Genomic DNA, 113,083 nt, shown 5'->3' on the forward strand with positions numbered 1-113,083 from the left:
CGACTTGCCGTCGCTGGCTGAGCACGTGCCGGCGACCTACATCGCCACGCCAGTGCTGAAGAGCACCGGTGCGGTGAACATCCCGGCGCTGGACGACAAGTCGAAGTTGTTCTCGTGGTGGGACGCCAACCAGCGCCAAACCTTTTTCATTTACGGCGGCAACTGGATGGCCGAGTTCGAATCGCCCGCCGGTTTGCAGAGTAATGGCGTGTATGGCCGCAGTTCGAATCAGGAGATGGTCAACGGTTCGAATGCCGTGGGCCTGACCGTTGAAGATCAAGTGTTCCTGCGACCCACCCAGACCGAAGCCGTGCTCCTGCAATTCGGCGATCTGCTGGCGGTGCGTGGCGGCAAGATCGTCGACACCTGGCCGGTCTACACCTGACCCAAAAACACCTCAGATCCCCCTGTGGGAGCGGGCTTGCTCGCGAAAGCGTCCTGTCAGTCAGCATCTATTTGACTGGCACACCGCATTCGCGAGCAAGCCCGCTCCCACAGTTTGATTTGTGTGCCGCTCACACCCTCTGTAATGAAGCTTTTATGACAAAAGTTCGGTAGCACATAGCCAGTCCGGTCATGCCTATGTAACGCGCTTGAGGGGCCCAACGGGGCGCTTTTCACAAGCCGAGGCGGGACGCCGGGAGTGAGGCAATGGGGACTATGGAACGCTACTCGAAAGTGGGCATGCAGGAACTCGATCAGCGCCTGTCGAAGATCGTCGAGGCCGCGCGCAAGAAGCCGGTTTCGGTGTATCGCTACGGCGCGCCGTGGGTCTGGATCGTGTCGCAGGATGACTGGCAGGGCGCCTTGAAAGAGGTCTCCAGCTACATTCCGCCCGGCCATTCGCTGGTGTTGCTGCGCCCGCAGATCGACGACTTGCTCGATGCCCACCAAGGCCTGCTGCACGAACTCAATGCCGAACCGGGCATGCTCATCCCCGCGCAAACCGTCATGCACATCCTGCTCCTGCAACTGCTGTATTCGGTGCCCAGCGAGCAGCAACTGTATGAACAACTCAATTACAACCTGCTGTTTCGCTGGTTCGTCGGCCTGGGCCTGAACCAGAAAGTCTGGAGCTTCAACGTCCTCAGTCGCGACATCGCCACGCTGCTCAACAACCCGCGTGCGGTGCAGCTTATCCAGAAAATCATCGGCGAAGTGTTCTGCGGTGCCTTGCTGCAAATGCCCGAGTTCTCCTTGAACTTCGCGCTGCTGCACACCTGGCTCGGCAAGCACAGCGGTGCCTCGACAGTCAGCAACTGACGCAACACACAAGGCGCGCGACAGCGCCAACAGGTCATCGCGAATTCAGGGGGTAGTGTGGATCAGATTTTCACGTCACGGCTGGCGCTGTGGGGCTGGCTGCTGGTGATGGCCGGCGCGCAACCGGCATTCGCCGAAGAGGCTGCCGAAGCTGCTGCGCCGCAACGTCTGGTGGACGTCAACGAATACTTCGTGCGCGGCAACACCGTGCTCGACGCCCGGGCGATCGAAGAGGCGGTGTACCCGTTTCTCGGCCCGCAAAAAGCCATGACTGACATCGAAGGCGCCCGCGATGCGTTGCAGAAGGCTTATCAGGAGCGCGGCTACCAATCGGTGTTCGTCGAGTTGCCGGAGCAAGCGGTGGCCGACGGCATCGTCTATCTGCAAGTCAGCGAAACCAAGGTCGGCCGGGTGCGTGTGGTTGGGGCCAAACACTATTCGCCGCTGGACATCCGCGACAACGTCCCGGCGCTGAAAGAAGGCGAGGTGCCGGACTTCGCCAAGGTTCAGGGCGAACTGGCGCAGCTGAATAAAACCCCGGGCCGCCAGGTTATGCCGCTGGTGCGCGAAGGTCAGCGCCCCGGCACCATGGACGTCGATTTGCAGGTTGAAGACCAGAACCCGTGGAGCGCCAGTGTCGGCCTCAACAACGACTACAGCGCCGACACCGAGAAGCTGCGCGCCGTGACCAGCCTCGGCTACAACAACCTCTGGCAACTCGGCCACAGTATCAACCTGACCTACTTCACCGCACCGCAGGATACCGACAACGCCAAGGTCTGGTCGGCTTCCTACACCGCACCGCTGACCGAGCGCTGGAGCGTGCAGTTCTCCGGTTATCAGTCCGACAGCAACGTCGCCACCATCGGCGGCAGCAACGTGCTGGGCAAGGGCCATTCCTACGGGGTGTCGGCCATTTATACGCTGCCGTCCAGCGGCAACTGGTCGAACTCGCTGTCGGCCGGCATCGACTTCAAGGACTTCGACGAACGCCTGACCCTGTCCGGCGAGAGCGACAAGGTGCCGCTGAAATACGCGCCCTTCACCTTCGCCTACAACGGCTTTCGTTACACCGAAAAGAGCCAGCTCGGCCTCGGCCTGAGCCTGGTGGCGGCTACCCGCAGCATCTTCGGTTACGGCAGTTCCGACGAAGACTTCGACTACAAACGCTACCGCGCCAATCCGAGCTTCGCCGTGCTCAAGGGCGACAGCAACTTCACCTGGACCTTCGACAACGACTGGCAGAGCGCGAGCAAAGGCGCGTTCCAATTGGCGTCGGGGCCACTGGTCTCCAACGAACAGTTTTCCGCCGGCGGCGCTACTTCCGTACGCGGCTATCTGGCGGCGGAACGCACCGGCGATGACGGCGTGCTGCTCAGTCAGGAACTGCGCACGCCGTCGCTGGCGAAATACGCCGGCAGCTGGATGCAGGAATGGCGCTTCTACGCCTTTGCCGAAGGCGCGCAACTGTATCTGCGCGACGAGTTGCCGGATCAGGACGCCAGTTACGCCCTGGCCAGCGTCGGCCTCGGCACCCGCGCCAGCCTGAGCAAATGGCTGTCCGGCAGCCTCGACTGGGGTTATCCGCTACTCGAAGGGCCGAACACCTCGAAGCAGGAATCGCGCCTGCACTTCAACCTTCAAGCCACTTTCTAAAGGAGCACGTTCATGCAGCGCCTCATTCTTTCGTTGTTGATCTGCCTGGGCTTCGTGCTCCCGGCCACGGCGCAGGCCTGGTGGCAGGACGACTGGCATTACCGCAAACAGATCGCCGTCGACACCACGCCGCAGGGCGCCGGGATCAATCAGGCCCTGGGCCGCACTGCGCTGCTGGTGCGCCTGCACACCGGCAATTTCACCTTCGATGGCGTCAAGGAAGACGGCGCGGATTTGCGCTTCGTCGCCGCCGATGACAAGACCGTGCTCAACCACCAGATCGAAAGCTTCGATGCGTTGATGGGCATGGCGCTGATCTGGGTCGATGTGCCGAATGTCGAGGGCGGCCAGCGTCAGGACATCTGGATGTACTACGGCAACCAGAAGGCCCCGGCCACCGGCAACGGCCAGTTGACGTTCGATCCGAATTACACCGCGCTGTATCACTTCGACGGCGCCACCGGCACCCCGGCCAAGGACACCACCGCTTACGGCAACACCGCACAAAGCGCCACCGGCGCGGCGATTGACGGCGTGGTCGGGCGCGCCTTGCAGTTCAGCGGTCAGCCGTTGCTGCTGCCGGCCAGCCCATCGTTGCAGCACAACGCGGGCAGCGCGTTCACCTTCAGTGCCTGGCTGCGGCTGGATCAGGCCAGTGGCGAGCAACTGATTCTGGCCCGCCGCGAAGGCGCCAACAGCCTGCTGGTCGGGGTCAATCAAGGCGTGCCGTTTGTGGAAATCGACGGCCAGCGCGCCGTGGCCACTCAGCCGCTGAATCCGGGTCAATGGCAGCACGTCGCGCTGACCGCCGAAGGTTCGAAAGTCAGCCTGTACATCAACGGTCGTGAGAGTGCGACCCTCGCGCAAGCGATGCCGGCGTTCAATTCGGTGATGGCGATTGGCGGCGATCTGGCCGCGGGTCCTTTCCAGCCTTTTGTGGGTGCCATCGACGAACTGCGTCTGTCGAAAGTCGCCCGTCCGGCAGCGTTGCTGCTGGCCGATGCGACCTCGCAGGGCGCCGAATCGAAACTGGTGGCCTACGGTGTCGACGAAGAGCAGTCCGGTTTCGGTTTCGGCAGCCTCGGTTTCCTGCTTAACGCCGTACCGGTCGACGCCTGGGTGATCATCGCCGTGCTGGTGCTGATGATGTTCCAGTCGTGGATCATCATGCTGCGCAAGAACCGCACCCTCAGCCGCGTGAGCAAGGCCAACGAAGACTTCCGCGAGCAGTTCGCCAAGGTCGGCACCCGTCTGGAAATGTTTGCTGACGACGCGCAACTGGCCCAGCGTCTGCAGCATTCGCCGCTGTGGCGCCTGTACGCGGTGGCGGTCAAGGAAATCCGCACCCGCCGTGAGCAGGGCGCCGATACCTCTTCGGTGTCCGCGGCAACCATTGAAGCGATCCGCTGCTCGATGGACGGCGTGCGCACTCGCGAGAACCAGGCCCTCAGCTCGAAACTCTCGACCCTGTCCAACGCCATCGCCGGCGGCCCGTACATCGGCCTGCTCGGCACCGTGCTGGGGATCATGGTGGTGTTCCTCGGCACGGCCATGGCCGGCGACGTCAACATCAACGCCATCGCCCCGGGTATGGCCGCAGCCTTGCTGGCCACCGCCATGGGCCTGTTCGTCGCGATCCCGGCGCTGTTTGGCTACAACCGCCTGATCACCCGCAACAAGGAAGTCAGCGCCGACATGCGCGTGTTCGTCGACGAGTTCATCACCCGTCTGGCGGAGATGCACGGCGAAGGCCAGTCCAGCGAAGCGGCGCATCAGCGCGGCCATCACGCCAACCACTCCGTACCGGCCTGAGGAGCACCGACATGGCGTCTGTAAATGCCTCCCACGACGATGACGAAGATGCAGCGGTGGACAGCATCAACATCACCCCATTGGTCGACGTGCTGATGGTGGTGCTGGTGATGTTCATCCTCACCGCCACCGCGCAGGTCTCGGGGATCCAGATCAACCTGCCCAAGGCCAGCGCCTCGGTGTCGCTGTCGGAGGCGAAGACCAAGGCGATTTCGGTCAACGACGGCGGTCAGGTGTTTCTCGACGCCTACCCGGTGACCCTGGCCGAGCTGGACGAACGCCTGCGCATCGAGAAGGCGCAGAGCCCGGACTTCCCGGTGATCGTGCGCGGCGACGCCACGGTGCAGTACCAGAAGGTCATTGAAGTGCTGGATCTGTTGCGCCGGCTCGAACTGTCCCAGGTCGGTCTGGTGACCGGCAAACCGACGCAGGGCTGAGTGATGACCGCACAACTCCCGATCGAGCCGCTGCCGGTAAAGCGTTCGCCGTTGCGCTACGTGAAGTGGGGCGCCGGGCTGCTGCTCGGCGCGCTCGCTGCGTGGTTCCTCTGGCAGTGGGCCAATGACATGAGCGGCGTACGCCGTGAAGCGCCGAAGGTGCCGACCATCATCCCGTTGCCGCCACCGCCGCCGCCACCTCCGGAAAAACCACCGGAGCCGGAAACCCCGGTGGAAGAAAAAGTCGTCGAGCCCGAACCGACGCCCGAGCCACAGGAGGTCAAGCCTGAGGAAGAGGCGCCGCCATCGCCGGCGGACGATCTGGCCAACCCGATGCAAATGGACGGTGACGCGCAGAGTGGCAACGACGCGTTCAACATCGGCGCGGGCAAGGGCGGCGGCATGGCCGGGGCGGGTGGCGGACGTTTGGGCACCGGCACTTACAGCCAGTTCCTCGCGTTCACTTTCCAGAAGCTGCTGCGCGAGAACCCCGACTTGCGCAACCTGGCGTTCTCGCTGCAGGCCGATGTGTGGCTGAGCAGCGTCGGCGAAATCATCCGGGTCGAGCTGGTCAAGTCCAGCGGCAAGCCCGAGATCGACACTCAGGTGCTGGCCGCATTGCGCAACGCGCCGCACCTGAGCGAACGGCCACCGGCCTCCATCACCTTGCCTGTGCGCCTGTCCCTGCAAGGGCGGCGTCCGGGTTAACCGAATTCATAAAGCTGTATGAAAAGGAGTTGTGTGCAGATGATTTCCAACGTGAATCGATTGTCCCTGGCGGTCGGCATGGTCATCGCGACCCTGGTCGGTCAGGCCGCGGCAGCGCCTGCGCCCTCGGAGAACGCCACGATCAATCTGATCCGCTTGCTGGTCGAGCAGGGCATTCTGAAACAGGACAAGGCCGACGCGCTGATCGCCCAGGCGCAGAACGAAGCGGCGCAGGTCAAGCAGGCCGCCGCGTCCACAGCGGTCGCAGCCGGACCGGTGGCCGCACCGGGTGATGTGCGCGTGCAGTACGTGCCAGCGGCAGTGCGTGACCAGATCCGCGATCAGGTCAAGGCCGAAGTCATGGCCACCGCCAAGCAGGAAAACTGGGCCGCGCCCAACACCTTTCCAGACTGGGCTTCGCGCATCAGCTTCGATGGCGACATCCGCCTGCGCGATGAATCGCGTTACTACTCGGGCAGCAACAGCAACGAAATCGTCGACTTCGCCAAACTCAACAACAACGGCCCGTACGACGTGAACCCCAACAGCAGCACCAATCTGCCGCCGTTGCTCAACACCCGTGAAGATCGCACCAACCAATTCCGCCTGCGCGCACGGCTCGGCATGAAAGCGGTGATCTCGCCGGAATGGACCGCCGGCATCCGCATCGGTACCGGCTCGGACAACAACCCGGTGTCGACCACGCAGAACCTCGGCGGTGGTTTCGCCAAGAAAGACATCTGGCTCGACCAGGGTTACCTGAACTGGAAACCCACCGACGAGCTGACCCTGACCGGCGGGCGCTTCGCCAACCCGTTCATGTCCACCGACATGCTGTATTCCAACGACCTGAACTTCGATGGCGTGGCGGCGATTTTCGACCACAAGCTCAATCGCGACTGGGGGGTGTTCGGCACCGTCGGCGCGTTCCCGGTGGACTACACCAACGACACCACCACCAGCAACGGTTTCGACAAGGAAGAAAGCGACAACAAGTGGCTGTACGGCGCGCAGCTCGGCGCCAAGTGGGCGATCAACAGCAACAACCGCCTCAAAGGTGCGCTGGCCTACTACCGCTTCGACGACATTCAGGGCCAGCGCTCCAGCCCTTGCGAACCGTGGGCCGGCGCCCCGGGCTGCGACACCGACGGCACTCGGGCGGCGTTCATGCAGAAGGGCAACAGCGTATTCCTGCTGCGCGACATCACGCCGAACCCGGCCAACCCGACCACCACGCCGCAGCCGCAATTCGTCGGCCTGGCGTCGGAGTTCAACCTGCTCGACCTGAACCTGGTGTGGGATGCAGATCTGCCGCAAGACTTCAAGCTGCGCAGCCAGGGCAACTACATCCACAACCTCGGTTACGACGAAGGCGACATGCGCAAGCGCTCCGAGGGGCAGATCGTCAACAACCTCAACAGCAACGGCGAGATCGAAAGCGGCGCCAATGCGTGGATGGTGCAGTTCACCCTCGGCAACGCGCTGGACCTGAAGAAGCAGGGCGACTGGAACCTGTTCGCCGGCTACAAGTACATCCAGCCGGACGCCTTGCCCGACGGCTTCAACGATTCCTCGTTCCACCTCGGCGGCACCAACGCCAAGGGCTATTTCCTCGGTGGCAATTACGGTCTGGCGAAGAACGTCTACGCCACCGGCCGCTGGCTGAGCACCGAGGCGGTGTATGGCGCGCCGTTCGACATCGACGTCTTGCAGCTTGAGATCAACACGCGCTTCTAAGGCGCCGGGAGTACGGTCATGCACGCACGAGTTTTTCTGTTGGGGCTGAGTTTTTTCATCGCACACGGCGCGCATGCCGAAGGCATGGAAGAGCGTCTGCGTACCCAGTTGCGCAGCACCACTCAGCAGTTGCAGGCCCTGCAAAGTCAGCAGGCTCAGGCCAGCGCCGCGCAACTGGCGGCGCAGAACGAAGCCAAGGCCGCGCAGGCGCAGATCAAGCAATTGACCGCCGAACTGGCCAAGGCCAAAGGCCTCGCCGAGCAGTTGGCCGGCCAGCAGCAGAATCTGCACAGCCAGGCCCAGGCGCAAGTGGCCGCCAGCAACGAGCAGGTCGGCAAGTTCAAGAAGGCCTACGACGAGTTGCTGGTCATGGCCCGTGCCAAAGAGGCAGAACGGTCTAAGCTTCAAGCGCAATTGGCTGAACGTGACACACAAGTGCAGCAATGTTCAGTCAAGAATCAGCAGATGTACGGCGTCGCCAAGCAGATCCTCACCGCCTACGAAAAAATCGATGTCGCCGAGGTGATGAAGATCCGCCAGCCCTTTGCGGGCAGCGCCCGGGTCAAGTTCGATGAGCTGGCCCAGGGGTTTGGTGACGAGCTTTACAAGACTCAATTCGACGCGCCGCAAGCCGCGCTCTCGCACTGATAAACAAGGAAGAAGTCATGACTCAATTGATCAGCCATGTGTCCCCACAATCCCTGACCGACGTCCTGCAAGCCGCCGGTTATCGCGTCAACCAGACCGAACAGAACGGCATCGTGCAGTTGCTCAGCGCCAGTCAGGGCATCGGTTACGCCGTGCGTTTCGGCAACCCGGCGGTGGAGCAGGGCAGCTACGTCGACTTCACGTTCAGCTGTGCGCTGCGGGTGCAAGGTGAGTTGCCACAAGGTGTGGCCGAACAGTGGAACGCCACCCGGCGTTTTGCGCGGTTGTCGTTGCAGGGCGAATTTCTGGTGATGGAAATGGACGTGGTGCTGGCGGCCGGTGTGAGCAGCGATCACCTGCGCGGCAATCTGGAATTGTGGGATCGCCTGTTGCAGGAGTTCATCGTCTACCTGCGTGATTTCAGCCAGGCCGCGCAAGCCTCGCCGGCTAAAGTCGCTACCGCTGAGCAAGAGGAAGTCGCGCTGTGAAAAAGCCTGCCATGGTGATCGGCGCCGGGGCAGTGGCGCTGTTGGTGGTAGCCGTGGCGCTGGTGCTGCGACCGGGCACTGACCCGGTTGCCGCCCAGCAATCGTCGCCGTTGGCGGCGGTTGCTGCGGGACCGGCGGTAGCGCGACTGGGCAATCAGCAGGTGACGCCGCAGGAGTTGCAGGCGTTGCTGGCGACATTGCCACCGGCAAGCGCCGAACAACTGCGCGGCAACCGTGAAGCGCTGGAACGCTGGATTCGTGCGCGGCTGGCGGAGAAAGCGGTGCTGGAACAGGCCGATGCTCAGGGCTGGGCGCAGCGCCCGGACGTGGTGCGGCAAACCCGCGCGGCCAGCGAACAGATCGTGTTTCGCGATTACCTGCGCTCGGTGAGCACGGTGCCGGCGGACTACCCGAGTGCGGCCGAGCTGCAACAGGCGTACGACGCTGGCAAGGCCAACTGGCAGACGCCGGCGTTGTATCGGGTGAGCCAGATTTTCCTCGCGGTGCCGGATGCCCAGAGCGCAGATACCGTGCGCAAGCAGGCGACCGAGCTAAGCAAGAAAGCCCAGGGCACGCCGGCGGATTTTGCCGCGCTGGCGACTCAGTATTCGCAGGACCGGCAGACTGCCGAACGTGGCGGCGACACCGGGCTGCAACCGTTGCAGCAACTGGTGCCGGAGGTACGGGGTGCGGTGGCGAAATTGAAGGTCGGTGCGGTGTCCGAGCCGGTGCAGAGCGCGGCGGGTTTCCATGTGATCAAACTCACCGAACAGCAACCGGCACGTGCTGCGACCCTCGACGAGCTGCGCGATCAACTGACCCAGGCCTTGCGTGCGCAACGTCAGGAGCAGATTGCTCAGGCGTATCTGGACGGGATGCTCAATACCGCGACGCTGAGTATCGATGGGGCTGAGCTGAACAAAGTCCTCGAAACCAACAATTAGAGCACTGGCACACCACAAAACCTGTAGGAGTGAGCCTGCTCGCGATAGCGGTGTGTCAGGCAAAAAGATGTCAGCTGTGCCGACGCCATCGCGAGCAGGCTCACTCCTACAAGGGATCTACGCAATGTCTAAATACAAAGATCGACAGGGAGTCATCGATGTCATTCACCGAACCCGCAGGACGACAGGGTAGCCCCGATTACCGCTGGGCACAGGGCGAGCGCGAGCCGTGGCTGGCGCAAGCCGCGACCATCGATGCCGACGTCGCGCAATATTTTCTGGTCAGTGCCCGTTGCGGCTGTTTCATGCAGGCGGCGCGCAGCCTCAACGTGCGTTCGACCTTGTTGCGCAAACAACTGGCGCAGCTTGAGCAGGAGCTGCAGCACTCGCTGTTCAGCTTTCAGGGCAGCGCCCTGAGCCTGACCCGCGAAGGTCAGCAACTGCAGGCACAACTGGTCGCACTGGCTCACGAGCGAAAATTGCCGGTAGTCGAACAGCCACTGATCCGCCTGGCGGTTGCCGAGTCGATCCTGCATGACATCCTCGGCCGCGACCTGATCGCACTGCTGCGCCGCAATGCCAGCGTCCGTTTGGAGATCATTGCGCTGGACAGTGAACTTTCATTGCGCGCCGTCAGTGCCGACGTGGTGCTGTGGCTGGCCCATGGCGACACCCCGAGCCCCGGCCCGACCTTCGCCACCAGTCAGCCGCAGGCCCTGGCGCGCCTGGATTACCTGCCGCACATCGCCAAACGCTATTCCCGGGTCACCGCGCGCCCGGCGAGTGCCGATGATCTGAGCGATTTCATGCTGGTGCAATGGCAGCACGACCGGCAGATCGACAGCTTCCGGCCGTGGAATGAACTGGTCGAACAACGTCTGGCCGGCGTGGTGCAGATGCAGTCTTATGAACTGATGCTGGAAATGATCCGCTGCAGCGCTTGCATTGGTTTATTGCCGGCGTACATGAGCCGCTTTGATCGCGGGCTGATTGCGCTGCCGGGGCTGTTTGACGAGCCGATGCAGTTGCAGGCATGGCTGGCGGTCAACGCTGATTCCCGGGACGTCGCCGAAGTGCAAACCCTGGTCGAACTGATCCAGCACACCTTCAACGAACGCCAGGAATGGTTCCAGACCTGACCTGCGTACGCCATACAGTTTGTATGCGTCGGTCTTTGCGGTTTAGAGTGATTGGCCACACATCGATCCAGGAAGGATCCGCCATGCCCGACCACAACCCCGCCATCACCCTCGAACGCTTCAACGAATCGCATATCGAGGCCGTCACCGCGCTGTACAACGATCCGGCCGTGACTCGCCAGGTGCTGCAGATGCCGTTTCAGTCCACTGAGATCTGGCGCCAGCGGTTGCTGGCAGAGAACGAGCGGATGATCAAACTGGTGGCGCTGCATCAGGGCACGGTGGTCGGTCATCTCGGGCTGGAAAACTATTCACGGATCCGCCGCGCCCACGCCGGCAGTGTCGGCATGGCGGTCGCCGTGGCGTGGCAGGGCAAGGGTGTCGGGTCGAAACTGCTGGCGGCGGCGCTGGACGTGGCCGACAACTGGATGAACCTGCACCGGGTCGAACTCTCGGTGTACGCCGACAACGAGGCGGCCATCGGTCTGTACCGCAAGTTCGGTTTCGAGAACGAAGGCCTGTTCCGTGACTACGCGGTGCGCGACGGGCAATGGGTCGACACCCTGAGCATGGCCCGTCTGCGTCGTCGATAAGCCAAAAAATCCTGTGGGAGCGTGGCTTGCCCGCGAAGAGTCACCGCGGTTTTTCAGGTATTACGCGTCATCGTTCTTCGCGGGCAAGCCACGCTCCCACAGGTTCTGTGGAGTCAGACGCCGAGCGCAAACGCCACCGCCGACTGCGCATGCAGTTCGGTGGTGTCGAGCAGGGGCAGGGCGCTGTGTTCGGGTTTGACCAGCAGACCGATTTCCGTGCAGCCGAGGATGATCGCCTGGGCGCCGCGCGCGGTCAGTGATTCGATCACCTGTTGATAGGTTCTGCGCGATTCGTCACTGATCACCCCGACGCACAATTCGTCGTAGATGATCCGGTGCACGTCCTTGCGCTCGGCGGCGTCCGGCACCAGTACCGTCAAACCCTGCGCAATCAGCCGTTGCTTGAGAAAGTCCTGCTCCATGGTGAACGCCGTGCCGAGCAGGCCGACTGTGCGTGCATCAATCGCCAATGCTGCCTGCGCCGCCGGTTCGGCAATGTGCAGGAACGGAATGCTGATCGCCGCCTGAATCTGTTCTGCGACCTTGTGCATGGTGTTGGTACACAGCACCACGCAATCGGCGCCGCCGGCCTGCAGCCTGCGTGCGGCATCCACCAGAATCGCCGCCGCATCGTCCCAACGCCCGACGTGCTGGGCCTGCTCGACCGGGCCGAAGTCGACGCTGTACATCAGGATTTGCGCCGAGCGCAGCGGGCCGAGGCGGTCGCGGACCTGCTGATTGATGAGTCGATAGTATTCAGCGCTGGACTCCCAGCTCATGCCGCCGATCAGGCCGATGGTACGCATTGAAATTCCTCGAACAATGGCCCGTATTGGAAAAGTCGGGCTCCGGCCGAGTGTCCATCGGTTCAATGACGGATGCCAGTACAAAGCAACTGTACCGTTGATCCTGTTGCCAAGTGTCCCGGTGCTGGCGATCGAGGTTTAACGTACGCCGGCGCCTCGATCTGTCACTATCGACTATCGCAGGCTCTCCCCGAGGAACGTACCGATGAACGACGTACAACAACTGGGCGAAATGCTTCGTCACTATGCCGAGAGTGAAGCGCACAAGAAGCAACTGTTCGAAACCCAGTCGCAGACCTGGACCGCACGGATCAGCGAGCTGTTCGGCCAGATCCAGCAATGGCTGGAGCCGGTGCAGGCGCCGAACCTGCTGGAGGTGAGCCGCGAGGCTTACGTCGCGTTCGGGCCAAGCACGCCGGTGGAAACCTCGACCTTCAAGACCGAGAAACTGAGCATCGTGATCGCCGGCAAACCGGTGGAATTCGTGCCGGACGTGATGGGCAGCGCCGGGCAGATTTCCCTGGCGGTGATGGGCCTGACGGCGGCGCGCTACGGCAGCATTTCGCTGGTCGGTTTGCCGAGCGGTGAGTGGCAATGGCGCAAGACCAATGGCCTGAAGGATCCGGACACCTTTGCGTTCGATGCGGACTTTCTCGCGCAGCAGCTGCAGAGCCTGATTCCACGCGATCGCAGCTGATATCAGGGCTTCACCCATTTCCCATTGTGGGAGCGGGCTTGCTCGCGAAGGCGGCAGCCCATTCGACATTGATGGCGACTGATAGACCGCTTTCGCGAGCAAGCCCGCTCCCACAGGGGATTGAGGGCGATCCTACATATCGAGGTTGATCCAGCCCGGTTTCGCCTCTTCCGGCGCCACCGCATTCACGGGTTTACCCGTCGCCAGTTCCACCCGCCGTGCCACTTCCGGATCATCAGCAAACGGCACCATGCTCGCGTCATCGAGGCTTTCAGTCGTCTGATGGCGCAGGCAGTACTCCACCGCCAGCCACAGAAACACCACCCCCAACACATTCAAGAAAATCTCCATCCTCTTCGGCTCCCTGCCTCAGGCGATCTGCGCCTGGCTGCGTGCCAGCGCCACGTCGGCGACCCGCACCGTGCGCCAGACGTTGTAGGCCATCAGCAGCATGCCGCTGAGGAAGAACACCCCGCCGGCAAAGCGCACGATGAAGCCCGGATGACTGGCCTGCAGTGCTTCGACGAACGAGTAGGTCAGCGTGCCGTCCTCGTTGATCGCGCGCCACATCAGGCCCTGGGTGATGCCGTTGACCCACATCGAGGCGATGTACAACACCGTGCCGATGGTCGCCAGCCAGAAATGCAGGTTGATCAGCGGCGTGCTGTACATCTGCTCGCGGCCAAAGACTTTCGGCACCATGTGATACGTCGCGCCGAAGGTGATCATCGCCACCCAGCCCAAGGCCCCGGCGTGAACGTGGCCGATGGTCCAGTCGGTGTAGTGGGAGAGGGCGTTGACGGTTTTGATCGCCATCATCGGCCCTTCGAAGGTCGACATGCCGTAGAACGCCAGCGACAGCACCAGGAAGCGCAGGATCGGGTCGGTGCGCAATTTATGCCAGGCACCGGACAAGGTCATCATGCCGTTGATCATCCCGCCCCAGCTCGGCGCCAGCAGGATCAGCGACATTGCCATGCCCAGCGACTGCGCCCAGTCCGGCAGCGCGGTGTAGTGCAGGTGGTGCGGGCCGGCCCAGATGTACAGGGTGATCAGCGCCCAGAAATGCACGATCGACAACCGGTACGAATACACCGGGCGATTAACCTGTTTCGGCACGAAGTAATACATCATCCCGAGGAAGCCGGTGGTCAGGAAGAAACCCACCGCGTTATGCCCGTACCACCACTGCACCATGGCATCGGTGGCCCCGGAATACACCGGATAGGATTTGAACCAGTCCACCGGGATCGACAGGTGATTGACCACGTGCAGCATGGCGATCACCAGAATGAACGCGCCGAAGAACCAGTTGCCGACGTAGATATGCTTGGTCTTGCGCTGCACCACCGTAGTGAAAAACACGATGGCGTACGCGACCCAGACCACCGCCATCCACACCGCGCCGGAAAATTCGATCTCGGCGTATTCCTTGGTGGTGGTGTAGCCCAGCGGCAGGGTGACCAGCATGATCACGATCACCGATTGCCAGCCCCAGAAGGTGAAGGCGGCGAGTTTGTCCGAGTACAGCCGCACCTGGCAGGTGCGCTGTACCGCGTAGTAACTGGCGGCGAATTGCGCGCTGCCGGCGAAACCGAAAATCACCAGACTGGTGTGCAATGGCCGCAAGCGGCCGAAGGTGGTCCAGGGCAGGTCGAGGTTCATGTCCGGCCACACCAGTTGCGAGGCGATCCAGACCCCCATCGCCATGCCCACGACACCCCAGAAAACCGTCGCGATAACGAATTGGCGGACGACCTTGTAGTTATAAGCCTGTCCGATTGTTGCTGTGCTCATGGTCAGTTCATCCACGGTTGCAAAGTCTTGCCAGGCCACCCTGGTCTGGCACGAGCTGCACTGTAGGAACAGCGCCGGAAACAAAACAGGCTCAGGAATCTTTCATTTGTACGGATCAGATTGAAGTGCTGCCTGCGGCGTTCTGCCGCGCCCTGATATGGTTTTTATCGTTTCAGGTGAATCTGTTGCGTGCTGCGCTGCTCGTCCATAGTGCCTTTACGAAAACTGTGGGAGCGAGCTTGCTCGCGAATGCGGTGTGTCAGGCAACTGCATTGTTGGCTGACACACCGCATTCGCGAGCAAGCTCGCTCCCACAGAATTAATTGATGAGGTGGGGCAGGCACATGTACCAATACGACGATTACGACCGCGCACTGGTGTTCGAGCGCGTTGCGCAGTTTCGCGATCAGGTCGAGCGCTTCATGGCTGGCGAGTTGAGCGAAGAAGAGTTCCTGCCGCTGCGTCTGCAAAACGGCCTCTACCTGCAGAAGCACGCGTACATGCTGCGGGTGGCGATTCCTTACGGCACCCTGAGTGCCGAGCAGATGCGTACGCTGGCGAGCATCGCAGCCGATTACGATCGCGGCTACGGCCACTTCACCACGCGGCAAAACCTGCAATTCAACTGGATCGAGCTGGCCCAGGTGCCGGACATCCTTGAACGCCTGGCGCAGGTCAACATGCATGCGATCCAGACCTCCGGCAACTGTGTGCGCAACATCACCACCGAAGCCTTTGCCGGGGTCGCGGCGGACGAGTTGATCGACCCGCGCCCGCTAGCGGAGATCCTGCGGCAATGGTCGACGATCAACCCGGAGTTCCTCTTCCTGCCACGCAAGTTCAAGATCGCCATCTGCTCGGCGAAGCAGGATCGCGCGGCGATCATGATGCATGACATCGGCCTGTATCTTTATCCGGGGCGCGACGGGCAGATGTTGCTGCGGGTGATCGTCGGCGGCGGGTTGGGGCGCACGCCGATCCTTGGTCTGCAGATCCGCGAAGGCTTGCCGTGGCAGCATCTGCTGTCCTATGTCGAGGCGATCCTGCGGGTCTACAACCGCCACGGCCGGCGCGACAACAAGTACAAGGCGCGGATCAAGATTCTGGTCAAGGCGCTGGGCATCGAGGCGTTCGCCAACGAGGTCGAAGAAGAATGGCAACACCTCAAGGACGGCCCGGCGCAGCTGACCGAGGCTGAATACGAGCGGGTCGCCAGAGCGTTCGTGCCGCCGATCTATCACACCCTGGCCGACACCGATCCGGACTTCGGCACGCGCCTGGCCGAAAGCCCGGCGTTCGCCCGTTGGGTCGCGCGCAACGTGCAGCCGCACAAGAAACCGGGCTACACCAGCGTTGTGCTGTCGACCAAACCGGGGCTGAGTGCACCGCCGGGGGATGTCACCGGCCAGCAGATGCTGGCGGTGGCCGACTGGGCGGAGCGCTTCGGTTTCGGCGAGATTCGCATTGCCCACGAGCAAAACATCGTCCTGCCCGACGTGCAAAAGTCCGACCTGTACGAACTCTGGCGACTGGCCTGCGAGCGCAATCTGGGCAGCGCCAACGTCGGCCTGCTGACCGACATCATCGCCTGCCCGGGCGGCGATTTCTGCGCGCTGGCCAACGCCAAGTCGATCCCGATTGCCCAAGCGATTCAGGCGCGTTTCGACAACCTCGATTACTTGCACGACCTGGGCGACATCAGCCTGAACATCTCCGGTTGCATGAACGCCTGCGGCCATCACCACATCGGCAATATCGGCATTCTCGGCGTCGATAAGAACGGCAGCGAGTGGTATCAGATCACCCTTGGCGGCGCGCAGGGCAAGCACAGCGCACTGGGCAAAGTCATCGGCCCGTCCTTCAGCGCGGCTGAGGTGCCGCAGGTGATCGAGCGGATCATCGGCACTTTCGTGCGTTACCGCGAAAGCGAGGAACTGTTTGTCGACACCGTGGCGCGCATTGGCCTGGAGCCGTTCAAGGAGCGGGTCTACCCGAAAGCGCTGGAGGTATCGGCATGAATAATCTGCTGCGCTTGGGGCAGGGTGTTGCGCGGCTGATCGAAGACGATCCGTGGACGCTGATTCGCGAGCCGGAGCAGGGCAGGCCGCAAGGATTGCTGATCCTGCCATTGGCGCACTGGCTGCAGTCGCCCTCGACCCACGCGGTGTGGCTGGGGCCGGACGATGAAGTTGAAAGCGTGGTGCCGTGGCTGGCCTCGCTGCCGCTGATTGCCCTGGATTTCCCGAGCTTCCGCGACGGTCGCGCCTACAGTCAGGCGTATCTGCTGCGCAGCCGGTTTGGCTGGGCCGGCGAGTTGCGGGCGATTGGCGATGTGCTACGTGATCAGCTCAGCCACATGCGTCAGTGCGGGTTCGACAGCTTTGCGGTGCGCGAGGACAAATCGGCTGAAGATGCGCTCAAGGGCTTGGCGGGGATGAGCGTGTTGTACGGGCGCTCGGTGATAGAACCACGCCCCTTGTTCCGTAGACGCTGAAGACTCTGTGGCGAGGGAGCTTGCTCCCGCTGGAGTGCGCAGCACTCCCAAACAGGCATGATGCGGTCCATCAGGTAAAACGCGTTGTCTGGTTTGGGGCGGCTTCGCCACCCGGCGGGAGCAAGCTCCCTCGCCACAGGTGTTTTGCGGTGACATGCAAGGGAAACCCTTACATTCCGCAGCATTCCCGGATTTTTCCTTGGGTCGATGCTGGCCTTTTGGTAGAGTCGCCGTCGCCAGCGGGTTTTCGGCTGGACGACGGAACGAAGAAGGGAGTCTGTTTTGTGACTGCGGGTAAAAAAATCCTCGGTCTCACCGCGTTGCTGTTGATGCTGACGCTGTGGGCCAGTTACTTTTATGTGTTCAAGGAAAACCGCGACGGCCAGTTGGGCGGCGCCGGTGAAAGCACCGCGTGGTGCGGCGCGCCGCCGTCCACCGAAGCGGCGCTGTTGGGCAAGGATCAACTGACCTTGCGCGTGACCAACAACCTGCGCGGCGAGTTCATGCTCAGTGGCTCGCTGGTGGTCTCCGAACGCACATTCAACCGCTACGATCTGGGTCGCAACGAACTGCGCCTGCGCCTGGAACCGTTGCAGTGGTCGTATGGCGTGACGCCGATCTTCCTCGAACAGGTCAAGGTTCAGCCGCTGAGCCGCAACCTCGCCTCGCCGACCAAAAGTGCCTACGCCGAGCTTGAACCACGGCCGATCGGCGTGCAGGGCCAGGTCACCGACTTTCCGTTCGACACCTATCGCTACGGCTACAAACCGGTGCTGTATTACCTCAAGGGCAGCGAGCGCGTCGACCTGCGCTTCAAGAACATCACCACGCTGATGGACATGTCCAACACCTTCACGCCGATCCAGAAGTACAACCGCGTCGAGTACATCAACGAGAAAAACTCGATGATCCGCGACGAAGACTACAAGGCCTACGGCCCGCACGAATGCGCGTTCAGCGTCGAGCGCAAAGGCTCGTTCAAGGTCGTGGTGCTGTTGTTGCTGCTGGTGCTGTGCCTGCCATTGCTGCATGTGTTCTATCGCGATGAGCCGGGGATCGATTTCCTCGCCACGCTGGTGACCATTGCCGTAGTGCGGGTGCTGCTGGTGGGGCCGGTGCAGGACTTCCAACTGTACAACATCGACTTCCTGTTCGGCGCGGCGATTCTGCTGGTGGGCTCGGTGTCGCTGATCAAGGCGATGCGCGCCAACAGCCGCCGCGAGATGGCTTTGAAGAGCGGGGCGACATCGTCCTGGTAAGCGCAGATTTTGTGGCGAGGGAGCTTGCTCCCGCTGGAGTGCGCAGCACTCCCCAACAGACATGATGAGTCAGCCAGATAAATCGCAATGTCTGTTTTTGGGGTGGCTGCGCCACCCAGCGGGAACAAGCTCCCTCGCCACAGGTATTCAGGGTTATTTCAGCGCCGGATCGCCCATGTTCATCTTCTTCCAGCCCTGCAACAGCACCTGCGCCTTCGGCTCCTGGCCGTTTTCCAGGTAGTACTGGATCAACGACAGCCGCGCATTGCGGTTCGCCGGTTGGATCTTGAGCAAACGCTCCAGCTCATCACACGCTTCAGTCACCTTGCCACTGTCGTGCAGCGCCACCGCCAGCACATAACCGTACTGCGGGTTCTGCGGCTCCAGTTGCGCGGCTTTGTGCAGGGCGGTCATGGCTTCTGCCGTCTTGCCGGCGCGGATCAATGACAGGCCACGGGTGTGCTGCAACAACGCAGCCTCCGGGTACGCCTTGAGGCTGTCGTCCAGCAGCGTTTGCGCCTCTTGCCCACGACCATTGGCCTCCAGCCATTGCACCAGCGTCACCAGTGCCGGGTAAAAGTCCGGATCGCGCTTGAGTGCCGTGCGCAGCAATCCTTCAACCTCGGAAGCACGCCCGCTGGCTTGATACAGCATCGCCAGATTCAGATTGGCCTCGGCCCGTTCCGCGAGACTGTTCTGCACCGCTTCGTACTCGGCAATTGCTGCGTCCCAATTGGCCTGTACGGCGCCGAGGCCATTGTTGCGCGCGACGCTGAGCAGGTCCCGCGCGGCGACAATGCGCACGGCTTTCACCGGATCGTTGAGCATTGGCGTCAGCAACGCAGCGCGCTCCGCTGGCGGCAGGAAGGCACTGATGGCCCGCACCGCGCTTTCACGCACCTGCGGCTCCCGGTTTTTCAGGTCGAGCGTCGCCAGTTTCAAGGCCTGATCGCTGGGGTACAACGGCAGTTCGGCCAGCAAGGTCGCGCGCCGGATCGCCGGCAGATCGCTGCGTTGCAGCTGCTCATACAAGGCGTTGGCAGCGCCCGGTTGACCGTTGCGGATCAGCCACAGGCTTTCGTCATAGCGCGGCGCCTGCGGGGTGGTGGCGGAGGCACTCCACAACTTGAACTGTGCAGTGACCTTGTCGCCGGCCTTGCCCTGATGGCAGCTCAGACAGGCATCCGGGGTGCCGAGTTTTTGCGCACGCTCCGGGTTGGGGATGCTGAAACTGTGGTCATGCCGCCAGTCGTTGCCCATGTAGAACTTGCCCGGCATGTGGCAATCCACACACTGCGAGCCGGGCTGGCCCATGGTGTGGCGGGTATGTTCGCTGGAGTCGTAGTTCTTCGCCTGCAGGCCTTTGCCATCGACGCCTTCGACCGAAGTCTTGCCCGCCGTGTTGTGGCATTGCAGGCACACCGCGTTGCCCGGTGCTTTCAGTTCGCTGCTGTGCGGGTTATGGCAATTGCTGCAGCGCACGCCCTTGTCGAACATCTTGCTTTGCAGGAACGAGCCGTGTTCGAACACTTCATCCTTGATCTTGCCGTCCAGCGCATACAGTTCACGGGTAAGGGTGCTTGGCAGGTAGTCGTCCATCAGCCGTTTACCGACGGTGTAGCCATCGCCCAGTGGCGCACGGCGTGCATGGCAGCGGGCACAGGTTTCGATTTCGACGGTGGCGTTCTTGTCCTTGAGGTCGACCGCAAAACCCTTGTGGATCAGATCGTCTTTTGTCTGCGTCCACTCCAGGTGATTGGATGCCGGACCGTGGCAGGCCTGACAGCCGACGCCGAGGCTGTTCCATTGACTGTTGAACGTGTTGCTGGCCGCATCGAAATTGCGCTTGAAGCCGGTGGTGTGGCACTCGACGCACATGAAGTTGGCGTTCTGACTGGGCTTGCTCCAGTGCAGCGGATTCTTGAAGTTCACGCCCTGGCCGGGGTAGAGGTGAAACCAGCGGTTTTTCTCGGTATCCCAGGCCACACCGAGCGCTTGCAAACGGCCTTCGCCGACTTCGATCAGGTATTGCTGCAGCGGCGCGATGCCGAAGGTGTAGGCGACCTTGAAGTCGGCGTTCTTGCCGTCGATGCCTGGGGTGTTGACCCAGAACTCGTCGCCCTTGCGCGTGAAACGGGTGGTCTCGTTTTCAGCCTTGAAGGCGACGTTGTTGAAGTCGCCGAGCATGGTTTCACCATTCGCGGCCTGCATCGCCAATTGGTGGTGCGAGCCTTGCCAGTCCTTGACTTGTTCGGTGTGGCAGCCCTGGCATTGCTGCTCGTCGACCATGCTGGCAGGCTTCTGTGCCAGCGGTTGTGGTTTGGCGACCACGGGTGCGGCCGCACTGATCGGCGGGGCCTTGGACGGTGCAGGCGCGGGGCTGAACAGAAACCAGCCGATGCCCGCCACAGCGGCCAGCAATACGCCGATGGTGACGGGAAACAGATAACGTGAAAGGGGTGGTCGAGACGAATCAGGATCAGGCTGTGCGACTTTATTTTTATGCTTGGGCATTACGACTTCCGTGGTCCAGGTGCATTTGCCATCTGGCGTGCGTTCAAGCTCGGTGCAGCTTTGCCGGATGCTCGTCATCTGTCAAATGACGGGTGTGAAGCAGCTCCCGGTCTTGTGTGAATTTTGCGCTTTTGCAGCGCAATCGCCGAGGTTTTAGCTATACCTGTAACTCCCCCCCAAGCAATACATTCAGGCCTTCTGACAGGAGTTACAGCATGAAGCTAGCAGTAATGATGGGCACCCTCTGCATCGCCACGCTCGGCGTGGTGGGCTGCTCCAGCAAAACCGTCGCTCCCGATGAGTATTCCGGCTTTCTCAAGGACTACAGCCAGCTCAAGGAGGCCAAATCGCCCTCCGGTGCCGAGGTGATGCGCTGGATCGATCCGAAGGTGGATGTCAGCAAGTTCACCAGCGCCTACATCGAACCGACCCAGCTCTATCCCAAGCCGCAACCGACCGCAAAGATTTCCCAACAGACCCTCAACGGCATCACCTCCTACTACGATCAGGCCCTCAAGCGTGAAATCAGCAAAGACATGCCGCTGGCCAGCGGTCCAGGCCCGGGCGTGATCGTGGTGCGGGCGGCGATCACCGCCGTCAGCAGCAAGACCGAAGGCCTGCACGCGTATGAAGTGATCCCGGTCGCCCTGGTCGCGGCAGCGGTCAGCACCGCCAGCGGTATCCGCGATCAGGAAACCACCCTGGCGACCGAAGCGGTGTTCCTCGATGGCGCGACCAACCAGGTCGTGGCACAAGTGGTGCGCAAAGGCACCGGCAAACCGCTGGAAAACGACACCCAGGCGATGACCGCCAACGACGTCAAACCGGTGATCGATGGCTGGGCCAATGACATGCATCAGATGTATCTGAAGCTCAAGGCCGGCAAATAACCGGTGCCTTTGTAGGAGCTGCCGCAGGCTCGGGCCGCGATCGGACGATCTTTTGATCTTGCTTTTAAAAAATCAAAGTCAAAAGATCGTCCGATCGCGGCCCGAGCCTGCGGCAGCTCCTACAGGGGCAGCATTACTGCCCGGTAAACCAGCGGAAGTACGGATTGCCACCTTCCCAACGCATCACTTCACGCATATCCCGCCCCCACGCCTCCCGATCACCGTCATACGCATGCAGGCTGGCGCGGTAGAACTGCATCAGGCGCTGGCGGTGCGTGTCCATCCGCTCGGTAAAACCGGCATCGGCATTCACCAGCGGCGGCGGCACATACAGATCCAGCAACGCCGGCAACACCCGAGTGATTTCCTGGCTGCGCACCCACGGTGCGTATTCGATGCGGGGCTGGTCGTCCGTCACCGCCGGGGCATTTGCCGCGAAGCGCTCAAGGCCTGCGCGGTCGGTGACCCAGGTCGCGAGTAACGCCGCCGCCGAGCCAATCCCGACATCCTGCAGAGTGCTGCGCACACTGGCCTGCTGGAAGCGCTCGGTGATTTTCGTCGCGTCCAGTTCCATCGGCAGCAGCGAGCCCACCAGCAGCATTTCGTGGAACTCGCTGGTCCACAGCGAGGCATGCGGGAACACGTCGAGGAAGCTGCGCACCAGTGAGCGCGAGTCGTCGATGTTCTGGGTCGGCAGCGGCAGCCATTGCGCGACGATCCCTTGTTGTTCAAGACGACTGGCCGCCAGTTGATAGAAGTCGCGGGAGTACAGATTGACCACCCCGGCCGCCGACGGCGGTGGCGGTTCAAGGGTGATCAGGTCGTAGGTCTGCGCGCTGCGCAACAGTTCCTGACGGCCATCGCGCAAGTGCACGTCAATGCCGGGATCGCTGGCGGCGTTGAAGTTGCCTTTGAACAGGGGCGCGGCCTTGACCACCGACGGCAGGAGCTCGGCGACTACCCGATGTTCCAGCCCCGGATAGCGCAGCAGGGCGCCGGCGGTGATCCCGGTGCCGAAGCCGATCACCAGCGTCGAACGCGGCGTGCCGTTGTGGATCAGCAACGGCAGCAGCGCCTGGATACGCATGTAGCGCAGCGACGGCATGGCATCGCCGGTGTTGGACACGCCTTGAATGTACAAGCGGTGGAAGCTGTTCTCACCACGGCCCTGAGCAACCACCGCCACAGTGCCGCCACGGCCTTCTTCGTAGAACGCCAGCGTGCCGTTGCGCGCACCTGGCAGCAGGCTGGCGAATTTGTCCATCGGGGTCAGCAGCGCAAGCGCCACCGATACCAGCCCCAACGCGACCACGGCCTGACGCCGGCCTTTTTTGACGTGGTGGCCCTTGCGCACGGCCACGTAGCCGATGCCGGCAGCGATGATCGCCAGCAAGCCCAGCGTGCGCACCAGCCCCAGCAGCGGGATCAACAGAAAACCGCAGAGCATCACCCCGACAATCCCGCCCAGCGTATTGAACGCGACCACGGCACCGACATCGCGACCGACGCGCTCGCGCCCCACACTCAAGCGCAGGGCCAGCGGAAACGCCGCGCCGAGCAACAGCGTCGGCACGAACACGATGCTCAGCGCCGCCACTGCAAAACGTGCGCTCATGCCAGCCAGCTCGTTGACGCCCATTGCCAGCAGCCAGCTCTCGGCCTGACTCTGGGCCAACACCAGCCAGCGCCCGAGCACGGCGATTTCCAGCAAGGCGATCAGCCCGGCACCGGCAATCAACAGACCGAATACCCCCCACGGATCGCGAATGCGCTCGACGCGGCGGGCTAGCAGGGCGCTGCCGATGAACAGCCCGGTCAGGTACGTCGCGAGCACCACGGCGAACGCGTAGGTGCGGGTGCTCATGAACTGCACGATCGATTGCGACCAGACCACTTCATACCCCAGCGCCACGCCGCCGGCGATGGAGTACAGCCACAGCGCCGTGCGGTCCGCGGCTTTCTCGGCGTGAGGTTTGACCGTGGCCGCAATCGGCATCGGATGCTGACGCTGCAGCCACAGCGCGCCGGCGGCGGCCAGCAGGTTGAGCATCGCGGCAAACAGCGCGCTGCCACGCACACCGAGGGTGGCGATCAGCACAAACGCGGCGAGCAGGGTGCCGACAATTGCGCCCAGGGTGTTGGCCGCATACAGCTGACCGCCGGACCTGCCCGGATCAGCCGCCAGCGAGCGCACCAGCACCGGCAGCGTGCCGCCCATCAATACCGCCGGAATCCCCACCAGCGCAAAGGGCAACAGCCAGGCCAGCAGACCGACATGGCTTTGCAACCAGGCAAACGGGCTGGCCGCCAGGCTCATCGCAACCGTCGCGCCAACACCAAGAATCGCCACCAGTACTTCCAGCCCGGCGTAGAGCAGCACCGGTTGCTGCAAGCGATCAGCCCAGCGCCCGAACAGCCAACCGCCAATGGCCAGGCCGGCAAAAAACGCGCTGATGCCGGTGGTGATGGCATAGACCTCGACGCCGACCACCAGCGACAACTGCTTGATCCACAGCACCTGATACACCAGCGCAGCGGCGCCGGAGGTGCACAGCAGCAGGGCGGGGATCAGCAGCGCCGGGGTAGTGGCGTGGGTGGTGGGTATGGCCGACGGCTTGCTGGCGATACGTGAGGACATGCGGGGGACCTTGTTCAAATCACACTATATTCGTGACGGTGCGGGCCTCATCGCTGGCAAGCCAGCTCCCACAGGGATTTTCAGTGAACACTCATGTTGTGGTCGACAGAAATACCTGTGGGAGCTGGCTTGCCAGCGATTGGGGCCGGCGCGGTCTCAGGTGGAAACAGGGCCGCCCGCCGATGAGGGCGGGCGGCAGTTCAACGGTGTTACTGAGCAGCCGGAGCCGCTTTCATTTTTTCCGCGATCTTGGCGTCAACCGCCGCACGAATCTGGTCGATGCTGAAGCTCGCCGGTTTCTGGCTTGGCGGGTATTCGATGAAGGTCTGCAGGAACTCTGCCGACTTGGTCACCGCGACACCGGCCAGATAAACGTTTTTGGTGTTCCAGTCATAGAACTGGTCAGACACCACGTCCGCTCGCTCGTACGGGTCCATCCTCAGGTTGAGGATCTTTGGCACACGCAGGCACACGAACGGTTCGCTCCAGACCCGGAAACCGCCCGGCTGGCGTTGCTCGCAGAACACTACTTTCCAGTTGTCGAAGCGCATCGAAACCAGCACGCCGTCGTCGTTGAAGTAATAGAACTCCTTGCGCTCGCCCTTGGGCTGCTGGCCGGTCAGGTAGGGCAACTGGTTGTAGCCGTCCAGATGCACCTTGAAGCTGGTGCCGCCGGACGTCGGTGCCCAGCCCTTGAGCAGTTTGTCTTTCACGTCGGTTTCGCCAGCCGCCGCGAGCAGGGTCGGGAACCAGTCCATGCCCGAGAACAGTTCGTTGGAGACCTCACCCGGCTTGATCTTGCCCGGCCAGCGAATCATCGCCGGTACGCGATACGCACCTTCCCAGTTGGAGTTCTTCTCGTTGCGGAACGGCGTGGTCGCCGCGTCCGGCCAGGAGAACTGGTTCGGGCCGTTGTCGGTGGTGTAGACGATGATCGTGTTGTCGGCGATTTTCAGGTCGTCGATGGTTTTCAGCAGTTTGCCGACGTCGGCGTCGTGCTCGAGCATGCCGTCGGCGTATTCGTTGCCGGGCATGCCGCTCTGGCCCTTCATCGAATCACGTACGTGGGTGAACACGTGCATGCGTGTGGTGTTCATCCAGACGAAGAACGGCTTGTCGGCCTTGGCCTGTTTCTCGATGAACGCCTGCGCGGCAGCGGTGGTTTCGTCGTCGATGGTTTCCATGCGCTTGGTGGTCAGCGCACCGGTGTCTTCGATCTTGCCGTCGGCGAAGCTGTGGATCACCCCGCGTGGCGAGTTGGCCTTGACGAAGGCGGCGTCGTCTTTCGGCCAGTACGGACGTTCCGGCTCTTCCTCGGCGTTGAGGTGGTAGAGGTTGCCGAAGAACTCGTCGAAACCATGATTGGTCGGCAGGTATTCGTCGCGGTCACCGAGGTGGTTCTTGCCGAATTGCCCGGTGGCATAACCCAGGCCCTTGAGCGCCTGGGCGATGGTGATGTCGCGTTTCTGCAGGCCGACCGGTGCACCTGGAATGCCGACTTTCGACAGGCCGGTACGCAGTGGCGTCTGGCCGGTGATGAACGAGGATCGACCGGCGGTGCAGCTGTTTTCCGCGTAGTAGTCGGTGAACATCATGCCTTCTTTGGCAATCCGGTCGATGTTCGGGGTCTTGTAGCCAACCACGCCCATGGAATAGGCGCTGATATTGGTCTGGCCGATGTCATCACCGAAGATCACCAGAATGTTGGGTTTCTCAGCCGCTGTGGCAGTTGCCGACAGCGCCATCACCGAGGTTGCCACCAGGGCGAGTTTCGGTAGCCACTTGCGTATGCGAGTCATCTGACTTGCTCCTTATCGCGGGGGTCGTTGTTGCGACTTACGTTTCTTGCAGTCCTGCATCACGTTTTTTCTTATTGCACCTGCCCGGTTGCCGGTGGATCGAACGGGTAGATCCGGCGCCACTCGGTCGCCATGTCCACCACGGTCCAGCCACGGGAATTCGCTTCGTCGAGGGCTTTGTCGAGTCGCCCGATATCGGATTTTCGGTCATAGGCCCACTCGCGCTTCGCATCGGTGTGATGCACCAGTCCCATGAAGCGTTTGCCGGGGCCGGCGGCGGTCCACTGCAGCATCTGCAGGTCGCCGTCGGAATTGCCGAACGCGAGGATCGGCCGTTTGCCGATCACTGCATCAATGCTCTCCGGTTTGCCCGGGCCGTCGTCGTTGTGTGCCAGTTTCCGGGTGCGCAGGATCGAGGCCTGGCCGTCCTTGAACTGGAACGCGGTGACGAACGTGGTGCCGATCACCTGTTCCGGCGGGATGCCGTAGACCTTCTCGGCGAAGGCGCGCATGAACGCGGTGTCGCCGCCCGAGACGATGTAGGTCTTGAAGTCCTGGCTGCGCAGGTAGTCGAGCATTTCCAGCATCGGCTGGAAGATCATTTCGGTGTAGGGCTTGCCGGTTTCCGGATGCCGGGCCTGACTCAGCCAGGTCTTGGCGTAATCGTCGAAAGCCTCGGTGGTCATGCCGGTGTGGGTGGCGCCGAAGATCTTCAGGATGCCTTCCATGCCAGCGGCGGACAGTTCCTTGTGGTCGTTTTCCAGCACCGCTTTGAACGGCTGGGTGGTTTGCCATTCCGGGTGCTGCGGCGCATTGCGCTTGACCTCGTCGAGGGCAAACAGCAACTCGAAATACATCGGCTGCTCGCTCCACAGGGTGCCGTCGTTGTCGAACACGGCAATGCGCTCGGCGGGTTTGACGAAGTCTTTGCCAGACTGGTCGGTGACGGCTTGCACAAACTCGATGATGTTTTTTTTGGCCGGGCCGTCGTTCCATGACGGCAGGGGTTCCGTGGCCTGGGCCAGCAGTGGTACTGCCAGCGCAAACCACAGCGCAAGGGTGAAACGTGGTCGCTGCTGCGGTGGATTGGTCATGGGAATTCCCTTTCCTGAGCGGGGTTTAGCGGGCGCAGGGCCGATGCCGGTTTGTGCGCCTGTTGTTCGGCCTGACTGTGAAGCGTAGTCAACGATTCACGCAGTTGAGCAAGTGTTTGTGCAGTCTGCGGATCACGTCCGTAAAGTCCGCGCAACAGGCCTTGCAGGCGCGGGCCGGCATTCACCAGTTGCAGCCCGAGCCGACTGCGCCGCAGCCGCAGATACAAGGCGCTCAACTGCGCCGGTTCAGCCTGCAGTTGCGAGTTGATCTGCTGCCAGGCGAAGTCCGCCGATTGCTCCCAGGCCAGTTGCCGCGCGTGCTTGCGCGCCTGCCATTGATGCCGGGCACGCAACAGCGCAGGACGCAGCCAATAACCGACGCCGATGCAGACGGCGAGCAGCGCCAGCCACAGCAGCCAGCGTGTGGAAAAGTGCGGGTTGTTGCGACCGAGCTGCCGGAGATCGTCGGTGATCGAAAACACCGGTTTGTAGGCGCTGTTGGCTGTGGCTGCGAAGGTCACGGCCGGTACTTGCGCAGTTCGACTCTGCTGCGTTTTCACGTCCCACCATTTCACCGCGATGGCCGGAAGGGTGTAGGCGCCAGCCTTGTCGATGCGGTAGGTGACGGTGTCGATCCGCTGACCACCGAGCACGTTGCCGCGACCGTCATCCAGACGAGTGACTTGTGGGAGCTGCGGATAACGACTCAGACCGGCCACGTCACCCAGTGGCGGAACCGGCAGCGCCATCGCCAGTGCGCCATCGGCCTGCAGAGTCAGTTGGCGGGTAACGCTGTCGCCGGTTTTCAACGGGGTTGCCGAGTTGGTCAGGCTTTGGCTCAGGCGCACACCGCTGGCCACCAGCGGCGTTTCTCCGGGTTTCAAGCCGGGTGGCTGGGTGGCGCTGAAGTGCAACGGTTGGCTTTGCGCGCTGAGCGGGGTGGTGGCCTGACCCGGTGTCGCACTCACCGTCAACGGCGGAATGTCGAAGCGACGGGCGACATTCGGGGTGATCAGGTAGCTGTAGCGCAAGCCGCTGAAGGATTGTCCGTCGATGGTCTGATTCAGGTGTTGAGCCTGGCCGTCCGGCGGCGTGACCAGGGCGCCATCGAGTTTCAGCTCGGGCAGGGTGGCGGCGCTGGTGAACCAGGTGTCGGTGAGTACATCGACTTGCAGCTCCACCAGTCCGCCGACCATCGCGCCTTCGGCGGGTTGCAGGTGGGCCTGGATTTTCAGTTGGGGTTCGGCGGCAGAGGCATTCAGGCTGAGCAAGCCGGTCATGAGCAAGGTGCAGATTTTTTTGCTGGCAGATCTGGCCTCATCGCTGGCAAGCCAGCTCCCACAGGGGGTGTCTGTGTTTTCGCCAATCGAGTTAACAGCGCAAAACCTTGTGGGAGCTGGCTTGCCAGCGATGAAGCCAACCCGGTTCATGGCTTGGCCCCCGCTTGATCCTGCAAACTGAATTTCTGCCTGAGAAACTTCGCCGGCGAGGTGCTCATGTTCTGCAGCCACAACGCGTCGGAAGCCGCCTGTTCGGTCTCGACCTTTTTGCTCTGACCCTTGCCCGGCGCCTTGTCGAGTTTCACTTCGTCCGGTTTGGTCTCGGGGGCGTTCTTTTCGGCGCTGTCGGTGTCCTTGCGCAACGCCTGCGCCAGCGCCAGATTGGCCGTGGCTTCAGGGAATTGTGTTTGCCGCTGCAAGGCTTGGGTGTAGGCGGCGATCGCCTGATCGAACTTGAAGCGCCGCACGTAGATGTTACCCAGGTAGAACCACGCTTGCGCCGTGTCCAGCCGGGCAAAGGTCGCCAGTGCGAGGTCGTAGTCTGCCGCGTGATAGGCCGCGACGCCTTTCCAATACGGATCGACAAACAGCGCCGCTGCTTGCGGCCAATGCTCATGCTCGGCGGCCCAGCGCCCTTGCTGATCGCGGGTGAAGAAGGCATCGGTCAGCGCGTTGGCCTGCGCGGGTGCGGTGGGCCAACCCAGGCCCACGGCGAGGAACAACGCCGGTGCCCAGTTGACGCTCCAGCCCTTGCGCACGCCGACCAGCGCCAAGGCCAGCAACGGCCAGCACAGCCAGTAACCGGCATCTTTCCAGTGCAATTGCTGCTGTTCGGCGCTGACACTCTGGAAATGTTGTTGGGCATGTAACTCGATCCAGTCCAGATCATCGTCGTCGAGGGTGAGGCTGCCCAGCGGCGCGTCGAGGGCGGCGGCCAATTGCTTGAGTGCCGCCGGATCGAAACGGCCGAGCAGCGGGCGCCCGTTGCTGTCGACTGCCGGCTGGCCGTTGGCGCCCTGAATCACCCCGCCATCCGCGTTGCCGACCGCCAATACCAACACTTGTAATTGGCTGCCTTTGAGTCGCTGGTCGAGGCCATCGAGCTGCGTGGTGTCGGCACCGTCGGTGATCAGCAACAGGCTGCCCGGAGTGTTCTCGGCGCTGAGCAGGCGCTTGGCCTGCTCGATGACGGCGCTAACGTCCTTGCCGGGTTTGTCGATGAGATCTGTGCCCAGCGCCTGAATGAAGGTGTCGAGCAGCGCCGGATCGTCAGTCGGCGGCAACACCAGATGCGCGCTGCCGGCATAAGCGATCAGCGCGGTGCGCGCGCCGGCGCGACGCTGGATCAGGTCATGGAGTTTGTGTTTGACCGCTTGCAGGCGCGTCGGTGGTACGTCACTGGCATCCATCGACGGCGACAGATCCACGGCGACGATCAGCGGTGCGCGATTGTCCAGAAAGTCCGGGCGATCCTGCTCCCAGGTCGGCCCGGCGGCGGCAATGGCGCCCATTACCAGCACCGCGCGCAGCCAGTGCACCGGGCGCAGGTGCTGATGATCCGTTGGCGTGACCAGCAGATGCGGCAGCAAGTGTGCGGCGATGTTACTGCGCAGCCGCCGCTGCAAGTCGCGGCTGCGGCGCCAGAGCAGTGGCAGCAGCGCGGCGAACAGTGCGAGCAGCAGCCACAGCGGACGCAAAAAGTGCAACTCACTGAGATTGATCTCCATCTCAGGCCTCCTGCCGCTGGCGGGCCAGCGCCAGGCGCGGGCGCAGCAGGGCACCGAGGTGATACAGCGCCAACAGCGTCAGCGCCGCGCCCAGCGGCCAATGAAACAACTCGCGTTGCGGCTGATGGCTGAGGGTTTTCACTTGATGCGGGGTGAGGCGGTCGAGAGTGCTGTAGACCTGATCCAGCGCCGTGCGGTCTTCGGCGCGGAAGAACTGTCCACCAGTGGTTTGAGCGATCTGTTGCAGCCCGCGCAGATTGACCTGCGCCTCGCCGGACGCCGTCGGGTCGCCGATGCCGATGGTGTGAATGACCACGCCCTTGTTGGCGGCCATTTCCGCGGCGTGGTCGGGGGTGATCGCGCTGCTGGTATCGTTGCCGTCGGTGAGCAGGATCAGCACCTTTTGCTGTTCGTGCGCCTGATCGAGCAGCTTCAGGCTCAATCCGATGGCATCACCGATGGCGGTGTTCGGCCCGGCCATGCCGATGCCGGTGTCGGCCAGCAACAGCGAGAGGCTGGCGTGATCGAGGGTCAGCGGTGCCTGCGGGTAAGCGCCGCTGCCGAACACGATCAAGCCGATGCGGTCATCCTTGCGCTTGTCGATGAAGCCTTGCACCACCTCTTTGACGGCGGCGAGGCGATTGATTTTCTGGCCGCTGGCGTTGGTGAAGTCTGCGGTTTCCATCGATTGTGAAATGTCGATGGCGAGCATCAGGTCGCGCACCGGTTGCTGGCGCTCGATGGGTTTTTCGACGAACACCGGGCGCGCGGCTGCGAGTAGCACCAGCGCCCAGACAAGCAGATTGAGCAGCCGTTGCCAGTGGTTGTGACGATTGCCAACCCGGCTCGGCGCTTCCCCGACCGCACGGCTCATGGCGGCGAAAAACGGCACGCGCACGGCGCTGCGCGCTTCCTGATACGCCGGCAGGTACCGGAAGGCCAGCCACGGCAGCGGCAGCAGAAGCAACAGCCACGGGTAATCAAGCTGCCACATGGTGCTGCTCCACCCAGTGTTGGCAGGTGTCGAACAGCGCCTGACGCTGTTCGACGGGGAGGGCGCGCAGGGTGGCGTCGGGGGCGTAGGCGAGCTGGGCGAGTTGGGCGCTGAACTCGTCGGGCAGCCTGGTTTTACTGTGCTGCTGCAGAAACGCCTGCCAATCCGCTCTCCCCAACGCCGCCACCCCTTGTGGGAGCGAGCTTGCTCGCGAAAGCGGTGTGCCAGATAACACAGATGTTGAATGTGCTGACCTCTTCGCGAGCAAGCTCGCTCCCACAGGGTTTGCATTCCAGCGGAAAGATTTGCGTAGGGGCATCGACAGGGCCACGCGCTTGAGCAACTCGGGCAGCTCACGCAGGGCATTGAGGTCGTCACTGCGGCTGCGCAACTGCGCCAATCGCACCAGCGCTTCGCGCCGGTACTGATCCCGTCGCCACTGCACATAACGCCGCACGCCAACCACGATCGCAAACGCGATCAACAGCCCCAGCAGCAGCCACCAACCCCAAGTCTGCGGCGCATAACTGACCGGCGCGGGCAGGCTCAGCTCCTTGAGCTGGCTGATGTCGGGGATATTCGGATTCATCGCCGTGGGCCGGCAGACTTGCCAAGCTCGGCGCGCAATTGCGCGTGGGCCTCTTCGGCGGTGCTGAACATCATCAGCGGCACTTGACTGCGACGCAGCAGGGTGGCGACATCCTTGAGTCGGCCGCCGAGGTAATCACCCAGAGGCTGATGCACGCTGCGTTTCTCGACAGCCAGTTCCACCTGCAATTGGCCTTGGGTGACCAGCAGCCGGCCATCGCTCGGCAGCTTCAAGGCCAGTGGGTCGTAGACTTGCAGGGCGATCACGTCGTTATGCGCGCGCAGTTGCCGCATCAATTGCAAGGTGCGCTCACCGGCGCCTGCGAAGTCGCTGACGATGCAGATCAAATGGTCATGCCCGGCCAGCGCCAGGCAGCGCTGCAAGGCCTTGTCCAACTGATCCTCGTCTTCGGCGTCGGGATTGGCCGCGTTCAGTGTCTGATTCTGTTGTGCCACGTGGCTGAGCAAGGCTTCGACCCGTTTGCGGCTGCGCAGCGGCGCGATGCTGTCGATGCGTTGATCGTTGAACACCAGACCGCCAACCCGGTCGCCGGCGTTGAACACCATCCACGCCGCCAGTGCAGCGAGTTCGGCGGCGAGGGCGGATTTGAAGCTGCGCTGCGAGCCGAAAAACATCGACATGCGCTGATCGACCACGATCAGCGCCGGGCGATCGCGTTCTTCAGTAAAAGTGCGTACCACCGGTTTGCCGGTGCGCAGCGAGGCGCGCCAGTCGAGGTGGCGTAAATCGTCGCCGGGTTGATAGCGGCGCAACTCATCGAAGTTCAAGCCACGGCCACGCAGGCGCGAGGCATGTTTGCCGGCCAGGATGCTGCCCTGGGGCTGACGCGCGAGCAAACTCAGGTCACGGGCCTTGAATTCCAGCGCCATCAATTGCGCCAGAGACACGTAGACCAGACCCTCCGTGTTCATGCCGGAATCGCCACTTTATCCAGCAAGCGGTCGAGCACCTGATCGGCAGTCACGCCATCCGCGACCGCGTCGTAGCTCAATTGCAAGCGATGGCGCAGCACCGGATGCACCACGGCGCGCACGTTGTCCGGCGAGACAAAATCCTGGCTCTGCAACCATGCATCGGCTCGCGCGCAACGATCCAGGCCGATGCCGCCACGGGGACTGGCACCGATGCTGATCCAGCGCCCGAGGTCTTCGTCGTAATCGGCCGGGTGGCGGGTGGCGTTGATCAGGTCGATCAGGTAACGGTCGATGGCCGGCGACACATGCACCGCGCTGACCTCCTTGCGCGCGGCGAAGATCACTTCCTGTGACAGGCTGAAGCCCTTGCCCGGCGCGGTGTTCGCACCCTGGGCAAACTCTTCGGCGCGCAACAGACGCAGCACCTGGCTTTCGTTGTCGGCGCTGGGGTAATCCAGCAGCACCTTCATCAGGAACCGGTCCATCTGCGCTTCCGGCAGCGGATAAGTGCCTTCCTGTTCGATCGGGTTCTGTGTGGCGACCACAATGAACAACTCCGGCAGCACGTGACTGGTGCCGGCCACGGTAATCTGCCGTTCTTCCATGGCTTCCAGCAGCGCCGCCTGGACCTTGGCCGGGGTGCGGTTGATCTCGTCGGCGAGGATCAGATTGCCGAACAGCGGACCTGGCTGGAAGCGGATCTCGTTTTGCCCGGCGACCTGATGCAGCACTTCGGCGCCAGTGATGTCCGAGGGCAGCAAGTCGGGGGTGAACTGGATGCGGCTCATTTTCGCGTCCAGGTGCGTGGCCAGCGCCTTGACCGTGCGCGTCTTGGCCAGCCCCGGCAGGCTTTCCAGCAGCAAATGCCCGTTGGCCAGCAGGCCGAGGAGGATCTGCCGAATGACCTGATCCTGGCCGAGTACGGCTTCGGCGATGCTCGCTTGCAGGGCGTTGAGGTCGGTGAGTGCGGTCATGGGACAGTCCTTTGTGGCCGGTCTAGAAAAACGCCAGGGTCATGTTGACGGCAATCCCGTTGCCTTCGGGGCGGTTCTTGGTGTCGAACTCTGGCACCCAGCGCGCGCTGATGTTGGCCTGGGCGTCGGCGAATTTGCCGGCCCAGGCGACCACCGGCCCGGCGCCGACCGAGCGGCCACGGAAGCCATTCAGGCTGTCGGCGGTCTGGCCCTTGTCGTCGGTGACTTGCTGGATATAGCCGGCCGCCAGGCCGGCGCTCCAGCCACTGCCGAAGCCGTGAGTCCACAAGGCATCGAGGGTGAAGATGTTGCCGTTGCGGTAATCGGTGGCGGTGTTTTCGGTGTAGAACTCCAGGCCACTGGACAGGGTGAATTCGCCCCCCTTGCCGTCCAGATGAGTGAAGGCCACGGTGGGCATGAACGTGTAATTGTTCTGCCCCGGGTTGGCCAGACGATTGTCGTTGTAGGCGCCGGTCGGCACGTAGATCGGCAGGGAGAACGCGATGTGGTTCAACTCATCGAAGTGGTAGCCGGCGGCAATCGGCGTGACCAGCGCGTCGGCGAACTGGGTCCCGGAATCGCTGGTGCCGAGGGTGCGTCCGCGCGGTCCGGTGATCGCCGCGTCAATGTCGGTGTACTGCACTGGAACGCCGATTGCCGAGGCAAAATTCCATGGGCCTTTGCCGGTGTCCCAGATGTGCGTCAGGTTGGTCATGGTGTAGGAGACTTTCATGTCGATCCCGGCACTGACCTCACCGGAAATCGGCGCGCCGCGACTGCCCTTGAGCGAGCCGTCGTACCAGATGCTGGTCACCGAGACGACCCAGCCCGGTTCGGGCGGGATGATCCCGGCGTTGGAATACACCTGTTGCCCGGTGATCGGCCGGCCCACGCCACCCTCGGCTGCATAGAGTTGAGTAATGCCGATCATGCACAGCGCCAGCAGCGGACGCACAACGTAAGGCTTGACCATCACTGGCTCCGTTTATTGTTTTGAGTTGACCGGGTTGAGCAGCGGCATCTTCCACTCGCCGCTGGCCACTTCCGGTTTCGGCAGGTACAGGCGCAACACGCCGTAGAACGGCCCGTTCGGTGCCGGCAGCCAGTTGGCCTGCTTGTCCTTGCCGGGATTGTCGTGCTGCACGTAGAGGGTCAGTCCGCCGTCGGCATCGAGCTTGAGATCCGGCAGCATCCGCGAGTTGATCAGGTAGCGATTGAGCGGGTTGGTCACCAGCAACTTGCTCTTGCCGTCGTACATGGTCAGCGACCAGAAAGCGTCGGCCGGGGGCAGGGCGCCTTTGTCGAAATGCAGGGTGTAGTCGTGTTTCGCTGCGTCGGCCGGCTGGCCGTCCTTATCGACGAAATAGCCGATGTAGTTCGCCTCTTCGGCGGAGTTGCCAAAGATGCCCATGTTGGCGCCGGCGTAGCGATACAGATAATTGCCCTTGAGGTGATCGCGGGTGCCAAACAGATCACCGCTGCTGATTTCGTGCGTATCGACCTTGTCTTTCTTGAACGCGGCGAATTCAGCCTTGGCGTCACTGATGCCGTCTTCGAGGGCCTTGCGTTGCTCGGCACTGAGCTGTTTCAGGTCGAATGGCTGACCGGCGCCGATGCCGATTTTGGCGAAGCGTGCGAGCAGGTCTTTTTCGACATCCTGCGGCGGGGTGAAGGCGAGCATGAAGTTCAGGTAGCGGAACAGCTCAGGGGTTTCGCTCATGGTCGGCGTCGGTTTCGGCCAACTGACTTTCGGCGCCGGCGCCGGGGCCTTCTGTTTGACGTAGTGGCTCAGCGGCTCGACCTTGTAGCCTTTCTGGATCTGCTTGACCTTGCCCAGATCTTTTTCGTCGAACAGCTGCGTGCGGTACAGCGCGTAGGCGATGTTGCTTTCGCTGCGCACCAGCCGGTCGATGTTGATCGGTTGCTGACCCTGCCAGTCAGGCCCGGCGATCATGAAGTGGCCACCGTTATTACCGGTGCTGCGGGTGCCCAGGTAAGCGAAATTCTGCGTGTAGGCGTCGATCAGTTGCACCGAGTAGTAACGGTGCTCTTCGATCGGCGGCAAGGTCAGGATCAACGGCTCGCTGCGCAGATCCATCCAGACGAACGAGTAGGGCGTGTCGGCGTTCGGCGTGACGAACGCGGTGTCCTTGGCGGTGAAGGCCTTGGCGGTGTTGCCGATCTGGTTGAACGGTGCCTTGAAGTTCGGGCTCTTGCTGTCCACGGCCTGGGTGTACAGAGTCTTGTACATTTCCACTATCGGGAAGCCATAGAGGTAGGCGTCCCTGGCGATGCCTCGGGCTTCTTCGGGGCTGGCGCTGAACTCGGCCCAGGCGCTGCTGCTCAAGGCGAGGGTCAGGCCGGTCAGCCATAGATTGCGTGCGTTCATGCGGCGTCCTTATTCATTGCACGACCGTGATGTCGTCGAGTTTCCAGCTCTTGTCGAAATAGGCTTCGGTCGGCGCGTACAGGCGGAAATAGCTGAACCAGTGCTTGCCGGGCACCGTTTGCACCCAGTTGTTTTCGAAGCCTTTGGGCGCGCTTGGGCCGAAGTACAGGTCCACCGAGCCGTCGGCGTTCTTTTTCAAGTCCTGACGCGAGGACAGATCGGCCTTGCGCTGCGGATTGTCGATCAAGCAACGGCTGTCGATGTCGTACACGGTCATCGACCAGAATTGTTTGGCCGGCGGGTTGGCGCCGACGTGCAGGCGATAGGTCTTGCCGCCGTCGAGCCAGTCGCCCTTGGCGTCGGTGTAGGCGCCGAGGTAGGTCTGGCCGAGGCCCGGGGTCCTGGAAACCATGCCTTTGGTGTTGGTCACCGCTTCATAGAACCAGGCGCTGCGCTCCCACAACTGGTCGTAATAGGCCACGCGTTGCGACGGTTCGGCGATGTTCAGCACCGTGTCCCAATGCCGGTCGGGCCAGTACTGCGCGTCAGGAAAGCGCTTGGCAAAGGTGTTGGCCTTGGCGATCAGTTCACCGACCTGCGCGCCGGACTCCAGGGCCTGACGCTGCCGGGTGTTGGGGTTGAAGGGTTTGTCCTTCTCGATGCCGAGACTGGCGAGCATCGCCATGTAGAAGCGGTCACGTTCATTCACCGGTTCTTTCTGGATGATCTGGTGTAGCCGCTGCCAGTAGGCGATGCCGCGCGGCTGGGTGCCCGACCACTTTTTACCGTCAGGCGACAGCAGGCGGGTCTTGCTCGGCTCGGCACGCTTGGCGTACGGGTACATCTTGAATTGCTCGACCAGCGCCTTGCCTTTGGCCGGGTCAGGATCCAGCACCCGGAAGCCTGCCAGCACGTTCATGGTTTCCGATTTGGCCAGGTAATACTTGTCGGCATCCGCCGGTGGCTCCGCGCCCGGTGGCAGCACCAGGTATTTGCCGCCCTGGCCTTTGTCCGGGCCGGTCTGACCCATGTCGATGATCGCCCGCTGCCAGAAATCGCCAATGCCGCCGGCGGTCGGTCCCGGTGGCAGTTCAATCACCAGCGGCCCGGTTTCGCTGAGGTCGACGAAGCCGAGAATGTACGGCGTGGTGGCGTTGGCGGTGATCACGCCGAGCTTGTCTTCGTAACTGTCGAGCACCATCAGATCGCCGCTGCGTGCGCCGAGCTTGTCGCGAAATTCTTCCTGCCACTGCGCGTAGGACACCAGCGGCAAGGCCCACAGGTAACTCTGGGTCGCCTGCTGGAAATCCAGCTCGGCGTAGAGTTTGGCAATCGACTCATGCGCCGGCAGTTCGCCTTCCATGGCGATCTTGCCGATACGGGTGTCGAGCTCCTGAGCACCGACGCCGCAGCTGGCGAACAGGGTCATCAGGCTGAAACCGGCAGCGCGTAAAGCGATGTGCATGGCGATGTCCTTATTTTCCGAATGTCACATTGATCCCGGCGAACAGGGTGAACTGCGGCACGCCATCGCCTTTGCGTTCGACGGTCCATTGCGGTTCGAGGAAGGCGTTGAGAATGTTGCTGCCAGACTTCCAGACCTTGCCCGCACCCAGCCCGATCGGGATGTAGTGAGTGTTGTTCTTCAGGTCGAAGGTCCAGGTGCCGGTGGAGCGCAGATACCAGCCTTTTTCCAGGTTATGGATGATGAACGGCTGCATGGTTGCGGTTTCGACGTGGGCACGGTCGTGGTCGCCGGCGAACGAGCTCTGGTATTGCACCAGCGCACCGAGCAGGCCACGCGGTGACGAGTCGATCGCTACCGCCGCGAGGCCGGCCTGCCATTTACCGGTGCCCAATTCATCCTCGGCAGCGGTCGGGGCGGTGATCTGCGGGCCGATGCCCAACTGCACGCCGTCGGTCTTGAGCAGGAAAATGTCGAACAGATTGAGATCGCCGATGCCGGCGCTGTAGCCGCCGTGCGGATCGGGGCGGGTGCTGATCGGCATGGTTGCGCGCAACAACTGCGGCACGCCGATGAAATCGTTGGGCGCAATCGGCAACGTGCCGCGCAGCAAAGCATCGTTGGTGTGCAGGTTGCTGTCGAACAGTTTGGGCGTGTAGTAATCCTGCAGGTTGGCGCCGGGCGCCAGGTTCAGCGGATTGTTGCTTTTGTTGGCCTCCTCGGCGTTATTCGCCAAGGCACAAACCACAGGCGCCAGCAAACTCGCCAGCAGCAAGGCGTGAATCCCCAATTTTTTCGACATGATCCCCGTTTCCCTGGTGGCTACTGCATGGACGACCCGGCACTTCTCGGCCGTTGGACGTAATTCCTTTCTTAATCAAGCCTGTAGGACACGTCTGATTCACGCTAGCAGCTAATCGGGAGTTAGCCAGTCGAAGGGATTAATTCTTTGGTTTTGTCTACGGCTTCGCAGTCGAGTGGTGAACTGGTCAATCAAATGTGTGTGGTCAGTGCTGACGCTTTCGCGGGCAAGCCACGCTCCCACAGGTATTGAAGCGTTCACAAATCCTGTGACCGACTCGATACCTGTGGGAGCGTGACTTGCCCGCGATGGCAATTTCAAATTCAACCCGGCATGGGATCAGGCATTTTTCTTTGCTTGCTCGCGAACACGCTCTTCCTGCGCCCGTGCTTCGGGGGTGAACTCGGCGCCAAAATCCTCGGCAGAGAAAATCTGGCGGATTTCGATATCAGAGTCGCCCGGCATCGGGTTCGGGCAGCGCTTGACCCATTCGATGGCTTCTTCCTTCGATTTCACTTCCCAGATCCAGTACCCGGCCACCAACTCCTTGGTCTCGATGAACGGGCCGTCAGTGACCGTGCGTTTGTCGCCGGAGAAATGCACGCGGGCGCCTTTGCTGCTTGGGTGCAGGCCATCGGCGTCGATGAGGATGCCGGCCTTGACCAGTTCTTCGTTGAAGTTGCCCATGGCGGTGATCAGTTCTTCACTGGGCATGATGCCGGCTTCGGAGTCGGCGCTGGCTTTGACAAGGATCATGAATCGCATGGTGGTTTCTCCAGGGAATGGGGTTGATTCACTGCTTAGTCGAACGGGCGGGGCGTGAATCGACAGGTCTCTGAATAAAAGATGCAGTCCGGCGTTTTAACAATCGCAATCCGACACACTGCAACTGCCAATGTAAGAGCTGCCGCAAGCTGCGATCTTTGCTCCTGTCGTTAAAAACCAACATCAAAAAATTACAGCCTTCGGCAGCTCCCAGTGCGTATTTCAATTCAGGATGTTTAAAAGTTGTTTCGATTTTGCGGAACGTTCCCACAAGGTTTTCAGGTTGTCCGTCGGACGTCGGGTCTCTAGCCTGTGTTCGTCGCTGCCAATTCAGCGACCGGGACTGGAAACCCCGACGGGTATTAGTGGCGCGTACACGCCTTTCATAACGTATCCTTGCGCACTTCGAATGTGTGCACTCCGTTATGGCGGCTGTGCGCGGGGGACCTTCGGGTCGTCCGGGTCGCCGCTGCCCGGGTTTCCAACCTGCGTACAGCTGCCACCTCTTCGTCCGCAAACCGAAGAGGGCAGCTCCGACTATTCAGTGGAGTTGCACCTATCATCCGACCACGAATAACTGCACAACCGTGACAATTGCAGGAGCAAAGGTTTCGGGAAAGTCAATTGTGCAGAACCCGGCGAAATTCAATGAGATGCGAGGTCTTTCTTTCATCGAAAGACAGGCAGCGCGCACGCAAAGTAGTCCGAAGGACGGTATTTTCATGCCTGCGGATTTACAAGCCATGCTCGAAGCGAATACCGAGGCCCCCTATGATAAGAAAAATGTTTACAAATAGACGTCTTGGCCTATGGCTGGTGGCAGTTTTATCCGTCAATGCGATTTTTTTGGCTTTTCTGATTTTTGGCGATATTGCGAAGGGACACAATATGAAAATGCTCAAAACTAAAGAACCGTTGCTGATTGAAGGGCCAAATGGCGACGAGAATTACTATGTCCTGCCTTTGGGTACTACCCTTTATCACGATAAAAGCTTTCCTGAAGGGCATGACCGTTATGTGGTGTATCTCAATCATAAAGGTGCAATTGCACACGAAGAAGTACCCATGAAGCCTGAGTATGGCGGTTCATTTATAGATCCGCTGTGGCTGACCAATGTTGATGAGGAAACCTTGAAAGAAATTTTCAAACGGTTTCCGCTCTCCAAAACCGATATTGCCGCTGCTATCAAGGCCAATGAAATAACCAAGGATGATCTTGCCGACATCATCCGATCCATGCCCGACTGACCAATTCTTTTAGCTGTCGGTGAAACGAAGCTGTGATCTTTTGATCTTGATGAAAAGATCGCAGCCTGCGGCAGCTCCTACAGGAGGGTTGTATACAATTTTTTGCGCAGGCCCCTGACAATTTTCAGTCAGGGCATAGGTCGTCGGACAATTTCGTGGTTAACTTCGGCCTCTTGCATGCTCAATAACCACGTTAAGAAGGACTAAAGTCATGGCTCAAGTCACCCTCAAAGGCAACCCGGTTCAAGTCAACGGCCAGTTGCCACAAGCCGGTTCCAAGGCGCCAGCCTTTTCCCTGGTTGCCGGCAATCTGTCGGACGTCACCCTGAAAGACTTTGCCGGCAAGCGCAAAGTGCTGAACATCTTCCCAAGCGTTGACACCCCGACCTGCGCCACCTCGGTGCGCAAGTTCAACGCTCAGGCCAACGAACTGGCCAACACCGTGGTGCTGTGCATCTCGGCTGACCTGCCATTCGCCCAGGCCCGTTTCTGCGGCGCCGAAGGCCTGGAAAACGTGCAGAACCTGTCGACCCTGCGCGGCGCCGAATTCATCGAAAACTACGGCGTAGCCATCGCTGACGGCCCGCTCAAAGGCCTGACCGCCCGTGCCGTGGTGGTGCTGGACGAGAACGACAACGTGCTGCACAGCGAACTGGTCAAGGAAATCGCTGAAGAGCCGAACTACGACGCAGCACTCGCCGTTCTGAAATAAGCGCTTTTACAATTGTTAACGGCCTGGCCCTGTCCAGGCCGTTTTCATTTGTGTATCAGTGTTTTGCCTCACACCTTGAAACGTAAGTTGAAGGTAAATTGCCGGTAAAGCTGCTTTGCTTAAATCCGATCAGTGCTTATCGTTCAGCCTCCCGTAAAAGAAGCCCACGCGCCCAATGGTTAATCAATCCATGCAATCGTCCCCTCGCAACTCCCGTCGCTGGCTGATCAGCCTGCTCGTCCTGTTGGTCATCGCCGTCCTGTGCTGGAAATTCTGGCCCGCCGGTTCGGCCCACAAGGAGGGCGCTGACAAGGCGGCGAGCGGTCATGCCGGACGTTCGGGGATGATGCGGCCGGGCTTCGGCGGCGCGGCCGGGCCGATTCCGGTGCGTGTGGCCCCGGCGGTCACGGGCGACTTCCCGCTGTATTACAAGGCTCTGGGTACGGTGACCGCGCTCAATACCATCAACGTGCGCAGCCGGGTTGGCGGTGAACTGGTGAAGATCAACTTCGAGGAAGGGCAGATGGTCAAGGCCGGCGACCTGCTGGCAGAAATCGATCCACGTCCGTACCAGAACGCCTTGCTCCAGGCTGAAGGCACCTTGCTGCAGAATCAGGCGCAGTTGAAAAACGCTCAGGTCGACGTCGAACGTTATCGCGGCCTGTTCAAGGAAGACAGTATCGCCAAACAGACCCTGGACACTGCCGAGGCGCTGGTCGGCCAGTATCTGGGCACGGTCAAGACCAATCAGGCGGCGGTCAACGACGCCAAGCTCAATCTCGAATTTACCAAGATCCGCGCACCGATCGCCGGTCGCGTCGGTCTGCGTCAGGTCGACGTCGGCAACCTCGTCGCGGCCAATGACACCACGTTCCTCGCGGTGATCACCCAGACCCAGCCGATCAGCGTGGTCTTCACCCTGCCGGAAAACAGCCTCGAAACCGTGCTTGCCCGCTACCACAGTGGCGCGAAACTGCCGGCCGAAGCGTGGGATCGCGGCGACACGAAAATCCAGGCCAGCGGCGTGCTGCAAAGCCTCGACAACCAGATCGACGTCGCCACCGGCACCCTGAAATTCAAGGCCCGTTACGATAACCGCGACCAGTCGCTGTTCCCCAATCAGTTCGTCAATGTGCACCTGCTGGCAGACACCCTGAAAGGCGTGGTACTGGCACCGTCGGCGGCGATTCAGTTCGGCACCAACGGCACGTTCGTTTACGCGTTGGACGGCGACAAGAAAGTCACCATCCGCCAACTGAAGATCGGCGCCAGTGACGGCACCAACACCGTGATCACCGAAGGCCTCGCCGCGGGCGATCGCGTGGTGCTGGAAGGCACTGACCGCCTGAAGGAAGGCAGCGAAGTGGAAGTGGTCAACGACAGCAATGACGTGCCGACCACCCCGACCGGGCACCTGCAAGGCAAACCCGCCGCCAGTGCGCCGGACGCTACCGCGGCTGACAAGGCCAAGAAGGGCGCATGAACATTTCGCGGCTGTTCATTCTCCGTCCGGTAGCCACCACCCTGAGCATGCTGGCCATTGTTCTGGCCGGCCTGATTGCCTATCGCCTGCTGCCGGTCTCGGCATTGCCGCAGGTCGATTATCCGACCATCCGCGTCATGACCCTGTACCCCGGCGCCAGTCCGGACGTGATGACCAGTGCCGTCACCGCACCGCTCGAACGTCAGTTCGGGCAGATGCCGGGCCTGACACAAATGGCCTCGACCAGCTCCGGCGGTGCTTCGGTGCTGACCCTGCGTTTCAGCCTCGACATCAACATGGACGTCGCCGAACAGCAGGTGCAAGCCGCGATCAACGCCGCGACCAATCTGCTGCCGACCGACTTGCCGGCGCCGCCGGTGTACAACAAGGTCAACCCGGCGGACACCCCGGTGCTGACCCTGGCGATCACCTCGAAAACCATGCTGCTGCCCAAGCTCAATGATCTGGTCGATACGCGCATGGCGCAGAAGATCGCCCAGATCAGCGGCGTCGGCATGGTCAGCATTGCCGGCGGTCAGCGGCAGGCGGTGCGGATCAAGGTCAACCCGGAAGCACTGGCGGCCAACAGTCTGAACCTGGAAGACGTGCGCACCCTGATCGGCGCGTCCAACGTCAACCAGCCGAAAGGTAACTTCGACGGCCCGACCCGAGTCTCGATGCTCGACGCCAACGACCAGCTGACGTCGCCCAAGGACTACGCCAACCTGATTCTCGCCTACAAGAACGGCGCGCCGCTGCGCCTGAAGGACGTGGCGGAAATCGTCGACGGCGCGGAGAACGAACGCCTGGCCGCGTGGGCCAACCAGAATCAGGCAGTGCTGCTCAATATCCAGCGTCAGCCGGGTGCCAACGTCATCGAGGTAGTCGACCGGATCAAGGCACTGCTGCCGAGCATCACCGACAACCTGCCGGCCGGTCTTGACGTTACCGTGCTCACCGACCGCACCCAGACCATCCGCGCCTCGGTCACCGACGTGCAGCACGAACTGCTGATCGCCATTGCGTTGGTGGTGATGGTGACATTCCTGTTCCTGCGCCGTGCCAGCGCAACCATCATCCCTTCGGTGGCCGTGCCGCTGTCGCTGATCGGTACCTTTGGCGTGATGTACCTGGCCGGGTTCTCGGTCAACAATCTGACCTTGATGGCACTGACCATCGCCACCGGTTTTGTGGTCGACGATGCGATCGTGATGCTGGAAAACATCGCGCGTTTCATCGAGGAAGGCGACAGCCCGATGCAGGCCGCGCTCAAGGGCGCGAAGCAGATCGGCTTCACCCTGATTTCCCTAACCCTGTCGCTGATCGCGGTACTGATTCCGCTGCTGTTCATGGCTGACGTGGTCGGGCGGCTGTTCCGCGAGTTCGCCATCACCCTGGCGGTGGCGATCCTGATTTCGCTGGTGGTTTCGCTGACGCTGACGCCGATGATGTGCGCACGGCTGCTCAAGCGTGAGCCGGAGGCCCACGAACAGGGCCGCTTCTACCGGGCCAGCGGCGCCTTCATCGACTGGATGATCGCCGCCTACGGGCGCAAGTTGCAGTGGGTGCTCAAACATCAGCCGCTGACCCTGTTGGTGGCCATCGGTACGCTGGCGCTGACCGTTTTCCTTTATATGGTGGTGCCCAAGGGCTTCTTCCCGGTGCAGGACACCGGGGTGATCCAGGGCATTTCCGAGGCGCCGCAGTCGATTTCCTTCGCCGCCATGGGCGAGCGTCAACAGGCGCTGGCCAAGGTGATTCTTGAAGATCCGGCGGTCGAGAGCCTGTCGTCCTACATTGGCGTCGACGGCGACAACGCCACGCTCAACAGCGGTCGCCTGCTGATCAACCTCAAGCCCCACGGCCAGCGTGACCTCAGCGCCACCGAGGTGATCGCGCGCCTGCAACCGCAACTGGACAAACTGGTCGGTATCCGCCTGTTCATGCAGCCGGTGCAGGATCTGACTATCGAGGATCGGGTCAGCCGCACCCAGTATCAATTCAGCATGTCCTCACCGGATGCCGAACTGCTCAGCCAGTGGAGCGGGCGTCTGGTCGAGGCCCTGGCCCAGCGCCCGGAACTGACCGACGTTGCCAGCGACTTGCAGGATAAAGGCCTGCAGGTCTATCTGGTGATCGACCGCGATGCGGCTTCGCGCCTCGGTGTGTCGGTGCAGAACATCACCGATGCGCTGTATGACGCCTTCGGCCAGCGGCAGATCTCGACCATTTACACCCAGGCCAGCCAGTACCGCGTGGTGCTGCAGGCGCAGGCCGGGGAGAAGATCGGGCCGGCGGCGCTGGACCAGATTCACGTCAAGACCACCGACGGTGCGCAGGTGCGCCTGTCGAGCCTGGCGCATGTCGAGGAGCGTCAGGCGCAATTGGCGATCACCCACATCGGCCAGTTCCCGGCGGTGATGATGTCGTTCAACCTCGCACCCGGTGTGGCGCTGGGGCATGCGGTGGACATCATCGATCAGGTGCAGAAGGACATCGGCATGCCGATTGGCGTGCAGACCCAGTTTCAGGGCGCGGCCGAAGCATTCCAGGCGTCGCTGTCGAGCACCTTGCTGCTGATTCTGGCGGCGGTGGTGACCATGTACATCGTGCTCGGTGTGCTTTACGAGAGTTACATTCACCCGATCACCATCCTTTCGACCCTGCCGTCGGCGGCGGTCGGTGCCTTGCTCGCGCTGCTGCTCAGCGGCAATGATCTGGGCATGATCGCGATCATCGGCATCATCCTGCTGATCGGTATCGTCAAGAAGAACGCGATCATGATGATCGACTTCGCCCTCGACGCCGAACGCACCCAGGGCATGGCGCCGGAGCAGGCAATCTATCAGGCGGCGCTGCTGCGTTTCCGGCCGATTCTGATGACCACCCTGGCCGCGCTGTTCGGTGCGGTGCCGCTGATGCTCGCCACCGGTTCCGGGGCTGAGTTGCGTCAGCCGCTGGGTCTGGTGATGGTCGGCGGCTTGCTGGTGAGCCAGGTGCTGACCCTGTTCACCACGCCGGTGATCTACCTGTATTTCGACCGCCTCGGTCGGCGCTTTGGCAAGACCAATGCTGACCGCGAAGAGGTGGTGGTATGACCTTGCACCGCCAAATAACCTGTGGGAGCGAGCTTGCTCGCGAAAGCAGTAAGTCAGTCCCTGACGATGTTGGATGTGCCGCCCTCTTCGCGAGCAAGCTCGCTCCCACAGTGGGTCGGTGTGATGGTGGGGATTGCGGTCAATGAACTTGTCCGGTCCTTTCATCAAGCGCCCGGTCGCAACCATGCTCCTGAGCCTGGCAATCATGTTGCTGGGCGGTGTCAGCTTCGGCCTGTTGCCGGTATCGCCGCTGCCGCAAATGGATTTCCCGGTGATTGTGGTCCAGGCCAGTCTGCCCGGTGCCAGCCCCGAGGTCATGGCGTCCACGGTGGCGACGCCGCTGGAGCGCTCGTTCGGCGCGATTGCCGGCGTCAACACCATGAGCAGCCGTTCCAGCCAGGGTTCGACCCGGGTCATTCTGCAATTTGATCTGGACCGCGACATCAATGGCGCGGCGCGCGAGGTGCAGGCGGCGATCAATGCTTCGCGCAACCTGTTGCCGAGCGGGATGCGCAGCATGCCGACCTACAAGAAGGTCAACCCGTCGCAGGCGCCGATCATGGTGCTGTCGCTGACTTCGGATGTGCTGGAAAAAGGCCAGCTCTATGACCTGGCCTCGACCATTCTGTCGCAGAGCCTGTCCCAGGTGCAGGGCGTGGGTGAAGTGCAGATCGGCGGCAGTTCGCTGCCGGCGGTGCGCATCGAACTCGAGCCGCAGGCGCTGAACCAGTACGGCGTGGCGCTCGACGATGTGCGCAAGACCATCGCCGGGGCCAATGTGCGCCGGCCCAAGGGTTCGGTCGAAGACGGCGAACGTCTGTGGCAGATCCAGGCCAACGACCAGTTGGAGAAAGCCAAGGATTACGAATCACTGATCATCCATTACAACAACGGCGCGGCCCTGCGTCTGAAGGACGTGGCCAAGGTCAGCGACGGCGTCGAAGACCGCTACAACAGCGGCTTCTTCAACGATGACGCAGCGGTGCTGCTGGTGATCAACCGTCAGGCCGGCGCCAACATCATCGAGACGGTCAACGAGATCAAGGCGCAGTTGCCGGCGTTGCAAGCGGTGCTGCCGGCCAGCGTCAAACTGAATCTGGCGATGGATCGCTCGCCGGTGATCAAAGCCACCCTGCACGAAGCGGAAATGACCCTGCTGATCGCCGTGGCGCTGGTGATTCTGGTGGTTTTCCTGTTTCTTGGGAATTTCCGCGCCTCGCTGATTCCGACGCTGGCGGTGCCGGTGTCGCTGGTCGGCACCTTCGCAGTGATGTACCTCTATGGTTTTTCGCTGAACAACCTGTCGCTGATGGCGTTGATTCTGGCCACCGGGCTGGTGGTGGACGATGCCATCGTGGTGCTGGAGAACATTTCCCGGCACATCGACGAAGGCGTCAAGCCGATGAAGGCTGCCTACCTCGGGGCCAAGGAAGTCGGTTTCACCTTGCTGTCGATGAACGTGTCGCTGGTAGCGGTGTTCCTGTCGATCCTGTTCATGGGCGGGATTGTCGAGAGTCTGTTCCGCGAGTTCTCCATCACCCTGGCGGCGGCGATCGTGGTGTCGCTGGTGGTCTCGCTGACACTGACGCCGATGCTCTGCGCCCGCTGGCTCAAACCACACACGCCGGGCCAGGAAAACCGTCTGCAACGCTGGAGCCGCACGACCAACGACTGGATGGTCGGCAAGTACGCCACCAGTCTCGACTGGGTGCTGCGCCATCGGCGTCTGACCTTGCTCAGCCTGATCATCACGGTCGGCGTCAACGTCGCGCTGTACGTAGTAGTACCGAAGACCTTCATGCCACAGCAGGACACCGGCCAGTTGATCGGTTTCGTGCGTGGCGATGACGGCCTGTCGTTCAGCGTGATGCAGCCGAAAATGGAAACCTTCCGCCGCGCCGTGCTCAAGGACGAGGCGGTCGAGAGTGTGGCCGGGTTCATCGGTGGTACCAACGGCACCAACAACGCGTTCATGCTGGTGCGCCTGAAGCCGATCAAGGAGCGCAATCTGTCGGCGCAGAAAGTCATCGAACGCCTGCGCAAGGAAATGCCCAAGGTACCCGGCGCCCAGTTGATGCTGATGGCGGATCAGGACCTGCAGTTCGGCGGCGGTCGTGAGCAAACCACCTCGCAATACAGCTACATCCTGCAAAGCGGTGATCTGGGCGCGTTGCGCGAGTGGTATCCAAAAGTGGTCACCGCGCTGCGCGCACTGCCGGAGCTGACGGCCATCGATGCCCGCGAGGGGCGTGGCGCGCAACAGGTGACGTTGATTGTCGACCGCGATCAGGCCAAGCGCCTCGGGGTCGACATGAACATGGTCACCGCAGTGTTGAACAACGCCTATAGCCAGCGGCAGATTTCGACGATCTACGACAGCCTCAACCAGTATCAGGTGGTGATGGAGGTCAATCCGAAATACGCGCAGGATCCGGTGACGCTCAATCAGGTGCATGTGATTACCGCCGACGGCGCACGGATTCCGTTGTCGACCATCGCCCATTACGAAAACAGCCTGGAAGACGACCGCGTCAGCCACGAAGGCCAGTTCGCCTCGGAAAGCATTGCCTTCGACATGGCCGAAGGCGTGACCGTGGAGCAGGGCAGCGCCGCCATCGAGCGGGCGATTGCCAAGGTCGGTCTGCCGGAAGACGTAATCGCGAAAATGGCCGGCACCGCCGACGCCTTTGCCGCGACCCAGAAAAGCCAGCCCTTCATGATTCTCGGCGCGCTGCTGGCGGTGTATCTGGTGCTCGGCGTGCTGTATGAAAGCTACATTCACCCGCTGACCATTCTCTCGACCTTGCCCTCGGCCGGGGTCGGCGCGTTGCTGTCGATCTATGCGCTGGGCGGCGAGTTTAGCCTGATCTCCCTGCTCGGATTGTTCCTGCTGATCGGGGTGGTGAAGAAAAACGCGATCCTGATGATCGACCTGGCGCTGCAACTGGAACGCCATCAGGGCCTGTCGCCGCTGGAGTCGATCCGTAGCGCCTGCCTGCAACGGCTACGGCCGATTCTGATGACCACGCTGGCGGCGATCCTCGGCGCCTTGCCGCTGTTGCTCAGCCGCGCCGAAGGCGCAGAAATGCGCCAGCCACTGGGCCTGACCATCATCGGCGGCCTGATTTTCAGTCAGGTCCTGACCCTCTACACCACACCCGTGGTTTACCTCTATCTCGACAAGCTGCGCCACCGCTTCAACAAGTGGCGTGGCGTGCGTACTGACGCCGCTCTGGAAACTCCGCTATGACCGATCGTTCGCTTCTCAATCTGGCCACTGCGCGCGGCTCGCGTCTGGTGAGCCTGTCGCTGTGCGTGGCAATGCTCAGTGCCTGCGCCGTCGGCCCGGACTATCAGCGCCCGCAGACCGCCGAGGTCGCGCAATACAAGGAAGCCAAGGGCTGGCGTCAGGCCAATCCGAGCGACTCGCTGGCCCGTGGCGCCTGGTGGGAGTTGTATGGCGATCAGCAGCTCAACGGTCTGATCGAAAAACTCAACAGTTCCAACCAGACTGTCGCGCAATCCGAAGCCCAGTTCCGTCAGGCCCAGGCCCTGGTGCGCAGCGCCCGTGGGGCGTTTTACCCGAACGTGGACCTGAGCGTGGGCAAGACCCGTTCCAGCCAGGGCACCGGCAGCAGCAGTTCGAGCCTGAGCAGTTCGGCCAGCGGCATACGCGACACCTACAACGCGCAGTTGGGTGTGAGTTGGGAAGCCGACATCTGGGGCAAGTTGCGTCGCGGTCTGGAAGCCAACGAAGCCAGCGCCCAGGCGAGCTTCGCCGATCTGGCGGCGATGCGCCTGAGCCAGCAGTCGGAGCTGGTGCAGAATTACTTGCAACTGCGAGTGATCGATCAGCAGAAACGCTTGCTCGAGGCCACCGTCGCGGCTTACGAAAAGTCGTTGCAGATGACCCAGAACCAGTATCGCGCCGGGATTTCCGGACGCGATGCGGTGGCGCAGGCGCAGACCCAGCTGAAAACCACTCAGGCCGATCTGGTGGACCTGATCTGGCAACGTGCGCAGTTCGAAAACGCTATCGCCGTGCTCACCGGGCAGGCGCCGGCCGAGTTCAGCATCGCTGAAAGCCAGAACATTCCGAACCTGCCGCAGATTCCCCTGAGCCTGCCTTCGCAGTTGCTGGAGCGACGTCCGGACATCGCCTCGGCGGAACGCTCGGTAATCGCCGCCAATGCCAATATCGGCGTAGCCAAAGCCGCGTATTACCCCGATCTGACATTGAGCATGAGCGGCGGTTACAGCAGCAGTACCTCGAAAAATCTTCTAACGCTGCCGAACCGTTTCTGGTCGGTGGGGCCGAAACTGGATCTGCCGATCTTCGATGGTGGCATCCGTTCGGCTGAGGTTGACCGGACCGAGGCGGTGTATGATCAGACCGTCGCCAATTACCGCCAGACCGTGCTCGACGGTTTCCGTGAAGTGGAAAACTATCTGGTGCAACTGAAGGTGTATGAGGACGAGGCGGGTGTGCGTCAGGAAGCACTGGATGCCGCGCGCGACTCGCTGCGCCTGACTCAGAACCAGTACAAGGCCGGGTTGATTGCCTACATCGATGTGGTTGTGGTGCAGGCCACGGCGCTGAGCAACGAGCGCACTGTGCTCAACATCCTGCAGAATCGCCTGATTGCCAGCGTGCAATTGATCGCCGCGCTGGGCGGCGGCTGGGACGGACAACTGGCCACCGAATAGCCTGTGTAGGAGCTGCGGCACGCTGCGATCTTTTGATCTTAAAAAACAAGGTCAAAGGATCGCAGCGTACCGCAGCTCCTACAGGTTGTGATGGTTGTTCCAGAGCCTTGCGCAGTGATCAAACAAGCGTTTCATCGGGTTGATGGCAAAATGATTACTTTGTCAGTGCGTTCTTCCGCGCAATCAGTACAATCGCCGCATTTGCCCGGCCGAGAATGGACGCAGTACGGCGCGGATGGTCGCGAGAATCTTCATGCTCATCGGTAATTATTCCTTCACCCTGGTTTTCATTTCTTTGTGTGTGGCGATCCTCGCGTCCTACACCGCGCTCGACCTGACCGGGCGCATCGCCAGCGCCCGTGGGCGAGCGGTGCATTTCTGGACGGCGGGCGGTGCACTGGCGATGGGGGTCGGCGTCTGGTCGATGCACTTCATCGGCATGCTCGCGTTCAAGCTGCCGATCGACCTGGGCTACGACATTGCGATTACCGCGCTGTCGCTACTGATCGCAGTGCTGTCCTGCGGGTTTGCCCTGTGGCTGGTCAGCCAGCCGAAACTGCCGATTCTGCAATTGGCCTTTGGTGCTTTGATCATGGGCGCCGGCATCAGTGCAATGCATTACACCGGCATGGCCGCGCTGCGCATGACGCCGGGCATCGATTACGACCCGACGCTGTTCGGCGCCTCATTGCTGATCGCGGTCGGGGCCTCGGCGGCGGCGTTATGGATCGCCTTCCGCCTGCGCCAGCACTCGCCTTATGTGCGTCTGATTCGTGGCGGTGCGGCGGTGATCATGGGCATCGCGATTGTCGGCATGCACTACACCGGCATGGCCGCCGCGCAGTTTCCTGATGGCAGTTTCTGCGGCGCAACGCTCGACGGCCTCAAGGGCAACGGCCTCGACAATCTGGTGCTGATCACCACGCTGGCGGTGCTGTCGATCGCCTTGCTCACTTCGATTCTCGATGCTCGCCTTGAAGCGCGGACCGCCGATCTGGCGCATTCGCTGACCCTGGCCAACCGTGAACTGACGCAACTGGCGTTGCACGACACCCTGACCGGCCTGCCGAACCGCATGCTACTGGATGACCGGATCAATCAGGCGATGAAAAAAGTCGAGGAACAGGGTGGCTGTTTTGCGCTGATGTTCATCGATCTGGACGGTTTCAAACCGGTCAACGATGCCTTTGGCCATCACATGGGCGACCAGTTGCTGCGTGAAGTCGGGGGGCGTCTGCGTGAAGACCTGCGCAGCCAGGACACATTGGCGCGGATCGGCGGCGACGAATTCGTGCTGCTGGTGCGCCTGAGCGAACCCGACGATGCGCTGGGCCTGGCCGCGCGTCAGGTCGGGTTGATCGGCCAAGCGTTCCGCGTGGCCGAGCACGACTTGCAGATTTCCGCCAGCGTCGGCATCGCCGTGTACCCGGGCAATGGCCAGAGCGCCCAGGAACTGCTGATGAACGCCGACGCGGCGATGTATCACGCCAAGGGCGGCGGCAAAAACGGTTACAGCTTCTTCGATGCCTCGATGAACAGCAACGCGCGCAAGCAGCTGCAGCTGTTGCAAGATCTGCGCGCCGCGCTGGAGCACAGTCAGTTCAGCCTGTATTTCCAACCCAAATTCGACGCCGCCAGTGGCCGTCCGGTCGGTGCCGAAGCCCTGCTGCGCTGGCAGCATCCGACCCAGGGCATGCTGCTGCCGGACAAGTTCATCGATCTGGCGGAGAAGACCGGTCTGATCATCGCCATCGGTGAGTGGGTGCTCAACGAAGCTTGCCGGCAGATGCGCGAATGGTACGTGCTCGGTTACACCGACTGGCGTATCGCGGTGAACCTCTCGGCCCTGCAGTTCTGCCACGCGGGGCTGGTGCAGAGCGTGGCCAAGGCACTGGCGACCCATCATCTGCCGGCCAACAGCCTGACCCTGGAGATCACCGAAACCACCGCCATGAGCGACGCCGATGCGAGCATGACGGTGTTGCAGGAGTTGTCGGACATGGGCGTCGACCTGTCGATCGACGACTTCGGCACCGGGTATTCGAGCCTGATGTACCTCAAGCGTTTGCCGGCCAACGAGCTGAAGATCGATCGCGGGTTTGTCCGCGATCTGGAGCACGACAGCGATGACGCGGCCATCGTTTCGGCGATCGTCGCGCTGGGGCAAGCACTGGGTTTGCGCATTGTTGCCGAGGGGGTGGAGACCGGCGTGCAGCAGGATTTCCTCACGCAGTTGGGTTGTGATTCGTTGCAGGGCTATCTGTTGGGGCATCCGCTGCCGGCGGATCGTTTCATGCAGAACATTGCCCGTGGAGAGACTCAGGCGGCTGTCTGACTGCACTCTGTGGCGAGGGAGCTTGCTCCCGCTGGGGCGCGAAGCGGCCCCGTTTTTACTCGGTTTGTACCGTGTTGGCCGGATTCACGGCTGCTTTGCAGCCGAGCGGGAGCAAGCTCCCTCGCCACAAAAAACCTCTCAGTGTCATGCAGGGTCTGGTCTTTGACAGACCTCATGCAAAACCGCCCAATGGCGGTTATTCTTCCACCCGACTGTTACGTGTGCATTGGGGGGAAGGGCCAGCATGGATAAAGTCATGGTTATCACCGGTGGCGGGCGCGGAATCGGCGCCGCTACGGCGTTGTTGGCTGCCGGGCAGGGCTATCGGATCTGCATCAACTATCAGTCGGATGAACAGGCCGCGCAAAGCGTGCTGGAGCAAGTGCGGGCGCTGGGGGCGCAAGCCATTGCGGTACGCGCCGATGTCAGCATCGAAGACGAGGTGATCGCGCTGTTTCAGCGGGTCGATACCGAACTGGGACGGGTCACCGCGCTGGTGAACAACGCCGGCACCGTCGGGCACAAGTCGCGGGTCGATGAAATGTCCGAATTCCGCATTCTCAAAATCATGAAAACCAACGTCCTGGCGCCGATCCTCTGCGCCAAGCACGCGATCCTGCGCATGTCGCCCAAACACGGCGGGCAGGGCGGCAGCATCGTCAACGTCTCCTCGGTCGCCGCGCGCCTGGGCTCGCCCAACGAGTACGTCGATTACGCCGCGTCCAAAGGCGCACTCGACACCTTCACCATCGGACTGTCCAAGGAAGTGGCGGGCGAGGGGATTCGCGTCAACGCGGTGCGTCCGGGCTATATCTACACCGATTTCCACGCACTGAGCGGTGATCCGGATCGGGTCAGCAAGCTGGAGTCGGCGATTCCGATGGCCCGGGGCGGACGGCCGGATGAGGTGGCGGAGGCGATTGTCTGGTTGTTGTCGGACAAGGCTTCTTATGCAACCGGCACGTTTGTTGATCTGGGTGGCGGGCGCTGATCTTCTGGATTTGTGCTGGCTGATCCGGCCTCGTCGCTGGCAAGCCAGCTCCCACAGGTTTCTGTGTCGTACACAATATTTGCGAGTGACATCGATCACTGTGGGAGCTGGCTTGCCAGCGATGGGGGCAGCACAGGTAACATCTATCTGTCAGAACGACCGCACAATCCGCCCCAACGTCTCCATCGCCTTCTCCGAACTCTCGGTCCACGGGCTGCCGTAATTCAAGCGGATGCAATTCCTGAAGCGCTGGGTCGGCGAGAAGATCGGCCCCGGCGCGATGCTGATGCCTTGCGCCAATGCCATCTGAAACAACTTCAAGGAATCCATCTGCGGTGGCAGTTCCAGCCACAGGAAGTAACCGCCGGCCGGCTGGCTGACGCGGGTCTGCGCCGGGAAATAGCGGGCAATCGCTGCGAGCATCGCGCTTTGCTGTTCTTCCAGGGCGTAGCGCAGTTTGCGCAGGTGGCGGTCGTAGCCGCCGTGTTGCAGGTAGTCGGCGATGGCCGCTTGTGCCGGCATCGAGGCGCACAGCGAGGTCATCAGTTTCAGTCGTTCGATTTTTTGCGCGTAACGCCCGGCGGCGACCCAGCCGATGCGGTAGCCGGGGGCCAGGCTCTTGGCGAACGAACCGCAGTGCATCACCAGCCCCTCGGTGTCGAAGGCCTTGGCCGGTTTCGGCGCCTGTTGGCCGTAATAGAGCTCGGCGTAGACGTCGTCCTCGATCAGCGGCACCTGATGCAGGCGCAGCAGTTCCACCAGTTCCTGTTTCTTCGCCTCGGGCATGGTCGCGCCCATCGGGTTCTGGAAACTGGTCATGCACCAGCAGGCCTTGATCGGATGGCGTTCAAGCGTTTGCGCCAGTACACCGAGGTCGATGCCGTCGCGCGGGTGCACGGGAATTTCCACGGCTTTGAGTTTCAAGCGCTCCAGCACTTGCAGGCTGGCGTAGAACGCCGGGGCTTCGATGGCCACCAGATCACCGGGTTCGGTGACCGCTTGCAGGCACAGGTTCAGCGCTTCGAGGGCGCCGTTGGTGATCAGCAGTTCCTCCATCGGCAGCATCAACCCGCCGACCATGTAACGCAGCGCGATCTGCCGCCGCAACTGCGGGTTGCCCGGCGACATGTCGGTGACCACCATGCGCGGGTCCATCTCCCGCGCCGCACTGGCCAATGAACGCGACAGCCGTTGCAACGGGAACAGGGTCGGGCTGGGGAACGCCGAGCCGAACGGCACGGTGCTTGGGTCCTTGATCGACTCCAGCACCGAGAACACCAGTTCGCTGACGTCGACTTCGGTGGAGTCGTTGACGTGGCTGCTGATCACCGGCTCCGAGAACGGGCTCGGCGCGTGGGTGTTGACGAAGTAGCCGGAGCGCGGCCGCGCACGGATCAGGCCGCGACGTTCGAGCAGGTAATAGGCCTGGAACACCGTGGACGGGCTGACCCCGTAAGTCTGGCTGGCGTAGCGCACCGACGGCACCCGTTGCCCGGGGCCGAGCACGCCGGAGCGGATCAGTTCAGCGATGTCGTCGGCGAATTTTTCGTAGCGTTTCATCGATATCCCGCGATGGACTGAATTTGGATTGCTTTTTGTGGCGAGGGAGCTTGCTCCCGCTTGAGTGCGCAGCACTCACAAGCTATTGGGGCTGTTACGCAGCCCAGCGGGAGCAAGCTCCCTCGCCACAGGGATCGCATTGTGAAAAAGAGGGCTGCATCTTAAGGGATCAGCGATTCATCGGCGCCACAAACCTGCTTTTCGCCACGCTGTAAATCTGTGGCTCGTCGCTGTCGGCGATCTTGAAGCTCAAGGTCTGCGAGCTGCTGGCCGGGCGCTCGGTGGTCATCGCCACCGACACTGGCACATCGACAATCTCCCCCGGCGCCAGGCTCAGTTCGGTCTTGCCCTGCAACTGGAAGCCGTCGCCATCCACCAGGCTCAGGTGGTAGTCCTGACGCTGCTGGGTCTTGTTGATCACCTTGAGGGTGTAGATGTTCTCGATCTGGCCCTGACCGTTCTCGCGGAACAACCCGCGATCCTTGGTCACGTCCAGCGAGACCATGGGCCGTTCGACCAAAGCCAGTGCCAGTGCGCCGATCATCACCAGCAGCACCGCGACATAACCGATCAGCCGTGGCCGCAGCAGATGGGTCTTGCCGCCCTGCAATTCGCGCTCGGAACTGTAGCGGATCAAGCCGCGCGGGTAGTTCATTTTGTCCATGATCGAATCGCAGGCGTCGATGCAGGCCGCGCAGCCGATGCATTCCATCTGCAGGCCATCGCGGATGTCGATGCCGGTCGGGCACACCTGCACGCACAACTGGCAATCGATGCAATCGCCGAGGCCGGCTTCGGCGGGTTTCACGTCGCGCTTGCGCGGGCCACGGTTTTCCCCGCGGGCGACGTCGTAGGCAATCGTCAGGGTGTCCTTGTCGAACATCACGCTCTGGAACCGCGCATACGGGCACATGTGCATGCATACCGCTTCGCGCAGCCAACCGGCGTTGATGTAAGTGGCAGCGGTGAAGAACAGCACCCAGAACAGACTGACCCCGCCGATTTGCAGGGTGAACAGCTCTTCAGCCAGCGGACGAATCGGCGTGAAGTAGCCAACGAAAGTCAGCCCGGTCATCACGCTGATTGCCAGCCAGAGGGTGTGCTTGGCCGCGCGCCGCGCCAGTTTGTTCAGGCCCCAGGGCGCCGCTTGCAGTTTGATCCGCTGGTTGCGTTCGCCTTCGGTGACTTTCTCGCACCACATGAAGATCCACGTCCACGAACTCTGCGGGCAGGTGTAACCGCACCAGACCCGGCCAGCGAACACGGTGATGGCGAACAGGCCGAACGCGGCAATGATCAGCAGCGCCGAAAGCAGGATGAAATCCTGCGGCCAGAAGGTCGCGCCAAAGATGTGGAATTTGCTTTCGGCCAAGTCCCACAGCACCGCCTGACGCCCGCCCCAGTTCAGCCACACGGTGCCGAAGAACAGCAAAAACAGAAACCCCGCGCCGCTCATGCGCAGGGTTCGGAACAGGCCAGTGAAACTGCGGGTGTGGATCTGCTTGTCGGTGGAGCCGGCCTTCGCCTTCATCGGGCGACCAGGCACATTTTTTATGGTTGGCGCTGCTTCTACGGTTCGGACGGGGATTTGTTCGCTCATGGTCATTCGCTCATCAGCCTCCATCAGGCGAATGAACTATGAGCGCCGATCTGTTTGCATAACAGACTCAGATATTTGAATAAAAAGCGGATCAGATGGCGTTTGGTACACATCCTGCGACAACTTGAAGCAGCCCGCAGGCGCAGGCGCAAACGCCTATCGCAGGCGTCTGCGCCGGATGTTGATCAGGGTCAGTCAAATCACCGAATCACTCTCGTCAGCCTTCAGGTGCTTGCGACCATCCCTGGCGCCAGCGACGGTTAATGCGTCGGCCTCGGCTTCGGTGATGTAAACGCGCCGGCCTTCTATTTCCACGAACGACATGGCTTTTTCGCTATCGGTTTTGACTTCCAGGGTGTCGCAAATGCGAATTTCCTCGCCATTCTCGACCGTGAAAAAACACACTTTCTGCTCAGGATTGGATTCATCGATGCGAACGGGCATGGGGGCAGTCCTTTTTCAGGGGGATCTGCAAGGTTAGGGCGCCGCATTGGCCGATCGTTCTGCGCAACTGATTAATGGTCGCTGCTGTCCATCCCTTATCCAACCAATAACAAGGATCAAACGATGAATGCCTGGTGGCATGAAGTGTGGGAAACCCTGCAAGCGGAGTTCGCTGACATCGGCGATGCCTCACAACTGACACGCATCACCGTTCGTTTGGTGATGGCGGCGGTGCTGGGCGGAATTTTGGGCTTTGAGCGCGAACACAAAGGCAAGGCCGCCGGGGTGCGAACGCACATGCTGGTGGCGCTCGGCGCGGCGCTGTTCGTGCTGGTGCCGCAGACCTCCGGGGCTGAATCGGATGCGATGAGCCGGGTATTGCAGGGGGTGATCGCCGGGATCGGTTTTCTCGGTGCCGGGACCATTCTGAAGAATCAGGAGGGCGATGAAGGCCATGTCAAAGGACTGACCACGGCGGCCGGCTTGTGGATGACCGCGGCAATCGGCGTGGCGGCGGGGTTGGGCAAAGAGGCGACGGCGTTGCTCAGTACGCTGCTGGCCCTGGGGATTTTCAGCGTGATGCCACGGGTGGTCAGGTTGTTCGAGAAAGACGACGAGAAAAACCGGCATTTGTAACAAGTTGGCTTAACCCTGTAGGAGCTGCCGCAGGCTGCGATCTTTTGATCTTGTTTTTTAAAATCAAAATCAAAAGATCGCAGCCTGCGGCAGCTCCTACAGGGGTCGGCGTTTTTCAGACGATGACGGGGGGCATCGTCGTGGGTGGCTCTTCCTTCGGCGGAGGTGTGGTGCCCGGTGGTTCCTGCTCGGGAACCGGTTGCGGTTCGGTCTCGGGCAGGGTGGGTTTGTCGATGTTCGGATCAGGCGTTTCGGCCGGGATCGGGATGTTCATCTGTAGACCTCCGTGTGGCACATGGCGTGAGAAGTGCTTAAGTGGATTGACCACCTGTTGGCAATTTCGATCCGCTTGGTTGATCAGGCAAATCCCTGTGAACTTTTCCCCGCGCCGGTCGCTCGGAACCTAAGTCAGTTCAAGTCGTGGCCGGTGCCTCATTGTGAACACGGATCCGGCACAAGAGCGTCCTTGGGGCGTAAAGGAGAGATGCTCGATGTCTGCTGAAAAACCTTCAGAGCAGAGCTACAACCCGCACATGCCGCTGTCGCAGGCGTTGCTGCTGCCGCGCATCGTGATCGAAAACACCATGCCGACCCTCGATGGCGGGCAGTTTGCCGTCAAGTCGATTGCCGGGCGTGACGTCGTCGTCACCAGCAAGGTCTTCGCCGATGGCCACGACAAGCTCGCGGTGCGCGTGCGCTGGCACGAAGAGGGCACTGAGACCTGGCAAAGCGAAGTCATGAATGACCTCGGCAACAACAGCTGGGAGGGCCGCTTTCGGCCCGAGCATCAGGGGCGTTTTGTCTTTTGTGTCGAAGCGTGGATCGATCACTTCGCCAGTTTCCAGTACGAACTGGAGAAAAAACACAACGCTGCCGTTCCGGTTTCACTGGAATTGCAGGAAGGCCGCAGCATGGTGCAGCAGGCCGCCGAGCGCAGCGACGGTCAGCTCAGCGAACAACTCGCGGCGCTGCATCACGAGCTGTCCGGCCTGCTCGAAACCGAACAGGTGGCGCTGTTTCTGCACTCGCGCAGTGCGCAATTGATGGCGCAGGCCGATCACCGCGCCTATCTGAGCCTGAGCGCGGAATTCCCGGTGGATGTCGAGCGCGAGCTGGCCGAGTTTGCCAGTTGGTACGAACTGTTTCCGCGCTCGATCACCGACGATCCCAAGCGTCACGGTACATTCAACGACGTGCACTCGCGTCTGCCGATGATTCAGGACATGGGCTTCGACGTGCTGTACTTCACGCCGATCCACCCGATCGGTCGCGCCCACCGCAAGGGCCGCAACAATTCCCTGACTGCAGGTCCCGATGATCCGGGCAGTCCGTACGCGATCGGTAGTGAGGAGGGCGGGCACGAGGCGATTCACTCGCAGCTCGGCACCCGCGAAGACTTCCGCCGGTTGGTGGCTGCTGCCGCTGAGCATGGCCTGGAGATCGCCCTCGATTTCGCCATCCAGTGTTCCCAGGATCACCCATGGCTCAAACAGCATCCGGGCTGGTTCAACTGGCGCCCGGACGGCACGATCAAATACGCGGAAAATCCGCCGAAGAAATACCAAGACATCGTCAATGTCGACTTCTATGCGCCGGACGCGATCCCCAGTCTGTGGGTCGAGCTGCGCGATATCGTCGTCGGCTGGGTCAACGAAGGCGTGAAGATCTTCCGCGTCGACAATCCGCACACCAAGCCGCTGCCGTTCTGGCAATGGCTGATCGCCGATGTGCGGGCGCTGCATCCGGAGGTGATTTTCCTCGCCGAGGCGTTCACCACACCGGCGATGATGGCGCGTCTGGGCAAGGTCGGTTACAGCCAGAGCTACACCTATTTCACCTGGCGTAACACCAAGTCGGAGCTGGCGACCTATTTCACCGAACTCAACGAGTCGCCGTGGCGTGAATGCTACCGGCCGAACTTCTTCGTCAACACGCCGGACATCAATCCGGCGTTCCTGCATGAGTCGGGGCGGCCGGGGTTTCTGATCCGCGCGGCGCTGGCGACCATGGGCTCGGGCCTGTGGGGCATGTATTCCGGTTATGAGCTGTGTGAGGCGGCACCGGTGCCGGGCAAGGAGGAATACCTCGATTCGGAGAAGTACGAGATCCGCGTCCGCGACTTCAATGCGCCGGGCAACATCATTGCCGAAATCGCCCAGCTCAACCGCATCCGTCGGCAGAACCCGGCGTTGCACACGCACCTGGGGTTGAAAATCTACAACGCGTGGAACGACAACATTCTGTATTTCGGCAAGCGCAGCTTTGACGGCAGCAATTTCATTCTGGTGGCGGTGAGCCTCGATCCGCACAACGTGCAGGAAGCCAATTTCGAGTTGCCGCTGTGGGAGATGGGCCTGCCCGACGACGCGACCACCCACGGTGAGGACTTGATGAACGGGCATCGCTGGGACTGGCATGGCAAGTATCAGTTCATGCGCATTGACCCGGCGTACCAACCGTTCGGGATCTGGCGGATTACTGCCGCATAAGGTCGTGCACAGAACCTTGTGGCGAGGGAGCTTGCTCCCGCTCGGCTGCGTAGCAGTCGTAACCCAAGCGAACGCGGTGCATCAGAACAAATGCAATGGGGCTGCTTCGCAACCCAGCGGGAGCAAGCTCCCTCGCCACAGGTATTAGCCGTGTGGCTTTCCAGAATTGAACAGGAGTTTCACATGGCGAAGAAACCCAAGGCAGCCACCTTTATCAAAGACCCGCTCTGGTACAAGGACGCGGTGATCTATCAAGTACACGTCAAATCGTTTTTCGACTCCAACAATGACGGGATCGGCGACTTTCCCGGCCTGATCGCCAAACTCGATTACATCGCCGAACTCGGCGTCAACACCATCTGGCTGCTGCCGTTCTACCCGTCGCCACGCCGCGATGACGGTTACGACATTGCCGAATACCGTGGCGTACACAGCGACTACGGGACCATGGCCGATGCCAAGCGCTTCATCGCCGAGGCGCACAAGCGTGGTTTGCGGGTGATCACCGAGTTGGTCATCAACCACACCTCGGATCAGCACCCGTGGTTCCAGCGGGCGCGCAAGGCCAAGCCTGGCTCGGCAGCGCGCGACTTCTATGTGTGGTCGGATGACGATCAGAAGTACGACGGCACCCGGATCATCTTCCTCGACACCGAGAAGTCCAACTGGACCTGGGACCCGGTCGCCGGTCAGTACTTCTGGCACCGTTTCTATTCGCACCAGCCCGACCTGAATTTCGACAACCCGCAAGTGATGAAAGCCGTGCTGTCGGTGATGCGTTACTGGCTGGACATGGGCATCGACGGACTACGCCTCGACGCGATTCCGTACCTGATCGAGCGCGACGGCACCAATAACGAGAACCTGCCGGAGACTCACGACGTCCTCAAGCAGATCCGTGCCGAGATCGATGCCAATTACCCGGACCGCATGCTGCTGGCCGAGGCCAACCAATGGCCGGAAGACACCCAGCTGTACTTCGGTGACACCGATGCCGAGGGCGTCAACGGCGACGAATGCCACATGGCCTTCCACTTCCCGCTGATGCCGCGCATGTACATGGCGCTGGCCCAGGAAGATCGCTTCCCGATCACCGACATTCTGCGGCAAACCCCCGAGATTCCGGCCAACTGCCAGTGGGCAATTTTCCTGCGCAACCACGATGAGTTGACGCTGGAGATGGTCACCGACAAAGAGCGCGACTACCTATGGAACTACTACGCCGCTGACCGCCGCGCGCGGATCAACCTCGGCATTCGTCGGCGTCTGGCGCCGTTGATGGAGCGTGACCGTCGCCGCGTCGAGTTGCTCAACAGCCTGCTGCTGTCGATGCCCGGCACGCCGACTTTGTATTACGGCGACGAAATCGGCATGGGCGACAACATCTACCTCGGCGACCGCGACGGTGTGCGTACGCCGATGCAATGGTCGATCGACCGCAACGGCGGCTTCTCCCGCGCCGATCCGGCCAGTCTGGTGCTGCCGCCGATCATGGACCCGCAATACGGCTACCTGTCGGTCAACGTCGAGACCCAAGCCGGCGACCCGCACTCGCTGCTGAACTGGACGCGACGCATGCTCGCCGTGCGCAAGCAGTCCAAGGCGTTCGGGCGTGGCACGCTGAAGATGCTCTCGCCGAGCAACCGACGGATTCTGGCCTACACCCGCGAGTTCACCGATGCTGACGGCAAGCACGAAATCATTCTCTGCGTGGCCAACGTCTCGCGTAGCGCGCAGGCGGCGGAACTCGATCTGTCGGCCTACGTCGGCATGGTCCCGGTGGAGATGCTCGGCGGTAATGCGTTCCCGCCGATCGGCCAGTTGAATTTCCTCCTGACCCTGGCGCCGTACGGTTTCTACTGGTTCGCCCTGGCTGCAGAAAACCAGATGCCGAGCTGGCACGTGGAACCGGCGCAGAGCCTGCCGGACTTCACCACCCTGGTGCTGAAAAAACGCATGGAAGAACTGCTCGAAGCACCGACCCGCAATACGCTGGAGCAGAGCATCCTGCCGAGCTGGCTGCAGAACCGCCGCTGGTTCGCCGGCAAGGACGCAGCCATCGAACAGGTCAATCTGGCCTACGGCGTGCGCTTCGGCGATGCGCAGCATCCAGTGCTGCTCAGCGAGATCGAAGTCACCAGCGCCGGGCAGACCAGCCGCTATCAATTGCCGTTCGGCTTCATCGCCGAAGATCAGGTCGGCCCGGCGTTGCCGCAGCAACTGGCATTGTCGCGTGTTCGTCGCGGGCGTCAGGTCGGTCTGATCACGGATGCCTTCAGCCTTGAAACGTTTGTGCGCGCGGTGCTGCAAGGCATGCAGAGCAACACCGTGCTCAACTCCGAACAGGGCGAGATTCGTTTCGCGCCGACCGCGCAACTGGAAAAACTCGGCCTCGGCGCTGAATCCGAGGTGCGCTATCTGTCCGCCGAGCAATCGAACAGTTCGGTGGTGATCGGCAACAGTCTGGTGCTGAAGCTGATCCGCAAGGTCGCCTCGGGTGTTCACCCGGAACTGGAAATGAGCGCGTACCTGACCGAGGCCGGTTTCGCCAACATCTCGCCGCTGCTCGGCTCGGTGATCCGCCGCGATGGCGCGGGCGAAGACAACCTGCTGATGATCGCCCAAGGCTATCTGAGCAATCAGGGCGATGCCTGGGAATGGACGCAGAACAACCTCGAACGGGCGTTGCGTGATGAGCTGGCGGACGCGATGTCCGAGCAGGAACAGCATTACAACGCCCTCGGCGAACTGAAGGACTTTGCCGGCATGCTCGGCCAGCGTCTGGGCGAAATGCACCAGGTGCTGGCGGCGCCGAGCGACAATCCCGACTTCGCCCCGCAAACCACCAGCGCCAAGGACGCCCAAGCCACTGGCAAGGACGTTGCGGCGCAGGTCGAGCATGCCTTGAAGCTGCTCAAGCAACATCAGATTCACTTGAGCGCGGCGGATCAGAAAATGGTCGCGCGGCTGCTCGACAACAAAAAGGTCATCCTCGGCCATGTGCAGGAGCTCGCGCAGAAAGCCGTCGGCGGCTTGCGGATCCGCGTCCACGGCGACCTGCACCTGGGTCAGGTGCTGGTGATCAAGGGCGATGCCTATCTGATCGATTTCGAGGGTGAACCGGCGCGGCCACTGCACGAACGGCGCGGCAAACACAGTCCGTACAAGGACGTCAGCGGCGTGCTGCGCTCCTTCGATTACGCGGCGGCGATGACGATCAACGTGCACAACGTCGATCACAGTCCAGAGTCGGAAGCGGCCCGCCATCGGGTCGCCGAGCGCTACCTGCGTGAGGCGCGCGAGGCATTTGTGCAGGCGTATCGCCAAGCGGCAGCTAGTCTTGATCATGCCTGGCAGGATCCTGCGGGTGCCGATGCTGCGCTTGCGCTGTTCGGCCTGGAGAAGGCGGCCTATGAAGTGGCCTATGAAGCCGAAAATCGCCCCACGTGGCTGCCCGTGCCGTTGCACGGTTTGTATGGGTTATTGACGGGGCTTAAACCCTTTTCCGATCTTGGTGGAGAGTAGTCATGAGTTTCTCGAACAAGGAACAGGGTCACGCTAAAGAAGCGTTATTGCCGGCGGCGCAGGACATCGACGCCCTGGTGCGCGCCGAACATCGCGACCCTTTTTCCATTCTCGGCCCGCATGGCGATGGTGCCGGCGGGCAGTTCATCCGCGCTTATCTGCCGGGTGCGTTGAAAGTCGAAGTGCTGGACAAGGACAGCGGTGAAGAACGCGGCGAACTGCAAGCCACCGAAACACCGGGATTGTTTGTCGGTCACTTCGATCAGGCGCGGCCGTATCTGCTGCGCACGCGTTGGGCCGGCGGCGAACAGGTCGCGGAAGATCCCTACAGCTTCGGCCAGTTGCTCGGCGAGATGGATTTGTATCTGTTCGCCGAAGGCAATCATCGCGACCTCAGCAGTTGCCTCGGCGCGCAACTGACCACGGTCGATGGCGTCGACGGTGTGCGTTTTGCCGTGTGGGCACCGAATGCTCGCCGAGTGTCGGTGGTCGGCGATTTCAACATCTGGGACGGTCGCCGGCATCCGATGCGCCTGCGCCACCCGTCCGGGGTCTGGGAGTTGTTCATTCCGCGCCTGCAGGCGGGCGAGTTGTACAAGTACGAGATCCTCGGCGCCCACGGCATTTTGCCGCTCAAGGCCGACCCGATGGCGCTGGCCACCAGCCTGCCGCCGGACACCGCGTCGAAAGTCGCCGCGCCGCTGCAGATCAATTGGCAGGATCAGGACTGGATGAACGGCCGCCGCGAGCGGCAGAAGCATTCAGCGCCGCTGTCGATTTACGAATTGCATGCCGGCTCGTGGCAGTGCGAACTGGACGATCTGGGCGAAGTCGCCCGCCAGTACACCTGGCCGGAGCTGGCCGAGCGGCTGATTCCTTACGTCAAGGAGCTGGGCTTCACCCACATCGAACTGATGCCGATCATGGAACACCCGTTCGGCGGTTCGTGGGGGTATCAGTTGCTCTCGCAATTCGCCCCGAGCGCCCGATACGGCACGCCAGAGCAGTTCGGTGAGTTCGTCGACGCCTGCCACCGCGCCGATATCGGCGTGATCCTTGACTGGGTGCCAGCGCATTTTCCTACTGATACCCACGGTTTGGCGCAGTTCGACGGCACCGCGCTGTACGAATACGGCAACCCGCTGGAAGGCTTCCATCAGGACTGGGACACGCTGATTTACAACCTGGGGCGCACCGAAGTCCACGGCTACATGCTGGCGTCGGCGCTGCACTGGTTGAAGCATTTCCACATCGATGGTCTGCGCGTCGATGCGGTGGCCTCGATGCTCTATCGCGACTATTCGCGCAAGGCCGGCGAATGGGTGCCGAACCGCCACGGCGGGCGTGAGAATCTGGAGGCGATCGATTTCCTCCGGCACTTGAATGACGTGGTCGAGCTGGAAGCGCCGGGTGCGCTGGTGATCGCCGAGGAGTCCACCGCATGGCCGGGCGTCAGCCAGAGCACCCAGCAGGGTGGTCTCGGTTTCGCCTACAAATGGAACATGGGCTGGATGCACGACTCGCTGCACTACATCCAGCAGGATCCGGTGTACCGCGCGCATCATCACAACGAATTGAGTTTCGGTCTGGTGTACGCCTGGTCGGAACGCTTCATCCTGCCGATCTCCCATGACGAAGTGGTGCACGGCAAGCATTCGCTGATCGACAAGATGCCCGGCGACCGCTGGCAGAAATTCGCCAACCTGCGGGCCTATCTGAGCTTCATGTGGACCCATCCGGGCAAGAAGCTGCTGTTCATGGGCTGCGAATTCGGCCAGTGGCGCGAGTGGAATCACGATCAGCAACTGGACTGGTACCTGCTGCAATACTCGGAACACAAAGGCGTGCAGAAACTGGTCGGCGACCTCAACCGCCTGTACCGCGAGGAACCGGCGCTGCACGATCAGGACGATGCGCCGCAGGGCTTCCAGTGGTTGATTGGCGATGACGCGATCAACAGCGTGTACGCGTGGCTGCGCTGGAGCAAGGACGGCAAGCCGGTGCTGGTGGTCGCCAACTTCACCCCGGTGCCGCGTCAGGCGTATCGGGTCGGCGTGCCGTTCGCCGGACGCTGGAACGAACTGCTCAACAGTGATGCCGACACTTACGCCGGGTCAAACTATGGCAATGGCGGCGGGGCGTTTACCGAAGAAGTGGCGAGCCACGGCCAGTCGCTGTCGCTGGAGCTGAACCTGCCGCCGCTGGCGGTGTTGATCCTCAAGCCGGAGGGTTGATCCAGACACCGCTAACCCTGTGGGAGTGAGCTTGCTCGCGAAGGCGATATGTCAGTCAACGATGATGTTGAATGTTCAGCCGCTTTCGCGAGCAAGCTCGCTCCCACAGTTATCCTGGGTGATCCGAAATCACCACCGCATCCGCACCCCCAGGCTGCCAATCAACCCGTTCAGATCATTGTCATCCACGTCACTGCTGTAATCGGCGCTGACATACAGGCTGACCGCCGGCGTCACCCGCGCCACCAATCCCAGCCCTAATTCGACCGTCGATGACTTGCGGCTGCTGCTGATCTTGTCGACCTGATCGAGGGTCACCGTGTTGCCGGTATACACTGTGTGCCAGAGGTTGGTGCGCACATAGGGCTCCACGGGCAGACCGTTCACATCGTAACTGCCTTTGAGGCGGGCGCCGACGCGGCCGCTCCACGCCGACAGATTCGTTGATGAGGCATTGCCGGAACCCGCGTATGGCGTGTCGAGAGTAATGCGCTGGTTGATCAGTTGCGCCTGGGGTTCGACCACCCAGTTTTCACTCAGCCCGATGGGGTAACCGCCCTCGACCGAGAAGGTCATCGCGCTGCCTTCGGTGGCCTGGCGCGCGCCCTGTTCATTGCGACTGAAACCACTGACCCGGCCACCGCTGGCCGACAGGTCTACATGCCAGCCTTGTGCGCCAGTCAGGCGGTAATAAGCGCCGAGGCTCTGGCCTTGCAGGTTCAGTGTATCGGCGTTCGGGTCGGCGAGGGCGCGGCTGTTGATCAGGCCGTCACTGTTGGCCATGATCTGCTTTTGCCCGCCGATCAGGCCGATGGTCTGGGTGTGTCCGCCGGGGCTTTGTATGGTCATTACTGGCGGGCCTTTGAAGTCGCCGTTGCCGGGCGTGGCAAAACCTGGCGAAAGCACGTCGGTTTGCGCTTGCCGGGCGCTTTGCCCGTACAACCGGTCCCAGGCTGCCGGCGCCAGATCCTCGGTGATCAGGTCGGCTCCCCGTAGGTCGGGACGCGGACTCAGGCGTTGTGGCTCGGGGGTGACAACGGTCGCCGGCAGGGTCAGAACGGGCATGTCCTGGCGATACCAGGGCGTGGTTTCATCCGCCGCAGGTCCGGCCTGCGCCTCCATGGATGAGCACAGCAGAATCGAACTCGACACTGTGCAAAACGTCACTTTGATCTCTTGTGGGGTGAATGAGCTTTTCATGGAGGTCTACCTTGCAAGCGCATGCGGGATCTCTTTTCTGGCGTCTCTCCTACCCCGAACGAGGGGCGACCGAATGGAGCGGGGCGAACCGCGGCGCTCGATTTCGCGAGTGCCGTAAGGGTCGCCCCGGATAGTGATTCCGGGGGTAGTAAGGTAGAGATAAGAAGAGTGATGCCCATGCGTCAAGAAACTGCACGATGAGCGGTACAGCTAAATCAGGTGCTGCAAGCGTTTGTTTTTCTGCACATATACAAGTCGTTGTTTGCAGGGCAAAACAGTGCGGAGACCGTGCTGTAGAAGGTTCAAGCAGCCTGCTATCGGTTTACCAACTGATGCGGATCCCCATATTTCCTGCCAGACCACGCAGGTCATTGCTGTCGATATTGCTGCTGTAATCGGTACTGGCGTAAACACTCACCGCACGGTCAAGCGTCAGCACCACGCCGAGGCCAACGTCTGCGGTGGAGGATTTCTGCTGGCTGTCGATGGTATCGGTGCCATCGAAGGTCACCGAATCGGTGCCGGAAAAGGTGTGCCAGAGGCTGGCCCGCAGGTATGGCTCCAGCGGCAAGCCGTTGACCTGATAACGGCCCTTGAGCCGGGCGCCGAGGCGACCGGTCCAGGCAGCGTCGGAATCGAATGACACCCGCGAGATGCCGTCGTCCTGGCTGTCGAGGGAGATTTTCTGGTGGATCAACTGCACTTGCGGTTCGACCACCCAGGTATCGTTGAGCGCGAACGGGTAGCCAGCCTCCGCCGAGAGCGTCAGGGCATGGCCACGGTTGTCCAGTTTCAGCCCACGGTCGGAACGGTTGTCGCCGTCGAAACGCGTGCCCATCACCACGGTATCGAGGTACCAGCCGTAGGGATCGGTCAGCGTCCAGTACAGGCCATAACTGTCACCCTCGAGTTTGATCTGGCCCGCGCTGTTGTTCTCGAAGCCTTCGTTGAAACCGTCAACATCGCCCTGAATCCGGCTGTGGCCAACGAACAGGCCGATGCGTTGCGTTTGCCCGCCCGACGTCTGCGTGCTGTACAGGTCATTACCGACTTGAAAGCCATTGAGTGAACCGTTCAGGCGTGGGGTGACGGTGCCGGCCCAGCTCTGGTCGATGTTCTTGCCGTAGACCCGGCCCCAACCGGCCCCGAAGGCACCGGTTTCGCTGAGCAGGCGTTGATCGCCCTGACGATCGTGAAACGTGCCGAGTGCGCTGAGAGTCAACTGCGCGGCGGCAGGCGGCAGCACTGACCAGTTGGGCACTTCCGGACGATAGATCGGGATCGGCGCAGCGCCCGCCACGGCGGCGGGCAGCACGGGGAGTACGGGCAGCTCAGGGCTGGCGATGGGAAGCGCGGGTTCGCCGGGGGCGGGTGCTACAGGAGTGATCAGCGCGGCAACCGGAGTCGCCACCACCGGTACCAGAATCGGCGGCAGACTCGGATCGGGGTTGGGCACGCTGACTACCTGCGGCGCGACGATGGCGGAACGCAGGTACCAGCTGTTTTCGCTGCCGGCGGTGACGCCGCCCTTGAACAGGTAGTAATCGTAAGCACCGACCGACACCGGACCGCTGAAGCTGAAGGCATTGTTGGTACTGACAGTGGAGCCTTGGGCCTGCACCACCTGAATGCCGTTTTCCTGGGTCAGCCCACCGATCCCGCCGATGTTGGTCACGCTGATGACCGTGGCACCGCTGAGGCTGCCGTTGTTGACCACCAGTTTGTCGCTGGGCGCGCCATCGCCACCGAGTTCGCTTTGCAGCAACAACTGGCCGCCGTTGCCGATGTAGTTGCCGTTGATGGTCAGGCTGTCATCGGTACGACTGTTGTTGCGAGTCAGGTCGATGACCCCGGCGTTGTTGACGGTCACGGCCTGCCCGGCCACGGCGGGTGACACCGCGCCTTGGGTGGAGAACACGCTGCTGCTGGCATCGACGTTGAGCACGCCGGCGCCGCTGACAGCATCGCCAAGCACCAGGCTGCTCGACCCCAGGTCGAGTTGCGAGCCGTTGTTCAGGTTCACCGTCTCCCAATTGCTGAATCGCGCTGGCAGCGCGGTGCGGGTGTTGTCGAAGGTCAGGACGTCGTTGCCCGCGCCGCCATCCACGTTGGGGGTCAGTGCCAATACGCTGTCATCGAGGTTGCGCAGCGTTGCGCTGTCGTTGCCGTCGCCCATCAGGATCGCCGAACGGATGATGCCGCCGCCGTTCCACAGCAGCGTGTCGTTGCCGACACTGGCGCGGATCTCGCCGCCGATTTCGCCGCCGGTCACGGTAATGCTGTCGTTGCCGCCGCTGACACTGATGTTACCGCCGATGCGCCCGCCGGAAACGATAATGGTATCGGTGCCGAAACCGGTGACCAGGTTGCCGAGGATCTGCCCGCCGGACAGGTCGAAAATATTGTTGTCGAGCTTCATGTCGACCCGGCCGATGGTGCCGCCGGTCATGCGCGCGACATCGCCGTCTTCAAAGGCGCCGACGATGGTGCCGCCGGTCATCAGGAAGGTATCGCGGCCATCGCCCTGCGCCAGTGAGCCGATCGAGCCTGCGCTCATGACGAAATCGTCGATGCCGGCGCCCTGGCTGACCGCGCCGGTAATCACGCCCGATTGCATGTTCACCCGGTCAGCGCCGGCGCCGAAGGTCACGCTGCCATTGATCTGGCCGCTGCCGTTGGCGGGGAAGGCCAGGCTGTTGTTGCCCGCAAGATCGGTCAGCGCACCACTGGTGCCACCGTCACAGGTGAACGCGTCGTTGCCGGGGCCCGGGATCAGTGAACAGGCGGCGGAAGCGGGTGAACTGGCGAGCAGTAGTGAGGCAGGCAGGAACAATGTCTGCGGCAGGGCTCGCAGGTATCTGGAGTAGCGCGTCATGGCAATTCCCTTCGGCTGAATTCGGGAAATTCATCCTTGAGCGAGCCTTGATCCGGCCTCCCGATATAACTGAGGCTCCACGTGAGATCCCTGCCCTAACGAATTGAATGCGCTACTCCTTGAGCTTTCCTAGGTGTAGAAGAATTTGCTGCCCGATCAAGCACGACTGACCAACGGTCATGTCCGAACTGCGCTTAAAGATGCACCTCAACCGCCAGCGGCAAGTGGTCCGACAGGTGCGTCCACGGCTTGTTGCCGAGGATCTGCGGGTCGTGGCTGCTGGCATTGCGCAAGTAGATGCGGTCCAGGCGCAGCAGTGGAAAACGCGCGGGGTAGGTCTTGGCCGGCCGGCCGTGGTGGCGTTCGAAGGCTTCGTGCAGGTAATCGCGGCGGGCGAGGGCGACATTGCCTTGCAGCTGCCAGTCATTGAAGTCGCCGGCGATGATCACCGGTGCATCGTCGGGCAATGATTCGAGCAACTGGCAAAGCAACTGCAACTGCAATTGGCGGTGGCTTTCCAGCAGACTCAAATGCACGCAGATTGCGTGCACCTCGGCGTGGCCCGGTACGTCCAGCACGCAGTGCAGCAGGCCGCGGCGCTCGGGGCCGGTGATCGACACGTCGAGGTTGCGGTATTCGCGGATCGGGTATTTCGACAGCAGGGCATTGCCGTGGTGGCCATCGGGATAGACCGCATTGCGCCCATAGGCGAAATCGCTCCACATGCTGTCGGCGAGAAATTCGTATTGCGAGGTTTGCGGCCATTCCTGGTAGCGATTGGAATGGCGCTCGTGTTCACCCACCACCTCCTGCAGAAACACCAGATCGGCCGAGGTGCTGCGCACTGCTTCACGCAGTTCCGGCAAGATGAAGCGCCGGTTGAGGGCGGTAAAACCCTTGTGAGTGTTGACCGTCAGCACGCGCAGGCGATGGATGACGGGTGCGTCGACGGCGTGACGCTTGGGATCGCTGGACACGTTCACTCCTCTGAAAAAACGGCTTCCTGTTCATGCGACTGGTCTGTGCGCGGGCAGTTCCTTCCAGATGCCTCAGGTCGGAATTCAAATCAGCAGAACCGCCAGGAAACCTGTGGGAGCGAGCTTGCTCGCGAAGGCGGCCTCCCGATCGACCAATCTCTGACTGAATGCACTCGGTCAAATTGTGGGAGCTGGCTTGCCAGCGATGACGGCCTACCCGCCGACCAATCCCCAACTGAATGCAAGCATTCCAACTGTGGGAGCGAGCTGGCTCGCGAAAGCGGCCTGCCAGACAAAATCAAAACAACAGCGCAAACGCCGCAAATAAACATAACCCGGCAATCACGTTTAAAGTACACGAACCGTTACGCCATAACGGCTACAACGCCTTGCGCCGTTACCTACGCGTACGCCAGAATCCGCCGGCTTACATGACCATACCCTGCGCTATATCGTTTCTCTGCCACTGCCCATCGGTGGTCGGGTTTAGTAGCCCGTATGGTTTTAGTAAGTGCATGAGTCCCATTGAGCCAGGCGTATCTGTGCCTGTACTTCGATGGTGGTTGTGCGCAGGGCGCTCTCGAGCGCGCCGGTCTTGCTAATTCCTCCGGTCTACTAACCTGTGCACAGCCGCCACCCTTCTTTTAGTAGAGAACGGTCGCGGCCCTTGTTAAGGAATTAGATATTTATGTTCAAAGCCACACCCAACCCGCCAGACACCTCGATCCCGTACGACCCAGCGCTCGACTCGCAGAAGATAAAAGCGGCAACCGACCGCGCCATCAACTTCTACCTCAACCCCGGCGCACTGAAGATCTCGATCCCTACAGCCTCGTCATGCAAGTCGAACAGAATCTTCCTCATCGACCCCACCGTGGACGAAGAAACCTTGCTCGTCGAAGCCTGCGAATCCCTGGCCGCCGCCAGCGACATGGCCCGCGATATCGGCGACACCGTCGATAACCCACAGCGCCGGGCCATGCTGATGCTGCATCAGGTGATCATGCTCAGTGAACTGATGGTCAACCGGGTACTGGACGGCCGCCGCGTCCCGAACTAACTGCTCGGTCCCCGTGTAGGAGCTGCCGCAGGCTGCGATCTTTTGATCTTGTTTTTCAAGATCAAGATCAGGATCAAAAGATCGTCCGAACGCGGCCCGAGCCTTCGGCAGCTCCTACAGTGAGTAATCCTTTCAAAGTGCCTCGATCGGAGTTCCAGCTGATGCCCGAAACCCCACCCAATCCGCCGATCACAGAATCGGTATCGCCCTACGAATCCCGCAACTCGAGAAAACTCCACGAAGCCGCCGAACGCGCCCTCGACCACTACCTCGCTGATGCCGAGCGCGAAAAATCCGCCCCCGAACGTGAGATAAATCGACCAGTATTCTTTTGCACCAGTTGCAACAGAATATCAAATTCCACTCTGGAACCATGAGGGCGCAACAGGGCGATGCTCGCTCAATGGAAACTGAGCACCTTGTGGCCAATCACGCAATTGCCGGCGGTATGACTGCAACTCGGTGTATTGCTCCGCTTTGATGGTGGTCGAGTCTCCCGCCTCGATTTCGTCACGGTGTCGAACAACCAGTGGATCGGTCAGCACCAGTTGCGAATCACGCCAAGCCCGTTCGACCGCCACCAATTCGTCAGCATCGAGCTGGGGGGGATCGATCAGCACCGGATGACCATCGGGCCGTGAAGACATTTTCTTAGGGCTGACCGACAACTCATCGAGCAGCGACTGCCAAACACTTTCCGACACCTCGACCACGTCCGCCGGCATGTCCGCGCCATGGATCTCTGGGCGATAAGCCCCACATGTGGACGGACTGAAAAATACGATTTTGCCCATGTTCAATTCCCCAAAGCTCGCCAAAAAACTTGCCACCCAACTGAAGCAGCGCCCGCCGCGTTCTGCACGCGAAGCCTGCAACCGGTCGGCGTATAGTTGGTATCCATCACCGCATGCATCAAGGCCGACGAGCCAAAGTGCATTGGCGTGATATTGCGCACCAAATTGGGAAACGGGATCGGGAATGTGACGTAAACATAGCCGTTCGCATCCGTCACACCTACGCCCCACTGCTCGATCGCCCCCGAGGGCAATCGGTAGTAACCACTACCAGCCCAAAAACTGCCGAACTCCGGCGCATATTTCAGAGAAGACATTCCGTCTTCAACCACCCACTGTCCGTTGCCTGCCGTGATTAAGATGGTAGACAGGGACTGAAGGGTTACAGAATTTAGGGAATTGACGGACATCGCGCTAATAACGTCTGTACCCTGCCGGGCAATATTGACCACGCCCGGCGTCGTGTTGAATAGAAAAAAATTGGTGCCGGTTGGCACCGAATTAACAGGCGGCAGGGTCAACGTCCCAGACGCTGCGAGAACGATGCGATGGCCAGCAGCCGCAGCACTCAGCGTCGCGGGCAACGCCCCGATATCCACGCGGCCGGCAAAATTCCCCTGCGCGCGCTGCACAAACTCAGTTGTAGCAAGCGTTTTATCGTTATCAAACTGAGGTGCGGTGGTTCCATCTGGAAGGTCGCCAGGGGCAAGTGACGCACCGCCAGTCACCAGCCCCTTCGCGTTGACAGTCACCTTCGTCCAAGTGCCGGCCGTCACGCCGCTGTTCGGCAAGGCCAGCGTTATCTCAAGGTCAGCACTTCCGTCAAAACTACCGCTTCCTGTAGCGGCCCCTTTGAAACTTAGAGCGCGAGGCGTCGCCAATTTGACCGCCTTGCCAATGGTAGTGACGCCGTCAACGATCTTGCCTAGTTGATCCTTGAGCCATTTCGTTCGGTTAGCCAACTGTTTAGCTTGCAGATTGTCGATACCTTCCGGTCCACCCAATACGGGGTCGGATGTTTCGAGCTGGTAGATGCCTTCCGGCCATTCATTAGCTTCGGGTAAATCGGCCATTAGCTGCTCCCATGGTTGTATTGGCCATCGCGTCTTGCAAAGCCGTTATGCCTGATTGCCACTGATTGATAGTCGAGCGACACCAGGCGGCAACGAGTCGGGGCGACGGAAAGTAGGAGACGGCGCAAAAGCGCAGCCTGGTCATTGGTGATGACGCGCTTGAGAAAGACTCGATAGAGGGGCCACGCGCTAGGATCTCCGTGGACATGGTTTCCATCCCTGATAATCGATCCGTCACGCACCTGGTTGTTAAGCCCTTCCTGAATCGTCACCTCGCCAAAACCAAGCAGGCGAATAACTTCACGGATCGCCCAAGGCGTACCTTTGAATCGATGCAGCTCGGCGGAGCTCTTAATCAGGTTGCGCTTGGCATCCTCGGACTCGGCCAACAACCAGGCGGCCTCATCAATAAGGGAGAACTGATCGGCCAGGACGGGCAGCAATTGCGGTTTCACCAGGTCGACCAGATAAACCAACATCGCGTTGATATCCAGGCTGTCAAACGTCTCTTTGAGCAGCTCGCAGAGCAACGCGAAACGCTCATCACCAACCAGGGCTGGCGGCAGCTGTTGCTCAGCCATACGCCACCCCTGCATCCTCAAGCAGGATCGAAGTGTTGTTTGCCCACTCGTTGCTCAGCAGTTCGCGCCAGGCGTTGGGCAACTCCAGTTCAGCGCGATAAACGCCATTCACCTGCAGCAGCGCGGTAATTTGCTCCTGGACAAGATCACGACCGAGTCCCGCACGACGCTCAGCCACATACGCCTCTGCGGCAGCTCTGGCCGTCTTCATCGCGTCGTCTCGATCTGCTGTGGCATAGAAGGTCAAGCGCGCCTTGATCTGATAGACCACTTCGGTGGGTGCAAGAGCATGTACGGTGTCGCATAACGGGCGTACTTTTTCACCTGAGACCTGGCTTTTGATCCGCTGCAGCAGATCGTCCGTTGGCAAGCTGGCCCGCCGGAATGGTCGCATCCTGGTCAGTCAGAAAGGTGACCTTCGCGTCTTGGGTGCTGATCCGAGTGCCGGCGCGAATCAGCAAAGGTTGCTGCAGGACGGCTGGCATGCTGAAGCGTATGGGGCAACGTGCTGGGGCAGCCAGTAGCCTGGGGGTTGCAACCAGTTCGCCCAGGTAATCCAAAATCGGAGCATCCGCAAAGCGCACCAGGAGTTGCTCGCCGGCATTCTGAATGGACATATCCGAGAGCGACTTGGCGTAGGCAATCAAGTCAATGAAAAGCCGCTCGACCTGGGCGGGATATAGGGTTTTCCCCGATTTGGACTCATAGCGGGCAATAAGAGCCGCTTCGGTGGCAGCAGGGTCGATGTCGACGAATACGGGTTTAGGTAGCTCGCGCATAGGGCACCTCGGTCAACTGGGCGACACCATCCGCAACACGCCACTGTACCTGCACCCGGATCTGTGCCCCTTCAATCAGCACCTGTACCTGCACGACTGAGATGCGGGTTTCCCAGCGACGTAGTGCGTCGACCGTTTCTCGCACCAGGTGCGGAGTCACGCGGTTTACAGGCCAATCGATATATAGATGTAGGTCACTGCCAAAGTCCGGTCGATGAGCGTCGGCGCCCTTGGGCGTGGTGAGGATGATACGAATGGACTGGTCGATATCGCGCAGGCCCTCGACGACCTCCCCGGACGTACCGAGGGCGGGCTGCCAGTGGGCGGCGGTGATGCTGGTATAAGGAGTGGGCGTCATCATGCGCACATAATGCGTTAGCCTGCTGATGCAGGCTTTTAATCGAGTTTAAAGAGAGTGGTATGAAACAGCGTTTCAGGCGCTAATATTGGTAATCGCAGAATGGATGATAGTGATGAACAAATTCGTACCTCCAGAATTCAACAAAGCTGCCTTTAACTGTCCTCATTGCCATGCCTTTGCCGGTATGACTTGGGAGATGTTGACTTTGGGCGGGTTCCGTTCGCCTATGGGCTTTATTTCCGCGCAATGCCAAAGCTGCAAAGAAAGAAGCATATGGCGCTCACGCGCGCTTGATAGAGACTTCTCCCTAACCCCTGAGAAGGTCCTTGAGGCAGACATGGTTTATCCACTGTCAGTGAGCGCAGTACCAGCCCACTCGCAAATGCCAGAGTTGATAAGGGATGACTTTGAGGAAGCTCGCCAGATTGCGTCAATCTCACCTCGTTCAGCTGCTGCCCTGCTAAGACTTTGTCTAGAAAAGCTCTGTCAGCACCTTACGGGCACAACCAACAAAATCGATACGCAGATTGCCGATCTTGTAGAGAAAGGACTACCTCGAAAGATCCAGCAAGCGTTGGACACCGTAAGGGTTGTTGGGAATGAGGCAGTTCATCCTGGAACCCTCGACCTTCGAGATGGCGAGAAATTCGTCTATCCACTATTTCAATTGATCAACCTCATTATTGAGGATCAGATCGCTAGCCCAAATGCGATCAATGACCTTTTTGACTTGCTTCCCGAGGAGAAGCGCAAAGGGATTGAACAGAGGGATGCGAAAAGAAAAGATGCGGGGAAAAAATAATTTAGTGCGAGTGGTTGCTGGAGTTGCCACCAACATCAATGATGGTACCTGTCGCATTGATGTTGCCATTTACCTGCAGGTTGCCATTTAAGGCGACCTGCGGGATATCCAAAGTCGCTGACGGTGCTTTCACCACTACCGGCTCGCCGGCTTCAACAGTGATATTCCGGCCACACTTCACAAGCAGAGCTCCCACGCAATCCAACGTCATCACCCCGGCCGCACGGTCGTAGGTGGAGATCGTACCGTCACTGAAGCGCACATAGTCTGTATTTTCATCAACCACAGGCGGTGGCTCGGCGGTCGAATAGACCCCGCCCAGATAAACACCACCCACACCGTCCGAATCCAGCAGCACAGCAACCTGTTCATTCAGCTCGGGCATCAGCGGCCGGCGCTGCGTGCCTTGGGTGTTACGTTGCGGCACATTAAGCCAATAGCTTTCAACCCCGTCGCGGTTATCCAGGCGCACCCGGATACGGCACGTCATGTGATCCACGGCGCTGACTTCGCCGTACTCCAGTTCAACAGCCATCAGGCCACCACCTCACGCTGAATGCCGTAAGTCGATAGCGCCAGGTCAGGCTTGGTGCTGTCCTGGGTCATCGAGATCGAGGGAGCAGAAATGCGGCAGACCGTTTTGTCCACGGTGTAACCACCGCTGCGGGTCATTCGGTGCTGCGCGGACATAATCAAATAGTTACCACCCAACATGCCTGCTGCAGCCAAGGTCACGATATTGCCGCTGACCAGGTTGGGACGCCCCATGGCGGTCCAACTGCCAGTAGTACGCTCGCGGTTGGCCTTGGCCAATTCGGCCTTGGCTTTTGCCTTGGACTCCTCGACCGAGGCACTACGTTTGCGGCTCTTCTTCGTGTCACCGCTGGTGGTGGCTTTGCTCACGCTACTGGGTACAGCGACCGTCTTGCCCTCGTTGTCGATCTTGTAAGCGATCAACTGCTTCTTCGCCGGCTCTTTGTGCTTGACCTCTACAGCCTGAGGCACACTCTTGATCGTGTCGCGCAACCTCACGCTAGCCAGATCCTGAAGCGCCTGAGTTGCTACCGGCGATCCTTTGGCCAGCTCACTGATAGCGTGGAAGACCATCCGAGTGCCGGTGACCTTGAATGCATAGTCGTATTCGCCGGCAAGGTTGCGCAGGAAGGTCAAGTCAGATTCTTGCTGGGTCAATCGGTCGAGTTTGATCGGCTCGATGCTGCCAATCAGCTGCAGGCCTTGACGGTCAGCCACCTGCTTGGCAATGGCGTCCAGCGTCGTGCTTTCGTATGCACGATGCTCGGTGGTACGCAATGACGCCTTGATGCCGGTGGCCAACGCATGAATGGTGATGGTCGACGGTGGGCAATTAAGCTCAACCTCGTCAATCTCAAATCGGCCCAGAGTGCGCAGCGATTCACCTTCCCACCCAATAGCCAGGGACAAGGTGTCACCGTGACCTGGATACCAGGCGTCACGCCATTTGCCCTCGGTGTCCTCCAGTTCGACCTCCAGACTGTCAGCCTCACCAGTGAGGAAGTCCGAATACGTCAGCGAAAGCAGGTGCTGGCTGACATTGCGAGTGATATTGCTCTGCTGGTAAGTCAATACAAAACGCGCTTCGGGCACCTGTTTGGGAATCATCGCATCCATGGTGGCAGATCCTCATTTGTCGCTACGGGATCAAGTAGCGGGATGGCCAAGGTCAACCCTGCGGGTAACGCGCTGGTGATAGGCACATGCATGTTCGCCTGAACGATCGGCGAATAACGATGTGCGTCTCCGTAGTACTTCCACGCCAGTTGATCCCAGCGCTCCCCTTCGGTGGTGACATGGGTAAGAAACATTAGGCTTTCCTCGTCAGAACCTGTGCCGCCAGCCCTGCAAGGCGGGTGCTGGCACCATTCATGGTGGTGAGCGCTTGGTCTAGCGACTCGCGGGACGAGGTAAAGCGGTCCACGATGTTGCCCAGGTCAACTGGATTGAGCGCGGATCGGGCCCCCATCACACTGCCTAGCACGTCCTCACCTAAACGCGACAGATCGGCACCATCTTTGAGCAGACCCGCCGCTGCCGTAAGCCCCTGCAACGGCTCAATGGCCCTTGCGGTGACGCCGAGCAACTGGGGAACCTGGCCGAGGATCATCGAGGCGTTACCGCTCTTGACCGTTTCATACAGATTCTGGCCGGCTTTCAGCATATTGCCGGCTGTTTTGGCGTGACCAATCACTGCCTGGACGGTGCTGGGGGATGGCATCAGTCGCGAGACAAGTCCAGGTGAACCTGCAGCAGCTGCAGGAGTGCCGCTCAACGCAGTATCGAGTAGACCCGGACGAGCAACCTTGCGCGCGAAAGCTCCGGTGTACTCCTTAAGGCTCAGTTGAACCGTAGCCGAGTTGATCTGGCCCGTAGCCGTTGCACGGCGGATGTTGTTTCCAATGTTGGCGATGACATATGCGCCCAGGTACTCGCCGGAGCCCATGACAAACGCCAAAGGTTCATGCTTGGTCTTGGCCAGGCGCAGTGCACGCAGTCTTTCGTCGGGATCGCCTAAAACAGGGTGAAGTTCTATGGTCAGGTTGCACTCATCAAGCCCTTCACCAACCCACTCAAGCAAGGGTTTGCCTTGTATGCGCGCATGCTCGGCCCAATCGGCCGAACTGCTTTGATCCATGCCGGTGATGCCGCCAGCAACGGTAAATTCGATATCGCCGAGAATGGCAAACATCAAGTCAGCCCTCCATCGGACGGGCCATAGCTTCTTCGGCGTTTGTCGTGCATGTAGCGATCCATCATTCGCACAAATTCAGCGTAACCAGCCTGCAGCCCCTGCTGAACCTGCTGTTGGGTTTCTGCGCCGCCAGGCACCGTAATTTGAGGAGCGAAGTGAAAGACGGGCTGACCACCAGCGCCTGATGAGCCAGTTGAGGACACTCCGCCACCACCACCCATCATGCTCGCCCGAGAGACATGAACCGGGTTCGGTGGGGCGAGATCGACGCCCGACTGCGCAGCCATGCCGAGTGCAGCCTGACGGACTAGGCCAGCCTGCGCACTGATGCCGATGGCCGCACCTTCGCTGATATTGGCCCCGTATCCTATGAATACGCGGCTCGGCGACTGGATGCCAAGCGTCTCTGTGAACCAGCCTTTTACTGAAGAACCGATGCCGATCACGCTGTCCTTCAGCGCGCCAGCCATGTTGGTAATGCCATTGACCAGGCCGGTCACGATCATCCCGCCGAACTCGGAAAACTTGCCGGGTAACTCAAAGCCGAAGTAGTTCATCACGGCAGCGAAGGCCCGGTAGAACAACCCCACCGGGGAGAAGTTGAGCAGCGTTTGCGCAATGCCGGAAATACCGCCGCTGAAACCTTCTTTGATCTCGGCCCACAAGCCGCTCACAAAGGCCTTGATCGGCCCCCAGTAGCGGTAGATCAGGAAGGCCGCGACCGCGATGCCGGTGATGGCCAGCCCGATTGGGTTCATCAGCAGCGCCCGGCCGATCCACAGCACGGCCTGCCCAACAAGGCGTAAGCCGGTGAGGAGTTGGCCGCCTAATGCCTTGCCCAACATCACGCCGCCACGCGCCAACCATACGGCGCCACGGCCGGCTGCGGTAAGCGCCGTGCGAAGATCGTTCAGGGCAGCCCGACCAAGCCAACTGGCTCCACGGGCGACAGCGGCGAGGCCCGAGCGCAGATCGTTCAGCACTGCACGGCCTAACCAAATGGCGGCTCGTCCTGCGGCGCGCATTCCTTGTGCGCCTTTGCTGAGGCCGTTGATCAGCGGGGCGAATTTTCCGCCGTGCCACGCGGCCTGTAGAAGCGTCCACTTGGACGACAACGCTGTCATGGCGGTTTTCATGGCCACGAATGGCGACAGCACAAGGTTGGCCCCATAGGCCACGCCGATAAATGCCATCTTGCCAACGAGCAAGCCGCCGACAAGTCCAACGACGCCCTTGATCAACTCGGGGTTTTCGCCCGCCCAAGTAGAGAACGAACGCATCAGCGGAACGACAGCGCGGCTAACGTCCACGATGGCCGGCAATAACGCGTTGCCAACTGAAATGCCGATGTCGGCAAGGTTGGTGCGCAGTTCCTTGAGCTGTTCTTTCGAGCTGCCCATGCGTTTTGCCCAGTCCTGATCGAGCACGCCTTTATCGGCCGCATCCTTGCTGCCTTCCTTGATGCCGCCGAGATCCTTCTGATTTGCCAGCGCCGGGCGCACGAAAGACAACACCTGCTGGTCGGCAAACAGCTCGCCGAGCTTGTAGGCCTCATCGAGCCGGCTGAGTGCCGTCTCGCGTTCTTTCTGATCCTTGATATCCAGCGCTTTGCTATAGGCGGCGGCAGCGGCCGGCCCCTTGGTGCCCAGATGTTTGGTCAGAATCTTGATCATGGCTTCGGCGGGAGAAAGCCCCTCGCTGACCAGGTTCTTCATGCTGCCTTTAAGATCAATGCCGGCCTTCTCAAACGCCTTGATCGTTTCGGGCGCGGTGAGTTTGGAAAGGAAGTTCTTGAAGTTGTTGGCCGCCTCGTCGTTGGTACCGGCGCCCCGGCGGGCGATCTGCAGGGAGGCGCCGATCTCGGCAACGGCACGCTCGCCAGTGATGCCCAGCGCGGCAAACTGTGGCGTCAGTTGGGGCAGCCATTTGGCCATGTCCGCAAGTTCGAACTGGCCGCTTTTGCCAGCGAATGCCAGCATGTTCATGGAGCGCTCAAGTCCGGCTGCGCCGATGCCGAGGTTGTCATTGAGCGCGATGGCCACCGACCCAAGATCGTCCATGCTTGCCCGCGTTGCGGTCGCCGTTTTGGCCATTACCGGGGCATATGCTTCCAGCTCCTTGACGTTGGAAATGCCGCCGGCAATCAACACGGCGGTGCCCTTGGCCACGTCGGACTGAGTCTGGTTCCACCTCAGCGCGGCCCCGCGCATGACATCGCTGATGCCTTTCTCCTGCGCATCATCGAAGCCGCCAGTGATGGCGATATCACGGGTCTGGTCTTGAAACTCGATAGCCGTGCGCATCGACTGCACAATGGGGGCGCCAAGCGCCGCGCCTGTACCGGCCACTTCCAGCGCCTGCCCGCGCAGCTCGCCGCGCTTGTTTTTGAGTGTTTCGCCACGCGCAATGCTCGCGGTAAGGCGGTCTTGCTTGACCTTCAGTTGGTCGATTGAGCGGCCCACCAGGTCATATTGCCGGCGTAGCCGTTCAACGCCCGTGCCGCCCTTTGCGAGGGCGGCGGAGAGTTCAGTGCCGATGAGTTTTTGCTTTGCGGTGAGGCCGTCAGTAGCGCGGCCGAGCTGCTGTACGGTCGATTTAGCCGAGCCGAAAGCGGCGCTGAGGCTGCCGGAAACGACGGCGCCGATCTTTAGTCCAACCAGTACTTCGTTAGCCATAAAGTTTGCTACGCTATGGGCATGTTTGAAAAAGCCGCTCTACGCACCGCCAATTTTCTGTATGCACTGGCCATCGGCGCCGGTGTGATTGGTCTCGCCTGGCTTTGCCTGGCGCACCTGCCGTTGTGGGCTGCGGTTGTCGTGTTCTGCATCGGCTTGCCATTGCTGGCTTCGGTAGCCGCCCCTGTCGCAGCGGGCGGCGCTTGGTTGGCGGGAGTGGTAGTTGCGCTGGTCGCGGTTATCGGCCGCTCGCTTTATCGGCGAGTTCGATCCGCCGGTTGATCTCACGCCTGCAGGTTTCCACCCAACGCCAATACTCCGCCATGTCCAGCCGCCTGATTTCAGACGGCTGGAGCCTCAGCACCAGCAGCAGCGCCTCGTCCCAAGATTCCAGCAAGGTTTCCTCCGCTAGCCATTTCCCGCAACACCTCGGTAGCTAACTTCGAATCGGCAATGTCGAACTCGCCGAGATCTTCCAGAGTGACACCCAGCATCTTTGCAATGAGCAGATCTTCCATCGCGCCTTCATCTTTCGTAACGGCTTGAGCGGCGCTGATGTCTTTGCGCTTCAGGCGCTTGATCGGCAGTTTTTTGATCGTGTTGCCGTCGCCGCTTTTGACGGGGAATTTGAGGGTGAAGCTGAGTTCGTCGGCCATCTATGATGCTCCAAAAGAGGTTGCTTTAAATGAGCCATGAGCATCTCACTGGGCCGAGGTGATGACTTTTAATCGACTTTAAAGAGAAGCCCCGCGCTTGGCGGGGCTTTGGAGCTTCTTTCTACCGGAGGCGACGAATCACCGGTTATCTGGATGAATTCGCGACCGCACAACTGCCTTGAACTGGTCGAGGGTTAGCTCGAAGGAGTAAGGTTCACGTTGTTTTTCCAGCTCTTCCAACATACGTCCATAAAGATCAGTAGTAGGCATATGCGAATTTTTGATCCTGCCCTTGAAGTGCGCCCATTTACCAAGATCCTCGGTGAGCACATGTGCGATTGAAAGCAGCTCGCTTTCATTGTTGCCGTCGAAGCCAGGGAATATTACGTCGCCCGCTGAGAGATCCAACTCAGCGCGTTCGGCCTCTGTGAGGTCTGCATATCTGAGTTCAAGGAGTTGCCATAGATCCAACACATCCATGACATATTTGACATTCGGTGGAGTTTCCTCGCGCAGGAACATGGTTGGATAAGCATGTGCCAGAGCCCATCCTTCCCCGGCGCAGATCATGCGCTGGATGAAGTCAGCATCAATAGAGTCCTTAATGTTGAGCGCTTTATGAATGTCAGTGAGAAGCGTAAAGAGCAGTTGATCTTTTCCAGAAAATTCCATCTTTTCATCCTTAAAATTACGCGGCATCAGATTGCCGCTACACATCCTATTTACGAAAGCACTCGACCACAACGGAAAAGCCTCAAACAAGGAGCGATTTCGGGTTAATGAGCCTTTGATTGAGCGATTTTGGTTACAGCTTTTGTGGTGAGATCCCAAAGAAAAACGCCGCTTTCCTATCCTAGAAAGCGGCGCGTTACAAAGGGAACGGCTATCGTTTTTCGTGTTTCGTTGTTCAAGCCTGGCCGATATTCTGACGGTACTTAGACAGCTGATCCTGCCCGCCAACCTTGAAGATGTTCGCCAGCCAATCCAGCAAGACGATTTCCTGTCCGTTCAGAACCTGACGCACATACGTGGCGGAGAACGGCGTTTCATACTTGGTAGGATCTCGCGGCTTATGGCCCCCGAGTTGATACTCCTTGCCGGTAATGGTCATCGTAGTGACCAGCGGCAGCTCCTCGACGAGGCCGGCGCTGTTAAACACTTGAACGTTGTTGCGGCACTGCAACTGGACGCTTTTGAATGGCGTCACAAGTTTGCTGGCCGCTTCGTAGTACAGGCTGTTCCAGACGAACTTGCCCTCCAGCTTATCGATGCCGTCCGGCAGCTCGATCAGGCCGACCATCCCAAGCCCCTGAAAGTCGCTGGTCACGGTTTTGATGGAGCCGAGGTCGACTTCTTCCAGCTTCCCGAAGAAGCTGGCGCCGTCGAGGTAAACGTTCGCGTTGGATATGCGGTGAGCGCTGAAGCCAGCCATTACTGTGCCCCCAGGTTGACCAGGTATTCCCCGGTGATTTCGGTTTCAAATGTGCCGCGTTCAAACGGCAGCGGAATGCCCAGCTTGTAGCTGAACAGCACATGGCCCAGTTCCAACTCGGTTTGCGGGTTGCGGGCCGGGTCGTACCAGCACTCGCCGCCGAGCAGTGCCTCGTCGCCGATCAACTTGCGAATCAGCAGATTCACGCTCTCGGTGATGCTGGTAATCAGCGAAGTCGTCACCGGCTGATCGACGAACTGAAGCGAGCTGTAGCGGATCGATTCGTCGATAACGTCCTTGGTACGCCGCACGTTTTCGAAGTTGCGCATGTGGGTCACGGTCGGCCAGGCCGCCGTCCGGTTGCCCCACAGGCGCAGCCCGGTGCCGAATGAGTTGAATACGGTGGTGATGCCGTTTTCGTTCAGCAGGTTGACGTCGCTCGATGCGTCATCAATCCGGGCGCTGAGCGGCCGCTCCAGGCCAATGACGCCGGTCAGCTCCTGATTGGAGCTGCTCCACCAGTAGCCCTTGTCGTTATCGATCTTGGCCCGCAAGCCGGCGGCGCGAATAGACAGTGGTTGCAGGCGGACGCCATCAGTCGGCGCGTCATAGACCTTTACGTGTGGGTAGCACAAACGCACCCGGTCGCTGCTGGTATTGAAGTTGATATCGCCGGCCGGCCCGCGCCCCGAAATGACCTGTTGAACCGTCGTTCCGATTGGGGCGTCGATGTAAGCCACGCCGCCGACTTGGGTTGCGGCCGCGATCAATTCAACGCTTACCGAGTTCAGGGTACTGTAGCCGGGCGCGATAAAAATCTTCCCGAAGTAGCCCAGCAAGTTGTAGCTGTCCTGGAAGGCCTTCAGGCCCGTGCGTTTGCCGGCGACAGTGACGCCGCCGATGATGTCGGCCGGCGTGACTTTGCTCGGATCGGCGTAGGCGTAATCGGCTTTGACCGGGCCGTTGACGGGGATGGTGCCGGTGGGCAAGCGCTTCGCCCGGCCGGTCAGCATGTCGACGGAGTAATCGGTGCCATTGACGTAGGTGTTCGTGCCCTCTGGAGATTTGAGGGTCAACGTCTGGAGCGCGCCGTGCTCTAGCTGCAGGAGGTCGTTGTCGTTGAATGAGCGCTCCTGTCCCGCAACGCTAGTGCGGTGAATCGCGGGGTCGAGGACGTTCACGACCAGCACCGTCCCGGAGCCGAAGTCGTAAATGCCTTCGAGCGCTTCCGGGATGCTAAAGCCGGCGAGGTGTGGGCCGAATTGAGCGCCGTCGATTTCGTTCAAAGACTGGATCAGTTGATTGACCGGCCCCGTAGGCGCGGTGCCGACCAGGGCGATCACGGCGGATTTGACCACCTTGATCGGACGCGGGCCGCGCTCGACTTCCAGCGTCTCGATACCGTGTAGATAGTTAGCGGCCATCGGGCGTTACTCCTTCTCGATTTTCTGAGGCGCGGGCGAAACCTTGGCGGCGGCCTTGGTTTCAGGCGCAAGCGGTTCCAGATGCTGAAGCTCCAGCAGCACTTGGGTGTATTCGTGATCGGCCGGCAACTTGACGAGTTTGCCCGGCGACAATTGCACCTCCAGCAGCTCACGCTGTTCGCCAACCCGCAGGGAGGCGGCGCTCTGAGGGCCTTTGTAGAGGTAACGGGTCAGGTTCATTGCATTTCCTCAAATCGCGGTTCGGTCAAAAGCGGCCCAGTCTCCGGGGCCATCAACTGCAGTTGGGTGGAGCGCGTGGCGAAGTCCTGCGCGTACTGCCAAACGCCGTTCATGTGGCCGATGAAGTGTTCGAAAACTGGACGGCACGCTTGGTCGCAGTGCGGGGCGCGCCACCCGGTGAGGCAGGTTCGGATGCGGTCGAGATACGAAACAACGCCGTCCTTGCCGTTGAGTTGGCGGAACACCAGCGTCAGCCGAAGCGTCATGCTTCGGGCCTGGAACACGGCATCCGTGCTTTCTGAGCCGGCAAAGGTGGATCTGCCGTAGGCCAGCAAAATCGCCCCGCGCGGGTGGTTCAGCCGGTACTGGAGCGGATTCTCGGGGAACAGCTCGACCATCAGCTCCTCGCTGAAGGCGCCCCGCAGACGTTCCAGCATCCCCTCCATCAATTGCTCGGTTTGGGTTTTGGCCGGCGCCTCGTTCATCAGTAGCGCTCCCATGTGTCAGCGTCGAACTGCTGCTTGCGTACCCGAACGCGAATCTCGCCCGGCTCCGACGCTGCGTGGCCCGTGGGCATGCCCAGCGTGACCACGCCGTCCCGTATGCTTTCCAGCAACTTGATGGTGTCCTTGCGGCTGTCCTTCACCGCGTCGGGTAACGCACCCTCGGGGCGGCGCTGGTACAGCCAATGCCGCGCCAGGTAAACCACCGCATCCCGCAGCACGGTCGGCACAGGATCGAGCGGCAGGTTGTAGCGGCCCCGAAGGTAACCATCCACCAGCTCTTCCGCCTGCCGCACGCCGTCCTCGATCACGTTCTCGTTGGGCGACATGGCGGCCGGGTCATCGTTGGAGAGCTGAATCAGCGTCATCTCCGGGATGGCGTTGCCGATATCGGCGCGGGTGCAGTAGCGCATGGGTTAGCCCGCCTTCAACTCGACCAGGGCTTCAGGGAACAGACACATGGCCAGCGGGTTAGCCTGGGCCTCCAGATACCAGCCTTTGCCCATCTTCCGTTCCTCAGCCTTGCTGTAGAACGGCTGGCCGATGGTGTTGACGGTTTCGTTGTAGTTCGCCGGGGCGTTGAACATGCGGAACACGCCACGGGCCACCGGGAACACTTGAGCAATGTCGGCCGGAATGAATCGCTGCCCGCTGACGGTCACGTCGTATTCGATGAACTCGATGCCGCCGAAGGTAAAGCCCGAGCGCACATCGCCGCCGAGGCGATCCTGCGCCTCCTGGTAATTGGCGAATGCGGCTTTAACCTTTTCATGGTCGACGAATGCGTCGAACCAATCCGGCCCGCAGAGTGAGCGGAAACCCGTAACCATCACGCCGCCGAGTTTGGATTCGGCGTGACGTTTGGCAACCATGCAGAGTTTGCGTACGTCGGTATCCTTGTTGCTCAGGGCAACCGGGATTTTCTTCTGAGATACTTCGAATTCTTTGAACAGGTCGAACAGCACATCGCCGTTCGCATCCAGCAGCTTGCCGCGCAATGCGCCAACACGTTGGAATTCGCGAGTGGCTTCGATGCTGTTTTTCAACTCCTGCAGGTTGTCATTGATCACCGTCGCCACAGGCGCGGTGGTGGACTCCTGGCCGAATGCGGCAACGCCCTGCAATTGGCTTGGCAGGATCGGCCGGTTGAGCGGCAAGTGCAGTGTTTCGAAAGTCCGGCGTTTACGGGTACCGCCTTTGATCGGCGCCGGGTCGTCGTTGCGCGAGGTATTGGGAACGAGGATCAGGCGTCCCTCGCGCTCGTCGATAACGACGCTGGTGCTGGTAACGCCTTTTTCGTCGAACAACCCCATCGCGCCGACTTTGCCGGGAACGGAGGGAAGCTTGTTCACGGCGGCGGTGAGGTTGGCGACGCTGAACATGTCTTGCAGATTCATGGACTACTCCAGATCAGAGGGCCGTGCGGGCAACGATGCCCAGGGCGTTGAGTTCGTCGAGGGCGGTGGCTTTTTGGGCTTCAGTAACGCCTTCGGGCCAAGCCAGTTCGGCGAGGTCGAGAACGGCCCCGCGAGAGATCACTACGCCCGGCTGGTCGCCGGTTGTGGCATCAACGGCTTCAATCAAAACCGCCGCCGATTTTTTGGCCGCTCCGGATCCGGCGAAGTCGACCACCTGGTACTTGCCGGACACTTTCGCCAGCACCTGGCCGAACGCGTAATGCACTCCGGCCAGCAGCGTGACTCTGTCCTTCGTCCAGCCGGGGAAGACTTCGACCAGCAGCAAATCGCCCGGATCTTTCGGTTGGTTAAACGTGGCCATGGGGGCCTCCTATCGTTTGTTGCGGGCTTCGGCGTCGGCCAGCAGAGGGTTGTTGGTTTCTGGAACGGTCTTGCCGGCGCGCTGCTTGGTGGCGATTTCGGCGAAGCTCACGCCGCCGGCCAGGTCAGCGAAGATCGCCTTCAAGCCGTCGACCAATGGCTCGCGGGCATCCTCTTCGCCGAACTCCAGCGGGGTTTCGCTGGAATCGGCGTAATCCAGCGCCGCAATCACGGCTGGGGCGTGTACCGGCTTCATGCCAGCGGCCACCAGTTTTTCGGCGAACGCGACGTTGGCCCCGTGGATGGCTTCTTGCGCGGCGGTACGGGCGGCCTTGTCACGCTTGGCGATGTCGGCTTTCAGGCGTTTGTTCTCTGCCTCAAGGGCGGCGGGGTCTTTGTCGGACATGCTGGTTACCTCGTTGGGTCGGGACGGTTCAGAGAAAGCGGGCTGAGAGCCCGGCTCAGGCTGTCGGGCGATTTCGGAGAGGCTGTCGATGGCCCACGACGGGGCCACTTGGTCGGCGGTTTCTTTGTCGAACTTGCCGATGAGCCATTCGCGGAACCGGCGCCACATATCTGAGTTGAGTTCGTGGCCGTAGTCGCCGAACTCGACGACGCCTTCCTCGCCGTCCGCCAGTTCGATGGGGCGCAGGCCTTTCACGGCCGGAGGCTGGGCGCCGAGGAAGCCGACGTGGCGCAGGTAGTACACACCCGGCACCGGGTTGTTGGCGGCATCGGGGTGATAGAACGAGGCGGAAATTTTCTTGAAGCGGCCCTTGTCCACCAGCTCTGCGAACGCTGGGTCTACCTGTTGGGGTTCGGCAATCAGGCCATTGGCAGTAGCGGTCAGCGACTTCACCCAGCCGGCCGCTGGGGCGTCGTGCTTGGGGTGCCCGATGACCATCGGGGCTTCGTGCAAGGCCGGGTCATACGCGCTCACAGTGGCGGCCAGATCGGACTCGCTGAAGTCAAAGCTGGCGCCGTTCATGGCGGTATGACTGCCGGGCTTGAAGATGTGCAGTGGTTTCATGGTTGTGCGCTGCGTGGGGGGGATGCGCACAGCCTGAGCCTATGGACGGCTCATGACTTTTAATCGAGTTTAAAGAGTATCGGCGCCTAGTCTTGGAGAGGCACATCAGCCAATGCGATGATTCGACCCAATGAACTTGCTTCGAATTTCGCGTAGAGGTTAGGTATGGATGATCAGGAAGCAATGGTGTGCTACGGGTGCGTGGATGACGACCATCTTCAGCAGCTCATCAGGAGCGAGGGGAGATCGACCGGTTGTTTCTATTGCGGAAAGAAAAGGAAAGCCATTTCGATAGGCCGCCTTTCCGACTTAGTTGCGGAGGTGATGTACGCTTTTTTCGAAAGTGCTCCCTATGGAGAACGAGGGGACGAACTTACTTTTCACGTGGCCGAGATATTGGGTTGTGGTGATTCCTGTGCACCGCTGGTAGGTGACGTGTGTGGTGAACTAGTTTCCTGTTCCCAATGGCAGATCATGCAAGGTGATGAGCCTAGATTTGATGAGTTTGGCCTTTACTCGCGGCTCCAATTCTGGCCGGTAGAGACTGAGCGAAAATGGAGAGATTTCAAAAGCGGCATCATGCACAAAAGCCGTTTTTTCAATCAAAGTGGCAAAGAGTTTCTTGAATGGCTTTTTGGGAGCATTGATTCGTTCCGGCGTGGTAGCACCTCGGACCTTAACGAAGACGGCGTGGTACGAACGATCAAGGCGGACGGGAATGTAGAGTTGTTTCGAGCCCGCGAGTGTTCGTTAGCGGAAGCTCAAGAAATTGCAAGAAACCCGGATGACCAACTCGGCGCCCCTCCAAAAGAGAAAGCTCGGGCGGGCCGAATGAACCCGGAAGGTGTTCCCGTTTTTTATGGTGCCTTTGAAAGAAAAACCTGCGTTGCAGAGCTTCGTCCTCCGGTAGGAGGTTTCGTCATTAGCGGGCAGTTCAAATTGACAAGGGATCTTCGCGTACTCGATTTCAAGCGTCTTGAGGATGCTTATGAACACGCTCCATTGAGCTTGTTCGATCCTGAGTACCGGCTAAAAATGGAACGTCGAAAATTTTTGACCACCTTTCACGGCAAAATCAAAAATCCTGTCTTGCCAAAGCACGAGCATGAATACCTGACGACTCAGGTCATTGCTGAGTACCTAAGTACGCAACATACGCCTCGAATCGACGGCGTGATATTTGAGTCTGCTCAAAATAGTGGCGGACTTAATATCGTTCTTTTCGCCCATGTCGTTTCAATGGATTCAGCGGGGCAAGTATTGCGGCCACCACATGATCTGAACAGGCCAACTCGCGGAATTGAATACGTTCCCATGACGCTTGTTCTTCACAAAATTAAGGCGGTCGAGTTTGACCGGGACGACCACCCGTACACTGGCGCTCCTAGCCATCTTTTTGGGGAATACTACCGTTCCGAGGATGATTGGGATTGGTAACCCAAAATGTCTACGGACAAGATAGCTGCGCGGCTTTATAAAGCGTTTACAACGTTCTTGATTGATGCGGTTGGATGAGGCACACCAAGATTGGTTCTTATGCCCGTCAGAGGGTCTTACAGGCGGGCCGCTTTATTTAGATGGTGTAAGGCCAAGTCAAGAATGGCTTCTTCTGCTTCGGGCTGAATAACGCCCTCGGCGTCCATCGGCAAGAACGGTCGACTCGGGATATCTCCCCACAGGTGCGGGAACTCCGATTTGTTCCCGCCGAAGTGCATCATCGCCGCGTAGGGTTTGTTGCTGCCGACGAGCGCTGAGCTGTCGGTTACGGCGCTGGTCACCGATGCCGCCAACCCCGCAGAACTGACCTGTAGAATCTGACCAGGCCAGTTGCCGCTCTTTTCCCGGCGCTCGGTGGTGACATCCGATAAATCAGCCCAGTCAGGGCGGCCTTCACTCTCAAAGTTTTCTTCGGTCTGACTCAGCAGCTCAGCGGCGGCGCTGCGCATCAATGGCGCGAGATCCCCCACTGCCCATTCGACTTTGCGCAATGCGTTCTGCAGGCGCTGGTGATCCAACTCAATGGTGAACATGGTGCGCCTCCTAAGCGGCCGCTTCTTTGCGTTTCAACGCCTCGGCTAGCCCAGTGCCTGGCGCGTGGTTGAAGCCCGGATCGGTGCGGAAGGTAATGGCCCGGCCTTCGGCATCGGTGGTTCGCAAACCTGTAACCGTGGCCGTTCTGATTTCGCCGGTACGCTTGTCCGTGCCGGTTTCGACGGTTTCGGTGAACGACCGGCCGGCGCTCGAAACGACTGTCAGGCCTCGACGTTTTACGGCCGCCTCGGTCAATGCAACCACGCGGCAACGGCAGTTGAACCCGTTGGGCGGGAAGATCGCCGACCAGATCGTGTCATCGTGGCGAAACACTTGGCCGTGCAGCGCCCGGTGACTTGGTCGGGTCTTGCCGTCGAGGATGGCTACGTACATCCAGTACGGGTGCGTCTCGGTAGTTTGTTCCATCTCCGCCTTGCGGCCGGCCATGTAGGCGCTTTGCAGGTTGGTCTGGTAGATCGTCTTGAGCCGGCGCGGGCTGCCCAGTTGCACCAGCTCGCCAACGCCTTCGCTATCGACAATGACCTGTTGCCCCCACCAGCCCTGAGATTCCAGTGTCGGCTGCATATTCGTGATGAACTGCTTGAGCGTCTGGCCGTCCTGTAGCGCGGTTTCCAGCGCCGCCCGAATGTCGGACAGCAGATCGAGGCGCATAGCCTTGGCGACGGTGAAGGCTTGGTCGTGCGCCTGGTCGAGCATGTCCTGCCAGTTCCAGGTAATCGCGTAGCCCTTGAATTTGAGGTAAGCAATTGCCTTCGCGGGTTCAAGGCCAAAAATGGCTTTGAGGTCGGTCGGGCTGAGGCGCTTGTCCGAGGCAGCCATGTCAATCCTCCCGGTCGGCGCTGACGCTCAGCCGGCCCCAGGTATCGGCGATGAACAACAGGTTCGTGAGCTGTTGCTGGAGTGTCTCCGCGTCCATCTGTGGGAACGCTTCGGCCAACAAGCCGAGCGCCTCCGAGTCATCGCGGGCGCGTTGCAAGGCTTCGATGAATGGGGCAACGGCCTGTTCTGCCTGTTGTTGCAGCGCTTCTGCGGGCAGGCTGTCGATAGCCTGGTCGATTGCAATCTGATCCAGCAGCGGCCGCAGGGGCGCCTCGGCGAACTCTGGCGAATCGATGGTGGCCGCCGCCGGTGCAAGATCGCCGTCCTGCAGGTTGTAGGTGCGCTTCCAATACGCATCGGTGAACTTCACGCCGGAATCCGTCAGCGCCTTGTCGCGCTGGGCAAGCGTCTTGTCGATTTCTTCCTGTTCCCACAACTCGTACAACGGCGCCGCCACATCGGAGCCGAAGTTGATGTCGACGACCAAACGAATGCACGCATTCAGTGAGGCCGCAACGATGCCGGCATCGCCGTCGCGAATGTCTTTGGTGACCTCGGCGCCGGCCGTAGCGCTGGCACGGTTGCTGTCTTTTTCGGTGGTCTGGTTTTGGCCGAGCATGGCGACGTTGATTTCGCTCCGGCAGTACTCCAGCAGTTCGCGGTAGACCTCGGCGCTGCCGGCCTTGCCGGCGGCTTCAATGATTTGCACGCTGGAATCGTCCGGGATCGCTGCCACAGCGTCTTGCACCATGGCCTCAAGGCTATCGAGCAGCAAATCAGTTTCGCTATCGGCGGCGCCGCGTGGATGTTTGCCAATGACCCACGGGCTGCCGTATTTCTCGGTGAACTGAACCCAGAACTTCAGGCCGCCTTTCATGAAGGTCGCCGGCCAAAAGCACATGCTCAGATCCGGGAAGCCGTAAGGGTTGGCGTAGGTCGCGTCCTGTCGGGCAACAATGAAGCGCTGCGGGTCGCAAAGCTCGCCGTCTTGGCCCGCTTCCTTGGAACGAAAGCGCAGTTCATTGTCCTTGTCGTAGAAGAACCATTCGGCCGGTTTGCCGAGCAAGTCTTCCGGTACCAGATTCATGCCCACCGGTTTCCACATCAGTTCAACCGGTTGATAGCCGAACAGCGACGCATCGAGCAGCTCGCGAATGATGCGGTCAAGGTCGAGATCGGTGAGCCAATCGCGAATAAAGCGTTCCACCTTGATCGGCGCATCGGCACGCTTGATGCCGCGCTCCAGAGACAGCACTGAAGCCTTTCGACGACGAACGTTGCCACCGACCAATGCCGAGCTGCGGAGGTCGCGGTAAACCGTGATGTCTTTGCCCTGCGCTTTGAGGATCGGGTCAGGGTTGGGCAGGTTGACGCCGCTGGAACCGCTTGTGCTGGAACGGCCACGGGTGGCGATATGTTGATCAAGCGTAGAGCTGCGCTTTGCATCGGCAAAGCTAACGAATTCGGTGGGGCTGACCCACAAGCCTTGCTTGTTCATGCGTACCCCTGAGTGATGCGTTTGCCCTGACGGGGCCGGCGTGATTTGACCGATACCGGGCCTGAGCTGACTTCAAGCGTGGCGAAGTTGGCCAGCGCGCCGGCCCCCGCGAAATCGCCGTGGCGGTAGAGATCCGGGTCTTTGAGGTCTTGTGAGCGGGCTTTAACTATCATCGGGATGCCGTCGACCATTTCAATGGAGCGCACGTCCTGGTGCAGCGAATCATCAAGCGGCAATGTGATTGCTCCGTCCTCGAACAACTGCACGAACTTGGGCATCCACGCGCCGTACCAGGAGCGGCTGATCTTCACCTGCTGGATGCGGTTGCGGCCGAACTCATCGGCCGTTTCTTCGGCCAATGTTTCGCCGCTGCCGGTGGCGTCCAGCGCGGCGCCGACGAAACGCGGCAGCCCGCGCAGGATGTAGAACAGAACCTGCTTTTGCTGCCGGGTTGGCACCTTGTGCATTTCCACTACAAACGGCACATCACGCAGCCGGGATTGATCGACAGACATCGGGCAGATAATGGAGAAGTCGCGGTGCCGGGCGTAGTCCATGCCCAAAAAGTGGCGCAGATCGGGGGCCAACGCGTGCTGCATCAGGGGCGTCAGGTAACGCTCAATCCAGTCATCGACGTAGGCCTCACGGCGGTAGACCGGCTGCAACGTAAAGTCATCGTCCAGCGCTAAGCGCAGAACTTCTCGGCCGGGGCGCATCGCTTCATCAATCCACACGCCGGGAATACATACGCCGTTGCCGTCGCGGGGGATGGCGTCCAGTTCTTCCCGCATCTGCGCCTTACGGGGGCCGTAGGCGTTACGGATTTTCTTGTACCAGGCTTCCTTGTCTTCCGCCGTGGCTTGCTTGCCGGCCATGAAGCACACGCGCTCAAACAATCCGTTGGCCACGGCGTCGTCAAAGGTCGCGCGGTAGACCTCGGCGCTGTCGCCGTAGCGCTTGTCCCGGATGTCGTTGACCATCTGGTTGAACGCGTTGCCCTTACCGTTGTGAGTGCTGATGATGACGATACGGCCACCCCAGATCAGGAGCGCCGTGGCGGCGTCGAGGACGGCGGAAACGTCGCGGTGGAATGCCGCCTCGTCGATGATGACTTTGCCCTGCAGGCCGCGAACGCCTGCCGGGTTACTGGACAGCGCAACGATCTTGAAGCCGGAGGCGTAGCGGATGCGGTAAGCGTTGATCTGCCGGGTGTTGCCGGCTTCGTCCTGGTCATCGAACAGGAACTCTTCAATTTCACTGACGCCGGATGCTTGAGCCTCAGCCATCACACGGCTGAACTTGGCGCAATAGCCGATGAACTCCAGGCCTTTCTCTTTCGTGTCGCCGATGTAGAAGCAGTCCATGCCGCCCGCAGATTTTTGCGAAGCGGCGGTAATGACGGAGTCCAGCGCCTCCGCAAAGGTGATGCCGGTGCGGCGGCCTTTTTCGCAAAGTTTGATCTGAGCTTGTATGCGCAGCCAGTCCACCTGGTGCGCCATCAGAATCCCTTCGGCGATTGGGTTGTAGCCTTCCGGGATCTGACGAACGCTTGGCGGAAGTTCGTCCCACTCGACGACACGCAGGGTGCTGGCCGAGGCTTTCATTGCTTCACGCCCAGGAACGTCTGACGCCAGAACATGGCCTGTTCTTCGGTCATGCCTTTGGCCTTCACGGCGCTATCCAGTTCGGCCGCTTGCTCGCGGAGCAGACGTTCGCGGGCGGCGCGCTCGATGGTCTGCCGTTCCTTCACGCTCATTGTCCGGGCCTCCATGGTGGCCTTGGCGGCTCGGGCAAGTGCGGAGACTTCGGCAATGGTGACCTCGTCCTTTTCATGGGCGCCCATGGCGGCCTGATAGGTCAGCGTCGAGATAGCTTCGACCAACAGCGCGCCGGTCTTGTCCGAAGAGTCCTCGCCGAACGCGCCCACAAACGCCTCGGCCATTTCACGCTGCTGGCGGGCCTTTTCGGTCAGTTCTTCGAACCCCACTTTGAAGCGGCCTAAAGCGCTGCGGCTCGGGGCTTTCTCGTTGGGGAAGCGCGCCCGGATATCGGCCAGCATGTCATCGAGCGTCATGCGGTCATCACGCAGTAACTTTTGGATGTACGCCTTGACCATCGGCGGCAGGCGGTTGATCGAGGATTTGCCCGCCATGGTCAGGCCCCCGGCCGTTTGATGCCTGGAACGCGGGCGCGGCCGGCGGCGATGTCTTGCCCGCGCTCGGTGAGGGTTGCCACCAGCACCGGGCCAACGTCGGAGATGCTGAGGGCGCCTTGCTCAGACAGCCATTGCAGTTCGGTCTTCACCTGATCACGGCTCGCGGTATGGCCGAAGTTATCGAGGGCCGTATTCAGCACCGAGCTGTTGGCGCGGTAGCCGGGCATTTCCACCAACAATCGCAAGATCACCAGTCGCATGTCTTGGCGCAGAAAGTCGGAATATGGGGTCATGTCTTTTCTCGCAGCAGGTAGTCATTGATCCGATCCAGCGAACGGGCTAAAGGGCCAAGCGCATCCTTGACCCCCGACAGTTCGGCGCGTACCGCCTTCATATCGCCCAGCAAGTCGGTCACGGCGGTTTGGTCAGGGAGATGCCGCACATGCTCCTCAAGCGCGACGATCCGGGTGCGCAGTTCCAGCAGTTCTTGGGCGCTCGCCGCTTGGCGTTTGGTGAGCCAGGTGTAGATGCCCAGTACCGTCAGGATCAGCCATTGCACGGTCTGGAAACCGAAGTTCATTTCATTCATGTTCATCGAAAGCCCCGCCGTGTTGAGTGTTTCAGCGCGTCGATACAATCGGCGCAGTGTTCCGTGCCTGGTTCGTTCTGGCGCCGATCCTCGGGGATCGCATCGCCGCAGGTTTCACAGCGGTAGGCCGAAACGCCTGAGCGGATAAACATCTCGCCTTGTCGTACGCGCCTCACTGCTTCTTCGCTGTCGTCTTCCGAAACGTCGCCTACAGCCATATGGCGTCAGTCCTTTTCTCGTAAATCGAGCAGCTCATTGAGCTGGGCGAGGTTGGTACGTGCCCACTCGCCGTAGTCCTGGGCGTGGGCAAGGATGTCTGCCGGAGTGACGCCGCTTTCCAGTAGTTCGGCGTCAGTGCCGGGGGCGGGCCGGGCCGCTTTTTCAGACGCGGAGTCAGCGGCGCCGGATCTTGGGGCGGGCACGCCAAGGGCGGTGTTGTAGTCGCGCAACCAGCCAGCAGTGAACACGCAATGAGGAACGGGCTTAGCCGCAGCGCCAGGCGCCGGAATGTATTGGGTCGTGACATGGGGAATCCGCTCCTGCAGTTGACGTTTTTCTTCGGCGAGTTGGTCGATAGTTGCGTACATCAACGCCTCGGCTTCGTTGACGCGTGCGACTTGCTGAAGCAACAACAGCCGGCTTTCATTCGCCGCTTTTGCGGCCTGTTCCGCTTGTTCGGTTTTGAGGTTCGCGAGGTCTGTGTCCCCCAACGCTTTCGCATAGCTGAAGGCGAAGCCAGCGGTAGCGGCGCCGCCCGCGAGTGCGCTCAACAGGCAGGCGAAGGCAATGGCGAGAATTCGGGCCGAGCGCGGCCAGACAATCTGATCAAGCGCGCCCATGGTGCTGTCTCCGGCGGTTGCGAGACTTCCGGGCGAGGCGTTTCGCGGCGGCGATGCCGGTCTTACCCCGGCGGCTAAAAGGGATGATTTGCGGGCCGCCCCACGTTCCGAGGGTTTGATAAGTGGCGGCCCAGGTATGGCCACATAACAAGCCGGCAAGTAGCGCGCCCAAGGCCCGGCCAAACAGGTTCAGCCTCATTTGAGCGCCTCCTGATCTGGGCCTTGCTTGATTAAGCGGGCAATGAACAGAACCAATGCCAAGCCGCTGTTCAAGGCCGCGTATGCTTTGGGCGAAAGCTGCTCCTGCCACATCGGCAACAGTTCCAGTTGCGCTAGACCGAAGAACGCAATCAGCAACCCGAGCTGGACGCTGTAGAGCTTGTAGCAGCGGCGCCAGTCGCAGATGAGCCTCATGCGGAGGCCCTCACGCTTTGGCCGTGAGTGGCGCCGCGCTCGATGCCGGCAAGGGACAACCCTTCAGCAATCAGGCTATCGCCGTACCAGCCCCCGCCGGGCAGTGGGCCGGGGCCGTTCTCATGGCGGATGATTGCCGGCACCAATAAGCGCATGACGTCAAAGTCGTAGACGTCCACGCCTTCAAAGTTCGGGGCGAGGCCCAGAGCGCGGGCCACCGTAAGAACGTAGGCCTCGGTGTTGTTTTCGGATGGCGGCGCCCAGCGTTCGATGATTTCGCGCACGGAATCAATTCGGCTTCCGTCTGCGGCTTGGCGCTTGTCCTGGTAGGTAATCAGTACGCGGGCGATGGCGCGGATACCCCAGCGCGGTCCGTTGAACTGAACGAAGTTGGAGTCGGTTTGAGTTGCCGCCATGCCCTGCCAACGCACGCCTTTAGCGTGGCGAATATTGCCGGGATTGAAGTTGCGGATGCCGCGAGGGTTTTCGGGTCGCATGGGCGCCTCCTGTAACGGCGCCGCTGTTTTCGGGCGCCAGAAATACACACGCCGCCATCATGGGCGGCGTGGTACAGGAGGGCTTTTAATCGAGTTTAAAGAGGTTTTGCTTAAGTCTTGGTTTTGTCTGCGACCTTCTTGAGCGAATGGGCACAGATATCGAAATACGGTGAGAAGAAACGTTGCAGAGGCCCAATCGGTACGTACTGATCCGCGTCACCGTCATCTGCGCGCAGCTGATCGTTGTGGCAAATACAGTTGAGCACATGCAATACAGGTGGCTCGTCCGCCTCGATGCTCAATCTATCAGCAGTGATAGATAGCAAAAGCGCTTCGGAGGCGGGTTGCAGCATGCGCCGCTCAAGCTCGACATACCTACGCATAAAGTCACTGTGGTCGCGAGCGCGGATCGCACTCCCCAGTACAAGATTTGCAGCCCCAAGAAGAGCAACGACGGCGGAAGTCCAGAGCGCCAGGACTTTTGTTTCCGGCCCCTGAAGTACTCCAACAAATGCCGTTGATCCAAGCACTAACGATGCGATATTGGAGAGGCGGTCGATACGGTCAAAAAAACCTCGCCTGCACTGATGATAACGGGAGGATCTGCGAATGCCGAAAAGCATGTTGTCCCAGCGGGTTTGAAGGTCAGCACTGGTTACCATCTCCGCCTCCACTGCTGCGACCGGGCTTTTTCGAGGGTGGAGAAACAGTATCCACTACGCCCGGGAAGCCTGGCTTATGGCGAATTTCACCGTTGCTTGATCGCTGCTTTCCATTGTCGTTGGTCACCTGATGCTTGTCTTTCCCTCCGGGTTCTTGGCCTTTATCGGTTTTATTCTTTGCCATTTTTGAACGCTCCCTAGCTTGATTATCTGGTGATTTACGTATTTTGTTTTTTTAGCAGTACACAACAACCGAAACTAGCGAGCTACAACTTGAACAGGCAGATCAACTCTAGCGCTTGGCCCTTCTAAACCGTAGCACACTGCTGATTTCTTTCAGATCTGCATCTAACTCAGAGATAGTCGTAGCGGCGGCTTGCCGTATCAAGTGCAACCACAGTGCGGAGCCAGTGAGCACAACGGTAAAACAACCAAAACCAACCCATTTGGCGGTGCTGATTTCGCCAATAAGGCCATCAATCTTGAGCATGTACCAACCCCAGACGCCAAACGCCATGCAGGCCAGCAAAAGCAGCAGTGCGGCCGGATTGATCCATTGCCTGAGGAACGCGCCGCGCCGCTCTCTCTTGTACTCGGCCATAACGCGTTTCAATTCATCATTGGACAGCTGATCCCATTTCGGGTGGTTGATGATGTTCTTGCCCGCAACCTGACCGATGCTGCCGTTAAAAATTTGATGTCCCATGAAAACCTCAGCTCCAGCCACGGCGGTGTTGAAAGATCTCGACGTAGTCGATGCATTCCCGATAGGTATAAACCAGCCGACCATACTTTCTTTGCTTGGGAAGGAAGAGAATGTACGGCACCAGAACCCCAAATAGCATGGTTGCCGGGATCACCAGATGGTGTGTAAATGCGATTCCAGAAAACAGCTCTATGAGGAATGTCACCGCGCCGAAGGTCATCCATCCAGTGAGCGGGTTGAAGAATATTCTTTTACGCGCATCTGCCAGACGCTCACGCAATTCAATCAGCAACTGAGCCACTTCTTCACGACTTTTATCAGCCAAACCGTCCATATCAAAGTTATTGATGATATTGCCGCCAGCCACTTGCCCGACTTCGCCATTGAATGACTGATTTCCCATGTTCACTCTCTTCGTTTGTTTGCCTGTAGCGATTCAGCAAAAGACGGGATAGTCCGTCGCCCAGAGGCCTCGTGTTAGTCAGCTTTTGCAGTGGGCTGGTTTAGGTTTCTCAACGAGTTCCTTAGTCTCGGAGTCAACCGTGAAGACCGTGAGGCACTCTCGGCCTCCGCCAAACTTTTTCTTAAGATCCGCATCACTTTCAGCGGCGGCCTTCGCTGCAATCACAGGGTCTGAGGACTGGAGACACTCATCTCGCTTTGCCTGAAACTCACTGAGGGCGTCCCTGATTGAACCAGGTCTCTGCTCAATGCCACCCTTGTAAGCCGCAAACAACTGAGCATTCCACCAAGTGCGGGAAAAATTACCTGCGATGCCGCAACTCCCAAGCGGCTCAAAGATTGTGGTGCCGAATTGGCTTTCCCCTGAAGCTACCAGCGCGGAAAAACGCTTACTGTGGGCAGTGATAGCGGCCGGATCTCCGCGTTTCAGGATGGCAACGCCATCAGTCATGGCTTTGCTCAGGGCGTTCATTTGTTGCGTGGCCTGCTTCAGTGACTCAGGGCTTGCATCCTTAAAAGGTTCCGCCTGCGCAACTGCGGCCACCAAAAACAACACACCAAAAACTCTTTTCATCAATCACGCTCCCTGCAGAAATGACTTTTCAACTTTCGATCTGAACAGAAAACCTGTTCAGAAAAAAATCCCACCGATCAACACGCCTAGACAAAACAGTACGGCTGCGTTTTGTTTGTGTACAACGAGGAACTCGCGAATCGAGACAACTCCTATCCCGACTACCGGCGCCGCTGGTGGCATTACAGGCTGGAAGCCCTGAACGAACTCTAAGGTTTGCTGGAGCTGCGGTTTCTGAAGGTTTTCTAGATGAGTGCGGCCGAAGTTCAACTCACAGAAATTGTTCATTTCGGTCTTTGCATCTTTCTCGGCTACGACCCGCAAGACCTTACCCACCAGTCGGCGTTTATCTGCCTTTTCTTGTAAGAATTCCAACCTTGCCTGCATCACGCTTCGTGCGTGAACGAACTGCTCTGAGGTGATTTCGCTAATCGAGGTCACCCCGAGCTGAGCGTGAACTCTACGCCAAACGTCACGTGGATCAGCCCCCAGCTCCTCGCACTTTGCGCGCAGCTCATGTAGCTCTTTACGCTGAGCAGACACTAAGCCTCGAACCTCTACCTTGTCATTGTTAACAAGACTGATGTTGACGCCGAAATTGGTGATGTCGCCCCCGGCCACTTGGCCCACGCCGCCATGAAAATCCTGCTTCATGGGTTACTCCTTTGTTTTCACATCCCCAACATTGAAGGTAACGCCTGACTTGTTGGTGATGTTGCCGGCCACCGACTGGCCCACCGACCCGTGAAACGTTTGGTTTACCTGAGCAGAACCTGCGGTCACGGCTGCTATAGCCGCAGCCTTCACTGCCAATGGCGCGGATCTGAATCGTTCAAGCAACTCAGTTTCGTCCGCGGTGAGCGAGCCGGCAGATCGCTCGCCAGTAACGATATACAGCGTATCCACGCCTATTTTCGCAAGTGCGGCCAAGTAGTCCGCGCCGGGAAAACGTTCGCCTTGCTCGTACTTCAATTGAGCAAGCTTCTTCACGCCCCCGACGGCTCCAATAGCTGACTGGCTATAGCCCAGCCGTTCGCGCTCTTCCCTGAGGCGTTCTCCGATATTCAAAAGCACACCTCTGCTATTGACAGGTATCTTTTTAGATACCATCATGATTGCCACATAACCCAATTATCTTTGCATCACAGGAGCCACCACCATGGCCACCCATGCCAAAGCCCTAACCGCCGACCAAGTGAAAGAAAACTTTCGTCAGGTCGGCAAAACCATTACCGAATGGGCTACCGAAAACGGCTACACCCGAAACGAGGTGTACCGCGTCCTCAATGGCCAAGCAAAAGCCAACTACGGCAAAGCGCATGAAATCGCCGTAAAGCTCGGCCTCAAACGATCAGTAGCGATGGCGGCGTGATGATTACCCTCCAGCGGAAATCCTGCGGATATCACGCGCTTCGGCCAACTGATCGCACAGCCAGGCAAGTGTTTTGGTTGCCTCTGCCTCAATCGGTTGACCCGGCCACTGAACAGGCTTTAACGCTCGGTCAATACGCCCCGGTGCTACAAGCCCGTCAACCTCAAGAATTGCAGCAAGGCGTAACCAACCCTGCGCCAGTGCGTTCACTTGTGCCTCTAGCCTTTCAATCCGGTCGGTCATTTCTCATGTCCAAGTTTGCGAATGTACCCGAAAACATTGCACCCGCAGTAATCCTTTTGCCTATGTGCAAAACGGATTTTTATTTGGAAGACGCCCTTGTAGGAACATTCCAATGAGCCGCCGCCGCTGGAAAAACCTACAGCCGACGTCCCTGCGCCACGCCCTTGAGCTATGTAAGGACTTCGCTAAGGAAATCCAAAACAAAAACGTGGATCGGATCGCCGATGAAATGGGCGTTGCGGATCACTGGTCGGTCTACAAATGGTTACAAACTGGCCGCATGCCGGCCAACCTGATTCGGCCCTACGAACGTGCTTGCGGCTGCGATTACGTCACCCGCTGGATTGCCGCCAGCGCCGGGCAGTTGACCATTGCTATCCCCACAGGCCGGAACTGCACCGCGCAGGACACGCAGGCCCTGCAGGAAGTACTAACCACGGCGGCGGGCAAGCTGTTGGCTTTCTACGCGAAGAACTGCGACGCCGATGAAACCTTGGCCGCGATACAAGCCGCGATGGAAGGCCTCGCTTGGCATCGGGGCAACGTCAGCCAAACCCAAACACCACAACTTGAACTGGAGGAGCGGCCATGACCCGCACCGCATCCAGCGCGGGCCGCGTGCTGCGCGTTCTAAAAGCATTGAAAGGCCACACGGTCACCGGACTCAGCAACGCCGAACTGGCTCAGATAGCCGGTGATAGCCCGAGCAACGTCACTCGGGCGATGCAGGTTCTGATCGAGGAAGGCCTTGCGGTGAAGCTCGACAACGGCCGCTTTGCCCACTCCATCGTGATGCTGCAGATCGCACAGGCACACGTCGAACACATGGCTGGCGTGAATCGCCGCATGAATGAAATCACTCAGCGGGTCGCCGCTGGCTCGCAGATCTAAGGAGAACCGCATGGCACGTACAAAAACTCAACCCGTAGACAGCCCGGAACTGCCTGTTCTGGACGGCGAAATGTTGACCGCGAATCAGAACGCAATGGCCTCCCTCCAGGCATCGCATAGCGATGAGCGTGACCTCGTTAATCAGCTACTCGGCCAAGCACAGATGGCCGAATCCTTTGCAAAATTTTCGCTGACGGTCAGCACTTCTAAACTCGCCTACGTCAAGGAAACCAAGCTTTATCGGGGTTTGAGCGGGAAGAAAACTGCTGACGGTCAGCAGTTCGCGGGCACTTGGGACGAGTTCTGCTCATTGCTTGGCCGTTCGCGCCAGCAGGTCGATGAAGACATTGCCAACCTTCGTACCCTCGGCGAAGCCGCGCTTGATTCGATGTCACGCATGGGCATCGGTTACCGCGAACTGCGCCAATACCGCCGCCTCCCGCCAGACGAGCAAGCCGCGCTGATTGAGATAGCCAAGGCCGGAGATAAGGAAGCATTTCTAGACCTTGCAGAAGAGGTCATTGCCAAACACGCCAAAGAAAAAGAGGCACTGACTCAGCGGCTTGATGACGTCAACGCCGACTACGAAGCCCAAGGCGAAGTCATGGCGAAGAAAGCCAAAGAGCTGGATAGCGCCAAGCAGGAGCTGGAGAAAAACCGCAAACGCATCCAAACCGCCACGCCGGACGATGTCATCAAAGATTTGCGCGCCGAGGTCGTAGACATCCAGTTTGAGATCGAGGCCAAGATCCTCGGCGAATTGCGTGACGGATTCGCTCAAATGGCCGAACACGGCGCCGCAAACGGGGCAGACCACAGGGGATATCAGGCAGATCTGATCCGGCAATTAGAGGTCACCCTCGCCACCGTCCGCAGCGAATTCAACCTCCCCGAACACGCCGAAGGCAGCGCCCCGGTGTGGATGACGGCGCCCGAGGCTTAAGCCATGAATCCGGTACAAGTCCAGCAGTTGGCCCAAATCGCCCAACGCGCCGAGAACGCCCCGCACGGCCAGCGTACCGCCGTTTACCAGGCGGGCGCGGCCGAGCTGGGTGTGTCCCTTCAAACCTTGCAGCGCAAGCTGAAGGAGATTCGTGTGGCAAAGCCCCGCAAGCGCCGCAACGACGCCGGGTGCAGCGCGCTGCCGATTGACGAAGCCCGGAAGATATCGGCTGTGTTGCTGGAGTCGATCCGCGCCAACAACAAACAGTTGTCCACCATCGAGCGGGCCGTGGAACGGCTACGCAGTAACAACATGATCGTGGCCGGCCGCGTGGATGAACAAACAGGCGTGTTCCGGCCGTTGACCAACGGCGCGATCAGCCGGGCACTACGTGCCTACAAATTACACCCCGAGCAGTTGTTGCACGACGCCCCGGCGGTGTCGCTGGCCAGCAAGCACCCAAACCACGTTTGGCAGGTGGACGCGTCGATCTCGACTCAGTTCTACCTGGCAGATGACGGGGCGCGGGTGATGAACAAGGCCGAGTTCTACGACGGCAAGCCCGGCAACCTGAAGAAGATCGAACGTCAGCGGCTGTGGCGCTATGTGATTACAGATCACACCAGCGGCACGTTGTACCTCGAGTACGTCCTCGGCGCCGAATCGGCAGAGAACCTGTGCAATGTCCTGATCAACGCAATGCAGAAGCGCGGCGAATCTGACCCATTCCACGGCGTGCCATGGATTCTGATGACCGACCCCGGCGCGGCCATGACCAGCGGTATTTTCCGTAACCTCTGCCGCGCCATGTCCATTGACCTGATCATCAACCAGGTCGGCAACGCTCGGGCGAAGGGCCAAGTTGAACAGGCTCACAACATCGTCGAACGGGAATTCGAAAGCGCGCTCAAGTTTCAGGCGGCGGAAAGCCTGGAGCAGATCAACGCGTGGGCCGGCCAGTGGATGCGGTACTTCAACGCAACTTCCGTCCATACCCGCACCCGGCGTACCCGGTACGGCGTCTGGCAGTTGATCCGGCAGGAACAACTGCGCCTTGCGCCAAGCGTTGAGATTTGTCGAGAGCTGGCCGTCAGCACGCCGGAATACCGCAAAGTCAGCAACCTGCTGCGTGTTTCGTTCCGTGGCGTTCAGTTCGATGTCAGCTCTGTGCCAGAGGTGATGGTAGGCGAAAAGCTGCTGATCACCCGCAACTGCTGGCGCGACAAAGACACGGCAATCGCCGTGTTGATCGGGGCCGATGGCCGCGAGAACTATCACGTCGTCGAGCGGATCGGGCTGGATGAGTTCGGCTTTGCTGAAACCTCCGCGACCATCGGCGAAACGTACAAGCGCCACGCCGAGACGCCGGCCCAGTTGTCTCGCAAAGTGCTGGAGCAAATCGCTACCGGCACCACCAATCAGGCGGACGCCGAAGCGGCCCGCAAAGCCAAGGCCGTTCCGTTCGGCGGCCTGATCGATCCGCACAAACACGTTAACGACACAGTGCTGCCGGCCTACATGCCACGGCGCGGCACCAGCCTCAACGTCAACGCCCCAACTGTCGAGCTTGTCCCACTCAGCCACGTCGAAGCCGCCAAGCTTCTGCGCCCGCGCCTGGGCAACCTCTGGACGGCGGAAACGTTTGGTTGGCTACAGCAGCGTTACCCGGAAGGAGTTCCCGAAGAGCAGCTCGACGCCGTAGAGGCTGAGCTGAAACGACCTGTCGAGGTCATGCGCAAACCGTTCAGCCTGGTGCTGGCAGCGGTTGGAGGTGAGTGATGTTGAAACTGAAGCATGTTTTGCAGGGGGTGGGCCGCCCTCAATCGGCCTTGGCCGAATCGCTGGGCCTCAGCGGCGCCACCGTCGCCCAGCTGCTGAACCACGGCCAATGGCCGCGCAGTCTGGACAGTGACGAATTACAGGGGCGCATTCGTGTGTTCCTGACCGAATCCGGCGCGAATGACGCTGATATCGCCAACGCATTTGAAGAAGTGGATCTGCCGTGCGCCAACACGGCAGATCCGGCCCTTAAGAAAGAGCCGTCCGGGGAGGACGAACCTATGTTACTGCCAAAACAGACCATTCAGCCAAATACCCGCAAAGCATTCAGCCTGTTCCGCGACCCGTTCGACGAGTTGCAGTGCGCTCAGGACATGTGGGTCAGCCCGGATATTCGCTATGTGCGGGAGGTGATGTACCAAACCGCTCGCCACGGCGGCTTCCTCGCGGTCGAGGGGGAATCGGGCGCGGGGAAAAGCACGCTTCGGCGCGACCTGGTGAACCGCATCGCCGAAAACAACGACCCGGTGATCATCATTGAACCCTACGTGCTGGCGTCTGAGGATAACGACACCAAAGGCAAATCCCTGAAAAGCACGCACATTGCCGAATCGATGATGGCCGCCGTTGCACCGCTGGCCAAACCTAAGAGCAGCCCTGAGGCGCGATTCGCTCAATTGCACAAAGCGTTGAAGGAATCCCACGCCGCCGGCTACCGCCACTGCCTGGTCATCGAAGAGGCCCACAGCCTGCCGATTCCCACGCTCAAGCACCTCAAGCGCATCCTTGAGCTGGAAGTCGGGTTCACCAAACTGGTCAGCATCATCATGATCGGCCAGCCGGAGCTGGGCGTGAAGTTGAGCGAACGAAACGCCGATGTGCGCGAGGTTGTTCAGCGCTGCGAGCGGGTCACCCTTACGCCGATTGAAACCTCCCGGCTGGAAGAGTTTCTGAAATTCCGCTTTGACCGGGCCGGCAAACCGCTCGCCGAAGTCATCGACGAAAGCGGCATTCAGGCAATCGCGGCGCGCCTGTCTCAGCCAAAGCGTAGCGGCGGCCGTGATGAAACGGTGTCGCTGCTGTACCCGCTGGCCATCGGCAACTTGATAATCGCGGCGATGAATCTCGCCGCCCAACTGGGTGTGCCAATCGTCACCGCTGACGTAGTGAAGGGGGTGTGAGATGGCCGCCCTACATCTCGTACCTTCGGCCCCGGCTCAGCCGCTGAGCATCCTCACCGAGGAATTCCCGAAAAAGCTGGCCACCTTCAATGATCTGACCCGCGACATGCGTGAGGCCGGAATTGTGATCAAGGCATTGGTGCTAGTGGACAACAAGATTTTTGTTGACCCCGATAGCCTTGAACTTCTGGCGCGGCGCTTTGGGCATGAGCTTCGCGGTATGCGTTGCAACGCCGAGGGGCGGCTTTCGCGCAATACGGCATCGATTCGGGGCGTCGGCGTTGTCTGGTTCACCTTGGTCAAGGAGCAGGACAAATGAGCCAGTCACTGAACGCCTCGATTGAGGCCTTGCAAGACGCTGTATGGACGGAATTGCCGACCATGTCCTGGGCAGATGCAATGAAGCACGTTTCAACGGTGCTTGAGCATGTGCACCGCCCATCCGCGCCGGCCGAGCATCTGTCGGCGGCCAGCGCCGCCATAGCTGAAAGCCGGTTTTACGATGCCGGCCGGCATCTTCGCCGCGCATTGATCGCTCTGGACATTCGTACCGGCGAACGCGTTGTGCGTCAGGCCGAGCTGCTGGACGCCTTCGACCAGGCGCACGCCGTGATGCCATTCCTGTGGCTGGAGATTGGCTACAACCGGATCAGTGATTGGCTGGTGACCGTGGCCGACAAATCAGGCGGCGTTGAGCGCGTGATCGTACAGGTCGGCGGCTTGGGCGCTGATGAAACTTGCCGGGTGGCTGCGCAACAGCTGCGCCAACTTCTTGAGGGTAAAACCAATGACCAGTAATGATGCTCTGCAAATACCGCCGGGCTACCGCGTCGACGCCCTCGGCCGCATGGTGCCCGAAGCATCGATCAAGCCTACGGATCTACTGCGCGACAAGGTGGTGATCGAAGCCGTTGACCAGGCCATGGCCATCAGCGCGATGTTGCTCAAGTTCAAAGCGCATGTTTTCGGTGAAATTGACGCGCTGCTGCAGATCAGCAAAGAGCAGTACGGCGTTGTGTCGCGTGGCACGAAGGGCAATCTGACCCTGATCAGCTTCGACGGGCGCTACAAGCTGATGCGCGCCAACCAGGATCAGATCGAATTCAACGAACACCTTCAGTCAGCCAAGGCGCTGCTTGATGAGTGCGCGCATGAATGGACGGCCAACTCCCACCCCGGCGTCAAAGTGTTGATCAATGACGCATTCCGGGCTGACCGCAACGGGGAGCTGCGTACCGCCCGAATCCTGTCGCTGCGCCGCCATGACATTGATGACCCACGCTGGAAAAAGGCGATGGAGGCCATCGGCGATGCGATCCAGGTCGCGGGCAGCCGCAGCTATATCCGCTTTTACAAGCGCGTTGGCGATACCGACCGTTACGAAGCCATCCCACTTGATTTGGCGGGGGTCTGACATGGACAACAACCGCACGCTGGAGAAGATCAAAAAGTGTCTGGAGATGGCGAAGTCCAAAACCAGCAACCCGCACGAGGCAGAAATCGCGCTGCGCCAAGCCCATAAATTGATGGAGTTGTACAACCTCGAAATGGGCGACGTACTTGCAAGCATGGCGGGGCAAGCCTCCGTTCTGGCGGGGTCTGAAGGCTCGCCGCCGGCTTGGCGGGTCAGACTTGCGCAGGTCTGCGGCCTCGCGTTCGGCACACGGTTGATCATAACCACCAGTGTTCTGGGCGCGGCTCGCTTTGTCTTCATCGGCTGCGCCGCAGCGCCTGAACTCACTGGATACGCTTACCAGGTATTGGAGCGGCAGCTACAGAAGGCACGGCGCGAATATCTGAAATCTCAGAAACGCTGCAAACGCGCCACGAAAGTCGCTCGCGGTGATGCCTTCGCAAATGCCTGGATCGATGCGGTGCATTCCAAAATTGAAGCCTTCGCGGGTGTCGAAGACAACATTGCTGACGCGGTTGAGGCCTACATGGCGAAGAACTACCCGGAACTCGAAAGCGTCGAATTGAAGCGCCGTAAGCTCAAGGCGCGTGATGAAGTCGCGGCCGACGCCGGCTACGCGGCAGGCAAGTCAGCGCAATTGCATCAGGCGGTAAACCATAGTCCCCGCGCTCGTTTGACGATGGGGGTCTGACATGATCACTACAAGCACAGGGAAACTCACTTCAGGCGTGTTGGAGTTCCAGTCGGTCTGTGATCAGTGTCAGCGGCCTCGCGTCGTGGGCAACCACATTAAATGCAGCAAGACCCGGCAGCGGATCCACGCGGCACGGAATGAGCGGCAAGATGGCACGCGGTCGCGGCCGGGAGGTGCCAAGTGAAAAAAGCGCCTGCCAACCCAGCCCGGCTGCCTTTGATCAAGCTGATCCATGTTGCTCGGCGCGAAATGCGGATGGATGACGACACCTTCCGCCTGATGTTGGCCAGCATGACAGGATTGGATGGCGCGACGTCCTCCGCTGACTTGAGCGTTCCAAACCTTCACCGGGTGTTGGAACAACTCAAGCAGCGCGGGTTTACGGTTCGTCCAAAAAAGGCGCAGCAACGCCCGAAGGCGGACGACGCCCAGTCGCGGAAAATCCGGTCACTATGGCTGACCTTGCACGGCCTCGGTGCGGTGCGCGATCCGTCCGAGGAAGCTCTGGCGAAGTTCGTTCTGAACATGACTGGCGTTAACGCGTTGCAGTGGCTCAAGGGTTCCCAGGCTAGTCGCGTCATCGAAAACCTGAAGCAATGGCAGCAGCGCATCGAACAGGCCCCGGCCGCCGTACAGGAGGGTGTATGACAGAGTTCAGAAGTAAAGGCCCGGAACTGCTGACCGATCTCACCGAACATATTGCGGTCGCGCTCGTTGAATTGGTATCGATGGAAGAAGCCGCCGCTCGTCATGTGGCGCAAGAGGTCTCTGACCGCATGGCGGCGCACTGGGGCGGTCAGAACCTGTATTTCCCGATGGGACTATCGGTCAAGTTGAGCCGCCGTGATCGCCAGATCTACGACGAATTCAATGGCACCAACCACAGCGAGCTGGCGCGCAAGTACGCCGTATCGCTTCAGTGGATTTACAAGATCGTCAAGGCAGTGCGAAAGGACGAGATAGCGCGCCGTCAAGTTGATATGTTTGCCCCGCTCACTGGCGACTGAGCGGGGCGTCTTCTTATTGCACTGGCTGCAACTGAATTACACAATCCATCCCAACCTGTGCCAGCCTATCCCGGATTGGCCCAGGTTTATCTCACGTTCCCCTTGGTATTTATCTCAGTCCTGAACACCTCGCACCCGCAAACATCATGGCAACCCCCTACACCCCCAGCAGCATGTTTATGGTCAACCCGCAAACCGATACTGAATCCCTGCTGGCCAACGCCTGCGAATCTCTGGCCTCGGCCACGGTGATGCTCGGTGATTTCGCCGGGACGCTGGAGGGGCCGAGTCGCAATACGGTGTTGGGTATCGCGCAAGTGGTGATGCTGGGAGAATTGGCGGTGAATCAGGCGCTGGATAATGTTGTGCCAAAGGAATAGGCACCAGCATTTGTGGCCTCATTGCGAGCAGGTTTTGCACGCGGCGGATAATGCGGAAATACAACGGGGGCGGATCATTTGATCCGCCCCTCCCTTAAGGCGCAAAAGTAGGTGACCTAAAAATCGTATTCATAAGTTCATTGTTTGTGAATAAGATTGCAGCTTGTGGAGTGTCCTGCAGGAAAATGCACTGATATTGCAGGAGGCGCCGCAGGCTTCAATTTTTTTTGAGTTTGATTATCTTTATTTGTCTGGGCTCTTTAGTGCTCTATTAAGAAATAGTCGTTAAGAACTGAATTTCCCGTAAAGGCAAGTGTGGTTGTTTTTATTTTGGCTTCAGTAGCGGAATGTAATTCCAGTCAGCCTCCCCTGTAGGTCGGAAAGGGGAAGTGTGCTTTTATCTATAATCTTGCCGAATTGATCATAATTAAATATTTTGTAGTCCGTCGGATTGCCTTGATTGTACAAATCGAACTTGCCAGTTTAATGGTGCGGTGAACTCGATGGTGTATGCGAGACTTTTGTCTGTTGAGATAAATAAGTGAAAGCCTGTAACGGTCAACACCTGTTAGATGAACTGGAGCTGCAGAAATCAACGCTCTCCCCAATAAAGTCTTGCTTGGCTATATCTCGCGGGGCTTAGTTCTCTTGGGAAGACGTACCGCCCAATAAATTCCTGCTTTAATACCTGCATATTGAAAACTCCAGCCATAGGAGCCATCTCATCAGCTCCCCCTGACAGGAAGCGGATGAGATGGGTTCACGTTGTCCGTATCAAATGAATGTGACGGTCTGTTCCCCTAGAAGCTCTTGTCGCGGGTTTGAGGGGGCGGAGTCGGTCGCATATATGTACATGGTGTAACGGCCGGGTTCTAAGAGTCGCGGGGGGATGGGGGCGGGATAAAAATCATTATGCAGTCGGTACCATTCATTTAATCTAGTGGCGCTAGCCAAAGAGTACCACTCGATGTTGTTGCGCTCGATTATGAGAGAGTGGTGTCTCCTGGGGCTAACTGCGTAGAATTGGCAACTCAAATAGTGATTTCTAAAAGATGCGATATTCAGCGTGCTTCCGTTTGGTATTGTTTCAAAACTACCAGGGGGCTGCGTGGTGGTTGTGACGCAAAATCGGACCGTCGTGGATGCGGTCACAGTCAACGTCCATTCTTCCGACTCCGTCCCGCTGCCATACAACGCTTTGGCTTTGAACACATGCTTAGTATGTGTTAACCCGGTCAGCTCAACCGTCCATTCACCTTTGTCATTGGCCCTGGCCTTTTTGCCAGTGGAGGTGGCACCGTCGTAAATCTCCACCTCAAGATACTTAGTTGCCGTGCCCGTAAATCGAACAGTGCGGTCAACAGTGTTGCCACCATTGCTGATTGGCTGCCCTTTGGAGTCATGCGCGGCAGTAATGGCTGGCCTCACGCCATTCAACACGGTCAAACGCCAGAGGTGCGACGTCGGATTATTCGCGTATTGGCCAACGGCCTTGAGGGTGTGCAGCACGTTCAGCGCTAATCCGCTTACGGCTCGTGTCCAGATCCTGTCGGGGCCAGCCTCCGCGATGCCTTTGGATATCGTACCGAGGAAAACTTCTACCTTCTGGCCGGCAGGGGCGGAGCCGGTGAGTGTGATTCTGGTGTGCACGGTATGACCGTTGTCTGGGATCTCCCATTTGCTCTCGTCTTGCACGGAGGTGATCGTGGGTGCGCCCAGTTCGACAGCCTTGATCGTATAAACCCTATCTGGAAACACCGTGGCCGTAGTTGCGTTGTTGCTCTTGTCCAGTGAAGCCTTGAATCTAATTGTCAGGGTGGTGCTGTCGCCGAGTTGTTTCAGGTAGTTGTTGGCTAACGTATACGGCCAAAAGCCTTGGTTAACCCAGGCTGTATTGACCTTGTCTTCGCCTCCACTCCATATCGGCAGGTCATGAGCGCTGCCATCGGCCTTTTTGCCCTCCAGACTCATCCATACCTGTTGCCCGGCATCGATCAGCGTCCAGAGCAGTGCATGAACGGTCGCGTTGTTCGTGCCCAGCGCGATGACATCCAGCACGTTGTTTGCATCCGCCTCGATGATTGTCGGCGAGATCAGGGCACTGGCTGGCAAGGTCAGAATGTTTAACGTCAATGGCCGTGAAGGGCTGGTCACCCCCTTGCGAACGATGATGTACCTTACGGTAACGGTTTTGCCCAGGCTGTAGGCCAGCACCGAGCGCGGCACGGCGATTTCCAGCCCGTCGCTGACCGGGCGCTGTGGACTTGTGTATGAGCCTGCCGCGTCAGCGGTGGCACCTTGCCAATTGACGCTCAACAGGTCGTCTTGCTGTAAGGTTTCCTCGGGCACCAGCACTCGAATTTCCGGCTGTGTCGGGCTGAAATTATTACCCGTTTGACCGCGTACGGTCGGGGCGGGCGGTTCGAAGGGGACAGCCAGGTGAATGTCCAATGCAGTGCTGTCGGAGATCTCAAAGTTGCCTAACTGGTCGGTCACCCTGAAATAGACGGTGAGCTTGCCGTCGCCCGTTTTCTCAAAGTCGGCGGTAT

General features: G+C 60.3%; 111 protein-coding genes and 2 pseudogenes (2 of these 113 only partly in view). 47 read left to right on the forward strand and 66 right to left on the reverse strand.

What is annotated here, in order from left to right:
- From PMI25_RS26950 to PMI25_RS27005, 12 genes are all read left to right on the forward strand, one after another.
- A protein-coding gene (locus PMI25_RS26950) for a DSD1 family PLP-dependent enzyme (RefSeq protein WP_177325751.1) crosses the window boundary here: on the forward strand, positions 1-385 show its end. 824 nt of this gene lie to the left of the window's left edge; the window shows 385 of its 1,209 coding nt (coding positions 825-1,209); its start codon lies beyond the left edge, outside the window; the stop codon is at positions 383-385.
- Positions 386-651: 266 nt separating this feature from the next.
- Positions 652-1,263, forward strand: coding sequence for a transposase (locus tag PMI25_RS26955; protein WP_007969141.1), 612 nt, complete (start codon positions 652-654; stop codon positions 1,261-1,263).
- A gap of 57 nt (positions 1,264-1,320) precedes the next feature.
- Positions 1,321-2,919: a ShlB/FhaC/HecB family hemolysin secretion/activation protein gene (locus PMI25_RS26960; RefSeq protein ID WP_007969143.1), complete on the forward strand. Its 1,599-nt coding sequence runs from the start codon at positions 1,321-1,323 to the stop codon at positions 2,917-2,919.
- Between the two features lie 12 nt (positions 2,920-2,931).
- Positions 2,932-4,731, forward strand: a complete 1,800-nt coding sequence (locus tag PMI25_RS26965) for a DUF2341 domain-containing protein (protein WP_007969144.1) — start codon at positions 2,932-2,934, stop codon at positions 4,729-4,731.
- An 11-nt stretch (positions 4,732-4,742) separates the two neighbouring features.
- Complete coding sequence (locus PMI25_RS26970) at positions 4,743-5,168, forward strand: ExbD/TolR family protein (RefSeq protein ID WP_007969145.1); 426 nt, start codon at positions 4,743-4,745, stop codon at positions 5,166-5,168.
- Positions 5,169-5,171: 3 nt separating this feature from the next.
- Positions 5,172-5,876, forward strand: a complete 705-nt coding sequence (locus PMI25_RS26975; RefSeq protein ID WP_007969146.1) for an energy transducer TonB family protein — start codon at positions 5,172-5,174, stop codon at positions 5,874-5,876.
- A 39-nt stretch (positions 5,877-5,915) separates the two neighbouring features.
- Complete coding sequence (locus PMI25_RS26980) at positions 5,916-7,613, forward strand: putative porin (protein WP_007969147.1); 1,698 nt, start codon at positions 5,916-5,918, stop codon at positions 7,611-7,613.
- Between the two features lie 18 nt (positions 7,614-7,631).
- Positions 7,632-8,261 (forward strand): hypothetical protein, encoded by a 630-nt coding sequence (locus PMI25_RS26985; protein WP_007969149.1) that lies wholly within the window; start codon positions 7,632-7,634, stop codon positions 8,259-8,261.
- A 17-nt stretch (positions 8,262-8,278) separates the two neighbouring features.
- Positions 8,279-8,749 (forward strand): YbjN domain-containing protein, encoded by a 471-nt coding sequence (locus tag PMI25_RS26990; RefSeq protein ID WP_007969150.1) that lies wholly within the window; start codon positions 8,279-8,281, stop codon positions 8,747-8,749.
- Complete coding sequence (locus PMI25_RS26995; RefSeq protein WP_007969151.1) at positions 8,746-9,693, forward strand: peptidylprolyl isomerase; 948 nt, start codon at positions 8,746-8,748, stop codon at positions 9,691-9,693. Before PMI25_RS26990 ends, PMI25_RS26995 begins: the two co-directional genes overlap by 4 nt.
- Positions 9,694-9,851: 158 nt before the next feature.
- Complete coding sequence (locus tag PMI25_RS27000; RefSeq protein ID WP_007969152.1) at positions 9,852-10,832, forward strand: LysR family transcriptional regulator; 981 nt, start codon at positions 9,852-9,854, stop codon at positions 10,830-10,832.
- 83 nt (positions 10,833-10,915) lie between these two features.
- Positions 10,916-11,425, forward strand: coding sequence for a GNAT family N-acetyltransferase (locus PMI25_RS27005; RefSeq protein WP_007969153.1), 510 nt, complete (start codon positions 10,916-10,918; stop codon positions 11,423-11,425).
- Between the two features lie 113 nt (positions 11,426-11,538).
- Here the strand turns inward: PMI25_RS27005 and PMI25_RS27010 are convergent, their stop codons facing one another.
- The gene (locus tag PMI25_RS27010; protein ID WP_007969154.1) at positions 11,539-12,231 is read right to left on the reverse strand and encodes an aspartate/glutamate racemase family protein; all 693 of its coding nucleotides are present in this window, start codon (positions 12,229-12,231) and stop codon (positions 11,539-11,541) included.
- A gap of 205 nt (positions 12,232-12,436) precedes the next feature.
- Between PMI25_RS27010 and PMI25_RS27015 the strand changes: the two genes are divergently transcribed.
- Positions 12,437-12,928, forward strand: a complete 492-nt coding sequence (locus PMI25_RS27015; protein WP_007969155.1) for a hypothetical protein — start codon at positions 12,437-12,439, stop codon at positions 12,926-12,928.
- A 132-nt stretch (positions 12,929-13,060) separates the two neighbouring features.
- Here PMI25_RS27015 and PMI25_RS27020 read toward each other — a convergent pair whose 3' ends face one another.
- Together PMI25_RS27020 and ccoN are read right to left on the reverse strand one after the other, a co-directional pair.
- On the reverse strand, positions 13,061-13,279 hold the full coding sequence (locus tag PMI25_RS27020) for a hypothetical protein (protein WP_007969157.1): 219 nt from the start codon (positions 13,277-13,279) through the stop codon (positions 13,061-13,063).
- A gap of 18 nt (positions 13,280-13,297) precedes the next feature.
- Positions 13,298-14,725, reverse strand: a complete 1,428-nt coding sequence (ccoN, locus tag PMI25_RS27025) for a cytochrome-c oxidase, cbb3-type subunit I (protein WP_007969159.1) — start codon at positions 14,723-14,725, stop codon at positions 13,298-13,300.
- Between the two features lie 344 nt (positions 14,726-15,069).
- On the opposite strand from ccoN, the gene PMI25_RS27030 reads away from it, so the two are divergent.
- From PMI25_RS27030 to PMI25_RS27040, 3 genes are all read left to right on the forward strand, one after another.
- Entirely contained in the window at positions 15,070-16,743 is a 1,674-nt protein-coding gene (locus PMI25_RS27030; protein WP_007969160.1) for a nitrite/sulfite reductase, read from the forward strand.
- Entirely contained in the window at positions 16,740-17,219 is a 480-nt protein-coding gene (locus PMI25_RS27035; RefSeq protein WP_007969161.1) for a DUF934 domain-containing protein, read from the forward strand. The genes PMI25_RS27030 and PMI25_RS27035 overlap by 4 nt, the downstream gene beginning before the upstream one ends.
- A gap of 284 nt (positions 17,220-17,503) precedes the next feature.
- A complete protein-coding gene (locus PMI25_RS27040) occupies positions 17,504-18,478 on the forward strand; it encodes a hypothetical protein (protein WP_007969162.1) in 975 nt (324 codons plus the stop codon).
- Between the two features lie 153 nt (positions 18,479-18,631).
- Here PMI25_RS27040 and PMI25_RS27045 read toward each other — a convergent pair whose 3' ends face one another.
- Positions 18,632-20,992 (reverse strand): tetratricopeptide repeat protein, encoded by a 2,361-nt coding sequence (locus PMI25_RS27045; protein WP_007969163.1) that lies wholly within the window; start codon positions 20,990-20,992, stop codon positions 18,632-18,634.
- Positions 20,993-21,207: 215 nt separating this feature from the next.
- On the opposite strand from PMI25_RS27045, the gene PMI25_RS27050 reads away from it, so the two are divergent.
- Positions 21,208-21,882: a DUF3313 domain-containing protein gene (locus tag PMI25_RS27050; protein WP_007969164.1), complete on the forward strand. Its 675-nt coding sequence runs from the start codon at positions 21,208-21,210 to the stop codon at positions 21,880-21,882.
- 133 nt (positions 21,883-22,015) lie between these two features.
- Here PMI25_RS27050 and PMI25_RS27055 read toward each other — a convergent pair whose 3' ends face one another.
- The 14 genes from PMI25_RS27055 to PMI25_RS27120 all read right to left on the reverse strand — a co-directional run bounded on the left by PMI25_RS27055 (position 22,016) and on the right by PMI25_RS27120 (position 39,333).
- On the reverse strand, positions 22,016-24,520 hold the full coding sequence (locus PMI25_RS27055) for a fused MFS/spermidine synthase (protein WP_007969165.1): 2,505 nt from the start codon (positions 24,518-24,520) through the stop codon (positions 22,016-22,018).
- A 209-nt stretch (positions 24,521-24,729) separates the two neighbouring features.
- Entirely contained in the window at positions 24,730-26,319 is a 1,590-nt protein-coding gene (locus PMI25_RS27060; RefSeq protein ID WP_007969166.1) for an arylsulfatase, read from the reverse strand.
- 71 nt (positions 26,320-26,390) lie between these two features.
- Positions 26,391-27,413 (reverse strand): HAD family hydrolase, encoded by a 1,023-nt coding sequence (locus tag PMI25_RS27065; RefSeq protein WP_007969167.1) that lies wholly within the window; start codon positions 27,411-27,413, stop codon positions 26,391-26,393.
- Complete coding sequence (locus PMI25_RS27070; RefSeq protein WP_007969169.1) at positions 27,410-28,843, reverse strand: BatD family protein; 1,434 nt, start codon at positions 28,841-28,843, stop codon at positions 27,410-27,412. Before PMI25_RS27070 ends, PMI25_RS27065 begins: the two co-directional genes overlap by 4 nt.
- The gene (locus PMI25_RS27075) at positions 28,840-30,420 is read right to left on the reverse strand and encodes a VWA domain-containing protein (RefSeq protein ID WP_007969170.1); all 1,581 of its coding nucleotides are present in this window, start codon (positions 30,418-30,420) and stop codon (positions 28,840-28,842) included. The genes PMI25_RS27070 and PMI25_RS27075 overlap by 4 nt, the downstream gene beginning before the upstream one ends.
- Before the next feature lies 1 nt (position 30,421).
- Complete coding sequence (locus tag PMI25_RS27080) at positions 30,422-31,414, reverse strand: vWA domain-containing protein (RefSeq protein ID WP_007969171.1); 993 nt, start codon at positions 31,412-31,414, stop codon at positions 30,422-30,424.
- A complete protein-coding gene (locus tag PMI25_RS27085; RefSeq protein ID WP_007969172.1) occupies positions 31,401-32,003 on the reverse strand; it encodes a DUF4381 domain-containing protein in 603 nt (200 codons plus the stop codon). Before PMI25_RS27085 ends, PMI25_RS27080 begins: the two co-directional genes overlap by 14 nt.
- Complete coding sequence (locus tag PMI25_RS27090; protein ID WP_007969173.1) at positions 32,000-32,935, reverse strand: DUF58 domain-containing protein; 936 nt, start codon at positions 32,933-32,935, stop codon at positions 32,000-32,002. Before PMI25_RS27090 ends, PMI25_RS27085 begins: the two co-directional genes overlap by 4 nt.
- Positions 32,932-33,912, reverse strand: a complete 981-nt coding sequence (locus tag PMI25_RS27095) for an AAA family ATPase (RefSeq protein WP_007969174.1) — start codon at positions 33,910-33,912, stop codon at positions 32,932-32,934. The genes PMI25_RS27090 and PMI25_RS27095 overlap by 4 nt, the downstream gene beginning before the upstream one ends.
- Positions 33,913-33,934: 22 nt before the next feature.
- The gene (locus PMI25_RS27100; RefSeq protein WP_007969175.1) at positions 33,935-34,885 is read right to left on the reverse strand and encodes a SphA family protein; all 951 of its coding nucleotides are present in this window, start codon (positions 34,883-34,885) and stop codon (positions 33,935-33,937) included.
- 12 nt (positions 34,886-34,897) lie between these two features.
- Entirely contained in the window at positions 34,898-36,301 is a 1,404-nt protein-coding gene (locus tag PMI25_RS27105; protein WP_007969176.1) for a DUF1254 domain-containing protein, read from the reverse strand.
- A gap of 13 nt (positions 36,302-36,314) precedes the next feature.
- On the reverse strand, positions 36,315-37,766 hold the full coding sequence (locus tag PMI25_RS27110) for a DUF1254 domain-containing protein (protein WP_007969178.1): 1,452 nt from the start codon (positions 37,764-37,766) through the stop codon (positions 36,315-36,317).
- A gap of 10 nt (positions 37,767-37,776) precedes the next feature.
- Positions 37,777-38,568, reverse strand: coding sequence for a hypothetical protein (locus PMI25_RS27115; protein ID WP_007969180.1), 792 nt, complete (start codon positions 38,566-38,568; stop codon positions 37,777-37,779).
- Positions 38,569-38,907: 339 nt separating this feature from the next.
- A complete protein-coding gene (locus PMI25_RS27120; protein ID WP_007969181.1) occupies positions 38,908-39,333 on the reverse strand; it encodes a YciI family protein in 426 nt (141 codons plus the stop codon).
- A gap of 783 nt (positions 39,334-40,116) precedes the next feature.
- On the opposite strand from PMI25_RS27120, the gene PMI25_RS27125 reads away from it, so the two are divergent.
- The 8 genes from PMI25_RS27125 (at position 40,117) to PMI25_RS27160 (ending at position 53,907) form a co-directional block, all read left to right on the forward strand.
- Positions 40,117-40,581, forward strand: a complete 465-nt coding sequence (locus PMI25_RS27125; protein ID WP_238547106.1) for a hypothetical protein — start codon at positions 40,117-40,119, stop codon at positions 40,579-40,581.
- A gap of 211 nt (positions 40,582-40,792) precedes the next feature.
- Complete coding sequence (gene tpx, locus PMI25_RS27130) at positions 40,793-41,293, forward strand: thiol peroxidase (RefSeq protein ID WP_007968505.1); 501 nt, start codon at positions 40,793-40,795, stop codon at positions 41,291-41,293.
- Positions 41,294-41,468: 175 nt separating this feature from the next.
- On the forward strand, positions 41,469-42,776 hold the full coding sequence (locus PMI25_RS27135) for an MdtA/MuxA family multidrug efflux RND transporter periplasmic adaptor subunit (protein ID WP_007968507.1): 1,308 nt from the start codon (positions 41,469-41,471) through the stop codon (positions 42,774-42,776).
- Positions 42,773-45,874 carry an MdtB/MuxB family multidrug efflux RND transporter permease subunit gene (locus PMI25_RS27140; protein ID WP_007968510.1) on the forward strand — a complete coding sequence of 1,034 codons (3,102 nt, stop codon included), beginning with the start codon at positions 42,773-42,775 and terminating at the stop codon, positions 45,872-45,874. The genes PMI25_RS27135 and PMI25_RS27140 overlap by 4 nt, the downstream gene beginning before the upstream one ends.
- Before the next feature lie 142 nt (positions 45,875-46,016).
- Positions 46,017-49,124 carry an efflux RND transporter permease subunit gene (locus PMI25_RS27145; RefSeq protein WP_007968511.1) on the forward strand — a complete coding sequence of 1,036 codons (3,108 nt, stop codon included), beginning with the start codon at positions 46,017-46,019 and terminating at the stop codon, positions 49,122-49,124.
- Positions 49,121-50,581 (forward strand): efflux transporter outer membrane subunit, encoded by a 1,461-nt coding sequence (locus tag PMI25_RS27150; RefSeq protein ID WP_007968512.1) that lies wholly within the window; start codon positions 49,121-49,123, stop codon positions 50,579-50,581. The genes PMI25_RS27145 and PMI25_RS27150 overlap by 4 nt, the downstream gene beginning before the upstream one ends.
- 253 nt (positions 50,582-50,834) lie before the next feature.
- Positions 50,835-52,916, forward strand: coding sequence for a putative bifunctional diguanylate cyclase/phosphodiesterase (locus PMI25_RS27155; RefSeq protein WP_007968513.1), 2,082 nt, complete (start codon positions 50,835-50,837; stop codon positions 52,914-52,916).
- A 244-nt stretch (positions 52,917-53,160) separates the two neighbouring features.
- Positions 53,161-53,907, forward strand: a complete 747-nt coding sequence (locus PMI25_RS27160; protein ID WP_007968514.1) for an SDR family oxidoreductase — start codon at positions 53,161-53,163, stop codon at positions 53,905-53,907.
- Between the two features lie 150 nt (positions 53,908-54,057).
- Here PMI25_RS27160 and mapR read toward each other — a convergent pair whose 3' ends face one another.
- The 3 genes from mapR to PMI25_RS27175 all read right to left on the reverse strand — a co-directional run bounded on the left by mapR (position 54,058) and on the right by PMI25_RS27175 (position 57,511).
- Positions 54,058-55,467 carry a GntR family transcriptional regulator MpaR gene (mapR, locus tag PMI25_RS27165; RefSeq protein WP_007968515.1) on the reverse strand — a complete coding sequence of 470 codons (1,410 nt, stop codon included), beginning with the start codon at positions 55,465-55,467 and terminating at the stop codon, positions 54,058-54,060.
- A 169-nt stretch (positions 55,468-55,636) separates the two neighbouring features.
- Positions 55,637-57,067, reverse strand: coding sequence for a cytochrome c oxidase accessory protein CcoG (gene ccoG / locus PMI25_RS27170; protein WP_045122215.1), 1,431 nt, complete (start codon positions 57,065-57,067; stop codon positions 55,637-55,639).
- 195 nt (positions 57,068-57,262) lie between these two features.
- Positions 57,263-57,511 carry a DUF3203 family protein gene (locus tag PMI25_RS27175; protein WP_007968520.1) on the reverse strand — a complete coding sequence of 83 codons (249 nt, stop codon included), beginning with the start codon at positions 57,509-57,511 and terminating at the stop codon, positions 57,263-57,265.
- Positions 57,512-57,634: 123 nt separating this feature from the next.
- On the opposite strand from PMI25_RS27175, the gene PMI25_RS27180 reads away from it, so the two are divergent.
- On the forward strand, positions 57,635-58,147 hold the full coding sequence (locus PMI25_RS27180) for an MgtC/SapB family protein (protein WP_007968522.1): 513 nt from the start codon (positions 57,635-57,637) through the stop codon (positions 58,145-58,147).
- 115 nt (positions 58,148-58,262) lie between these two features.
- On the opposite strand, the gene PMI25_RS29530 is transcribed toward PMI25_RS27180, so the two are convergent.
- The gene (locus PMI25_RS29530; protein ID WP_007966757.1) at positions 58,263-58,421 is read right to left on the reverse strand and encodes a hypothetical protein; all 159 of its coding nucleotides are present in this window, start codon (positions 58,419-58,421) and stop codon (positions 58,263-58,265) included.
- 217 nt (positions 58,422-58,638) lie between these two features.
- Here PMI25_RS29530 and PMI25_RS27185 point away from each other — a divergent pair, with 217 nt between their 5' ends.
- From PMI25_RS27185 to glgB, 3 genes are all read left to right on the forward strand, one after another.
- Positions 58,639-60,636 (forward strand): alpha-1,4-glucan--maltose-1-phosphate maltosyltransferase, encoded by a 1,998-nt coding sequence (locus tag PMI25_RS27185; protein WP_007966759.1) that lies wholly within the window; start codon positions 58,639-58,641, stop codon positions 60,634-60,636.
- A 183-nt stretch (positions 60,637-60,819) separates the two neighbouring features.
- Entirely contained in the window at positions 60,820-64,161 is a 3,342-nt protein-coding gene (gene treS / locus PMI25_RS27190; RefSeq protein WP_007966761.1) for a maltose alpha-D-glucosyltransferase, read from the forward strand.
- Between the two features lie 2 nt (positions 64,162-64,163).
- Positions 64,164-66,395, forward strand: a complete 2,232-nt coding sequence (gene glgB, locus PMI25_RS27195; protein ID WP_007966763.1) for a 1,4-alpha-glucan branching protein GlgB — start codon at positions 64,164-64,166, stop codon at positions 66,393-66,395.
- Between the two features lie 129 nt (positions 66,396-66,524).
- On the opposite strand, the gene PMI25_RS27200 is transcribed toward glgB, so the two are convergent.
- From PMI25_RS27200 to PMI25_RS27210, 3 genes are all read right to left on the reverse strand, one after another.
- Positions 66,525-67,595 (reverse strand): autotransporter domain-containing protein, encoded by a 1,071-nt coding sequence (locus PMI25_RS27200; RefSeq protein ID WP_007966765.1) that lies wholly within the window; start codon positions 67,593-67,595, stop codon positions 66,525-66,527.
- Positions 67,596-67,917: 322 nt separating this feature from the next.
- Positions 67,918-70,470: an autotransporter outer membrane beta-barrel domain-containing protein gene (locus PMI25_RS27205; RefSeq protein WP_007966766.1), complete on the reverse strand. Its 2,553-nt coding sequence runs from the start codon at positions 70,468-70,470 to the stop codon at positions 67,918-67,920.
- Between the two features lie 194 nt (positions 70,471-70,664).
- Positions 70,665-71,447, reverse strand: coding sequence for an endonuclease/exonuclease/phosphatase family protein (locus PMI25_RS27210; protein WP_007966768.1), 783 nt, complete (start codon positions 71,445-71,447; stop codon positions 70,665-70,667).
- A 688-nt stretch (positions 71,448-72,135) separates the two neighbouring features.
- On the opposite strand from PMI25_RS27210, the gene PMI25_RS27215 reads away from it, so the two are divergent.
- Both PMI25_RS27215 and PMI25_RS30050 read left to right on the forward strand, forming a co-directional pair.
- Positions 72,136-72,507, forward strand: coding sequence for a DUF6124 family protein (locus tag PMI25_RS27215; RefSeq protein WP_024164504.1), 372 nt, complete (start codon positions 72,136-72,138; stop codon positions 72,505-72,507).
- Positions 72,508-72,668: 161 nt separating this feature from the next.
- Positions 72,669-72,783: pseudogene (locus PMI25_RS30050) on the forward strand (DUF6124 family protein); the annotation flags it as partial.
- A gap of 77 nt (positions 72,784-72,860) precedes the next feature.
- Here PMI25_RS30050 and PMI25_RS27220 read toward each other — a convergent pair.
- The 6 genes from PMI25_RS27220 to PMI25_RS27245 are packed head-to-tail and all read right to left on the reverse strand — an operon-like array spanning position 72,861 to position 76,095.
- A complete protein-coding gene (locus PMI25_RS27220; RefSeq protein WP_007969445.1) occupies positions 72,861-73,301 on the reverse strand; it encodes a phage tail assembly chaperone in 441 nt (146 codons plus the stop codon).
- Between the two features lie 2 nt (positions 73,302-73,303).
- On the reverse strand, positions 73,304-74,374 hold the full coding sequence (locus PMI25_RS27745) for a gp53-like domain-containing protein (protein ID WP_007969443.1): 1,071 nt from the start codon (positions 74,372-74,374) through the stop codon (positions 73,304-73,306).
- Positions 74,374-74,955 carry a phage tail protein gene (locus PMI25_RS27235; protein ID WP_007969442.1) on the reverse strand — a complete coding sequence of 194 codons (582 nt, stop codon included), beginning with the start codon at positions 74,953-74,955 and terminating at the stop codon, positions 74,374-74,376. Before PMI25_RS27235 ends, PMI25_RS27745 begins: the two co-directional genes overlap by 1 nt.
- On the reverse strand, positions 74,948-75,325 hold the full coding sequence (locus tag PMI25_RS29740) for a baseplate J/gp47 family protein (RefSeq protein ID WP_238547107.1): 378 nt from the start codon (positions 75,323-75,325) through the stop codon (positions 74,948-74,950). The genes PMI25_RS27235 and PMI25_RS29740 overlap by 8 nt, the downstream gene beginning before the upstream one ends.
- The gene (locus tag PMI25_RS29745) at positions 75,276-75,734 is read right to left on the reverse strand and encodes a baseplate J/gp47 family protein (RefSeq protein WP_007969438.1); all 459 of its coding nucleotides are present in this window, start codon (positions 75,732-75,734) and stop codon (positions 75,276-75,278) included. The genes PMI25_RS29740 and PMI25_RS29745 overlap by 50 nt, the downstream gene beginning before the upstream one ends.
- On the reverse strand, positions 75,718-76,095 hold the full coding sequence (locus PMI25_RS27245; protein WP_007969437.1) for a GPW/gp25 family protein: 378 nt from the start codon (positions 76,093-76,095) through the stop codon (positions 75,718-75,720). Before PMI25_RS27245 ends, PMI25_RS29745 begins: the two co-directional genes overlap by 17 nt.
- A 112-nt stretch (positions 76,096-76,207) precedes the next feature.
- Here PMI25_RS27245 and PMI25_RS27250 point away from each other — a divergent pair, with 112 nt between their 5' ends.
- Complete coding sequence (locus PMI25_RS27250) at positions 76,208-76,897, forward strand: DUF4145 domain-containing protein (protein WP_007969436.1); 690 nt, start codon at positions 76,208-76,210, stop codon at positions 76,895-76,897.
- Between the two features lies 1 nt (position 76,898).
- Here the strand turns inward: PMI25_RS27250 and PMI25_RS27255 are convergent, their stop codons facing one another.
- The 5 genes from PMI25_RS27255 to PMI25_RS27275 are packed head-to-tail and all read right to left on the reverse strand — an operon-like array spanning position 76,899 to position 82,300.
- On the reverse strand, positions 76,899-77,432 hold the full coding sequence (locus tag PMI25_RS27255) for a phage baseplate assembly protein V (RefSeq protein ID WP_007969435.1): 534 nt from the start codon (positions 77,430-77,432) through the stop codon (positions 76,899-76,901).
- Complete coding sequence (locus PMI25_RS27260; protein ID WP_007969433.1) at positions 77,432-78,547, reverse strand: phage late control D family protein; 1,116 nt, start codon at positions 78,545-78,547, stop codon at positions 77,432-77,434. The genes PMI25_RS27255 and PMI25_RS27260 overlap by 1 nt, the downstream gene beginning before the upstream one ends.
- On the reverse strand, positions 78,535-78,741 hold the full coding sequence (locus PMI25_RS27265; protein WP_007969431.1) for a tail protein X: 207 nt from the start codon (positions 78,739-78,741) through the stop codon (positions 78,535-78,537). Before PMI25_RS27265 ends, PMI25_RS27260 begins: the two co-directional genes overlap by 13 nt.
- Positions 78,741-79,622 carry a phage tail protein gene (locus PMI25_RS27270; protein ID WP_007969430.1) on the reverse strand — a complete coding sequence of 294 codons (882 nt, stop codon included), beginning with the start codon at positions 79,620-79,622 and terminating at the stop codon, positions 78,741-78,743. Before PMI25_RS27270 ends, PMI25_RS27265 begins: the two co-directional genes overlap by 1 nt.
- Complete coding sequence (locus PMI25_RS27275; RefSeq protein ID WP_007969429.1) at positions 79,622-82,300, reverse strand: phage tail tape measure protein; 2,679 nt, start codon at positions 82,298-82,300, stop codon at positions 79,622-79,624. The genes PMI25_RS27270 and PMI25_RS27275 overlap by 1 nt, the downstream gene beginning before the upstream one ends.
- Positions 82,301-82,315: 15 nt before the next feature.
- On the opposite strand from PMI25_RS27275, the gene PMI25_RS27280 reads away from it, so the two are divergent.
- A complete protein-coding gene (locus tag PMI25_RS27280; protein WP_007969428.1) occupies positions 82,316-82,582 on the forward strand; it encodes a hypothetical protein in 267 nt (88 codons plus the stop codon).
- Positions 82,583-82,641: 59 nt separating this feature from the next.
- On the opposite strand, the gene PMI25_RS27285 is transcribed toward PMI25_RS27280, so the two are convergent.
- The 10 genes from PMI25_RS27285 to PMI25_RS27330 form a co-directional block, all read right to left on the reverse strand.
- On the reverse strand, positions 82,642-82,956 hold the full coding sequence (locus tag PMI25_RS27285; protein WP_007969427.1) for a phage tail assembly protein: 315 nt from the start codon (positions 82,954-82,956) through the stop codon (positions 82,642-82,644).
- A 138-nt stretch (positions 82,957-83,094) separates the two neighbouring features.
- A complete protein-coding gene (locus PMI25_RS27290; RefSeq protein ID WP_045122204.1) occupies positions 83,095-83,628 on the reverse strand; it encodes a YfbU family protein in 534 nt (177 codons plus the stop codon).
- Positions 83,629-83,863: 235 nt separating this feature from the next.
- Positions 83,864-84,388 carry a phage major tail tube protein gene (locus PMI25_RS27295; protein WP_007969425.1) on the reverse strand — a complete coding sequence of 175 codons (525 nt, stop codon included), beginning with the start codon at positions 84,386-84,388 and terminating at the stop codon, positions 83,864-83,866.
- The gene (locus PMI25_RS27300; RefSeq protein WP_007969423.1) at positions 84,388-85,812 is read right to left on the reverse strand and encodes a phage tail sheath subtilisin-like domain-containing protein; all 1,425 of its coding nucleotides are present in this window, start codon (positions 85,810-85,812) and stop codon (positions 84,388-84,390) included. The genes PMI25_RS27295 and PMI25_RS27300 overlap by 1 nt, the downstream gene beginning before the upstream one ends.
- Before the next feature lie 6 nt (positions 85,813-85,818).
- Positions 85,819-86,052, reverse strand: coding sequence for a hypothetical protein (locus PMI25_RS27305; RefSeq protein WP_007969422.1), 234 nt, complete (start codon positions 86,050-86,052; stop codon positions 85,819-85,821).
- Entirely contained in the window at positions 86,049-86,537 is a 489-nt protein-coding gene (locus PMI25_RS27310; RefSeq protein WP_007969421.1) for a Gp37 family protein, read from the reverse strand. The genes PMI25_RS27305 and PMI25_RS27310 overlap by 4 nt, the downstream gene beginning before the upstream one ends.
- Entirely contained in the window at positions 86,537-86,968 is a 432-nt protein-coding gene (locus PMI25_RS27315) for a gp436 family protein (protein ID WP_007969420.1), read from the reverse strand. Before PMI25_RS27315 ends, PMI25_RS27310 begins: the two co-directional genes overlap by 1 nt.
- 3 nt (positions 86,969-86,971) lie before the next feature.
- Entirely contained in the window at positions 86,972-87,952 is a 981-nt protein-coding gene (locus PMI25_RS27320) for a major capsid protein (protein WP_007969419.1), read from the reverse strand.
- A 13-nt stretch (positions 87,953-87,965) separates the two neighbouring features.
- Positions 87,966-88,334 carry a head decoration protein gene (locus tag PMI25_RS27325; protein ID WP_007969418.1) on the reverse strand — a complete coding sequence of 123 codons (369 nt, stop codon included), beginning with the start codon at positions 88,332-88,334 and terminating at the stop codon, positions 87,966-87,968.
- A 9-nt stretch (positions 88,335-88,343) separates the two neighbouring features.
- Entirely contained in the window at positions 88,344-89,363 is a 1,020-nt protein-coding gene (locus tag PMI25_RS27330; RefSeq protein WP_007969417.1) for a phage protease, read from the reverse strand.
- A gap of 165 nt (positions 89,364-89,528) precedes the next feature.
- Between PMI25_RS27330 and PMI25_RS27335 the strand changes: the two genes are divergently transcribed.
- Complete coding sequence (locus PMI25_RS27335; RefSeq protein ID WP_007969416.1) at positions 89,529-90,800, forward strand: RES family NAD+ phosphorylase; 1,272 nt, start codon at positions 89,529-89,531, stop codon at positions 90,798-90,800.
- 116 nt (positions 90,801-90,916) lie between these two features.
- Here the strand turns inward: PMI25_RS27335 and PMI25_RS27340 are convergent, their stop codons facing one another.
- The 18 genes from PMI25_RS27340 to PMI25_RS27425 form a co-directional block, all read right to left on the reverse strand.
- Positions 90,917-91,393: a phage virion morphogenesis protein gene (locus tag PMI25_RS27340; RefSeq protein WP_007969413.1), complete on the reverse strand. Its 477-nt coding sequence runs from the start codon at positions 91,391-91,393 to the stop codon at positions 90,917-90,919.
- 10 nt (positions 91,394-91,403) lie between these two features.
- Positions 91,404-92,234: a phage head morphogenesis protein gene (locus PMI25_RS27345; protein WP_007969411.1), complete on the reverse strand. Its 831-nt coding sequence runs from the start codon at positions 92,232-92,234 to the stop codon at positions 91,404-91,406.
- Position 92,235: 1 nt separating this feature from the next.
- Positions 92,236-93,732 (reverse strand): DUF935 domain-containing protein, encoded by a 1,497-nt coding sequence (locus tag PMI25_RS27350; protein WP_007969409.1) that lies wholly within the window; start codon positions 93,730-93,732, stop codon positions 92,236-92,238.
- Positions 93,729-95,336 (reverse strand): hypothetical protein, encoded by a 1,608-nt coding sequence (locus PMI25_RS27355; protein ID WP_007969408.1) that lies wholly within the window; start codon positions 95,334-95,336, stop codon positions 93,729-93,731. Before PMI25_RS27355 ends, PMI25_RS27350 begins: the two co-directional genes overlap by 4 nt.
- Positions 95,333-95,884, reverse strand: coding sequence for a phage protein Gp27 family protein (locus PMI25_RS27360; protein WP_007969407.1), 552 nt, complete (start codon positions 95,882-95,884; stop codon positions 95,333-95,335). Before PMI25_RS27360 ends, PMI25_RS27355 begins: the two co-directional genes overlap by 4 nt.
- Positions 95,885-95,886: 2 nt before the next feature.
- Positions 95,887-96,180, reverse strand: coding sequence for a VpaChn25_0724 family phage protein (locus tag PMI25_RS27365; RefSeq protein WP_007969406.1), 294 nt, complete (start codon positions 96,178-96,180; stop codon positions 95,887-95,889).
- Positions 96,177-96,482, reverse strand: a complete 306-nt coding sequence (locus PMI25_RS27370; protein WP_007969405.1) for a hypothetical protein — start codon at positions 96,480-96,482, stop codon at positions 96,177-96,179. The genes PMI25_RS27365 and PMI25_RS27370 overlap by 4 nt, the downstream gene beginning before the upstream one ends.
- The gene (locus PMI25_RS28410) at positions 96,479-96,694 is read right to left on the reverse strand and encodes a TraR/DksA C4-type zinc finger protein (RefSeq protein WP_007969404.1); all 216 of its coding nucleotides are present in this window, start codon (positions 96,692-96,694) and stop codon (positions 96,479-96,481) included. The genes PMI25_RS27370 and PMI25_RS28410 overlap by 4 nt, the downstream gene beginning before the upstream one ends.
- A gap of 6 nt (positions 96,695-96,700) precedes the next feature.
- On the reverse strand, positions 96,701-97,315 hold the full coding sequence (locus tag PMI25_RS27380; RefSeq protein ID WP_007969403.1) for a hypothetical protein: 615 nt from the start codon (positions 97,313-97,315) through the stop codon (positions 96,701-96,703).
- Positions 97,316-97,510: 195 nt separating this feature from the next.
- Entirely contained in the window at positions 97,511-97,729 is a 219-nt protein-coding gene (locus tag PMI25_RS27390; RefSeq protein WP_007969401.1) for a DUF7940 domain-containing protein, read from the reverse strand.
- Positions 97,726-98,226, reverse strand: coding sequence for a hypothetical protein (locus PMI25_RS27395; protein WP_007969400.1), 501 nt, complete (start codon positions 98,224-98,226; stop codon positions 97,726-97,728). Before PMI25_RS27395 ends, PMI25_RS27390 begins: the two co-directional genes overlap by 4 nt.
- A 110-nt stretch (positions 98,227-98,336) precedes the next feature.
- Positions 98,337-98,888, reverse strand: a complete 552-nt coding sequence (locus PMI25_RS27400; protein WP_007969399.1) for a hypothetical protein — start codon at positions 98,886-98,888, stop codon at positions 98,337-98,339.
- Positions 98,872-99,072 carry a hypothetical protein gene (locus PMI25_RS29355; RefSeq protein WP_007969398.1) on the reverse strand — a complete coding sequence of 67 codons (201 nt, stop codon included), beginning with the start codon at positions 99,070-99,072 and terminating at the stop codon, positions 98,872-98,874. The genes PMI25_RS27400 and PMI25_RS29355 overlap by 17 nt, the downstream gene beginning before the upstream one ends.
- A gap of 108 nt (positions 99,073-99,180) precedes the next feature.
- On the reverse strand, positions 99,181-99,594 hold the full coding sequence (locus PMI25_RS27405; protein ID WP_007969397.1) for a hypothetical protein: 414 nt from the start codon (positions 99,592-99,594) through the stop codon (positions 99,181-99,183).
- A gap of 7 nt (positions 99,595-99,601) precedes the next feature.
- The gene (locus tag PMI25_RS27410) at positions 99,602-99,997 is read right to left on the reverse strand and encodes a hypothetical protein (protein ID WP_007969396.1); all 396 of its coding nucleotides are present in this window, start codon (positions 99,995-99,997) and stop codon (positions 99,602-99,604) included.
- Positions 99,998-100,075: 78 nt separating this feature from the next.
- Entirely contained in the window at positions 100,076-100,630 is a 555-nt protein-coding gene (locus PMI25_RS27415; protein WP_007969394.1) for a hypothetical protein, read from the reverse strand.
- Between the two features lie 57 nt (positions 100,631-100,687).
- Positions 100,688-101,284: a hypothetical protein gene (locus PMI25_RS27420; protein WP_007969392.1), complete on the reverse strand. Its 597-nt coding sequence runs from the start codon at positions 101,282-101,284 to the stop codon at positions 100,688-100,690.
- Positions 101,285-101,287: 3 nt separating this feature from the next.
- Positions 101,288-101,743: an XRE family transcriptional regulator gene (locus tag PMI25_RS27425; protein WP_238547108.1), complete on the reverse strand. Its 456-nt coding sequence runs from the start codon at positions 101,741-101,743 to the stop codon at positions 101,288-101,290.
- Between the two features lie 46 nt (positions 101,744-101,789).
- Between PMI25_RS27425 and PMI25_RS27430 the strand changes: the two genes are divergently transcribed.
- Positions 101,790-102,002, forward strand: coding sequence for a DNA-binding protein (locus tag PMI25_RS27430; RefSeq protein ID WP_007969388.1), 213 nt, complete (start codon positions 101,790-101,792; stop codon positions 102,000-102,002).
- A gap of 3 nt (positions 102,003-102,005) precedes the next feature.
- Here PMI25_RS27430 and PMI25_RS27435 read toward each other — a convergent pair whose 3' ends face one another.
- Complete coding sequence (locus tag PMI25_RS27435) at positions 102,006-102,245, reverse strand: hypothetical protein (RefSeq protein ID WP_045122205.1); 240 nt, start codon at positions 102,243-102,245, stop codon at positions 102,006-102,008.
- A gap of 112 nt (positions 102,246-102,357) precedes the next feature.
- Between PMI25_RS27435 and PMI25_RS27440 the strand changes: the two genes are divergently transcribed.
- The 12 genes and pseudogenes from PMI25_RS27440 to PMI25_RS27500 all read left to right on the forward strand — a co-directional run.
- Positions 102,358-102,837 carry a hypothetical protein gene (locus tag PMI25_RS27440; protein WP_007969387.1) on the forward strand — a complete coding sequence of 160 codons (480 nt, stop codon included), beginning with the start codon at positions 102,358-102,360 and terminating at the stop codon, positions 102,835-102,837.
- Positions 102,834-103,136, forward strand: a complete 303-nt coding sequence (locus PMI25_RS27445) for a helix-turn-helix domain-containing protein (protein WP_007969386.1) — start codon at positions 102,834-102,836, stop codon at positions 103,134-103,136. The genes PMI25_RS27440 and PMI25_RS27445 overlap by 4 nt, the downstream gene beginning before the upstream one ends.
- A gap of 10 nt (positions 103,137-103,146) precedes the next feature.
- Positions 103,147-104,079, forward strand: a complete 933-nt coding sequence (locus tag PMI25_RS27450; protein ID WP_007969385.1) for a hypothetical protein — start codon at positions 103,147-103,149, stop codon at positions 104,077-104,079.
- A 3-nt stretch (positions 104,080-104,082) separates the two neighbouring features.
- Positions 104,083-105,858 (forward strand): DDE-type integrase/transposase/recombinase, encoded by a 1,776-nt coding sequence (locus PMI25_RS27455; protein ID WP_007969384.1) that lies wholly within the window; start codon positions 104,083-104,085, stop codon positions 105,856-105,858.
- Positions 105,858-107,039 carry an ExeA family protein gene (locus PMI25_RS27460; protein ID WP_007969383.1) on the forward strand — a complete coding sequence of 394 codons (1,182 nt, stop codon included), beginning with the start codon at positions 105,858-105,860 and terminating at the stop codon, positions 107,037-107,039. The genes PMI25_RS27455 and PMI25_RS27460 overlap by 1 nt, the downstream gene beginning before the upstream one ends.
- A 1-nt stretch (position 107,040) precedes the next feature.
- A complete protein-coding gene (locus tag PMI25_RS27465; protein ID WP_007969382.1) occupies positions 107,041-107,358 on the forward strand; it encodes a hypothetical protein in 318 nt (105 codons plus the stop codon).
- Positions 107,355-107,837, forward strand: coding sequence for a hypothetical protein (locus PMI25_RS27470; protein WP_007969381.1), 483 nt, complete (start codon positions 107,355-107,357; stop codon positions 107,835-107,837). Before PMI25_RS27465 ends, PMI25_RS27470 begins: the two co-directional genes overlap by 4 nt.
- Positions 107,827-108,453, forward strand: coding sequence for a DUF3164 family protein (locus PMI25_RS27475; RefSeq protein ID WP_007969379.1), 627 nt, complete (start codon positions 107,827-107,829; stop codon positions 108,451-108,453). The genes PMI25_RS27470 and PMI25_RS27475 overlap by 11 nt, the downstream gene beginning before the upstream one ends.
- A gap of 1 nt (position 108,454) precedes the next feature.
- The gene (locus PMI25_RS27480) at positions 108,455-109,144 is read left to right on the forward strand and encodes a DUF2786 domain-containing protein (protein WP_007969378.1); all 690 of its coding nucleotides are present in this window, start codon (positions 108,455-108,457) and stop codon (positions 109,142-109,144) included.
- A gap of 183 nt (positions 109,145-109,327) precedes the next feature.
- On the forward strand, positions 109,328-109,795 hold the full coding sequence (locus tag PMI25_RS27490) for a gp16 family protein (protein ID WP_007969377.1): 468 nt from the start codon (positions 109,328-109,330) through the stop codon (positions 109,793-109,795).
- Positions 109,792-110,154 (forward strand): Mor transcription activator family protein, encoded by a 363-nt coding sequence (locus PMI25_RS27495; protein WP_007969375.1) that lies wholly within the window; start codon positions 109,792-109,794, stop codon positions 110,152-110,154. Before PMI25_RS27490 ends, PMI25_RS27495 begins: the two co-directional genes overlap by 4 nt.
- Positions 110,155-110,279: 125 nt before the next feature.
- Positions 110,280-110,534, forward strand: a pseudogene (locus PMI25_RS27500) (DUF6124 family protein); the annotation flags it as partial.
- Positions 110,535-111,308: 774 nt separating this feature from the next.
- Here PMI25_RS27500 and PMI25_RS27760 read toward each other — a convergent pair.
- Positions 111,309-113,083: the 3' portion of a hypothetical protein gene (locus tag PMI25_RS27760; RefSeq protein ID WP_024164505.1), read on the reverse strand. The gene runs 604 nt beyond the window's last position; 1,775 of the gene's 2,379 nt are visible here — the last part of the coding sequence; its start codon lies beyond the right edge, outside the window; its stop codon occupies positions 111,309-111,311.

This window comes from Pseudomonas sp. GM30, from assembly GCF_000282275.2.
In the GTDB taxonomy this organism is placed as follows: Bacteria; Pseudomonadota; Gammaproteobacteria; order Pseudomonadales; family Pseudomonadaceae; genus Aquipseudomonas.

Coding starts and splice junctions, on each gene's coding strand:
- PMI25_RS27470 (WP_007969381.1), top strand. CDS start 107,355: ATGAGCCAGTCACTGAACGCCTCGATTGAGGCCTTGCAAGACGCTGTA.
- PMI25_RS27325 (WP_007969418.1), bottom strand. CDS start 88,334: ATGGCCACGTTTAACCAACCGAAAGATCCGGGCGATTTGCTGCTGGTC.
- PMI25_RS27235 (WP_007969442.1), bottom strand. CDS start 74,955: ATGGCTGAGCAACAGCTGCCGCCAGCCCTGGTTGGTGATGAGCGTTTC.
- PMI25_RS27065 (WP_007969167.1), bottom strand. CDS start 27,413: ATGACCAATCCACCGCAGCAGCGACCACGTTTCACCCTTGCGCTGTGG.
- PMI25_RS27425 (WP_238547108.1), bottom strand. CDS start 101,743: ATGATGGTATCTAAAAAGATACCTGTCAATAGCAGAGGTGTGCTTTTG.
- PMI25_RS27125 (WP_238547106.1), top strand. CDS start 40,117: ATGTTTACAAATAGACGTCTTGGCCTATGGCTGGTGGCAGTTTTATCC.
- PMI25_RS27440 (WP_007969387.1), top strand. CDS start 102,358: ATGAGCCGCCGCCGCTGGAAAAACCTACAGCCGACGTCCCTGCGCCAC.
- PMI25_RS27355 (WP_007969408.1), bottom strand. CDS start 95,336: ATGAAAGCCTCGGCCAGCACCCTGCGTGTCGTCGAGTGGGACGAACTT.
- PMI25_RS27105 (WP_007969176.1), bottom strand. CDS start 36,301: ATGAACGCACGCAATCTATGGCTGACCGGCCTGACCCTCGCCTTGAGC.
- PMI25_RS27465 (WP_007969382.1), top strand. CDS start 107,041: ATGGCCGCCCTACATCTCGTACCTTCGGCCCCGGCTCAGCCGCTGAGC.
- PMI25_RS27135 (WP_007968507.1), top strand. CDS start 41,469: ATGGTTAATCAATCCATGCAATCGTCCCCTCGCAACTCCCGTCGCTGG.
- PMI25_RS27005 (WP_007969153.1), top strand. CDS start 10,916: ATGCCCGACCACAACCCCGCCATCACCCTCGAACGCTTCAACGAATCG.
- PMI25_RS27015 (WP_007969155.1), top strand. CDS start 12,437: ATGAACGACGTACAACAACTGGGCGAAATGCTTCGTCACTATGCCGAG.
- PMI25_RS27205 (WP_007966766.1), bottom strand. CDS start 70,470: ATGACGCGCTACTCCAGATACCTGCGAGCCCTGCCGCAGACATTGTTC.
- PMI25_RS27100 (WP_007969175.1), bottom strand. CDS start 34,885: ATGGTCAAGCCTTACGTTGTGCGTCCGCTGCTGGCGCTGTGCATGATC.
- PMI25_RS27350 (WP_007969409.1), bottom strand. CDS start 93,732: ATGAACAAGCAAGGCTTGTGGGTCAGCCCCACCGAATTCGTTAGCTTT.
- PMI25_RS27060 (WP_007969166.1), bottom strand. CDS start 26,319: ATGACTCGCATACGCAAGTGGCTACCGAAACTCGCCCTGGTGGCAACC.
- treS (WP_007966761.1), top strand. CDS start 60,820: ATGGCGAAGAAACCCAAGGCAGCCACCTTTATCAAAGACCCGCTCTGG.
- PMI25_RS27270 (WP_007969430.1), bottom strand. CDS start 79,622: ATGTTTGCCATTCTCGGCGATATCGAATTTACCGTTGCTGGCGGCATC.
- PMI25_RS27175 (WP_007968520.1), bottom strand. CDS start 57,511: ATGCCCGTTCGCATCGATGAATCCAATCCTGAGCAGAAAGTGTGTTTT.
- PMI25_RS27330 (WP_007969417.1), bottom strand. CDS start 89,363: ATGAAACCACTGCACATCTTCAAGCCCGGCAGTCATACCGCCATGAAC.
- PMI25_RS27055 (WP_007969165.1), bottom strand. CDS start 24,520: ATGTCCTCACGTATCGCCAGCAAGCCGTCGGCCATACCCACCACCCAC.
- PMI25_RS27405 (WP_007969397.1), bottom strand. CDS start 99,594: ATGGGACATCAAATTTTTAACGGCAGCATCGGTCAGGTTGCGGGCAAG.
- PMI25_RS27045 (WP_007969163.1), bottom strand. CDS start 20,992: ATGCCCAAGCATAAAAATAAAGTCGCACAGCCTGATCCTGATTCGTCT.
- PMI25_RS27120 (WP_007969181.1), bottom strand. CDS start 39,333: ATGCGATTCATGATCCTTGTCAAAGCCAGCGCCGACTCCGAAGCCGGC.
- PMI25_RS27185 (WP_007966759.1), top strand. CDS start 58,639: ATGTCTGCTGAAAAACCTTCAGAGCAGAGCTACAACCCGCACATGCCG.
- PMI25_RS27010 (WP_007969154.1), bottom strand. CDS start 12,231: ATGCGTACCATCGGCCTGATCGGCGGCATGAGCTGGGAGTCCAGCGCT.
- tpx (WP_007968505.1), top strand. CDS start 40,793: ATGGCTCAAGTCACCCTCAAAGGCAACCCGGTTCAAGTCAACGGCCAG.
- PMI25_RS27020 (WP_007969157.1), bottom strand. CDS start 13,279: ATGGAGATTTTCTTGAATGTGTTGGGGGTGGTGTTTCTGTGGCTGGCG.
- PMI25_RS27180 (WP_007968522.1), top strand. CDS start 57,635: ATGAATGCCTGGTGGCATGAAGTGTGGGAAACCCTGCAAGCGGAGTTC.
- PMI25_RS27275 (WP_007969429.1), bottom strand. CDS start 82,300: ATGGCTAACGAAGTACTGGTTGGACTAAAGATCGGCGCCGTCGTTTCC.
- PMI25_RS27305 (WP_007969422.1), bottom strand. CDS start 86,052: ATGAACCTGACCCGTTACCTCTACAAAGGCCCTCAGAGCGCCGCCTCC.
- PMI25_RS27415 (WP_007969394.1), bottom strand. CDS start 100,630: ATGAAAAGAGTTTTTGGTGTGTTGTTTTTGGTGGCCGCAGTTGCGCAG.
- PMI25_RS27095 (WP_007969174.1), bottom strand. CDS start 33,912: ATGACCGCACTCACCGACCTCAACGCCCTGCAAGCGAGCATCGCCGAA.
- PMI25_RS27035 (WP_007969161.1), top strand. CDS start 16,740: ATGAATAATCTGCTGCGCTTGGGGCAGGGTGTTGCGCGGCTGATCGAA.
- PMI25_RS27200 (WP_007966765.1), bottom strand. CDS start 67,595: ATGAAAAGCTCATTCACCCCACAAGAGATCAAAGTGACGTTTTGCACA.
- PMI25_RS27380 (WP_007969403.1), bottom strand. CDS start 97,315: ATGGGCGCGCTTGATCAGATTGTCTGGCCGCGCTCGGCCCGAATTCTC.
- PMI25_RS27365 (WP_007969406.1), bottom strand. CDS start 96,180: ATGACCCCATATTCCGACTTTCTGCGCCAAGACATGCGACTGGTGATC.
- PMI25_RS29745 (WP_007969438.1), bottom strand. CDS start 75,734: ATGCGCGAGCTACCTAAACCCGTATTCGTCGACATCGACCCTGCTGCC.
- PMI25_RS27075 (WP_007969170.1), bottom strand. CDS start 30,420: ATGGAGATCAATCTCAGTGAGTTGCACTTTTTGCGTCCGCTGTGGCTG.
- PMI25_RS27370 (WP_007969405.1), bottom strand. CDS start 96,482: ATGAACATGAATGAAATGAACTTCGGTTTCCAGACCGTGCAATGGCTG.
- PMI25_RS27160 (WP_007968514.1), top strand. CDS start 53,161: ATGGATAAAGTCATGGTTATCACCGGTGGCGGGCGCGGAATCGGCGCC.
- mapR (WP_007968515.1), bottom strand. CDS start 55,467: ATGAAACGCTACGAAAAATTCGCCGACGACATCGCTGAACTGATCCGC.
- PMI25_RS27265 (WP_007969431.1), bottom strand. CDS start 78,741: ATGTTTCTTACCCATGTCACCACCGAAGGGGAGCGCTGGGATCAACTG.
- PMI25_RS27290 (WP_045122204.1), bottom strand. CDS start 83,628: ATGGAATTTTCTGGAAAAGATCAACTGCTCTTTACGCTTCTCACTGAC.
- PMI25_RS27360 (WP_007969407.1), bottom strand. CDS start 95,884: ATGGCGGGCAAATCCTCGATCAACCGCCTGCCGCCGATGGTCAAGGCG.
- PMI25_RS27430 (WP_007969388.1), top strand. CDS start 101,790: ATGGCCACCCATGCCAAAGCCCTAACCGCCGACCAAGTGAAAGAAAAC.
- PMI25_RS27395 (WP_007969400.1), bottom strand. CDS start 98,226: ATGCGACCCGAAAACCCTCGCGGCATCCGCAACTTCAATCCCGGCAAT.
- PMI25_RS27050 (WP_007969164.1), top strand. CDS start 21,208: ATGAAGCTAGCAGTAATGATGGGCACCCTCTGCATCGCCACGCTCGGC.
- PMI25_RS27145 (WP_007968511.1), top strand. CDS start 46,017: ATGAACTTGTCCGGTCCTTTCATCAAGCGCCCGGTCGCAACCATGCTC.
- PMI25_RS27340 (WP_007969413.1), bottom strand. CDS start 91,393: ATGTTCACCATTGAGTTGGATCACCAGCGCCTGCAGAACGCATTGCGC.
- PMI25_RS27245 (WP_007969437.1), bottom strand. CDS start 76,095: ATGATGACGCCCACTCCTTATACCAGCATCACCGCCGCCCACTGGCAG.
- PMI25_RS27000 (WP_007969152.1), top strand. CDS start 9,852: ATGTCATTCACCGAACCCGCAGGACGACAGGGTAGCCCCGATTACCGC.
- PMI25_RS27435 (WP_045122205.1), bottom strand. CDS start 102,245: ATGACCGACCGGATTGAAAGGCTAGAGGCACAAGTGAACGCACTGGCG.
- PMI25_RS26990 (WP_007969150.1), top strand. CDS start 8,279: ATGACTCAATTGATCAGCCATGTGTCCCCACAATCCCTGACCGACGTC.
- PMI25_RS27450 (WP_007969385.1), top strand. CDS start 103,147: ATGGCACGTACAAAAACTCAACCCGTAGACAGCCCGGAACTGCCTGTT.
- PMI25_RS27345 (WP_007969411.1), bottom strand. CDS start 92,234: ATGGCTGCCTCGGACAAGCGCCTCAGCCCGACCGACCTCAAAGCCATT.
- PMI25_RS27085 (WP_007969172.1), bottom strand. CDS start 32,003: ATGAATCCGAATATCCCCGACATCAGCCAGCTCAAGGAGCTGAGCCTG.
- PMI25_RS27030 (WP_007969160.1), top strand. CDS start 15,070: ATGTACCAATACGACGATTACGACCGCGCACTGGTGTTCGAGCGCGTT.
- PMI25_RS28410 (WP_007969404.1), bottom strand. CDS start 96,694: ATGGCTGTAGGCGACGTTTCGGAAGACGACAGCGAAGAAGCAGTGAGG.
- PMI25_RS26955 (WP_007969141.1), top strand. CDS start 652: ATGGGGACTATGGAACGCTACTCGAAAGTGGGCATGCAGGAACTCGAT.
- glgB (WP_007966763.1), top strand. CDS start 64,164: ATGAGTTTCTCGAACAAGGAACAGGGTCACGCTAAAGAAGCGTTATTG.
- PMI25_RS27495 (WP_007969375.1), top strand. CDS start 109,792: ATGACAGAGTTCAGAAGTAAAGGCCCGGAACTGCTGACCGATCTCACC.
- PMI25_RS27410 (WP_007969396.1), bottom strand. CDS start 99,997: ATGGGAAATCAGTCATTCAATGGCGAAGTCGGGCAAGTGGCTGGCGGC.
- PMI25_RS27070 (WP_007969169.1), bottom strand. CDS start 28,843: ATGAACCGGGTTGGCTTCATCGCTGGCAAGCCAGCTCCCACAAGGTTT.
- PMI25_RS27220 (WP_007969445.1), bottom strand. CDS start 73,301: ATGGGCAAAATCGTATTTTTCAGTCCGTCCACATGTGGGGCTTATCGC.
- PMI25_RS27400 (WP_007969399.1), bottom strand. CDS start 98,888: ATGGTAACCAGTGCTGACCTTCAAACCCGCTGGGACAACATGCTTTTC.
- PMI25_RS27455 (WP_007969384.1), top strand. CDS start 104,083: ATGAATCCGGTACAAGTCCAGCAGTTGGCCCAAATCGCCCAACGCGCC.
- ccoG (WP_045122215.1), bottom strand. CDS start 57,067: ATGAGCGAACAAATCCCCGTCCGAACCGTAGAAGCAGCGCCAACCATA.
- PMI25_RS27250 (WP_007969436.1), top strand. CDS start 76,208: ATGAACAAATTCGTACCTCCAGAATTCAACAAAGCTGCCTTTAACTGT.
- PMI25_RS27445 (WP_007969386.1), top strand. CDS start 102,834: ATGACCCGCACCGCATCCAGCGCGGGCCGCGTGCTGCGCGTTCTAAAA.
- PMI25_RS27090 (WP_007969173.1), bottom strand. CDS start 32,935: ATGAACACGGAGGGTCTGGTCTACGTGTCTCTGGCGCAATTGATGGCG.
- PMI25_RS27745 (WP_007969443.1), bottom strand. CDS start 74,374: ATGGCCGATTTACCCGAAGCTAATGAATGGCCGGAAGGCATCTACCAG.
- PMI25_RS26975 (WP_007969146.1), top strand. CDS start 5,172: ATGACCGCACAACTCCCGATCGAGCCGCTGCCGGTAAAGCGTTCGCCG.
- PMI25_RS27460 (WP_007969383.1), top strand. CDS start 105,858: ATGTTGAAACTGAAGCATGTTTTGCAGGGGGTGGGCCGCCCTCAATCG.
- PMI25_RS27080 (WP_007969171.1), bottom strand. CDS start 31,414: ATGTGGCAGCTTGATTACCCGTGGCTGTTGCTTCTGCTGCCGCTGCCG.
- PMI25_RS27475 (WP_007969379.1), top strand. CDS start 107,827: ATGACCAGTAATGATGCTCTGCAAATACCGCCGGGCTACCGCGTCGAC.
- PMI25_RS27110 (WP_007969178.1), bottom strand. CDS start 37,766: ATGCACATCGCTTTACGCGCTGCCGGTTTCAGCCTGATGACCCTGTTC.
- PMI25_RS27140 (WP_007968510.1), top strand. CDS start 42,773: ATGAACATTTCGCGGCTGTTCATTCTCCGTCCGGTAGCCACCACCCTG.
- PMI25_RS27315 (WP_007969420.1), bottom strand. CDS start 86,968: ATGCGCTACTGCACCCGCGCCGATATCGGCAACGCCATCCCGGAGATG.
- PMI25_RS27260 (WP_007969433.1), bottom strand. CDS start 78,547: ATGGATGCGATGATTCCCAAACAGGTGCCCGAAGCGCGTTTTGTATTG.
- PMI25_RS27255 (WP_007969435.1), bottom strand. CDS start 77,432: ATGGCTGTTGAACTGGAGTACGGCGAAGTCAGCGCCGTGGATCACATG.
- PMI25_RS27335 (WP_007969416.1), top strand. CDS start 89,529: ATGGATGATCAGGAAGCAATGGTGTGCTACGGGTGCGTGGATGACGAC.
- PMI25_RS27150 (WP_007968512.1), top strand. CDS start 49,121: ATGACCGATCGTTCGCTTCTCAATCTGGCCACTGCGCGCGGCTCGCGT.
- PMI25_RS27390 (WP_007969401.1), bottom strand. CDS start 97,729: ATGAGGCTCATCTGCGACTGGCGCCGCTGCTACAAGCTCTACAGCGTC.
- PMI25_RS27420 (WP_007969392.1), bottom strand. CDS start 101,284: ATGAAGCAGGATTTTCATGGCGGCGTGGGCCAAGTGGCCGGGGGCGAC.
- PMI25_RS26985 (WP_007969149.1), top strand. CDS start 7,632: ATGCACGCACGAGTTTTTCTGTTGGGGCTGAGTTTTTTCATCGCACAC.
- PMI25_RS27480 (WP_007969378.1), top strand. CDS start 108,455: ATGGACAACAACCGCACGCTGGAGAAGATCAAAAAGTGTCTGGAGATG.
- PMI25_RS27280 (WP_007969428.1), top strand. CDS start 82,316: ATGGGCATGTTTGAAAAAGCCGCTCTACGCACCGCCAATTTTCTGTAT.
- PMI25_RS26980 (WP_007969147.1), top strand. CDS start 5,916: ATGATTTCCAACGTGAATCGATTGTCCCTGGCGGTCGGCATGGTCATC.
- PMI25_RS27285 (WP_007969427.1), bottom strand. CDS start 82,956: ATGGCCGACGAACTCAGCTTCACCCTCAAATTCCCCGTCAAAAGCGGC.
- PMI25_RS27300 (WP_007969423.1), bottom strand. CDS start 85,812: ATGGCCGCTAACTATCTACACGGTATCGAGACGCTGGAAGTCGAGCGC.
- PMI25_RS26965 (WP_007969144.1), top strand. CDS start 2,932: ATGCAGCGCCTCATTCTTTCGTTGTTGATCTGCCTGGGCTTCGTGCTC.
- PMI25_RS27155 (WP_007968513.1), top strand. CDS start 50,835: ATGCTCATCGGTAATTATTCCTTCACCCTGGTTTTCATTTCTTTGTGT.
- PMI25_RS27115 (WP_007969180.1), bottom strand. CDS start 38,568: ATGTCGAAAAAATTGGGGATTCACGCCTTGCTGCTGGCGAGTTTGCTG.
- PMI25_RS29530 (WP_007966757.1), bottom strand. CDS start 58,421: ATGAACATCCCGATCCCGGCCGAAACGCCTGATCCGAACATCGACAAA.
- PMI25_RS27295 (WP_007969425.1), bottom strand. CDS start 84,388: ATGGCTGGCTTCAGCGCTCACCGCATATCCAACGCGAACGTTTACCTC.
- ccoN (WP_007969159.1), bottom strand. CDS start 14,725: ATGAGCACAGCAACAATCGGACAGGCTTATAACTACAAGGTCGTCCGC.
- PMI25_RS26970 (WP_007969145.1), top strand. CDS start 4,743: ATGGCGTCTGTAAATGCCTCCCACGACGATGACGAAGATGCAGCGGTG.
- PMI25_RS29355 (WP_007969398.1), bottom strand. CDS start 99,072: ATGGCAAAGAATAAAACCGATAAAGGCCAAGAACCCGGAGGGAAAGAC.
- PMI25_RS27310 (WP_007969421.1), bottom strand. CDS start 86,537: ATGAACGAGGCGCCGGCCAAAACCCAAACCGAGCAATTGATGGAGGGG.
- PMI25_RS27215 (WP_024164504.1), top strand. CDS start 72,136: ATGTTCAAAGCCACACCCAACCCGCCAGACACCTCGATCCCGTACGAC.
- PMI25_RS27320 (WP_007969419.1), bottom strand. CDS start 87,952: ATGAATCTGCAAGACATGTTCAGCGTCGCCAACCTCACCGCCGCCGTG.